The sequence below is a fragment of the Salimicrobium album genome (assembly GCF_900107115.1).
Classification (GTDB): domain Bacteria; phylum Bacillota; class Bacilli; order Bacillales; family Halobacillaceae; genus Salimicrobium; species Salimicrobium album.
Genome location: NZ_FNOS01000002.1, coordinates 115,344 through 228,322, shown reverse-complemented (window position 1 = coordinate 228,322; position 112,979 = coordinate 115,344). Strand labels below are relative to the sequence as shown.

140 protein-coding genes, 2 tRNA genes and 1 other annotated feature (2 of these 143 cut by a window edge) are annotated in these 112,979 nt (G+C 44.3%); of the genes, 11 read left to right on the top strand and 131 right to left on the bottom strand.

Features of this window, described 5'->3' with window-relative positions; genetic code table 11:
* The 45 genes from BLU03_RS04660 to BLU03_RS04465 form a co-directional block, all read right to left on the bottom strand.
* Positions 1-962 carry the 5' portion of a distal tail protein Dit gene (locus BLU03_RS04660; RefSeq protein ID WP_093106018.1) on the bottom strand. Its footprint begins 496 nt before the window's first position, so the window shows 962 of its 1,458 coding nt (coding positions 1-962); it begins with the start codon at positions 960-962; its stop codon lies beyond the left edge, outside the window.
* Between the two features lie 3 nt (positions 963-965).
* Positions 966-5,177, bottom strand: coding sequence for a phage tail tape measure protein (locus BLU03_RS04655; protein WP_093106016.1), 4,212 nt, complete (start codon positions 5,175-5,177; stop codon positions 966-968).
* An 18-nt stretch (positions 5,178-5,195) separates the two neighbouring features.
* A complete protein-coding gene (gene gpGT, locus BLU03_RS13640) occupies positions 5,196-5,321 on the bottom strand; it encodes a phage tail assembly chaperone GT (RefSeq protein ID WP_407690263.1) in 126 nt (41 codons plus the stop codon).
* Positions 5,322-5,374: 53 nt separating this feature from the next.
* Positions 5,375-5,734: a phage tail assembly chaperone G gene (gene gpG, locus BLU03_RS04650; protein ID WP_093106013.1), complete on the bottom strand. Its 360-nt coding sequence runs from the start codon at positions 5,732-5,734 to the stop codon at positions 5,375-5,377.
* Positions 5,735-5,780: 46 nt separating this feature from the next.
* On the bottom strand, positions 5,781-6,842 hold the full coding sequence (locus BLU03_RS04645) for a hypothetical protein (protein ID WP_093106011.1): 1,062 nt from the start codon (positions 6,840-6,842) through the stop codon (positions 5,781-5,783).
* 15 nt (positions 6,843-6,857) lie between these two features.
* A complete protein-coding gene (locus BLU03_RS04640; protein WP_093106008.1) occupies positions 6,858-7,478 on the bottom strand; it encodes a major tail protein in 621 nt (206 codons plus the stop codon).
* 13 nt (positions 7,479-7,491) lie between these two features.
* Positions 7,492-7,863 carry a tail completion protein gp17 gene (gene gp17, locus BLU03_RS04635; protein ID WP_093106006.1) on the bottom strand — a complete coding sequence of 124 codons (372 nt, stop codon included), beginning with the start codon at positions 7,861-7,863 and terminating at the stop codon, positions 7,492-7,494.
* A gap of 2 nt (positions 7,864-7,865) precedes the next feature.
* Entirely contained in the window at positions 7,866-8,273 is a 408-nt protein-coding gene (locus BLU03_RS04630) for a hypothetical protein (protein ID WP_093106003.1), read from the bottom strand.
* On the bottom strand, positions 8,270-8,638 hold the full coding sequence (locus tag BLU03_RS04625) for a phage head-tail adapter protein (protein ID WP_093106000.1): 369 nt from the start codon (positions 8,636-8,638) through the stop codon (positions 8,270-8,272). Before BLU03_RS04625 ends, BLU03_RS04630 begins: the two co-directional genes overlap by 4 nt.
* Positions 8,639-8,980, bottom strand: a complete 342-nt coding sequence (locus tag BLU03_RS04620) for a phage gp6-like head-tail connector protein (protein WP_245698719.1) — start codon at positions 8,978-8,980, stop codon at positions 8,639-8,641.
* A gap of 12 nt (positions 8,981-8,992) precedes the next feature.
* Positions 8,993-10,159 carry a phage major capsid protein gene (locus BLU03_RS04615; RefSeq protein ID WP_093105998.1) on the bottom strand — a complete coding sequence of 389 codons (1,167 nt, stop codon included), beginning with the start codon at positions 10,157-10,159 and terminating at the stop codon, positions 8,993-8,995.
* Between the two features lie 13 nt (positions 10,160-10,172).
* Complete coding sequence (locus tag BLU03_RS04610; protein ID WP_093105996.1) at positions 10,173-10,976, bottom strand: head maturation protease, ClpP-related; 804 nt, start codon at positions 10,974-10,976, stop codon at positions 10,173-10,175.
* Positions 10,973-12,109: a phage portal protein gene (locus tag BLU03_RS04605; protein WP_245698717.1), complete on the bottom strand. Its 1,137-nt coding sequence runs from the start codon at positions 12,107-12,109 to the stop codon at positions 10,973-10,975. The genes BLU03_RS04610 and BLU03_RS04605 overlap by 4 nt, the downstream gene beginning before the upstream one ends.
* Before the next feature lie 9 nt (positions 12,110-12,118).
* Entirely contained in the window at positions 12,119-13,765 is a 1,647-nt protein-coding gene (locus tag BLU03_RS04600) for a terminase TerL endonuclease subunit (RefSeq protein ID WP_093105994.1), read from the bottom strand.
* Positions 13,766-14,089 carry a hypothetical protein gene (locus BLU03_RS04595; protein WP_093105991.1) on the bottom strand — a complete coding sequence of 108 codons (324 nt, stop codon included), beginning with the start codon at positions 14,087-14,089 and terminating at the stop codon, positions 13,766-13,768.
* Between the two features lie 137 nt (positions 14,090-14,226).
* Complete coding sequence (locus BLU03_RS04590) at positions 14,227-14,544, bottom strand: hypothetical protein (protein WP_093105989.1); 318 nt, start codon at positions 14,542-14,544, stop codon at positions 14,227-14,229.
* Positions 14,541-14,705, bottom strand: coding sequence for a hypothetical protein (locus BLU03_RS13635; protein ID WP_176765411.1), 165 nt, complete (start codon positions 14,703-14,705; stop codon positions 14,541-14,543). The genes BLU03_RS04590 and BLU03_RS13635 overlap by 4 nt, the downstream gene beginning before the upstream one ends.
* A 21-nt stretch (positions 14,706-14,726) precedes the next feature.
* Positions 14,727-15,065, bottom strand: coding sequence for an HNH endonuclease (locus BLU03_RS04585; RefSeq protein ID WP_093105987.1), 339 nt, complete (start codon positions 15,063-15,065; stop codon positions 14,727-14,729).
* Positions 15,066-15,130: 65 nt separating this feature from the next.
* Positions 15,131-15,574 (bottom strand): hypothetical protein, encoded by a 444-nt coding sequence (locus BLU03_RS04580; RefSeq protein ID WP_093105984.1) that lies wholly within the window; start codon positions 15,572-15,574, stop codon positions 15,131-15,133.
* A gap of 64 nt (positions 15,575-15,638) precedes the next feature.
* Positions 15,639-15,944: a hypothetical protein gene (locus tag BLU03_RS04575; protein ID WP_143023814.1), complete on the bottom strand. Its 306-nt coding sequence runs from the start codon at positions 15,942-15,944 to the stop codon at positions 15,639-15,641.
* Positions 15,945-16,003: 59 nt separating this feature from the next.
* Entirely contained in the window at positions 16,004-16,429 is a 426-nt protein-coding gene (locus BLU03_RS04570) for a hypothetical protein (protein ID WP_093105979.1), read from the bottom strand.
* A gap of 1 nt (position 16,430) precedes the next feature.
* The gene (locus BLU03_RS04565) at positions 16,431-17,813 is read right to left on the bottom strand and encodes a DEAD/DEAH box helicase (RefSeq protein WP_093105976.1); all 1,383 of its coding nucleotides are present in this window, start codon (positions 17,811-17,813) and stop codon (positions 16,431-16,433) included.
* Complete coding sequence (locus BLU03_RS04560; protein ID WP_093105974.1) at positions 17,803-18,087, bottom strand: VRR-NUC domain-containing protein; 285 nt, start codon at positions 18,085-18,087, stop codon at positions 17,803-17,805. Before BLU03_RS04560 ends, BLU03_RS04565 begins: the two co-directional genes overlap by 11 nt.
* 328 nt (positions 18,088-18,415) lie before the next feature.
* Complete coding sequence (locus BLU03_RS04555) at positions 18,416-20,881, bottom strand: virulence-associated E family protein (protein WP_093105971.1); 2,466 nt, start codon at positions 20,879-20,881, stop codon at positions 18,416-18,418.
* 18 nt (positions 20,882-20,899) lie between these two features.
* Entirely contained in the window at positions 20,900-21,448 is a 549-nt protein-coding gene (locus BLU03_RS04550) for a hypothetical protein (RefSeq protein WP_093105969.1), read from the bottom strand.
* A 15-nt stretch (positions 21,449-21,463) separates the two neighbouring features.
* Positions 21,464-21,850 (bottom strand): hypothetical protein, encoded by a 387-nt coding sequence (locus BLU03_RS04545; RefSeq protein WP_093105966.1) that lies wholly within the window; start codon positions 21,848-21,850, stop codon positions 21,464-21,466.
* Positions 21,851-21,864: 14 nt separating this feature from the next.
* On the bottom strand, positions 21,865-22,152 hold the full coding sequence (locus BLU03_RS04540; protein ID WP_093105964.1) for a hypothetical protein: 288 nt from the start codon (positions 22,150-22,152) through the stop codon (positions 21,865-21,867).
* 36 nt (positions 22,153-22,188) lie between these two features.
* The gene (locus tag BLU03_RS13630) at positions 22,189-22,356 is read right to left on the bottom strand and encodes a hypothetical protein (RefSeq protein WP_176765410.1); all 168 of its coding nucleotides are present in this window, start codon (positions 22,354-22,356) and stop codon (positions 22,189-22,191) included.
* Positions 22,357-22,395: 39 nt separating this feature from the next.
* Positions 22,396-22,569 (bottom strand): hypothetical protein, encoded by a 174-nt coding sequence (locus tag BLU03_RS13625; protein WP_176765409.1) that lies wholly within the window; start codon positions 22,567-22,569, stop codon positions 22,396-22,398.
* Positions 22,570-22,584: 15 nt separating this feature from the next.
* Positions 22,585-22,851: a hypothetical protein gene (locus tag BLU03_RS04535; protein WP_093105961.1), complete on the bottom strand. Its 267-nt coding sequence runs from the start codon at positions 22,849-22,851 to the stop codon at positions 22,585-22,587.
* Between the two features lie 22 nt (positions 22,852-22,873).
* Positions 22,874-23,230 carry a hypothetical protein gene (locus BLU03_RS04530; RefSeq protein WP_093105958.1) on the bottom strand — a complete coding sequence of 119 codons (357 nt, stop codon included), beginning with the start codon at positions 23,228-23,230 and terminating at the stop codon, positions 22,874-22,876.
* Positions 23,223-23,576 (bottom strand): hypothetical protein, encoded by a 354-nt coding sequence (locus BLU03_RS04525; protein ID WP_093105955.1) that lies wholly within the window; start codon positions 23,574-23,576, stop codon positions 23,223-23,225. Before BLU03_RS04525 ends, BLU03_RS04530 begins: the two co-directional genes overlap by 8 nt.
* 12 nt (positions 23,577-23,588) lie before the next feature.
* On the bottom strand, positions 23,589-23,801 hold the full coding sequence (locus BLU03_RS04520; protein WP_093105953.1) for a hypothetical protein: 213 nt from the start codon (positions 23,799-23,801) through the stop codon (positions 23,589-23,591).
* Between the two features lie 2 nt (positions 23,802-23,803).
* On the bottom strand, positions 23,804-24,061 hold the full coding sequence (locus tag BLU03_RS04515) for a hypothetical protein (protein ID WP_093105951.1): 258 nt from the start codon (positions 24,059-24,061) through the stop codon (positions 23,804-23,806).
* 13 nt (positions 24,062-24,074) lie between these two features.
* On the bottom strand, positions 24,075-24,563 hold the full coding sequence (locus BLU03_RS04510; RefSeq protein WP_093105948.1) for a dUTP diphosphatase: 489 nt from the start codon (positions 24,561-24,563) through the stop codon (positions 24,075-24,077).
* 1 nt (position 24,564) lies between these two features.
* Entirely contained in the window at positions 24,565-24,963 is a 399-nt protein-coding gene (locus tag BLU03_RS04505; protein WP_093105946.1) for a hypothetical protein, read from the bottom strand.
* Positions 24,964-24,976: 13 nt separating this feature from the next.
* Entirely contained in the window at positions 24,977-26,917 is a 1,941-nt protein-coding gene (locus tag BLU03_RS04500) for a DNA polymerase (protein WP_093106362.1), read from the bottom strand.
* A 54-nt stretch (positions 26,918-26,971) separates the two neighbouring features.
* The gene (locus BLU03_RS04495; protein WP_245698738.1) at positions 26,972-27,529 is read right to left on the bottom strand and encodes a DUF2815 family protein; all 558 of its coding nucleotides are present in this window, start codon (positions 27,527-27,529) and stop codon (positions 26,972-26,974) included.
* A 29-nt stretch (positions 27,530-27,558) separates the two neighbouring features.
* Positions 27,559-28,728 carry a DUF2800 domain-containing protein gene (locus BLU03_RS04490; protein ID WP_093105941.1) on the bottom strand — a complete coding sequence of 390 codons (1,170 nt, stop codon included), beginning with the start codon at positions 28,726-28,728 and terminating at the stop codon, positions 27,559-27,561.
* Positions 28,725-29,117 (bottom strand): hypothetical protein, encoded by a 393-nt coding sequence (locus BLU03_RS04485; protein ID WP_093105938.1) that lies wholly within the window; start codon positions 29,115-29,117, stop codon positions 28,725-28,727. Before BLU03_RS04485 ends, BLU03_RS04490 begins: the two co-directional genes overlap by 4 nt.
* Before the next feature lie 72 nt (positions 29,118-29,189).
* Entirely contained in the window at positions 29,190-29,441 is a 252-nt protein-coding gene (locus BLU03_RS04480) for a hypothetical protein (RefSeq protein ID WP_093105936.1), read from the bottom strand.
* A gap of 6 nt (positions 29,442-29,447) precedes the next feature.
* Positions 29,448-29,645, bottom strand: a complete 198-nt coding sequence (locus BLU03_RS04475) for a hypothetical protein (protein WP_093105933.1) — start codon at positions 29,643-29,645, stop codon at positions 29,448-29,450.
* 17 nt (positions 29,646-29,662) lie between these two features.
* Complete coding sequence (locus tag BLU03_RS04470; RefSeq protein WP_093105929.1) at positions 29,663-29,896, bottom strand: hypothetical protein; 234 nt, start codon at positions 29,894-29,896, stop codon at positions 29,663-29,665.
* Between the two features lie 84 nt (positions 29,897-29,980).
* Positions 29,981-30,118, bottom strand: coding sequence for a hypothetical protein (locus BLU03_RS13620; protein WP_176765392.1), 138 nt, complete (start codon positions 30,116-30,118; stop codon positions 29,981-29,983).
* Between the two features lie 29 nt (positions 30,119-30,147).
* Positions 30,148-30,360: a helix-turn-helix transcriptional regulator gene (locus tag BLU03_RS04465; RefSeq protein WP_093105926.1), complete on the bottom strand. Its 213-nt coding sequence runs from the start codon at positions 30,358-30,360 to the stop codon at positions 30,148-30,150.
* Between the two features lie 151 nt (positions 30,361-30,511).
* Between BLU03_RS04465 and BLU03_RS04460 the strand changes: the two genes are divergently transcribed.
* Both BLU03_RS04460 and BLU03_RS04455 read left to right on the top strand, forming a co-directional pair.
* A complete protein-coding gene (locus BLU03_RS04460; RefSeq protein ID WP_093105923.1) occupies positions 30,512-31,168 on the top strand; it encodes a LexA family protein in 657 nt (218 codons plus the stop codon).
* 12 nt (positions 31,169-31,180) lie between these two features.
* Positions 31,181-32,605 (top strand): recombinase family protein, encoded by a 1,425-nt coding sequence (locus tag BLU03_RS04455; protein WP_093105921.1) that lies wholly within the window; start codon positions 31,181-31,183, stop codon positions 32,603-32,605.
* Between the two features lie 16 nt (positions 32,606-32,621).
* On the opposite strand, the gene BLU03_RS04450 is transcribed toward BLU03_RS04455, so the two are convergent.
* The 10 genes from BLU03_RS04450 to hemA form a co-directional block, all read right to left on the bottom strand.
* A complete protein-coding gene (locus BLU03_RS04450) occupies positions 32,622-33,017 on the bottom strand; it encodes a UPF0758 domain-containing protein (protein WP_176765408.1) in 396 nt (131 codons plus the stop codon).
* 245 nt (positions 33,018-33,262) lie between these two features.
* Positions 33,263-34,003, bottom strand: coding sequence for a prepilin peptidase (locus BLU03_RS04445; RefSeq protein WP_076569789.1), 741 nt, complete (start codon positions 34,001-34,003; stop codon positions 33,263-33,265).
* 159 nt (positions 34,004-34,162) lie between these two features.
* A complete protein-coding gene (locus BLU03_RS04440; protein WP_076569787.1) occupies positions 34,163-35,422 on the bottom strand; it encodes a bifunctional folylpolyglutamate synthase/dihydrofolate synthase in 1,260 nt (419 codons plus the stop codon).
* Positions 35,423-35,494: 72 nt separating this feature from the next.
* Positions 35,495-38,131, bottom strand: coding sequence for a valine--tRNA ligase (locus tag BLU03_RS04435; protein WP_093105918.1), 2,637 nt, complete (start codon positions 38,129-38,131; stop codon positions 35,495-35,497).
* A 42-nt stretch (positions 38,132-38,173) separates the two neighbouring features.
* Positions 38,174-38,397: a binding site (T-box leader), on the bottom strand.
* A gap of 143 nt (positions 38,398-38,540) precedes the next feature.
* Positions 38,541-39,824: a glutamate-1-semialdehyde 2,1-aminomutase gene (gene hemL / locus BLU03_RS04430; RefSeq protein WP_093105916.1), complete on the bottom strand. Its 1,284-nt coding sequence runs from the start codon at positions 39,822-39,824 to the stop codon at positions 38,541-38,543.
* Between the two features lie 18 nt (positions 39,825-39,842).
* Positions 39,843-40,817, bottom strand: coding sequence for a porphobilinogen synthase (gene hemB, locus BLU03_RS04425; RefSeq protein WP_407690260.1), 975 nt, complete (start codon positions 40,815-40,817; stop codon positions 39,843-39,845).
* A gap of 5 nt (positions 40,818-40,822) precedes the next feature.
* On the bottom strand, positions 40,823-41,590 hold the full coding sequence (locus tag BLU03_RS04420; protein WP_093105911.1) for a uroporphyrinogen-III synthase: 768 nt from the start codon (positions 41,588-41,590) through the stop codon (positions 40,823-40,825).
* Positions 41,590-42,519, bottom strand: a complete 930-nt coding sequence (gene hemC / locus BLU03_RS04415) for a hydroxymethylbilane synthase (protein ID WP_076569779.1) — start codon at positions 42,517-42,519, stop codon at positions 41,590-41,592. Before hemC ends, BLU03_RS04420 begins: the two co-directional genes overlap by 1 nt.
* Positions 42,520-42,537: 18 nt before the next feature.
* Positions 42,538-43,359, bottom strand: a complete 822-nt coding sequence (locus tag BLU03_RS04410) for a cytochrome C assembly family protein (protein WP_076569777.1) — start codon at positions 43,357-43,359, stop codon at positions 42,538-42,540.
* Between the two features lie 14 nt (positions 43,360-43,373).
* Entirely contained in the window at positions 43,374-44,747 is a 1,374-nt protein-coding gene (gene hemA, locus BLU03_RS04405) for a glutamyl-tRNA reductase (protein ID WP_093105908.1), read from the bottom strand.
* Between the two features lie 239 nt (positions 44,748-44,986).
* Here hemA and BLU03_RS04400 point away from each other — a divergent pair, with 239 nt between their 5' ends.
* Entirely contained in the window at positions 44,987-45,454 is a 468-nt protein-coding gene (locus BLU03_RS04400) for a hypothetical protein (protein WP_008588647.1), read from the top strand.
* Positions 45,455-45,506: 52 nt separating this feature from the next.
* Here the strand turns inward: BLU03_RS04400 and BLU03_RS04395 are convergent, their stop codons facing one another.
* The 12 genes from BLU03_RS04395 to BLU03_RS04335 form a co-directional block, all read right to left on the bottom strand.
* Positions 45,507-46,241 (bottom strand): amino acid ABC transporter ATP-binding protein, encoded by a 735-nt coding sequence (locus BLU03_RS04395; RefSeq protein ID WP_159435661.1) that lies wholly within the window; start codon positions 46,239-46,241, stop codon positions 45,507-45,509.
* 170 nt (positions 46,242-46,411) lie between these two features.
* Positions 46,412-46,999: a ribosome biogenesis GTP-binding protein YihA/YsxC gene (gene yihA, locus BLU03_RS04390; RefSeq protein WP_008588645.1), complete on the bottom strand. Its 588-nt coding sequence runs from the start codon at positions 46,997-46,999 to the stop codon at positions 46,412-46,414.
* Complete coding sequence (gene lon, locus BLU03_RS04385; protein ID WP_008588644.1) at positions 46,986-49,313, bottom strand: endopeptidase La; 2,328 nt, start codon at positions 49,311-49,313, stop codon at positions 46,986-46,988. Before lon ends, yihA begins: the two co-directional genes overlap by 14 nt.
* Before the next feature lie 137 nt (positions 49,314-49,450).
* Entirely contained in the window at positions 49,451-50,722 is a 1,272-nt protein-coding gene (clpX, locus tag BLU03_RS04380; RefSeq protein ID WP_008588643.1) for an ATP-dependent protease ATP-binding subunit ClpX, read from the bottom strand.
* A 280-nt stretch (positions 50,723-51,002) separates the two neighbouring features.
* Entirely contained in the window at positions 51,003-52,289 is a 1,287-nt protein-coding gene (gene tig / locus BLU03_RS04375; RefSeq protein WP_076569773.1) for a trigger factor, read from the bottom strand.
* Between the two features lie 130 nt (positions 52,290-52,419).
* The gene (locus BLU03_RS04370; protein ID WP_093105906.1) at positions 52,420-53,400 is read right to left on the bottom strand and encodes a hypothetical protein; all 981 of its coding nucleotides are present in this window, start codon (positions 53,398-53,400) and stop codon (positions 52,420-52,422) included.
* A 219-nt stretch (positions 53,401-53,619) separates the two neighbouring features.
* On the bottom strand, positions 53,620-55,191 hold the full coding sequence (locus BLU03_RS04365) for an FMN-binding glutamate synthase family protein (protein WP_093105903.1): 1,572 nt from the start codon (positions 55,189-55,191) through the stop codon (positions 53,620-53,622).
* Positions 55,192-55,940: 749 nt separating this feature from the next.
* Entirely contained in the window at positions 55,941-56,513 is a 573-nt protein-coding gene (locus BLU03_RS04355; RefSeq protein WP_093105901.1) for a hypothetical protein, read from the bottom strand.
* Complete coding sequence (locus BLU03_RS04350) at positions 56,500-57,114, bottom strand: hypothetical protein (protein ID WP_093105898.1); 615 nt, start codon at positions 57,112-57,114, stop codon at positions 56,500-56,502. Before BLU03_RS04350 ends, BLU03_RS04355 begins: the two co-directional genes overlap by 14 nt.
* Before the next feature lie 15 nt (positions 57,115-57,129).
* Positions 57,130-57,906 (bottom strand): hypothetical protein, encoded by a 777-nt coding sequence (locus tag BLU03_RS04345; protein WP_093105896.1) that lies wholly within the window; start codon positions 57,904-57,906, stop codon positions 57,130-57,132.
* 63 nt (positions 57,907-57,969) lie between these two features.
* Positions 57,970-58,221 (bottom strand): hypothetical protein, encoded by a 252-nt coding sequence (locus BLU03_RS04340; protein ID WP_093105893.1) that lies wholly within the window; start codon positions 58,219-58,221, stop codon positions 57,970-57,972.
* A 124-nt stretch (positions 58,222-58,345) separates the two neighbouring features.
* Entirely contained in the window at positions 58,346-58,633 is a 288-nt protein-coding gene (locus BLU03_RS04335; protein WP_093105891.1) for a hypothetical protein, read from the bottom strand.
* Between the two features lie 122 nt (positions 58,634-58,755).
* On the opposite strand from BLU03_RS04335, the gene BLU03_RS04330 reads away from it, so the two are divergent.
* Positions 58,756-59,646, top strand: coding sequence for an HD-GYP domain-containing protein (locus BLU03_RS04330; RefSeq protein WP_176765407.1), 891 nt, complete (start codon positions 58,756-58,758; stop codon positions 59,644-59,646).
* Between the two features lie 184 nt (positions 59,647-59,830).
* On the opposite strand, the gene BLU03_RS04325 is transcribed toward BLU03_RS04330, so the two are convergent.
* From BLU03_RS04325 to terS, 23 genes are all read right to left on the bottom strand, one after another.
* Positions 59,831-60,793 (bottom strand): peptidoglycan-binding protein, encoded by a 963-nt coding sequence (locus BLU03_RS04325; RefSeq protein ID WP_093105888.1) that lies wholly within the window; start codon positions 60,791-60,793, stop codon positions 59,831-59,833.
* 20 nt (positions 60,794-60,813) lie between these two features.
* Complete coding sequence (locus BLU03_RS04320) at positions 60,814-61,107, bottom strand: holin (protein WP_093106357.1); 294 nt, start codon at positions 61,105-61,107, stop codon at positions 60,814-60,816.
* An 18-nt stretch (positions 61,108-61,125) separates the two neighbouring features.
* On the bottom strand, positions 61,126-61,473 hold the full coding sequence (locus BLU03_RS04315) for a hypothetical protein (RefSeq protein ID WP_093105886.1): 348 nt from the start codon (positions 61,471-61,473) through the stop codon (positions 61,126-61,128).
* Between the two features lie 48 nt (positions 61,474-61,521).
* Positions 61,522-61,650, bottom strand: a complete 129-nt coding sequence (locus tag BLU03_RS13805; protein ID WP_281241176.1) for a hypothetical protein — start codon at positions 61,648-61,650, stop codon at positions 61,522-61,524.
* Complete coding sequence (locus BLU03_RS04310) at positions 61,650-61,937, bottom strand: hypothetical protein (protein WP_093105883.1); 288 nt, start codon at positions 61,935-61,937, stop codon at positions 61,650-61,652. Before BLU03_RS04310 ends, BLU03_RS13805 begins: the two co-directional genes overlap by 1 nt.
* 11 nt (positions 61,938-61,948) lie before the next feature.
* On the bottom strand, positions 61,949-67,234 hold the full coding sequence (locus BLU03_RS04305) for a phage tail spike protein (protein ID WP_093105881.1): 5,286 nt from the start codon (positions 67,232-67,234) through the stop codon (positions 61,949-61,951).
* Positions 67,235-67,252: 18 nt separating this feature from the next.
* On the bottom strand, positions 67,253-68,734 hold the full coding sequence (locus BLU03_RS04300; protein ID WP_093105878.1) for a distal tail protein Dit: 1,482 nt from the start codon (positions 68,732-68,734) through the stop codon (positions 67,253-67,255).
* Between the two features lies 1 nt (position 68,735).
* Positions 68,736-72,047 carry a phage tail protein gene (locus tag BLU03_RS04295; RefSeq protein WP_093105875.1) on the bottom strand — a complete coding sequence of 1,104 codons (3,312 nt, stop codon included), beginning with the start codon at positions 72,045-72,047 and terminating at the stop codon, positions 68,736-68,738.
* Positions 72,044-72,358, bottom strand: coding sequence for a hypothetical protein (locus tag BLU03_RS04290; protein ID WP_093105872.1), 315 nt, complete (start codon positions 72,356-72,358; stop codon positions 72,044-72,046). The genes BLU03_RS04295 and BLU03_RS04290 overlap by 4 nt, the downstream gene beginning before the upstream one ends.
* A 26-nt stretch (positions 72,359-72,384) precedes the next feature.
* Positions 72,385-72,846 (bottom strand): tail assembly chaperone, encoded by a 462-nt coding sequence (locus tag BLU03_RS04285; RefSeq protein WP_093105869.1) that lies wholly within the window; start codon positions 72,844-72,846, stop codon positions 72,385-72,387.
* Positions 72,847-72,910: 64 nt separating this feature from the next.
* Complete coding sequence (locus BLU03_RS04280; RefSeq protein ID WP_093105866.1) at positions 72,911-73,414, bottom strand: phage major tail protein, TP901-1 family; 504 nt, start codon at positions 73,412-73,414, stop codon at positions 72,911-72,913.
* A 13-nt stretch (positions 73,415-73,427) separates the two neighbouring features.
* On the bottom strand, positions 73,428-73,829 hold the full coding sequence (locus tag BLU03_RS04275) for a DUF3168 domain-containing protein (protein ID WP_176765406.1): 402 nt from the start codon (positions 73,827-73,829) through the stop codon (positions 73,428-73,430).
* Between the two features lie 5 nt (positions 73,830-73,834).
* Positions 73,835-74,257, bottom strand: coding sequence for an HK97 gp10 family phage protein (locus BLU03_RS04270; RefSeq protein ID WP_093105860.1), 423 nt, complete (start codon positions 74,255-74,257; stop codon positions 73,835-73,837).
* A complete protein-coding gene (locus tag BLU03_RS04265; RefSeq protein WP_093105857.1) occupies positions 74,250-74,564 on the bottom strand; it encodes a phage head closure protein in 315 nt (104 codons plus the stop codon). The genes BLU03_RS04270 and BLU03_RS04265 overlap by 8 nt, the downstream gene beginning before the upstream one ends.
* Positions 74,557-74,871, bottom strand: a complete 315-nt coding sequence (locus BLU03_RS04260) for a head-tail connector protein (protein ID WP_093105854.1) — start codon at positions 74,869-74,871, stop codon at positions 74,557-74,559. Before BLU03_RS04260 ends, BLU03_RS04265 begins: the two co-directional genes overlap by 8 nt.
* A gap of 58 nt (positions 74,872-74,929) precedes the next feature.
* Positions 74,930-75,088: a hypothetical protein gene (locus BLU03_RS13615; RefSeq protein WP_176765405.1), complete on the bottom strand. Its 159-nt coding sequence runs from the start codon at positions 75,086-75,088 to the stop codon at positions 74,930-74,932.
* 11 nt (positions 75,089-75,099) lie between these two features.
* Positions 75,100-76,125 carry a major capsid protein gene (locus BLU03_RS04255; protein ID WP_093105851.1) on the bottom strand — a complete coding sequence of 342 codons (1,026 nt, stop codon included), beginning with the start codon at positions 76,123-76,125 and terminating at the stop codon, positions 75,100-75,102.
* A 20-nt stretch (positions 76,126-76,145) separates the two neighbouring features.
* Positions 76,146-76,454: a hypothetical protein gene (locus BLU03_RS04250; RefSeq protein ID WP_093105848.1), complete on the bottom strand. Its 309-nt coding sequence runs from the start codon at positions 76,452-76,454 to the stop codon at positions 76,146-76,148.
* Positions 76,454-77,065 carry a DUF4355 domain-containing protein gene (locus tag BLU03_RS04245; RefSeq protein ID WP_093105845.1) on the bottom strand — a complete coding sequence of 204 codons (612 nt, stop codon included), beginning with the start codon at positions 77,063-77,065 and terminating at the stop codon, positions 76,454-76,456. The genes BLU03_RS04250 and BLU03_RS04245 overlap by 1 nt, the downstream gene beginning before the upstream one ends.
* Before the next feature lie 94 nt (positions 77,066-77,159).
* Entirely contained in the window at positions 77,160-78,194 is a 1,035-nt protein-coding gene (locus BLU03_RS04240) for a phage minor head protein (protein ID WP_093105842.1), read from the bottom strand.
* On the bottom strand, positions 78,194-79,720 hold the full coding sequence (locus BLU03_RS04235) for a phage portal protein (RefSeq protein ID WP_093105839.1): 1,527 nt from the start codon (positions 79,718-79,720) through the stop codon (positions 78,194-78,196). The genes BLU03_RS04240 and BLU03_RS04235 overlap by 1 nt, the downstream gene beginning before the upstream one ends.
* A 3-nt stretch (positions 79,721-79,723) precedes the next feature.
* The gene (locus tag BLU03_RS04230) at positions 79,724-80,926 is read right to left on the bottom strand and encodes a PBSX family phage terminase large subunit (protein ID WP_093105837.1); all 1,203 of its coding nucleotides are present in this window, start codon (positions 80,924-80,926) and stop codon (positions 79,724-79,726) included.
* Positions 80,901-81,647 (bottom strand): phage terminase small subunit, encoded by a 747-nt coding sequence (terS, locus tag BLU03_RS04225; protein WP_093105834.1) that lies wholly within the window; start codon positions 81,645-81,647, stop codon positions 80,901-80,903. Before terS ends, BLU03_RS04230 begins: the two co-directional genes overlap by 26 nt.
* Positions 81,648-82,011: 364 nt before the next feature.
* Between terS and BLU03_RS04220 the strand changes: the two genes are divergently transcribed.
* Positions 82,012-83,280, top strand: a complete 1,269-nt coding sequence (locus tag BLU03_RS04220; protein ID WP_093105831.1) for a hypothetical protein — start codon at positions 82,012-82,014, stop codon at positions 83,278-83,280.
* A 49-nt stretch (positions 83,281-83,329) separates the two neighbouring features.
* Here the strand turns inward: BLU03_RS04220 and BLU03_RS04215 are convergent, their stop codons facing one another.
* From BLU03_RS04215 to BLU03_RS04115, 26 genes are all read right to left on the bottom strand, one after another.
* Positions 83,330-83,758 carry a hypothetical protein gene (locus tag BLU03_RS04215; RefSeq protein ID WP_093105829.1) on the bottom strand — a complete coding sequence of 143 codons (429 nt, stop codon included), beginning with the start codon at positions 83,756-83,758 and terminating at the stop codon, positions 83,330-83,332.
* A 205-nt stretch (positions 83,759-83,963) separates the two neighbouring features.
* Positions 83,964-84,542 carry a hypothetical protein gene (locus BLU03_RS04210; protein ID WP_093105826.1) on the bottom strand — a complete coding sequence of 193 codons (579 nt, stop codon included), beginning with the start codon at positions 84,540-84,542 and terminating at the stop codon, positions 83,964-83,966.
* Between the two features lie 104 nt (positions 84,543-84,646).
* Complete coding sequence (locus BLU03_RS04205) at positions 84,647-85,240, bottom strand: hypothetical protein (RefSeq protein WP_008592646.1); 594 nt, start codon at positions 85,238-85,240, stop codon at positions 84,647-84,649.
* On the bottom strand, positions 85,237-85,443 hold the full coding sequence (locus tag BLU03_RS04200; protein WP_093105822.1) for an XtrA/YqaO family protein: 207 nt from the start codon (positions 85,441-85,443) through the stop codon (positions 85,237-85,239). Before BLU03_RS04200 ends, BLU03_RS04205 begins: the two co-directional genes overlap by 4 nt.
* An 81-nt stretch (positions 85,444-85,524) precedes the next feature.
* Positions 85,525-85,671, bottom strand: a complete 147-nt coding sequence (locus BLU03_RS13610) for a hypothetical protein (RefSeq protein WP_176765404.1) — start codon at positions 85,669-85,671, stop codon at positions 85,525-85,527.
* Between the two features lie 17 nt (positions 85,672-85,688).
* Positions 85,689-85,889, bottom strand: coding sequence for a hypothetical protein (locus BLU03_RS04195; RefSeq protein ID WP_093105820.1), 201 nt, complete (start codon positions 85,887-85,889; stop codon positions 85,689-85,691).
* Positions 85,890-85,893: 4 nt separating this feature from the next.
* Positions 85,894-86,214: a hypothetical protein gene (locus BLU03_RS04190; RefSeq protein WP_176765403.1), complete on the bottom strand. Its 321-nt coding sequence runs from the start codon at positions 86,212-86,214 to the stop codon at positions 85,894-85,896.
* A 200-nt stretch (positions 86,215-86,414) separates the two neighbouring features.
* Positions 86,415-86,648 carry a hypothetical protein gene (locus BLU03_RS13605; protein ID WP_176765402.1) on the bottom strand — a complete coding sequence of 78 codons (234 nt, stop codon included), beginning with the start codon at positions 86,646-86,648 and terminating at the stop codon, positions 86,415-86,417.
* Positions 86,649-86,652: 4 nt separating this feature from the next.
* A complete protein-coding gene (locus BLU03_RS04185) occupies positions 86,653-87,054 on the bottom strand; it encodes a DUF1064 domain-containing protein (protein ID WP_176765401.1) in 402 nt (133 codons plus the stop codon).
* Positions 87,035-87,178: a DUF6011 domain-containing protein gene (locus BLU03_RS13600; RefSeq protein ID WP_176765400.1), complete on the bottom strand. Its 144-nt coding sequence runs from the start codon at positions 87,176-87,178 to the stop codon at positions 87,035-87,037. The genes BLU03_RS04185 and BLU03_RS13600 overlap by 20 nt, the downstream gene beginning before the upstream one ends.
* Positions 87,179-87,189: 11 nt before the next feature.
* Positions 87,190-87,708, bottom strand: a complete 519-nt coding sequence (locus tag BLU03_RS04180) for a dUTP diphosphatase (RefSeq protein WP_322787565.1) — start codon at positions 87,706-87,708, stop codon at positions 87,190-87,192.
* A gap of 13 nt (positions 87,709-87,721) precedes the next feature.
* Positions 87,722-88,030 (bottom strand): hypothetical protein, encoded by a 309-nt coding sequence (locus BLU03_RS04175; protein WP_093105817.1) that lies wholly within the window; start codon positions 88,028-88,030, stop codon positions 87,722-87,724.
* Between the two features lie 4 nt (positions 88,031-88,034).
* The gene (locus BLU03_RS04170) at positions 88,035-88,283 is read right to left on the bottom strand and encodes a hypothetical protein (protein WP_093105814.1); all 249 of its coding nucleotides are present in this window, start codon (positions 88,281-88,283) and stop codon (positions 88,035-88,037) included.
* A gap of 14 nt (positions 88,284-88,297) precedes the next feature.
* Positions 88,298-88,468, bottom strand: a complete 171-nt coding sequence (locus tag BLU03_RS13595; protein ID WP_176765399.1) for a hypothetical protein — start codon at positions 88,466-88,468, stop codon at positions 88,298-88,300.
* Complete coding sequence (locus BLU03_RS04165; RefSeq protein ID WP_093105811.1) at positions 88,465-88,701, bottom strand: hypothetical protein; 237 nt, start codon at positions 88,699-88,701, stop codon at positions 88,465-88,467. Before BLU03_RS04165 ends, BLU03_RS13595 begins: the two co-directional genes overlap by 4 nt.
* Positions 88,688-89,044 (bottom strand): hypothetical protein, encoded by a 357-nt coding sequence (locus BLU03_RS04160; protein WP_093105808.1) that lies wholly within the window; start codon positions 89,042-89,044, stop codon positions 88,688-88,690. Before BLU03_RS04160 ends, BLU03_RS04165 begins: the two co-directional genes overlap by 14 nt.
* Positions 89,045-89,126: 82 nt before the next feature.
* Complete coding sequence (locus tag BLU03_RS13590) at positions 89,127-89,291, bottom strand: hypothetical protein (RefSeq protein WP_176765398.1); 165 nt, start codon at positions 89,289-89,291, stop codon at positions 89,127-89,129.
* 1 nt (position 89,292) lies between these two features.
* Positions 89,293-90,252, bottom strand: a complete 960-nt coding sequence (locus tag BLU03_RS04155; protein WP_245698736.1) for a DnaA ATPase domain-containing protein — start codon at positions 90,250-90,252, stop codon at positions 89,293-89,295.
* A complete protein-coding gene (locus BLU03_RS13755; RefSeq protein ID WP_093105803.1) occupies positions 90,134-91,048 on the bottom strand; it encodes a replication protein in 915 nt (304 codons plus the stop codon). Before BLU03_RS13755 ends, BLU03_RS04155 begins: the two co-directional genes overlap by 119 nt.
* A 182-nt stretch (positions 91,049-91,230) precedes the next feature.
* On the bottom strand, positions 91,231-92,118 hold the full coding sequence (recT, locus tag BLU03_RS04145; protein ID WP_093105800.1) for a recombination protein RecT: 888 nt from the start codon (positions 92,116-92,118) through the stop codon (positions 91,231-91,233).
* Positions 92,118-93,068 carry a YqaJ viral recombinase family nuclease gene (locus tag BLU03_RS04140; RefSeq protein ID WP_093105798.1) on the bottom strand — a complete coding sequence of 317 codons (951 nt, stop codon included), beginning with the start codon at positions 93,066-93,068 and terminating at the stop codon, positions 92,118-92,120. The genes recT and BLU03_RS04140 overlap by 1 nt, the downstream gene beginning before the upstream one ends.
* A gap of 78 nt (positions 93,069-93,146) precedes the next feature.
* Positions 93,147-93,350, bottom strand: a complete 204-nt coding sequence (locus BLU03_RS04135) for a hypothetical protein (protein WP_093105795.1) — start codon at positions 93,348-93,350, stop codon at positions 93,147-93,149.
* A gap of 285 nt (positions 93,351-93,635) precedes the next feature.
* Entirely contained in the window at positions 93,636-93,926 is a 291-nt protein-coding gene (locus BLU03_RS04130) for a YqaH family protein (RefSeq protein ID WP_093105793.1), read from the bottom strand.
* A complete protein-coding gene (locus BLU03_RS04125; protein WP_093105790.1) occupies positions 93,923-94,441 on the bottom strand; it encodes a helix-turn-helix transcriptional regulator in 519 nt (172 codons plus the stop codon). The genes BLU03_RS04130 and BLU03_RS04125 overlap by 4 nt, the downstream gene beginning before the upstream one ends.
* A 74-nt stretch (positions 94,442-94,515) precedes the next feature.
* On the bottom strand, positions 94,516-94,713 hold the full coding sequence (locus BLU03_RS04120; RefSeq protein WP_093105788.1) for a helix-turn-helix domain-containing protein: 198 nt from the start codon (positions 94,711-94,713) through the stop codon (positions 94,516-94,518).
* Positions 94,714-94,726: 13 nt separating this feature from the next.
* Positions 94,727-94,981, bottom strand: coding sequence for a helix-turn-helix transcriptional regulator (locus BLU03_RS04115; protein WP_176765397.1), 255 nt, complete (start codon positions 94,979-94,981; stop codon positions 94,727-94,729).
* 140 nt (positions 94,982-95,121) lie between these two features.
* On the opposite strand from BLU03_RS04115, the gene BLU03_RS04110 reads away from it, so the two are divergent.
* From BLU03_RS04110 to BLU03_RS04090, 5 genes are all read left to right on the top strand, one after another.
* Entirely contained in the window at positions 95,122-95,529 is a 408-nt protein-coding gene (locus tag BLU03_RS04110) for a helix-turn-helix domain-containing protein (protein WP_093105783.1), read from the top strand.
* 107 nt (positions 95,530-95,636) lie between these two features.
* Positions 95,637-96,773 carry an SHOCT domain-containing protein gene (locus tag BLU03_RS04105; protein WP_093105780.1) on the top strand — a complete coding sequence of 379 codons (1,137 nt, stop codon included), beginning with the start codon at positions 95,637-95,639 and terminating at the stop codon, positions 96,771-96,773.
* A gap of 14 nt (positions 96,774-96,787) precedes the next feature.
* Complete coding sequence (locus BLU03_RS04100; protein ID WP_093105778.1) at positions 96,788-98,053, top strand: thermonuclease family protein; 1,266 nt, start codon at positions 96,788-96,790, stop codon at positions 98,051-98,053.
* Between the two features lie 88 nt (positions 98,054-98,141).
* On the top strand, positions 98,142-98,606 hold the full coding sequence (locus tag BLU03_RS04095; RefSeq protein ID WP_093105774.1) for an ImmA/IrrE family metallo-endopeptidase: 465 nt from the start codon (positions 98,142-98,144) through the stop codon (positions 98,604-98,606).
* Positions 98,607-98,737: 131 nt separating this feature from the next.
* Positions 98,738-99,910 (top strand): tyrosine-type recombinase/integrase, encoded by a 1,173-nt coding sequence (locus BLU03_RS04090; protein WP_093105771.1) that lies wholly within the window; start codon positions 98,738-98,740, stop codon positions 99,908-99,910.
* A 119-nt stretch (positions 99,911-100,029) separates the two neighbouring features.
* On the opposite strand, the gene BLU03_RS04085 is transcribed toward BLU03_RS04090, so the two are convergent.
* The 12 genes from BLU03_RS04085 to BLU03_RS04030 form a co-directional block, all read right to left on the bottom strand.
* Positions 100,030-100,103: transfer RNA gene (locus BLU03_RS04085), tRNA-Arg, on the bottom strand.
* A 2-nt stretch (positions 100,104-100,105) separates the two neighbouring features.
* Positions 100,106-100,179, bottom strand: a tRNA-Gly gene (locus tag BLU03_RS04080).
* An 85-nt stretch (positions 100,180-100,264) separates the two neighbouring features.
* Entirely contained in the window at positions 100,265-100,795 is a 531-nt protein-coding gene (locus tag BLU03_RS04075) for a metallophosphoesterase family protein (RefSeq protein ID WP_093105769.1), read from the bottom strand.
* Between the two features lie 3 nt (positions 100,796-100,798).
* Complete coding sequence (locus BLU03_RS04070; RefSeq protein WP_093105766.1) at positions 100,799-101,395, bottom strand: XTP/dITP diphosphatase; 597 nt, start codon at positions 101,393-101,395, stop codon at positions 100,799-100,801.
* A complete protein-coding gene (rph, locus tag BLU03_RS04065; protein WP_076569766.1) occupies positions 101,392-102,156 on the bottom strand; it encodes a ribonuclease PH in 765 nt (254 codons plus the stop codon). Before rph ends, BLU03_RS04070 begins: the two co-directional genes overlap by 4 nt.
* Positions 102,157-102,265: 109 nt before the next feature.
* Positions 102,266-103,081 carry a glutamate racemase gene (racE, locus tag BLU03_RS04060; protein ID WP_093105764.1) on the bottom strand — a complete coding sequence of 272 codons (816 nt, stop codon included), beginning with the start codon at positions 103,079-103,081 and terminating at the stop codon, positions 102,266-102,268.
* A gap of 22 nt (positions 103,082-103,103) precedes the next feature.
* Positions 103,104-103,529, bottom strand: coding sequence for a MarR family winged helix-turn-helix transcriptional regulator (locus tag BLU03_RS04055; protein ID WP_245698733.1), 426 nt, complete (start codon positions 103,527-103,529; stop codon positions 103,104-103,106).
* 150 nt (positions 103,530-103,679) lie between these two features.
* Positions 103,680-104,339, bottom strand: coding sequence for a response regulator transcription factor (locus tag BLU03_RS04050; RefSeq protein ID WP_076569762.1), 660 nt, complete (start codon positions 104,337-104,339; stop codon positions 103,680-103,682).
* On the bottom strand, positions 104,336-106,480 hold the full coding sequence (locus tag BLU03_RS04045; protein ID WP_093105758.1) for an ATP-binding protein: 2,145 nt from the start codon (positions 106,478-106,480) through the stop codon (positions 104,336-104,338). Before BLU03_RS04045 ends, BLU03_RS04050 begins: the two co-directional genes overlap by 4 nt.
* A 75-nt stretch (positions 106,481-106,555) precedes the next feature.
* Entirely contained in the window at positions 106,556-107,314 is a 759-nt protein-coding gene (gene sdhB / locus BLU03_RS04040; RefSeq protein ID WP_008588626.1) for a succinate dehydrogenase iron-sulfur subunit, read from the bottom strand.
* 17 nt (positions 107,315-107,331) lie between these two features.
* Positions 107,332-109,080, bottom strand: coding sequence for a succinate dehydrogenase flavoprotein subunit (gene sdhA / locus BLU03_RS04035; RefSeq protein WP_076569758.1), 1,749 nt, complete (start codon positions 109,078-109,080; stop codon positions 107,332-107,334).
* Between the two features lie 41 nt (positions 109,081-109,121).
* Positions 109,122-109,745: a succinate dehydrogenase cytochrome b558 subunit gene (locus BLU03_RS04030; protein WP_008588624.1), complete on the bottom strand. Its 624-nt coding sequence runs from the start codon at positions 109,743-109,745 to the stop codon at positions 109,122-109,124.
* 265 nt (positions 109,746-110,010) lie between these two features.
* Here BLU03_RS04030 and BLU03_RS04025 point away from each other — a divergent pair, with 265 nt between their 5' ends.
* Positions 110,011-110,436 carry a DUF2507 domain-containing protein gene (locus BLU03_RS04025; RefSeq protein ID WP_093105756.1) on the top strand — a complete coding sequence of 142 codons (426 nt, stop codon included), beginning with the start codon at positions 110,011-110,013 and terminating at the stop codon, positions 110,434-110,436.
* Between the two features lie 32 nt (positions 110,437-110,468).
* Here the strand turns inward: BLU03_RS04025 and uvrC are convergent, their stop codons facing one another.
* The 3 genes from uvrC to BLU03_RS04010 form a co-directional block, all read right to left on the bottom strand.
* Positions 110,469-112,265 (bottom strand): excinuclease ABC subunit UvrC, encoded by a 1,797-nt coding sequence (gene uvrC / locus BLU03_RS04020; RefSeq protein WP_093105753.1) that lies wholly within the window; start codon positions 112,263-112,265, stop codon positions 110,469-110,471.
* Positions 112,266-112,362: 97 nt separating this feature from the next.
* A complete protein-coding gene (gene trxA, locus BLU03_RS04015) occupies positions 112,363-112,677 on the bottom strand; it encodes a thioredoxin (protein WP_093105751.1) in 315 nt (104 codons plus the stop codon).
* A 185-nt stretch (positions 112,678-112,862) separates the two neighbouring features.
* On the bottom strand, positions 112,863-112,979 hold the end of the coding sequence (locus tag BLU03_RS04010; RefSeq protein ID WP_008588620.1) for an electron transfer flavoprotein subunit alpha/FixB family protein. 864 nt of this gene lie beyond the right edge of the window; 117 of the gene's 981 nt are visible here — the last part of the coding sequence; the start codon falls outside the window, past its right edge; its stop codon occupies positions 112,863-112,865.

Below are 112,979 nucleotides of genomic sequence, written 5' to 3'. Positions count from 1 at the left end.
GCGTATCGTTCCGAGTTATCCGGGCCGAGCTGCATTTTCCCCTGTACACGATTTGTGCCACGCCATACATCCTCAATCCCGACTTTAGCCACGGTGTTGTTATTGGCATCGAGAAAGTAAATTTCAATCATGCCTGTTTCGTTACTGTTGCCGAGGTTTTTTAACTGCACATTGGCTTCAAAAAAGATGTCGCCTACGGGTTCCGGGAGACTGCGTTTCTTCGCTGGACCCTGCCAGCCGTGCGGTTCCTGCGCTAATCCGTATGAATCCGGGTGGAAGCCGTCTACGGTTCCGATCATTTGCCCGCCGACGTACCCGTTATCAACATAACCAGCGTCCGTCCACCCGACTAACGACTCCCCGCTTTCCGTCAGTATTGTTGTGGATGGCGAATATGGCGTTTGGTCTAATCTGCCTGGATCACCGACCCGCATATATTCACCGTTTTCTTTTACGATGTCGATAAACGTTGCGGATTGTTTGGCGGTAGCACGAAAGACAGGAGGAGTTTCTGCGTTTCCTTCATTAATGACGGTGTGACCATCGGTGAATGTTTCTCTCTTTTCCTCCCCATATTTGTACGGGTCCGGGCAGAGGAATGTTAGTGTGCCTTTGCGCAATCGGCTTATTTTCTCAATCTTTTCCGGCGCAACATCTAACATGGCAAAATAAGTGAGACCAGGTTCGTCATCAAACTGTAAGGGCAGAACCATTTCTGCATACAACCACTCTGCCAGTTCGTTATATCTTTCCACATCGGTTAGTCCATCATCAGATAAAAAAGCGATAGGCTGATTGATACGGAGCATTTTAATATCTGTTCCAGTTACATGAGCGCCCCTCTTTCCCGGTACGGAAAACGTTTGTCGTTCAAAGGGAGCAAAAGGGGATTTGGTTCGCCCCCGTTCTAAAATCAGCCACGGCTTGCGCTGACCATTAAACGTCATAGAAGGTAAACTCATATGTTAGTCCCTCCTTTCTCTGTTGCGATTTTGAAACTCTGTAACTGCAGGTTCAATTTGTCTTCCAACTGAGCGCCCATCCAGATAGACGTTATTGTCTTTGAGGACAAGCTGCGTTAAGAGTTCCACTTGTTCGCTTAATTTCTCGATAATCTCATTGGATCTGTTATCCGATTGTCCTACATTACTGCTTCGTAATTCGGATGGACGTTTATTTCTGCTTCCTGTTCTATTAATGTCTTTGCCAGCCAATGCAAGCAACTTCATAGCTTCTGTACGGCGTTTCGGGTCCGTCGGAATGACATATTCCGGATGTCCTTCTTCCGCAAGCTCATACATGCCCTGCTTCTTAATCAGACCGCCTGTGGCATAACTAGCCGTCGGACGTACCGCACGACCATTCTTCCGCACCTCGTAGTGTAGGTGAGGACCGGTGGAGTTACCTGTCGTGCCCAAACGGCCAACGATAGAGCCGCGTTTAATCATTTGTCCGGTACGTACAGAGATACTATTTAAGTGAGCGTACAGATGCTCAAAAGCACCTGTGGCGACTTTAACTAAGTTACCAAAGCCACCGCCCCATCCTGCATAGCTGACACGACCGCCGGTTTGTGCAGGGATTGGTGTTCCCATTGGTCCGCCGTAGTCATCCCCACCGTGGAGCTTCCAACGTTTTTGGATCGGGTGGAATCGCATACCAAAGCTACTTGTTTTCGTAAGCCCTGCATTAATACGACCGCCGCCGGATGTACCGCCGCCACCAAATCCGCTCATCTTGTCTTTAATGTAGTCAATCGCTTTATCTTTGACGGTGTTAAATCCGCCTTTGGCCATCTTACCGATAGCTGATGCGGTGGAAGGGATCTCAATACCCAATTTGTTCAGAGCGATATTCAGCAGCTTGCCAGGATTTTTCATATAATCCCATGCTTGCCCTGTCCAGTCCTTCACGGCATTGGCTCCAGCTTTAATACCGCTGCCGATTTTGCCGACAAGGTTTTTGGCTCCGCTCCACAAATTCGTACCAAAAGCATATTCCGGGATGATTTTCCGTGTTTCTTTGGCAGATAAGACCTCTGCGCCTTTTGGCAGGTTGGTCAATGTCGGGCGGTCCGGACTTAATGCATAATCGTTGCCATGCTTGATAAGCTCACGTCCGGCATTACTGCCTTTGCCGTCACCGACCCATGCAGCACCGCCGGGATGTTTTCCTGTACCGTGTGCATATTTCGGCACGTCCCAATTCGGGATATCTGCATTGATGCCGAGTTTGCCTGTGACCCAGTTCACCCCGTCAATAACGCCGTTGACCCCTTTGCCGAGTCCTTCTGCCATTTTGTTAGCGATGGATTTGGCTCCGGATTTCACTTTGCCACCCATTTTGACGAGACCATCCTTCATGCGCCCTGGCATGTCCTTGACGGCCTGTACCATGTTGCCAACATATTCTTTCGTTTTGTCACGGATACCGCGGAAGATGGACCCGACTTTATCCTTAAAAGATTGAAATTTATTTTTCGCTGTATCAACTAAATTTTGGGCTGTACTGACGACTCTATCCTTCAAATTGGTCCAGATGCTTTGGACTTTGTCACGGATGGCACGGAAAATCGAACGTAGTAAATGCTGGAATTTTTTGATCCGGTACTGCACCGTGCGAACCAAACCGCGAACAATATTGACGACCCCATCCTTCAAAGAAGTCCAAATATTTTTTACGGTCTGCCAGAAACCGCGGAACATGTCACCGATCCGTGAAACAAAATTAGAGAAACGATTTCTCGCTCCGCTGACCAAATTTTTTACGATGTTGATGACACTATTTTTCAAAAATGACCAAATATTGCCTACCGTTTGACCGAGTTTGCTGAACGTATTGCTTATCCAGCTACCCATCGCAGAAAAGCGATTACGGACACCGCTGACAATGTTTTTAACAAATCCAGTTATAGCGTTAAGAATAGATTTCCAAGAGCCTTTGAAGGAGCTTAAGAGCAGTTTGCCGAGCGAGACAACCCCTTTAAGGAGTTTGCCCCAAAACATCAACTGAACAAAGTTCCAGATGCCTTGTAGTGCGCCTGTGAAAACCTGCTTGATACCTTCCCACATTTTGGAAAAATTGCCAGTAAAAAGACCTGCAAAAACCTTTACAAGCCCCATAATTACGTCTAGTGCCCCTGATATAACGCCCTTGATATTGCCCCAGACCGACTTGATCAGCGCGAGGACGGCAGGCATTACAAAATCGATAACGGCGAAAATGGCCTTCATGACTTTGGAGACAATGTTACCTATATTGGTAAGGGCCTCCACAATAGTCGCTTCGTTCTTGCGCCAAAATTCACGGAGCACCTGTAGCTGGTCTTTGAAGAAAGTAACGACGACTTTTAAAGCTTCTTTCAGTTTCGCTAGTCCCTGCTGTGCCAGTTCCTTAATTTTTGACATAAGACGATTGATAAAGTTACGGAAGGTTTCCGATTTTTTATAAGCGAGCGTGAAGCCTGCAGCTAACGATGCGATAATTCCTATGGTGATTCCGACTGGACCGGTCAGAGCTGTCAATCCTAGTCGTAACCATTTCAACATCCCTCCTGCTTTTGCAATGCTTCGTGCGACAGGAGCAAGTGCCGTCATCATGTTACCGAGCAATCCTACAAGCAGACCCCCGGCTACTAATAGAGGACCGATAGCTGCACCGAAACCCGCAACAGCCAAAGCAACAATCTTAAATTTCGGGCTGAGATCGTTAAGCCAGTTTACAAACTGCTGTACTTTCTCCGCTCCTTTTTCAAGAGCCGGCCGCATGATTTCATAAATGGATATTGCAAATCCTTCCAGTCCCGACTTGATTCGTCGGAGCGTTCCGCCTAACTGTCCTTCCATCGTTTCTGACATTTTTTGAGCAGCACCTTCTGACTTGCTTATGGATCCGCTCAATTTGTCGTAATCTTCCTGGGATGTATTGATGACGGATAATGCACCCGACATTGCTTCCTTCCCAAAGATCGTTGCCGCTGCACTTGCCTGTTGTTCTTTGGATAGACCGGAGAACGACCCACGCAATTCCTGCATAATCTGATCAAATGTTTTCATTTCACCTTCGCTGTTGGTCAGCGAAATGCCAAGCTGCTGCATCTTATCTTTCATGGCACTGGTCGGTTTAGCCAAGTTTGTCATCATGGTACGTAGAGCTGTACCTGCTTTTTCTCCTTTGATACCATTGTTGGCCATAAGTCCGATAGCTTTGGAGGTGTCCTGCATAGTAAATCCTAAAGACCCTGCAACAGGAGCTACATATTTGAAGGCATTACCCAGACCTGCGACGTCTGTGTTTGCATTGGCGGATGTCGCCGCTAACACGTCTGCCATTTTTGCAGAGTCTTTCGCCTTCAAACCAAAAGCAGACAGGGAGTCGGTGACGATATCCGAAACACTGGATAAATCTTCACCCGATGCAGCTGCAAGGTTCATCACACCCGGCAAAGCTCCCATCATCTGTTTGGTATCAAAGCCAGCTAATGCCATGTAATTTAAGGCATCGGCTGATTCGCTTGCGCTAAATTTTGTTGTTTTCCCCATCTCTTTCGCCTTGTTGCGCAATTGCTCCATGTCTCCGCTTGTTGCTCCGGAGACCGCTTGCACTTTTGCCATACTGTCATCAAAGTCGATGCCTGTTTTAACAGCTGCCGCACCTAATCCGATTAAAGGAGCCGTAACAAACATAGCCATGCTTTTTCCGGTGTTTTTCATTTTGTCGCCGACGTTCGTCAGTTTACTGCCGGCGCTTTCCATTTTATCGCCCAGCTTCGTCCATCCGGATGCGGCAATGCGTTGTTGTTCTTTCATCTTCTTTAAATCTTCGGTTGTATTTTCGAGTTGCCGCTCCATGCGGTTTAAGTTATCCGCCTGTTTGTTGTATTCGCCAGCCAGATCGTTCGCTGCTTTGGAGTTACGCCCCTGTTCCTCTACCGCTTTAGCGTGCTTATCAGCCAGGTCGGAAACGTTCTTCCGCTGTTTGGTCACATCTTCGTTGAGAGATGCTACTGCTTTTTCATAATTGGAGACGGATTTTTCTCCATATTTCAGATTATTTGCATTGGTTTTTACGGTAGAATTAAGCCCTTTAAAGCTACGTTTGATCTCGGTTAAGCTACGGTCTATCCCCGCTTTATCCAAATCTAAACCGATGCTCAGACCCTCAATGCGATCTGCCATTTTCTCACCTGCCTTTCTTTATAAAAGGTCGAAGAAGGAATTGCTTTCTTCCGGTTCATGTTCTTTTCTTAAGATTTCTACTACATAATGGAAAGGCATTTTCAAAACTTCATTGATATCCTTGCCTTCTTTCATAAGATCCATTGCAAGATCGTCCATGTATTGAAGCTGCTTCTCATACGTGAAATCGTCGTCTGTTAGTTTTTGCTCTCCAGGAACTTTTTTGTTGCACTGGATTGATCGCCTTGCGCCACAAACATGATTTGGTTCTGCAATTCTTCTACACCGTCGGGAGCGTGGAGACGGTCGTAAATATCATCTTTCGTAAACTGAGCACCATAGATATCATTGGCGACAAAATCGGCAAGACGGTCCATAATATCCAGTTCCGCCATTCCTTCTTTATCAAGTTCCGCCTGCATCCCGATAGCATCCCGGACTTTAGAGAAAGGTAAAAACATCGGGGTCCAGTAAGTGTCCAGCTTCACTTCTCCGCCCTTTTCAACTTCTTCCGGATTTTTCACCAATTGGATCATATTTCGTTTCATATTAGCCATAATCAAATTCCTCCTTTTAATAAATAAAAAAAGAACAGGAACAACCCTACTCTTTCACTTTTTTGATTAATACTTTTTTTGCGTTATTATTTTCAGATGATAGCTCTTTGATTCGTTCCGCAGACACTTTCTTGTTGGCGGGTCTGGGGAAAGTATCGTTTTCCACATATGCCTTTCCTGTTTCCTTGTCGCGGAAACCTGCGACTACTTTATATTTCGCCATGCTCATCACCTCCTGTATTGCTTTTACATAGGCGTAGGATGCTTTATCCTGTCGCACGTAACTAAAATCATCTTCAAAAGGCGTGTGATTGGTATATTTCCCTTTAAAAAACAGTTCTTTATCATTGGTAACGCCGGCATTGTGGAAAATCTTTGTTTCCTCATACCGTTTCATGTCATTTGTTGGCCAGGAGAAGTCCATTTCTTTCGGCACTTCTACCTCTTTACCGAAATGGTGCACGTTCCATAGCTGCGCCCACATTTCCGCTGTCCACCGTTGGATTGGCACATAACTGGCATCATGTTTCTTTTTATATTCAGCTTCTACGTTGGTGAGAAAACGGAACAGATTCACCGAGTCCTTGTAAACTTTCTTCCAATATTCATAGGTTGGCTTTTTCAATAACCACTGCGCCCCGCCAATAGGGTCTTTTTCTCTGATTAATCCTTCATCCACACCCACCACATCACACATGCGCTTTAGAAGTCCCTCTCCCTTGCTGTCGATATAATCAACACTTAGGTAGGGATGGCAGTCAGAAGCTACCCATGTGCTTTCTGTGGGCTTCGATGTCGGCATTTCTCGGATTAATACGTCACTATCTATATAAAAATAGGTATCGTTTTCCCTGGATGGGTCTTCTTGCAGATAGCGCATCCACAGATAAGGTTTGATGGACGGTATATAAGCTTTGTCGGTGCGCTCATCCTTATATGAGTGGACATCTACTCCGTAATTTTCTTTAAAAAAAGAAGGGATGCGGTTGTCCTGCTTTGTAAAAAGCAAGACAATATCCGTCACCCCTATTTGTTGCAAGCGTGTGAGACATACTTCTAGTTCCCACTCAAAACGCTTGATCGCCGGTTGGCATAAAATGACTTTCATTTACGCCACCCCTTTTTATGCAGATGTTGTAGATGTGGTTGTGCCGGCATCAGGGTGCGCTTTACCGAAAATAGCCTGGAATAGCGCGTCTCTGTTTGTCGTTTCGCCTGCTTTGTCATAACCGACAAGATACGTGATTTCTTCCTCTACACCTTCCACGTCACGAGACATAAACTGTCCGGTAGTTTCGGTGGAGCCGAACTCGATAGAGCCACTCTCTTTGGTAGCACCTTCCGTGTTCGGAGCAGTGAAAATACCTTTCGTAAACCCGATCCACTCTTTGCCGCCACCTTCTGCAGTTTTTGCAAAGACACACGCGACATACGGCGGTTTAGGCTCAGCCGACATGCCGTGCAGACCATTAACAGATACCAGGCCGTAAATCTTGGCTTTATCTTCAATCGGGATATCGTGGAATGTTGTTGTAAGACTCGTGGAGTCGGTAGAAACAGCCATTGCTGCAATCTTGTTATCCCCGTTTGCTTTCACTACTTCCTGCGGTGTTTCAATGCTAATGTTCTGCAAGAACTCAATGCGTTCCGGTGCCGCTTCCGTGATAGCATTCGTGTTTTCATCCAGCACGCCATAATAAAATTCTTTCAGACCTGTAAAGCTGCGATAGTTTTTCGTCGCCATCAATAATCACTCCTCATTTTATAGTTACTACTTTACCGGTGTATCGACGAGCAATGCGGAAAATGCCTGTCTCGGCATCCCACTCATCTAACCCGGAGTTATTTTCCATAATGCCTATTTCTTCTAAAACAGAACGGATCCGTTTGGCAATGTCTTTTGTCTGATCCCGATTCAGCGTCATCACGTCTATCTGATAAAGAAACTCCTCCGATGTCGGTTTGTTGTCACCATAATCAGCACTCATACCGGGTGCAAGAGGATCAATCACAATATAAGGGGCTGTAACGTCTCCCGTCGGGGGAAATTCATAATACTTAATGCGACCCTCCGCCTGTGACCGAATATAATCATCAGCGATCAACACCTCGTATATATTCTCGATCATGATTACAGCCCCCTCTCGATTGCTTGTTTAATCGCCTGTTTGTATGCTTTCTCGGAGTTTTTAACTGCCCTGGCAATAGCCCCCTTGCCTGGAGGGTTGCGTTTTCGGATTGTCCCGAATTCGTTCAAGTGTATGATGCGGTAGCGACCATGCGGTCCTTTCCAATACACGTCAATCACTCTTTTTCCGTTAATAGTTCTGGGTTCGGATGCAGTGATTTCTTCAAGGGAATATCCCTGTGAATATCCTTCTCCATCTGAGAACGTACTGAATTCAGACTTAAGGTTTTCTAAAAAAACCAAAGAGGCAGCTTTCAGGGCAGCATCACTGACTTGTTGCATTCCGTTTTCGCCAAAACGACTCTCTAACTCCTTGAGCACTTTCTGCATGCCTTTGACCTCTGCACTCATGATGTGCGCTCCGCAATGATGTTGATATAGCGATGGTCCTGCAGGTTTGGTTGGACTTCTTTAATGCGATACGGCGCATTGCTGTAATAGACCGACTGCACACTCACGTAATGTTTGTTCGACGGCACATAACTACCGTGCGGATCACGTATCTTTAACGTGATGTCGGAGAGTGTACCGTTTGCTTTTGCCTGCTCCATATCCCGCAGCCACACTTCATCCACCTGCGCAAAGCAGTCAAAGAGCGTTGCCTTCTGATGTTCGCCTGGTTCGGGCCCCGGATTCGGCTGATACTCGTAAAAGGTAACAGGCGTGCGTAAATCTCCGGACGTCGTAGTGGGGCGCTTGTATTTTTCATGAAACATTTACACCCCTCCGTCCGTTGTTGTTGTCGTGGTGGTCGTAGCTTCATCAGACATTCGTTGAAATTCAATATCCAACCCTAACCCAGTGATATCCTCCGCAAAATTATTTTTAAAATACTCCAACGCATCATTGTAAACATATCGTGTGCGCTCAAATACTAACTCTTTAGCCTGCAAATCAATATGAGACTCCCCTTTTATATCAAAAGGACCACAATCTCCCTGAATTGCCACCACAGAAAAAGAGAGCAACCTTTTTAAATTAGGATCCTCCCCGTCATGTGATATATGCATCCGATCTTTGAACTCTTGCAGAATTTCCGGAGTGATTGTAGTAATCATTTAGCTACCTCCTTAGACGGCGGCAGTCGTTGTTGTCGTTGTGGACGCATTGCTGATATTAAGATCATATACCTGAGCCGCGTTGTTATCTTTCGGTTTACCTGTCGCAAAACGCTTAGCGATAAACACGTCTGCGTCTTCCAACGCCAGTGTTTCACGGTACCGATTAACTTCTACACCGCCGCCGACAGCTGCAATGTATTCATCACGAACAAAGAAAAGGACTTTGCCTCTTGGAACGAACACAGATTCTGTCATCGTTGGATTGAACGGAAGGTTCGTCACATAAACGCCGTTCGCATTTTGGATCGTAGCGTTTGCCTGAATGTCGAACGTATCAAAAGGGTTTGTAACCATGACGATTTTGTTTGCTACTTCACGCGGTTGCTCAGCAACATTTCCGTCTTTGTCCAGTTTCTCGGCAAGCTTTTTCACCACGTCCCTCATTTCATTGATGACTGGACGACCAGGTTCAAACGTAAGCGTGCCGGCAGATGTTTTATCCGTAACAGCACCCGTGTCTTTGTTGACATCTTTCAACAGTCCCGTCGGTTCGTTGTTGTTCATGCCCTTACCAGCGACATAGCCGCGCTCCAGACCCGCTTTCATCGCTTCTGCAATGATGGTACGTACATAACGCTCGATCCATACCGGACCAAGTTGCAGCATGTCTTTCGCGATCGGCACAAAAGCCGTGAGTTTCAATTGTTCAATTTTTTCTTTGCGGAACGTAGCGTTCAGCTGTCCTTTAATCTCGTCAAACAATGGACCCCATACCGCTTGACCGCTCGGATCGTTGGAATAAATGAACTCCGTTACCGCTCCGAGGTTTTGAATGCCAATAGCTTCTAGTAGAGGATGATCTTTAACGATGTCTTCAAACACACGTTCCTGCGTCGTTTCCGGAAGTGTATCGCTCTCTTTAAACCCACCTTCTTCAATCACGGCATTAAAGAACTTCGTTTCTTCACTGGTCAGTACATTTTGGCCCCGGGATTGCAGTGCTACATTGTCAGCCATTTGCGTGTTCACTTGATTAAGGATGTCTTCTTTTGCATCAATAGCAAGAGAGTCCAGCATTTCGTTCAGAGCTTGCGCCTGTTCTTCTTCCGTTCCCTCCTGTGTCGCTTTGGCAAATGCTTGTTTCTTATCTTCAAAATTATTAAATTTGATTGTCATGTGTCATTCTCCTTTATTTGTTTGATTTGTTATTTAGATTCAAAAAAAGGCTACTCACGTTTCGTTGAGCAGGCTTCGGATCTTGATTATTCGGTTCTGGATTAATCGGTTGTTGCGATTGCTGGAACTCATTCAGCATTTCTTTCCTAAAATCATCAAACATCTGTTGCATGGTACTTGCATCCACACCCTCGGTAGAAGAAGGTTCATTTCCACCTCCTTCTAATGGCTCCGCTCTTTTGCTGGATTTACGATTAGCAAACCCTTTTTCGACAGCTTCGTCAGCGGTAAACCACGATTCTTTCACAAGTAGATCATCGAGTTCTTCTTTGGAAAGACCTGTCTGTTCTTCGTAAATGTCAACCAGGGATCCGTCGATTGTTTCCAGTGCATTAATCGCTTTATTCAGATCCGTCTTATCTCCCCATGCAATTGTAGATGCCTGGTGAATCATCATGGACGTACCAGTGTTCATGACTATGTCATCCGCTCCCATTGAAATAATGGATGCTGCAGACGCCGCTAATGCTGTAACTTCAATAGTCACATGAGACGGGTGATTTTTAAGATAGTTATAAATCTCAATGCCTTCAAATGCATCCCCGCCACCGGAATTCAGTTTAATATGAATATCCATATCCACATCATCTAACTCTTTCGCGATATCTTCCGCATTGATGGTTTTGATTTCCAGCATCCGGTCGATCCAGTCCGGTTTTGCCACAACTCCTGAAAGTGTAAGGATATGTTTGTTATCCCTCACTTCATTCGTAAATTGATATTTCATACCATTTTTTATGAGCTGTTCTCTCGTCATTCTTTATCACCCCCTTCAATTGTTTCTGTGTAGTTTTTCGTAATCACATACTCTTCTAAAATAGGTTCATCCACCCTCTCATCACCAAGTTTTTCACGCAATTCGTTGCCATTATAAATACCGCCCGAACGTAATTTATCCACCGCACTAGCCAGATCGAAAATATCACGATAAGACACTCTCCGAATGTCCATCCGTTCTCCGTTCAGATAATCCTTCTTCTCGATAACCTTACCGCCAAACTCATCTTTGATTTTTTTGAGGAGAGGATCAATGCAGAAAGTCATAAAGTTACGTGTGTTCTTTTCTACATCCGCCATGTCTCCATGAATTAAAGCAGGAGGGATCCCCATCACTTTCGCCAGGTGATCCAGAAATCCATTGGTTACTTTGTTGATTTCATCTACACTGGCACCGGACGCACGATTGGATTTTTCTTCATAGACAAACCCTCTCTGCTGCGGAACGATGGCAAATGCTTTTTTACGAAACGCGTCGTACATGTCATCGATGAACTTTTGAAGTTTTCGCTTCGTTTCCGGATCCTTACTGTTCACGTTCTCCAAATCGACAGTCGAACGAATCTGATTATTATACTTTTGAAATTCGAACATGCGCCCGAACAGTTCCCCGTAGTCGGAGAACAGACCAGTGATCATTCGTGATACGTCTTCGTTGCTATATTGCAGATAGAACACGTCGCTTGCTCGGAACGACCGCTGAAAGGTGTAGTTTTTGATTGTCACATCTTTGAAGATGTCTTCCACCAATCCGTATTCAATGCGAGTAAAATCATCGGCAATCAGCAAATCATTACTGTCTGACTTGATAATTAGACACTCATTATCATGGATGAGCTTATGGACGACGGTCTGCCAGAACTGGCTGGCGGATTGATTCTTGTTCGGACGTACATTCATCCGATAATAAAATTCATCATAGACGACGTCCTTACCTTTCTTGACCCGGAACTCTGACTGACTGATGGTGCGGGCAATCATATTCACGCACGTTTCAATAGCCAGTCGCTTCAAATACACCCGGTTGGATGTATCTTCGATCAAATCAAAATCATACATCCAGTCGAGTTCGCTGTTTTTTTTGAATATATCGAAAAAACCTATGTGTACCACCCCCTTTATTTAAAAAACGATTTCATCCAGATAAAAGTCTTGCGCTTCTTCAAATACTTCATTCGCTTCCCAGAGAGAATAGATAAACGCCTGGAATCCATCTGTCTTCCGTCGCACTTCATCTTTCTTCAGATATTCTTTATTCCCATCTTTTTTAATATGGACGTACACGTTGTTTGTCATCCAACGCATGAGAGGGTTATCTCCAAATATGATTTTGCGTTCAGCAAACAATGTCTCTACCGTTTGTGACAGTTGGGAGTGTATCGCTTTTGGATTTCGTATATACCTGACGTCAAACCCTGCTGCTTCCAGTGCAGGTTTCACCAGATCAAGACGGAACATATCAACAACAATCCTGTCCACCCCGTAGGTCTCTCTCATTTTTACAAACCAATCGACGACGTGGTCCATACTGATGACTGGGCCATCAACGATGGTTAACAGCCCTTGCTTTTCCCATTCATCTATTGGAGCTTTGATATTCACATTTTGTAAAAACTCCCTCCGAACGAAAGAGTGGGTTTTCCAGATATAATCTTCTCCGTCTTTGAATGTGAGACCGGCAGAGGCAAAGTCTCGCACGGACGCATAGTCTAATCCACCGACGGCCGGCTGTTGTTCCAAATCAGGCATCGGACGGTTTGTCGCCTTTATCTCCTCAATTGTAGCGACGGACGTGGTAAGATCCGTGGCTGGTCGGTTCATTCGTTTTGTCATAAATCGAATACGGGCCGACGGTTTCGAGTTACCGAGAGCAATGTACTGTGATTTCACTTTCCGGAACAGGTTTTGTGCATAATCGTTCATCGGTTCATGAAACATAGGGTTCGCTTTCTGCCAGCAGCTGTAATCTTCCATCTCGTCATCACTATCCAGCGTGGCCATGAATGGGAACATGGGATCTTCCGGAGCTTCCCCGTGTAGCACATTAATGGCTCTTTCTTTCATGTCATCTAAAAAACCACCGCGGCGGAAACCATCCGTAGTGATGAAGAACTCACGACTGTTTCTTACTTTACCAAGACCGGAGGAAAACACGTCTACAATCTCGGAATCTTCATACTCGTGAACTTCATCGTAAATGACCGCTCCGTCTCGTCTTGTATCTTTGGATTTAGGGTTGGACGTTTCGTATTCGACCAGGCTTCCGTTCTGTTTATTGGTGATGTCGGACCCCCGAGCTTTAAAAATCGCCTTTAACACTTGACTCCGGGAAGAACTTTCAATAGCTTCATAGATTTCATTGAAAGATGTTTTCGCCTGTTTCTCGCTGTTCGCCACAATCGGAATTACATACTTATCAATGCCGTGAAGAGGACTGATAAAAAAGAGGCATAAAGAAGAAATTAATCCGTTCTTCCCTGCCCCTCTCGCTTTATATAAAAAGAACTGTTCAAATACCGGGTGATCTCCATCTTTGTAATAAAGGAAAACAAAAGCCGTAATGAACTTCTGAAAAGGTTCAAGAGGAAACAGGTTCTTTTTGGTGAACTTGATATAATTCTCATGCTCCTCTGTATTGAAATAGATATCATCCCGATTCAGAATATGCTCTTTTAAATAATTAAATAAAAGAACCACGTATGAACTGACTTTGATTTCGCCCGCTTCATATTGGTTCATATAATACGTGACGTGCTTATTCTCTATCATTTACATCAAATCGCTTGCGTTGAATTTTTGTACAGGTTCTGATGCAGCTGCTTTCAAGTCCAGTGCATCCAGAATACGGATCATCCGATCGTTTGTTTTATGGAGATCAGCAATGGAAGGATTGGACTTCGGCCCATGCATCCCCGTCACTTTGATTCCGATTTCCTCGATATCGTCAATGAGTTTACATTTCAAATCCCATAATGAAAGATAATCCTGGATTAAATCAGAGTAATGCTTTCCGGTGATCGTCTTACCTTCGAGCTGCTCCTGCAAATCTTTTTCAATCCTTTTCCGAATCGTCGATCGTTTCAGTTTTGCCACCGTCCTCCCTCCTTTCCTTTGATTTCCATTTATTGTAAAAAGACTATACACGAGGATTTTCCATATTTTTGCGGGAGACGAGACCACTCCCCGGTCTCCTGCGGTTCAAAAACGACCAAAATTATTTAAGGGGGGGATTATTTTTTGTGAATTCCCCTTATCTTCTTTCTCTCTTCTGCAGCATCCAAGTAAATCCTCATCGCCGAGTCCAATCTGCTTTGCACATCATGGACTTCTTTCGCCCATTCTTCCTCTCTCTTTAATAGTTTTTTATAATCACTCGACGAAACAATTACTGTTTCATGACTTTCCGCATCATCAGCTTTCGTCATTACACCTCGACAATCACCATCAACACCTTCGCACATGACAGTCTGTGGCACTGGTACATTCCGAAATGAATACTCTTTACTTCTATCACATGATACACACTTATAAGTTTGTGTCACTATCATTGTTCTTCCTCCTTCACCTTATAACCTAACCAGACTGATGCTTCTAGCAGTAAGCGGTTCAATGCATGGAACTCATCATGAGTCAGCACCTTCTTCTCTATGTCTCTCTCAAGTAATCCTTCTAATGTTTCGCATGCTTCCTGTACATGAATAGCACTCATGGATTGTCACCCCCGAAGTTCTTATAAGATATCCAGTTCATCATCGGCCCATCGATTCTTCTCCCATTCCTTCCACACTCTTCCGTGTGCCAGATTGTGATGGTATAAGCACACCGTCTCCAGATTATCCAGATCGAGAGCAAGATCCGGACGTTCTTCAATCTCCTGGATATGGTGCACATTCATCTTGATCTCTTTGCGTTTCCCGTCTTCCTTCACGCTATCAAGATTAACGTACCCAAGTCTCTTGCATTCCTGGCACTCATAGTTATCTTTCTTCAGAGCTTCCTGCCTCAATCGTTTCCAGTCACCCGAATTATAAAAACGTTTCTTCTGATGTTCTGTTTTATATTCTGTCATGCGCATCACACCTTTGCGGTAGTCCCATATAAAAAGCCACCCACCGAAGTGAGTGACTTGATATGTTATGCCCTATAATAATTCTCTACATAGTCTGTAATGTAATGCTTCATGGTTGCTTCATCTATCTTCTTATCTTTATACGCCTGTTCACATTCTTTCACCAGATCCATAAGCTCCTGCTCTGGTGTCTGATTCTTTTTCTTGCTATGCTGTACAGCTTTATATCCACCATAGATAACAGGTGTCCATGTAATAGCTGTGGTCTTCATCCCGGCTTTGGTCATCGACTTACCAGTGCGTTGCATAGCTTCTCCAGTGCTTTCTACCTTATCAGCAAGACCACTCCACTTTCTTGATTTCTTGTTCATTTTCTCCAGTTTGTTAATCTGTTTCTCAAACTTCCGTTTCTCTCCACCTTCGGCTGTTTCTAGCTCCGCCTTTAGGTCTGCAATCTCCTGATCTCTCTGTTCAATGACTTCTTCTACGGTCATGTCTTTGTTATTCATTCAATCTCCTCCTTTATCGTTACCTTTATCTTACAGGTACGACGCGGAGAAAGGAAGGTTTCGTTTACTTATAACGCTTCATCGCCTCGCGGAGTAACACCAAACTTTTTTCCATTACAGGCGTTGGTCCGGAGACGATAGTCACTAATCTCTCCCGCACAAAAAACGCCACCGTAAGCACCCCGTCGATATCGCTGATGTATTGTGCCTGGATGTTCATGCCTCCGTCAACCCCGTCAGTAACACGAATATTATCCCCATAATCAACAGCCCTGTGATGGTCATGATGATCCGTCCTCTCAGGTATAAATGAAAAGAGACCCGGCATGACGTCCGGATCTCTCCTCTTAGAAGATATGTCTTCGGTCATTATCTTTCCACACTACCATAATATCAAGAAATTGCGGGCCATTTGCACAATGTTTGCAACTATCTCCACCCGATTTTATCTGCAATCAAAAGGATCACCTCTTTGCGAAGCTTCATCGCTGTGTTCCGATGCATGTTGAGCTGGACGGAAACGTCATACCAATTCAGTCGTTTCCCGCTCCAATATTTCGTTCGGATCACTTTACGATGGTCTTCACTAACTAGATCATATGCATAGTCTATTGCTACGATGATCTCCTCCAGGTTCCGTAACGTTCGGTGCGTGAGAAGTCGTGTAGCCACTCTTTCGGTAGGCCGCCCCGGATCAGATGTTCCATTACTCCCCACATTTTCGTCCACGTCATCGTCATACGGATTAATGATCTCCTGACGCAGCTTCCTTATTTCTTTCAGCGTATCTTTATAGGTATACAGTTCACTTTCGATGTGTTTGAATGTTGCTTTCTTGATGTTCGTGACTGTCATATTATTCAGCGACCCCCGCTTCTTCGATTTGTGCTTTTACCGCATCCATCAGAGCGTCCTGTCCTTTTTCCTTGCCCTGAAGCACGCGCAGCACTTTCTGATCGATCGTATTCTCGGAGAGAATGTGGTGAATGAAAACGACTTCTTCCTGCCCTTGCCGGTGCAGTCTGGCATTCGCCTGCTGATAAAGCTCCAGAGACCAGGGAAGACCGAACCATACAATGATGTGCCCTCCCTGCTGCAAGTTCAGTCCATGTCCTGCAGATGCCGGATGCGCTAATAGCAGAGGAACCTCTCCCGCATTCCAATCTTTCATTACGTCTTCATGTTCATCCAGTGTCATCGCTTCCTTGAACTTCTTTTTGATCCGGTCCCGGTCATGCTGGAAACTGTAAAACACCAGGATGGATTGGCCTTGCGCCTCCTGCACAATCTCTTCCAGAGCTTCCAGTTTCTTATCATGGATCAGCTGCACGCCTCTGTCTTCATTGTAGCTGGCTCCGTTTGACAGCTGCAGCAGCTTTTGTGTCAGAGCCCCTGCATTATCCGCAATGATGTCGCCCTCTTCAAATTCCAATATCTTCTCTTTCTGCAGATCTTCATAAAAAGCTCTTTCTTTTTTCGTCATTTTCACCGTAATCGTATTATCGATTCGATCCGGCAATTCGATATAATCACGACTTTTCATGCTTACACAAATATCATCGATCTGTTCATAGATATGCTTTTCCGCTTCTGGACGCAGCGTATATTTTTCAATAAATCCTGCTCCTGTGTGGATCGGGTAAAAATATCGCATTTTATAATATTGCTGGGTCTGACCTAAACGTTCGCCCCGATCTACGAGATATATCTGACTCCACAAGTCCAGCAGGCTATTCGGTGCCGGTGTGCCTGTAAGACCGACAAACCTGTCAAACAGAGGGCTTATTTTCTTCAGATGCTTGAATCGTTTCGATGATGGATCTTTGAAGCTGGACAACTCGTCCACTACCAGCATATCGAAAGGTGGTTTCCGCCCACGCTCCCGGTAGTAGTTGATCAGCCACACCACATTGTCCCGATTGATGATATAAATATCGGCATCGGTCAAAAGCGCCTGTCGTCGGTCCTTCTCTTTCCCGAGAACTTTTGATATTTTCAAGTGTTTGGTATGATCCCATTTTTTCACTTCCTGACTCCATGTATCCCTCGCCACTCGTAACGGAGCAATCACTAACACTTTGCTGATTTCTGCATAGTCATAGATAAGCTGTTCAACTGCTGTAAGCGTTGAAATCGTTTTGCCGAGCCCCATGTCGAGGAAGAGGGCATATTTCTTATTGTTCAGAATCTGATTAATGGCATACCGCTGATAATCGTGAGGTTGGAACTCAATCCCCATCCATAACCCTCCTCATGAATTCATCCACTTCTTCTTTGTTGGAAACGGTGTGCACGTGCTGCCCTAACGATTCGAATTGTTCTTTTCTTTTCTGCTGCAGCTTCCGGAGTTTCTGCCCCGGTCGTTTCACTTCTACGAAAAATAATCGTCCTCCAGGTACCATGCAGATCCGATCCGGCACTCCCGATAATCCCGGAGATTCAAATTTCACACACCATCCGTTTCTCTTTTCAATGTTCGTTTTTAGATACGTTTCGACGTCTTTTTCTCTCATACTGTCTTCACCTCATAAATGATGGGTGTGGGCGATGTGGGCGTTTTTTTCGATTTCTCAACTTTTTATAAAAAATAGGGGGTTTCTCCTATATACTACCCCTATATATACTTTAAATAGTTTACCTTAAAATTACGACCACATTGCCCACACTAAGGGTTAATCCCTTGATATGACTGGCTTTGAGGTGTGGGCGTAAGGTGTGGGCGTAACAAAATTTTCGCCCACGACGCCCACACCTGTTTTACTTTTTTTAGGTTAATTGGAAAATACTAGTGTGGGCGTAATTCAGACACGCCCACGCCTAATTCAGGTTACGCCCACACCTTCACTTGCTGTTTTTCCGTACATACGCCCGTTGGACACCGTACTCTTTTCCGAACCTTAAGGTCCCTTTCTTGTTATTATCGTTCGGTTTCCAGCCAGGCATATTTCTCAGGATATCGTTGATTTCTCTCCGGTCCTGCGCCCGAAACAGATTCCGGCTGTTCCCTAAACCTTCCACCCAGATCTCCAACGCGCATACACGATCCCGAATCATAGTTCCCTCCGGACCATCTCCGAAGTCACTGTCCAAAAACGTCCGTCGTTCTCCGAGATCTCTCTCATACCAGTCCTCTGGCAATTTGGTATCCAAGTATTCCTGCACCAGGCCGAACCATGGCGATTCCTCCGTGTGTGCTTCCTGCGTTTCTTTCATTTCTGCCTCTAACGCTTCCGGGAGAAACAGAGGCTCTCCCTCTTCGTATCGATACTTGGCCTCCGCCCACATCTGGTGGATGTCTTCATCCGTAAGGTCTTTCCATGAAAACAATTGCCTCTCCGCTTTAACAGATACGGGCCAGAATCGCCGGTTTCCTGTTTTATCTTTCAAAAACGTCACATCATTGGTCGTACCGAAGAAGATACACTGTCGGGGAAAGTCTTCAATGTTCTTACCGTAAGCCACCCGATAGCGGTCTTCCTGTTTAGAGATGAAGTGCTTGATGGATTCTACATCCGTTTTCCGGGTTGCAGACAGTTCTCCGAGTTCAATGATCCAGGCGCCCTGCAGCTGTTCAAAAGCTTCTTTTCCGGTAACGGTCGTGATAGAATCGCTGAACCATTGCTGACCCATGCGATGAAGCAGCATCGACTTTCCGAGACCCTGTGCCCCGTAAAGGGTAAGCATATAATCATATTTAATGCCGGGTTCCATAATACGAGCAACAGCCGCCGCAAATGCCTTTCTTGTCACAGCACGATTCAGCGTACTGTCTTCCGCCCCGAGATAGTCGACCAGGAGCGTATCCAGTCGTTCGGTGCCGTCCCATTCGAGGGATGTAAGGTAATCACGGACCGGGTGGAACGAGTGTCTTTCACTCATGACTTTGACGGCATCTTCCGTTTTCGCTTTATTGTAGATGCCGTAAAAGCGTTCCAGATAGTCCCGCAAACCGGCATCATCCCCGTCGGTCCAGTGATCCATGTTTGCTTTACGCCACGGTACATCCCGCAATAGAGTAAGACGCTGCGTGAATTCGTTGGTAGCGATCCGCTTTTTCACAAAAGGGTCATGCTCCAGAATAAGAAGGATGTTCGGGACACTGGCTTCAACTTCTCCCTGTTTATTGAGAACAAGTTTTTTCGTCCATTTTTCTTTTTTATTTTCTTCAGGTTCCTGCTCTTCCTGATCCTCCAGGTCTCCGATTTCCAGTTCATCAAATTCTTCTTTCGCTGCTTCCATCCGTTCTTCCGCTGTCTTCGCTTTCACTTCTTCATCGTTCTGAGCGAGATCCCGCATAGCTTTATAAGAGGGAAGCTCTGTAACGGAAGCATCCGGCTTTGCATCGTCGTCCCGTTCGCTGAACAAGTGGATGCGTACAAAATCAAAAGCGTTCACCAGCATATTGCTGACAGGGTCTGTGCCATGGTGACTGTAGGCGAATTTCCCATTATCGTAGAGGACAAGACCACCAGCCGTGCTACCTTCGTTATAGGTGTACCGGTCCTCCTGATAATAGTCATAGACATCCGGCAAAAAAGCGGACATGGCATCTTCGATGGAGTACGTACGGTTGAACGTTCCGACGAGCCCCGGTTTTTCGTAAGGATCTCCCTGCCGATCTGCTAATTTCTTATAATCCTGCTGCTGCCGCGAGGAGGACGGCCATTCCAGTGGATCTCGCCAATCCAGATATTGGCCAAGTACATCGTCCGGATCCAACCAGGGTTCATCCTGATACGTGAATATGAATTCGGCATCTTCACTGGTGCTCGGCCAGTACATCAAACGGTGTGCCTGATACGTTGTATCATCGAAATAGTCGATGCCGATCTGTTCGGCTACCTTTTTTCCGACGGCTACATACTCTTCCGCTGTAACCGGACGAGACAAAGGAGCGATAAAGCGTAACCGAGGCCGGTATTCTCTGTGTTTGTGCGTAGAGTACAGGGCGTAGGCATGCCCGAAGAGCATATCGATGATCTCCGGCATCCCCTCTTCCCCGTAGTCGATATCAAGAGTGAGGAGCGTTCGGTTGAACACTTTATCTGATTTCCGGCGGCCTTCTTTCAACATGCCGCCGACAAAACCTCCCACATCTTTGATATCATCCTGTTGCGACTTCTTCATTTTCAGGTATTCCGTAGCTGACTCTTTGGTTCGAACCGTTTCACTGATGCGTGCCAGGAAGTCGGACCAGGTCAGCTCTCGGTTTCTCCAGTGTTTCGCCATCCGATTATCGGCAGTAGCGATACTGAGCTCTCCGTCATGGTGTAAGTGCTTCAATTCGTTCGGCTTTTCCAGTTTCATCCGACAACCCTCTTTTCTTTATCCGAGCTTTAGGAGTTCCGTTAAATAGTGATCACGCTTCCCGTGGTAGTCCGCTCTTTGCTGTTCAGTGCGCAGCTGCTTCAACAAATTATCAATGCGATCCTGGGCTTCTTTTCTATCGAATTCCGCGTGCTTTTCTACTCGAGTGAGTTGGATCTGAGCATACTCATACTTTTCAAGCACATCATCATGCTGCCCTTTCCAATCGGACGTGTCCGGTAGCGCCGATTCAGTTTTTGTATGGGTTTCTTTTGTCAGTTCTGCATGCAAACGCTCGATTTCTTTATCTTTAGCAGCCACATCCTGTTCCAATTCAGCAGCGTACCGTTTGAGTTCGTCATAACTGTCCTTCAATGTTTTCTGGAGAGACTCCGTCAATTCATTGTTACTTTCGTTCTGTTCTTTTGCTGCATCACGGATCCGTTTGGCATGATAATAGATGGTTTTGGGATTGGCGCCGGTCTCTTCTTCAATCTCCCGAACCGTTTTATCGGTATCACGGAGCAGTTCTTTCGCTTTGGTCAGATCCCCTGTTACATTCGGCATGTATATCCCTCCTGGTTAATTTTTAGCAAGCTCTTTGGCGGCTCTCTTTTCCGCAGCGTAGGCATCTTCCTTGTTGTCATAGGTTCCGACTTCCATCGGTCGGCCATTGAATACTACATAAGCGGTATAGCGCGTAACGGTTCTGATTTTCCGTTCCGTCTTGCCGGACCCTCCCGTTTCTTTCAGGCGGTAATATTTCTTCTCCCATTTATCTGCGTCCTTCGCTTTCACTTCCGCCTCCTGTCGTTTGGCTTCCGACTTATCCAGTTTCTTCTGCAGCTGCTTGTTCGTCTGTACCTGCTCTGTGAGCCGAGCCTCGATACTTTTAGCATACTCGGAAATAGAGGTTGATATTTTTTGATAGTGCTCGTCCAGTTTCTTTTCCAGTTGTGTGAGGTTCATGGTGTGACATCCTCCTAATCTTTCGCATTTATTGCGGCTTCTCCAGCTCTCCTACTGCCATCAGATACGGGAATGGTAGAAGCCATCTCATAGCTCCATCCGTTGTAAACACGAGCACGAAAAGCTCTCTCCGAAATGTCATGATCCAGGGCTTTCCCTCTGTAAATCCGCCTGTTGTGAAAATCTCGATATGAAGCAACAGCTTCATCTGGAGTCATGTGGTGGTAATAAATTTTCGTATATAGGGTAGGGTAGGGAATGCCTGTTTTTTTCGCCAAACAATTCACGTTAACCATGTTCACCTCAACGCCCCCTTTCTGTTGCATGTAATCATCGGATTACGTATTAACCACTCGAGCACCCACACGTTCCGCAATAAATTCAGCGTTCTCTTTGTTTTCAAATTCAATGGCATCTTTACGAACTGGACTCGTAGTGACTTCCTTGTTGCCCAAGTGGTAAGATTCAACGTACTCATCTTCACCAAAAATTAAAATGTATCCCAATCTCTTCACCCCTTCGCTAAATGTGTCTGATGCGTCTTTCTAAGCATAAGCACCTTTCCAGCTGGTATCTGGCTCATAACGTTCCATCTCATTTTCGATATTGCAGTTTTCGCATTCCCAGTACCAAAAAGAGTCGTAGTACCCTCGATACTCTGTGAACTTCATTTTTACTCCACATGCACAAGTCGGTCTTTTATCAAATGGCATTTTCATAATGCTTCACTCCTCTCAATTATTAGGGTCAAACACGTATCTTCTTCCGTCATAGCTGATAACTGTTGGAATCTCTCGCTTTACTTTCAAATGCTCCACGGATCGGAGCCGCCTGTTTTCGTTCGCCAGGTATTGTGCTAAGTCGATAGCTTCCTCCAGTGCCATACGATTCCAGTCATAGTCACTGTGAGACGCTTCTTCTAAGGTTGTGCCGTACGTCTCGATGCCTTTTTGTTCCTGTTCGTCCAGTATGTCATTGAGGATCTGTTTGATTTCTCTCATGATGCCACCACCCTTTCATTCCTCATTTGTTGATGCCTTCGATCTCGATGTCAAGGACTGCAAGTGTTTTTAATATTCCGTCTCTCCTACCCTTCGCAACATTTATAGGTCCGGAGAAATCGTCATTGATGAAATTATCTATGTTGTGTTCATCGTAATAATCTTTCAATTTTTCTTCCGGCGTTTGTTCAACGTCATAACCGTTGATAATCGCAGCCGCAATTTCCAAAATCGGCATATTGTTTAACGGTTCATGAACTTCAGAAACAAATTTATCCTCTCTCGCCAAAAACTTAATAACGTTTTCTTTTTCACATCCATCTCTCAACATTGACTGCAATGCTTCCGCTTGTTGCTTTGTCAAAGTTACTTTATTCATTATTCCTCCACCCCTTCAAATTCATAAACGCGGTATCAATCTCATCTGGATCAATCGGTTTATTTCGTTTCTGTTGATTACGCAACCGGTGATAATCAGCTCGCAAGCCCTGGATAGATGCCTGCAGCTGCTTCTGTTCCTGCAGCAATTTCTTGCGTCGGACACTCTTTTTGGTCACAGGCAGGAGTGTGTTTTCGATGTGAGTAAGTCGTTCCTTTTTGCCGTCGATTTCAGAAGCGATTCTCATGATTTTCAATTTGTTAATCACACTTTTTCGAAAATTCCCAAGAACGTTGATGAATTGTGTTGCCATGCTTCCAAACGCTTCCTGTAATGATGTGGTCATTCCCATCCCCTCCTATTCTGTTGGTTGTCCATTAGCATTGATGCCCTGCACAGTAACAATATGAAGCGCTTGTTCTTCTGTGAATCCTTCCTCTACCAAACTGTCGAAATAACCTTTATGAAGCTTGGCTACTTCTTTATATATTTCCAATTGCATCGGAACCGCGTTGCGGAGTTGATCTATTGTGCTGCCTATTTCTTGTTTCTGGCCGTCTATTAATCTCATGATTAGTCCTCCTTGTTTTTTCGTGCTCTGATAAGATACCGAGCCATATCAAACATGAATTTCCTGTTCTGTTCCTGCCTCCGTCTTATCTCGCTTAATTCTGACCACACCAGCAGGACTATGAAAAGAGTGAACCAGTTCAGATCCATCAACTGCCCGGTTAAGTTATTTGTGATCATATTGATAATTAAGCTGATGATCACTATTGCGATGACGATATAAGGCAAGAGGTCTCTGACAAAACTGAATAGTTTTTTCATGGTCTCCCTCTCTTCAATAGCCTGTAAGCTGTCTGTTATGATTAATTTTATTTTTTGCAAGGTACGCTTCCTCGATCTCATCTTCCGTAAATCCGAGCATTTCTCCGAGGCTGAGAAACAAATCAAAAATCGTATTGTAGTTTCCTATTGTTCGAAATTGAGAGAAGTCGCCAACTTTCCGGAACAGAGCATTGAATTGTTCTGTTATGGAATCAGCTTTCATCGACGCAATATTGGAATAACTAAGTCGATATCCTTTTTCTAACCCAATGCTAAGAACAAAATGCAGGCAGTCCACGTATTCTTCAAGCATCTTTTCTCTGCGAGGCTCCTGATCATTGCTCCATTTTTTAAAGCCTCTCCATTCATTCGCCAGTTCACCGATTTCTGTGTGAAGCGCTAATACTTTCCAGTCCATGTTTTCACCTTCGATGAAACCTTTTTCTTTACCGATGTGGTAATCCAGACCACCCTGAATATTGTATAGTTTTGATAGGTTCATGCTAGTCGTCCTTTCTGTTATTGATGATTTCGGCATATTCACTCCGTACCCGCGGCCGGTAGCTTCGGACCTTTTGTGTTTCTTTCAGCTTCCGTACATTTCCGAGCACCTGGTTCATTTCATTGCCGTACTGCTTTCTCATGCGATCGAAAAGATGTTTGGTTGCTTTTAACGTTTCCATGCGGTCTTTGATGGTTCGTCGTTCTCGGTACAGGGTGCGCTGGGAGTCATAGACTTTCCATGCCTGGGCTGCATTGATATTACAAAACTCAATGTAGTGGTGGATATCGTTCAGCTCCCCCTCCACGCGTTTCAAATCTTGATGAAGCTGATCGTATTCTTTCGGAGCATCTTTGAGTGTATTTCTCAAATCGGTTAAAAAGGTTTCCATGTCTTCCATAGCAAGCCTCCTCTTAATCTTTCATGTAGAACTCTGCTTCAAAACCGTCTGCTGCAAGAGGCAAACCCTCCGCCCAGCTGACTGGCTCGCCCATCAGTTTTTCTATTTTTCCAAGAGCGTCCTCATCATCCTCCGGGACTTCCAATACGACCTCATCATGTACGTGCATAACAGTGGTATATCCGATATCGTTCAGCCGTTCTATGGCGATTGCCAAAATGTCTCGAGACACAGCCTGAACAATGTTCTCCACCCACTTTCCACCGTATGCATCAACTTTCGCCCATTTGTTCTTCTCGTTCAGTCCGTAGTGAGCCACAGCTTCCCGGCCGAATTTATTCTCGGTAACGTGTGGTTTGGCGTAGGCAAGACTTCGACCACTCGGTAAATCGATGAAAAGGAACCCTTTCTCTCGTCGGAACGTTATCCCATGGGTAGTTATGATTTTTTTATCTTTCACCGCTGTAAGCGCTGCTTGGTCACAGGCATACCAGAAATTTTTGATATTCGGATTAGCTTCTCGCCAGGCATCGACGAGGGGGCGCAGGTCTGATTCTTCCATTCCCATGTTCAAAGCACCCATGCTGATAAGAGCGCCGGGGCCTCCCTGATAACCGAGAGCAAGTTCTGCCACTTTCCCTTTTTGCCGTTCCGGGCTCCCTTTTGATATGGAGTCGACCGGAATTTTGAACATCTGAGCAGCTGAAGCTTCATAGATTTTGCCGTGTGAGTTGAAAACATCCAGTCTCCATTGTTCACCGGCAAGCCAGGCAATCACCCGAGCTTCAATCGCGGAGAAGTCGGAGATAGCAAATTTATAACCTTCGCTTGGAACAAACGTCGTTCGGACCAATTGGCTGAGAATGTTCTGGCGGCTCTCGTTGTAAATGAGATCCAATCCTTCAAAGTCTTGTTCTTTCACTAGCTTACGAGCCGTCCGAATGCGGGAAAGACTCATGTAGTTTTTCGTAAGGTTGTGCACCTGCACGCCTCGCCCCGCCCATCGTCCTGTTTTCGAAGCACCGTAGAACTGGAGGATACCTCGGACGCGCTTGTCGGAACACATCATCTGTTTCATGCGATCATACTTCTTCACACTGCTTTTTGAGAGTTCCTGTCTGATTTTCAATACGTCATGGACAGGGCCGGATGTATAATACTCGAGCAGGGCTTCTACGGAAGCTTTCTGCAGATTCTCGATTTCCACTCCCTGTTCTTGGAACCATTCAAGCAATTGCGTTGGGCTGTTCGGGTTATCCAGTCCCGTCAGATGCCGGGCCTGTTGCATGACTTCATTCTTCGTTTGTTTATCGCAAGTGATAGCTCCTGCCATTAGATCAGCATCCACTCGGACCCCTCTGTCATTGATTCTCTGATCCAGAGCCCAGAGTTTTTGTTCAGATTCAGGTACGGGAAATTCATCAACCCTTTTTCGGATAGCCCGTTCGGTCTCTACGTCCTGGATACAATAAGCGACGAACTCTTCCCATTTCTCCGGATCATGTTCTGGCAGGTTCCGTGTCCGTCCTTCATTGGTTTTCGTCGGTTTACAAGGTTTCGAAAAATAATTGATGAGGTGGGTGCCTGCTTTGTCTTTTTGTTCCTCCAGTTTCAGTACCTGGGCGATCTGTCCGAGAGCTGCAGGCAATCCTATGCGTGTACTGTCGACCATCGTGCACCTCCATTGTTCAGGAGGCATGGCCACGTTATGATAGTGCGAAAGACAAACGCGTTCAAAGTTGGCATTGTGGGCTGTTTTGATAACATGCGGATCTTGTAAGGCTTCCATGAATAAGGTCTGATTTTCTTTCGTCAGTTGCTGGACGGGGGCTTCATCAAATGCAAAAGCGGTAATCAAAATGTCGAAACTTTCATGTTCGGCATATCGATAGACGCCCACTTTCTTTAAATCCAGTTCGCAATAGGTCTCAATATCTACAGCTAAACGCTTCATAGCATCCATCCTTTTCTAAAGCAAAAGGGGATTCCGCGGAACCCCCTATGAGCCTTAAATCAAGTCGTCGTCATCAGTATCAAGTTCGTCAAAGTCTTCATCTGCTGTAGATCCGCCACTCAGCATTTCACCGTCCCGGATTTTCTGAATGTTACCAAGGCCAGCAGCAATCCCTTTGTTGCCGTTTGTATTGAAGGCGAAGAAATTAACGGACGCTCGTATAAAGCAGCCGGAATAAACGGCTGTCGTGTCTGTGATTTTGTTCTTATACGCATCCACGATTTGTGGTTGTCCCTGGCTGGCGTTCCGGTTTGCATTGATGAAGTAACTGTTTTTATAAGCCTCATCATCTTCTCGTTCTTCATCCCCGTCTCGGAGAGGAGTTTTCAAGCTGTTCGGAATCTTTCCACCGAATTTTGCTTTACCGTCTTCCTTCGCTTCTTCGATAGCCTGTTCAATAGCTTTGATGGTCTCCGTGTCTTCTTTCGAGATAATCAAGCTGACGGAATATTTCTCATCGCTGCCATTGATGGATTGCGGCTCCCATACATTTGCATAGGAAGCGCGGACTTCACCTGTGATTACTTTTGTTCCGTTACGTTTCGCTGAAATTGCCATAGTTGAATCTCTCCCTTTTTCTTTTAATTGATAGTGTCAAAATCATTATCTGCACTGTTCATTTCCGGTCGTTTATCACTTTCCGGTGCCAGTGTCGGTTTACCAGGTGGTTTTGCGATATACTCCTTTAATCGATCTTCGACTGTTTTCTTACCAATCTTCTTCTCCAATTTTGAAATGGAGAGCAACTTCTTCTCTATCAGATCATCTTCGTCATACTCATCCTGCAAAAGTTCAATAATCTTATCTTCATCTTTATAGGTTCTCTTGCTTCGTCCCTCGACGACCTTCCAACCTTCAAATCGTTTTCCGTTCTTGGCCTGCTGAAGGGCATAATCTTGCACATCTTTCGCCCATTTCTGCATTTCATCTGCCTGAAAAAGAATGTCTGCAATTTCATCACTCGATAAGAGGTTCGGGTCTTTCAGTTTGTTCTTCATGTTCAGGTAATGATTGGCACGTGCCTTACAAGTGTTCTTGACTTTACAGAACCGGCAGTGTTCTCCAGGCACGAACGTCCCTTCTTCGTTCCATGCCTCTTCTGCCCGTGGTCGTACATAAGCTTCACCCCAAGTTTTCAGTTCAGCCACAGACAGTCGTTCTGTCGATAAGTTGTTCAGTCGCGGTTGGACAATCGTCATGGCTACTTCGTGCACATCTTCGATCATGTCGAAGATATCCAGTGCACCTAACCCATATAAACGCAGCTGCGGGTTATCGATTGCAGAGACCTCGATACCTTTGCCGAATTTCAAGTCGATGATTTCCAGCACGCCTCCGTTATAGACGATGACGTCACCGGTTCCGAATGACTCCGGAACGTACGTGCTTAAGTCGAGCTTTTCTTCAAACATCAAAGTCGGTTCCGTATCGGCACGAGCTTTCGCTTCATTAATGTGTTCTTCTACCTGGCTGACATACTCTTTCACATAATCATGCAATTCTTCCGAGTAGTATTCGTTTTCTTTTCGCTTTTTCAATTCAGCATTGAACTTCCGTTTCGTCATACCTTGATACAAGTGAGCAAAGTGAAGTTCTGACAGCTCATGAGCAAAGGTGCCCTCTTCAGCAAAGGTGCTCGTCGTGTCGGCAATGCCTTTTTCCATAGAAGGAGAGGCGGTGCAGACTAACCAACGATGAGCTCCGGAAGCTGATAATAGGGCATGCCCCCGGTCTGAATGATTGACACTCATTGCATGTTCTCCTCAATGAAAGCCATGTATTCATCGTAATGTTTCTCTGGAAGGTTGCTCACTTTGTCCACGTCTTTCTCCTGCAAGAAGTTCTTCAACTTCTTCCGATTGGCATTGTCAGCCTGAATGAATTCACGAGTTTTTGATGTGATTGAATCTATCGTAAAGTTCGATTTCTGGTCAGGTTCTTCTTTTTTCTCTTCTTGTACAGGGGGTGTTTCTTCTTTGGGTGCTTCCTGTTTTGGTTCAGATGTTTCTTTGCCTACCGGGTCTTCGTCCTTCTGTGCCTCTGGCAGACTTACAGGGTAATCGAAATTACCGAGCACTTGGGCCAGGGTATGAATTGCAGCTTCCAATCCTTCTGCATCAATCTTCACTTTAATTTCCATAGATGGGTACCTCCTGATGTGGTATAGTAAATGTAACTACTTTTGTTTTGAAGTCCGCATTGCCGTGCGGGCTTATTTTTGTGTCGGAAACGGAATGATCGTGCCATCTTTCCCCATCGCATGTTCATACATACCGATGAGATCGGGCAGGACAGGTGCACCTAACGCAACATAACAACTGGTGCAGCAGAAGAAATCGGTCCGGGAATGATACGTTCCTTCATCCATTCGAACGTAGGATTCCGGACTCATTTCCATGTCGTATGCCGCTTCTTTGTATTCTTCAATCTGTGAGGGATGTTGCTGGCATCGGATGCATTGCATATGTTTTCACCTCCTTTTAATAACTGCAGCGACTCTTTGTTCCGGAATGAAATCCGTGAAACCGGCTCCTGATAAACCTTTATGTCTTACTTTGTAAAAGACACCTCCTCGACCTATGAACACTTTTTGAATTTTAGCTTCCACATAATTGAAGCCGAAAGAATATAAAATCACATCACCTTTTGTAAGCTTGTTCTCTTCCAATCATCTGCCACCTCCTTTCAAATAGTCCGGCCTGCGATATGCAGCTGACCGCCAAAGGTACGAATCACTTCTTTGGTGTCTTCTCGAATGGCTTCCACCAGGTAATAATGACCGTCGTCGAACCAGTAGATTTCATCCCCGACGAATACTTCGTTACCAAGAGCGTCCGTGCCATAAATGTGGTCATCGTTTCTGTTGACCCCTCCGGTACGATTGACTTCCGTAACATCCGGATGTTCAAGATCTTTCATGATTTCCTCACCTCTTTTCAAATATTAATCAATGTCCAGTACAGGAACACGAGGGATAACACCCAACCTGCAACATGATAGATGCTATGGCGTTGATTCTGACTCACGTTCTCCCTCCTTCCGTTTTCTATCTTCTTCATATAACCGTGGTGCGGAAGTGCGAAGAAAAAATTCGAAGATACGCTGCTGCGTTTCTTTGCTGATCGGATGATCGTCCATCATCGCTCCCTCCTACTAGAATTAAATTCTACTCAATCTCCAAAAAAAATATAGTCTGTCGGGAACTGATATACTTCTTCGATCTTCTTTTGCTGATTCGGTGTCAGGTCTCCCGGACGACGTTCCCATTTCACCAGTGTGGTGTGACTGATACCCAACGCTTTACTGGCTTCCGCAATACTCATACCCGCATTGGCCCGCGCTGCTTTCAAACTGATTTGGGGGAAGTCTGTTTTGTTTGTCATAAGCTGTCCTCCCTTCTGTACTTAAAAGATTACTAGAATTAAATTCTATTGTAAAGGGAAAAGTAGAATTTTTTTCGTTTTTTTTGGAATAATACTATTAAATTGTGGAATATAATGCTATTATATAACTATCAAAAAGGAGGAACAATTAATGAAGGAAAAAGAAATGAACGAGATTATATCCGAAAATTTACAAACCTTGATGAGAGAGTATAAATTAACGCAAAAAGAACTAAGTGTTATCGCCGGGGTATCCGCTTCGACCGTAGGAAAGTGGATTTTGCAAAAATCAGCCCCACGCATGGGTGCTATTCAAAAAATCGCGGACCACTTCGATTTGCCTAAAAGTTATATTCTGAACGAAAAAGAAGGAAACAAAACCAACCTGGTAGCAGAAGCGCAAAATCTATACCGCGTGAACAGAACGACAGCCGTCCCTATCATCGGCACGATTGCCTGCGGTGACCCGATTCTTGCGAATGAAAATATCGAAGAATACCGATATGAACCGACGGACTACTTACCACAAGGTGATGTCTTCTATCTTCGTTGCAAAGGTGATTCCATGACCCCTACTATACCGACCGAATCTCTTGTCTTGATCCGTCATCAGACAGATGTAGAATCCGGGGAGATTGCAGCTGTCTTATTGAACGGAGATGTAGACGCTACTTTAAAACGGGTGAAGAAACAGGGAGATAATATCATTCTGCTTCCGGATAACCATAAACATGACCCTATCTTCGTGAATGAAGATAACCCTGCACGTATTATCGGTAAAGCTATGAGAGTGACACACGATCTATAAGGAGGATGAATCATGAATGTAGGGATTTACATACGAGTGAGCACAGAGGAGCAGGTGAAAGAAGGGTTTTCCATCAGCGCCCAGAAGCAGAAGTTAGAGGCCTACTGCATGGCGCAGGGGTGGGACTCTTATAAACTGTACGTGGATCAGGGCGTGTCGGCCAAGAATACCGACCGTCCTGAACTGCAGCGACTGTTGGAAGACATCAAACGTCAAAAGATAAAGACGGTGTTGGTGTATCGGCTCGACCGGTTCACTCGATCCGTACTGGATCTGCAAAACCTGCTGAATGATATGGAAGAAAACGAATGTGCTTTTGTGTCTGCGACAGAGTTATATGATACGACGACCGCCATGGGGCGTATGTTCATTAATGTTGTGGCAGCTATGGCACAGTGGGAACGAGAAAATTTGGGGGAACGTATTCGGATGGGTCTTGTGGAAAAAGCCAGGCAGGGGAAGTATCATGCTCAAACGCCTTTCGGATTTATCAAAAAGGATCATAAACTATATCCGCATCCCGAACGCTCGGAGGTGCTCCTGGATATGATCCAAAAAATCGAAGAAGGGTATTCGCTCCAAGGGTTGGCCACGTATCTTAATGATAGTCCTCATCAGCCTGTCCGAGGTTATCGATGGCATGGCACCAGTATATTATCGATGTTACGGAATCCTGTTTTGTATGGTGGAATGATGTGGCAGGGAGAGCTTTTTGAGGATGTGCATGAAGGTTTGATTTCCAAAGAACGTTTCCTGCATCTCGGAAAACTTCTGACGTCCCGGCAGAACCATAAAAAGCGAAAGGTGAATTCCTTTTTCACGTATCAGATGAAATTGGTCTGTCCTCAATGCAGTACGCATTTGACTAGTGAACGGAATACGTATGAACGAAAAGACGGGTCTTTGCTGGAACACAATAGATACACGTGCCAAAAGTGCTCTCGTGATAAACGGAAAGCCGTCAGCTTCAGCGAAACGAAATTTGAGGAAGCCTTTATGAATTACATAGAAACGTTACATGTGCATGGAGTCCCACCGGAAATGAAAGAGAAAGATCCAAGAGAAGAAATTGATAAGAAGATTAAGCAGCTGGAGAATCAACGGGCCAAATATCAAAAAGGATGGGCGAATGACTGGATCAGTGATGAAGAATTCAAGACCAGGATGGAAGAAACGCAGTACGCTATCAATGAATGGGAGGAAGAACGGTCGCAGTTAAAAGCGAAAGTGGAAACAGCCTCTCCGGAACAGATAGAAATTTATGCGAAGTCTATCATCGATAACTATAAGAAGCTGACTCCGCGTGAAAAACATGAGTTTTTGAATATAGCTGTGAAAGATATTTACTTTGATTTTAAAGAAGAGTGGTATACGGGAGCCAAAGGGAAGCGCCAGAAACGCCGTCACCTGTGGGTCACGAAGGTGGAATTTATGTAGGTTTAATTTTTACCAGTTATGCTAACTTTAAAGCTACGAAATGTTCCTGTTTTAAATGTTTCATTTCTTCCATTACATATTCTGCTCCATCTTCCGGACTCCGGATCAGATAACCTTCCTCCCTTTTTTCACGGTACACTCTTTTCCCCAACTCGATAGCTGCGATGACCTGCATCGCTTTCGCAGCCCCAATGCCCCTGATAGCCGTCAGATCTTCCACAGTCGCTTCCCGGAGTCCGTCCACACCCTGCAGAGACACGAGAATTTCTCTTGAAAGACTTTCTATCGGCATCCCTTTTGTTCCTTTGGAAAGCAGCACAGCCAGCAGTTCTCTTACTGTCAGTCTTTCTGCTCCGTACATAAGCATCTTTTCTCTTGACCCCTGTTCTCTCGTATGAATAACTTTTTCCAAATCAGTTCTCCTTTAGGACAATTCTTATCCGTGCACGGCTAAGTATCGTCATTATACCCGAGCGTGCACTTTCAGGAAAAGAACCGTAAATGAAATAAGCCGAAGCCTATTCCGGAAAAATTGAAAAAAGATCAGATGAAATGACTATTATTTCACCGGCAGGCAGAGGATATACAAAACTTATCTACATTGAGCTTTTTATCAAGATTTATTTGAATACGACCAGCAACTTCCATGTATGTGGCTCAGAAATGTCCAAGGTACCATTCTATTAATGGTGTTCCGTAAAAGTTGGTCACACAGGCACCCGTCAGAATAAAAGGAGCAAACGGTACAGGCTGTCTGCCGGAAATCACTTTCGTTATAATCAGCAATCCGCCTGTAAGCGCTCCAAGTAAAGAGGACAACAGGAATATAAGGAAAAGTTTCTCCACGCCCATCATGAATCCGAGCAGACCGAATAATTTCATGTCGCCTCCGCCCATCCCCCCTCTGCTGAGGAGAATGATCCCGGCCGTAACACCTGCACCGACACCTCCACCTATTACCTGCGACCAGTATGAGACGGGAGGGTCTATGAGGAAATAAAGCATGCAGCAGAGAAAGAATGTAATCAGAACGGAGGAGGGAAGTATCATACTGGTTAAATCCGAAACGATGAAAATGTGCGTGAGAGCACCGAGTAAGAGGGAATAAATAAGAGAGGGAGTGAAACCGTGGTACAGGAAGGCGAAAGAGAAGTACACACCTGAGAAAAGCTCCATGGCAGGATACATCAGGGAAATATGAACCCGGCAGCCGCTGCATTTCCCCCGTAAAAATAGCCAGGACAACAGCGGTATCAATTCATACCAATGCAGATTTTTACAGCAATGCGGGCAGTAGGAACGTGAGTGCGCCAACAGCGACTTTGCGGGGGTACGCAATCCGACTACATTAAAAAATGATCCGAAAACCAGACCGAAAACGAAAAAGACAGCCGTCATGTATTCACCTTTCTTCCATCTGTATTCAGCATCCTGAGCATTTTTGAATGAATTTTCAAAAATTTCAAGCGCTATACCCAGTATAAGGAACCTTCCGTTACTCGTCCACTGTTATATGAATGAACCGGGGCAAGATTCATCTCCCACCCCGGTTCTTCCTTACGTATACATTTTCCTTACTTCCGATATAAAATAAAGCGAGCCGGTCCAGAGAATCACATCCCCGGCATCCGCCGAATTCAGTACACTCCGGTACGCCACTTCCGGATTCATAAAGTAGGGAAAGTCGCTATTCATATTAAGATAATCTTCTTTCTTCAATGATTTCGGAAAATCGAAAGAAACGGTGGCAATGGAAGCAGCTATTTTCTTCAGCATCCCGAGCATTTCTGCAGCCGGTTTCCCTTCAACGGCTCCGTATATAACATGCACGTTACTATCTTTGTACAGATTTTCCATCGTTTCCACCAGAGCTTCTGTTCCTTCGTAATTATGGGCACCATCGAGAAGCGTCAATGGGTTCCGGGAGATGATTTCCATTCTTCCGGGCCAGGTCATTTCTTTCAACGCTTTCCCGTAAAGAACGCGGCTTATTTTCCATCCGAACTCCTTCAACACTTCCATCGACGTAACGGCGAGAGCTGCATTTCTTTTCTGGTGCGCTCCGAGCATCGACAGCTCATACGTATCTTCATGCCGGAATCTATATATAAACTGCTGCTCCGCTTCTTTCTGCCCAACAGAGAAATCCTTTTCCAGTTCATATAAAGGTGCATGCAGCTTCCGTGAGGTTTCTTTAATTACTTTTTTCGCCTCCTGATGCCTCACTCCGCTGATTACAGGGACGTGACTTTTAACGATTCCTGCTTTCTGAGCGGCAATTTCCCCGTAACTGTGCCCAAGTATATCCTGATGATCCAAGCCGATATTCGTAATCACAGACAGAAGAGGGGCTACAATGTTCGTCGAATCGTAAAGCCCTCCGAGCCCTGTTTCAATAATAGCTATGTCGACATTTTTTTCCTGAAAGTATAAAAAGCTCATAATCGTTATAACTTCGAACTCTGTAGGTTCCCCTCCCGGCAAAGAGGCCGCCTCTTCCACAAGCGGTTTCACTTTATATATAAGACGGATCAGTTCCTCATCGTCGATCGCTTCTTCGTTCAGACTTATTCTTTCATTAAAATGAGTGATATAGGGAGAAGTGAACGTACCTACGGAATACCCCTGTTCCATTAATAGATATTTCAAAAACGATGTCGTCGATCCTTTCCCGTTTGTTCCTGCTATGTGGACGACCGGCACGGCTTTCTCAGGGTGCCCCAGTTTCTCAGCCAGCCATTCCATCCTTTCCAGTCCGGGCTTGATTTTGAACTTGCTCCGTCCATGGATCCATTCCAGTGCTTCTTCTTTATTCATTTTTACACCTCACCTGCAACCGTGTAACTTTTCATGAAAAAAGGCACCTGCCTGGCGGTGCCCTTTTCCCTTCTAAGCTTTAAGTTCTTCGATACGCGCTTCCACTTTGGCACGCTTATCCAGATAGTCCGCTTCTTTTTCTTTCTCGGCTTCCACTACGTGAGCAGGAGCTTTGGAAACGAATTTCTCGTTGGCCAGCTTCCCTTGCACACGTTTCACCTCTTCTTCCCACTTTTTCCGTTCTTTCTCGAGACGGGCAATTTCGTCCTCTATATTCATCAGGCCTTCGAGAGGAAGGTAAAGAGAGGCACCTGTAACGACAGCAGACATTGCCTTACCGGGAGCTTCGACTTCAGTATCGATTGTAAGCTCGCTCGGATTACAGAATTTCTCCAGATAATCGCGGTTCATTTCAAGCTCTCCGACGACTTCCCGGCTCTCCGCCTGAATAAGCAATTTGATCTGTTTCGACATTGGAGTGTCCACTTCCGCGCGAATGTTACGCACAGCCCGGATGATGGATACGAGCCTCTCCATTTCTGTAACAGCCTGACGATTATTTAATGATTCATCAGCCTGCGGCCATTCACTCACCGTGATGGAAGGTCCTTCATGAGGAAGGTGCTGCCAGATCTCTTCCGTAATAAAAGGCATGAATGGATGGAGCATGCGCATAATACGGTCAAGTGTATAGGCCAGGACCGAACGGGTAGTGTGGATCCGCTCTTCATTCTCACTGTAGAGAGGTAGTTTGGCCATTTCGATATACCAGTCGCAGAAATCATCCCAGATAAAGTTGTAAAGATGACGCCCTGCTTCACCGAAATCGTACCCGTCCACGTTTTTCGTCACCTTTTCGATGGTTTCGTTGAGTCTGGTCAAAATCCATTCGTCCGCAACTGTCCTGTTTTTCGTAATATCGATGTCCTCCACGCGCAAATCACCCATATTCATCAGTGCAAAGCGTGAAGCGTTCCATATTTTATTCGCAAAGTTCCAGGTGGACTCCACTTTTTCCCAGGTGAAACGCATGTCCTGTCCCGGGGAAGAGCTGGTGGAAAGGAGGTAACGGAGTGAATCCGCTCCATACTTATCAATAACATCCATCGGGTCCACGCCGTTTCCGAGAGATTTACTCATTTTACGTCCTTCTCCGTCACGGACCAGACCGTGGATAAGGACATCTTCAAACGGACGGCGGCCCGTGAACTCGATCGACTGGAAAATCATGCGGCTGACCCAGAAGAAAATGATGTCATAACCGGTTACGAGGGCATTCGTAGGGAAATAGCGCTTAAAGTCCTCGCTCTCTTCATCCGGCCAGCCCATAGTGGAAAAAGGCCACAACGCAGAAGAAAACCATGTATCAAGGACATCCGCGTCCTGCTCCCATTCTCCTTCATTCTCCGGAGCTTCTTTCCCTACATAAATTTCCCCGGTCTCTTTATGGTACCATGCGGGAATCCGGTGCCCCCACCACAGCTGACGGGAAATACACCAGTCTCTGATATTCTCCATCCAGTTCAGATACGTTTTTTCAAACCGCTCCGGTACGAAGTTGACTTTATCCTCCGTTTTTTGCTGTGCCACTGCGGCTTCTGCAAGCGGTCCCATGTCGACGAACCACTGTGTAGATAAATAAGGTTCCACGACAGCACCGCTCCGCTCGGAGTGACCGACCGAATGCATATGCTCTTCAATTTCAGTCAACACACCCTGCTCCTGCAGATCTTTCACCAGCTGTTTCCGGCAGTCGAACCGGTCCATCCCTTCATAGACTCCGGCATTTTCGTTCATCGTCCCGTCTTCATTCATAACCAGAACGCGTTCGAGGTTATGACGGTTGCCGATTTCAAAATCATTCGGATCGTGGGCAGGGGTGATCTTAACAGCTCCGGAACCGAACTCTCTGTCTACATAATCGTCAGCGACAATCTCCAGTTCCCTTCCGATGATCGGTAGGATCGCTTTCTTCCCGATAAGGTGCACGTACCGCTCATCTTCAGGGTGTACAGCGATAGCCGTATCGCCAAGCATCGTTTCCGGTCGTGTCGTAGCAATGGAAATCGATCCCTCTTCTTCCTTCAACGGATAGCTCATGTGATAGAAAGCTCCCTGCACCTCTTTATATTCAACCTCTATATCGGACAAAGCCGTCTGGGTGGCAGGATCCCAGTTGATGATATACTCTCCCCTGTAAATCAGATCCTTTTCATAGAGACGTACAAACACTTCCTTCACCGCATCCGAAAGTCCGCTGTCCAGGGTGAAACGCTCACGGGAGTAATCGAGACCAAGTCCCATCTTTTCCCACTGGGACCGGATAAAATCAGCATACTCCCCCTTCCATTCCCAGGACTTCTCGAGAAACTTTTCCCGGCCGAGATCGTAGCGGGAAGTACCCTGTTCTTTCAGTTTCGCTTCCACTTTTGCTTGGGTGGCTATTCCGGCGTGGTCCATTCCGGGCAGCCATAAAACATCATAGCCCTGCATTCTTTTCACCCGGGTGATAATATCCTGCAGCGTCGTGTCCCAGGCGTGCCCAAGGTGTAATTTACCGGTAACGTTCGGCGGTGGAATTACGACTGTATACGGTTCCTTTTCCCCCGTTCCTTCCGCTTCGAAGTATTTTCCTTCGAGCCAGAACTGATAGCGGTCTTTCTCCACTTCCGTCGGGTCATATTTAGTCGACATTTCAATATCTTTCATTATTCATCCTCCTCTTGTCCATACAAAAGACCCTTTCCTCCAGCTAAGGACGAAAGGGTCTTTTCCGTGGTACCACCTTAATTTACAGATATATTCTGTACACTTCGTTCGGATATAACGGTCCGCGTCCGGCTTTTCCTACTGAATCAAGTTCAGAAAAGCTGCTAATAGAGCTACCTTCTGTCTACAGTGGTTTAGAAAACTTTCAGCGTTTGTTTTCCTCTCTTAAAACGTATAGACGTACTCTTCTCCATCATGGCAATTTCTTTATCCTTTTTCTCTTTTAATTGTATAGAACAGCTTCCATGCCGTCAACGAAAATATCCATGGACCGGGCCGACTTCTGATTCACATCCACTCTGTTACAATAGACGGGGCAACCTCCACAGAGACTGCCCCGATCAAATGATTATAATGTTTTGAATACCTTTTTCACTGCGCTGATCGTCTTCTCAATGTCCTCGTCCGTGTGGGCCGCTGATAAAAAGAGGCCTTCGAACTGGGAAGGAGGAAGGAAAATACCTTCTTCGATCATCCCGCGGTAATACTTCGCAAAACGTTCCGTATCGGAATTACCCGCTGTTTCAAAATTAGTGACAGCGTTATCGTTGAAAAATACTCCAACCATAGAACCGGCACGGTTGATGGCAAGCGGTATATCGTTTTCCTCCGCCGCCTCACGGAAACCTTCGACCAGACGATCCACTTTCTGTTCGATCGTTCCGTAGGCCTCTTCAGTCATTTGACGAAGTGTCTCATAACCGGCCGTCATCGCAAGCGGGTTACCGGAGAGCGTACCTGCCTGATATACTTTTCCGACAGGAGCTATCGTTTCCATGATTTCACGTTTACCTCCATAAGCCCCGACCGGCAGGCCGCCGCCGATCACTTTTCCGAGACAGGTCATATCCGGTGTTACACCGAAGTGTCCCTGAGCACTATTATAACCTACGCGGAAACCGCTCATGACTTCGTCGAAGATAAGCACTGTTCCATGCTCCTCCGTAATTTCACGCAGCCCCTGGAGGAAACCATTCTCCGGCGGTACGACTCCCATATTGCCGGACACAGGTTCCACGATTACAGCGGCAAGTTCGTCCCCGTACTGTTCGAATGCATAACGCACGCTTTCAAGATCGTTGTACGGAACGGTAATCGTATTTTCGGCTACGGATTTAGGAACTCCGGGGGAATCAGGAAGGCCGAGAGTCGCTACCCCCGAACCCGCCTTAATCAATAAGGAATCTCCGTGACCATGGTAGTTCCCTTCGAATTTAAGTATTTTATCTCTACCCGTATAACCTCTCGCCGCTCGCAAAGCACTCATAGTAGCTTCTGTGCCGGAGTTGACCATACGCATCATCTCAATGGAAGGTACCCGGTCGATGACCAGCTCTGCAAGCTTGTTCTCCATAACCGTAGGAGTACCAAAACTGGTACCTTTCGCAACCATCTTCTGCAGTTCGTTCACTACCTGCTCGTTGGCGTGGCCGAGAATCAGAGGGCCCCAGCTGAGTACATAATCGATATATTCATTACCATCAATATCGGTAATTTTAGACCCTTTCCCTTCTTCCATGAACAGGGCGTCCATGTTCACGGAATTAAAGGCACGTACAGGAGAGTTGACCCCTCCCGGCATTATCTCTTTCGCTGTTTTGAATTCAGAAATAGAGTTATCAAACTTTTTCATTATGACACCTTCCTTCACTTATTCTTTCAGCCATCTTGCCATATCTTTGGCGTGATACGTTACGATAAGATCGGCTCCGGCCCGTTTCATGGATAAGAGCTTCTCCGTTACGATAGCTTTCTCATCAACCCATCCCTGGCTTGCAGCTGCTTTGATCATGGAATATTCTCCGCTCACATTATATGCAACAAGTGGAACATCCGTCTCTTCTCTCGTATCTCTCAGTATATCCATATAGCTGAGGGCAGGTTTTATAATGAGAAAATCGGCTCCTTCTTCAAGATCCGACTTGACTTCCCGTTTTGCTTCCAGCCGGTTCGCAGGGTCCATCTGATACGTATCCCTGTCCCCGAACTGCGGCGTGCTGTGGGCAGCATCCCGGAAAGGGCCGTAGAAAGCAGAAGAGTACTTAACTGCGTATGACATAATCGGTGTTTGAGGGAAGCCGGACTCATCCAGAGCTTTCCTGATATACGTCACGAAACCGTCCATCATGTTAGAAGGCGCGATAATGTCTGCTCCCGCTTCAGCCTGAGTCACCGCCGTTTTAGCAAGAAGTTCAAGAGAGGTATCATTCTCGATCACTCCGCCGTTCACGACTCCACAGTGTCCGTGATCGGTATACTGACAAAGACAGGTGTCTGCGACTACTGTCAGCTGTGGAGCATAGTCTTTAATGAAGCGTATCGATTTCTGGACGATGCCATCATCGTTATAGGCTTCTTTCCCGTAAGGATCCTTCACCTCCGGGACTCCGAAAATGATGACGGAAGTAAGTCCAAGCTCTATAATTTCGTCGAGCTCTTTCTTCAGGTTGTTATAGGCGACCTGATAAACCCCGGGCATGGACCCTACATCGTTATTTTCCGTCGCCCCTTCAACAACAAATAAGGGAAATATAAAATCTTCAGGATGCAGGTGGGTCTCCCGCACCATCGACCGAAGAGAAGCCGACTGTCTCAATCTTCTATGTCTTTTAAATTCATTAGCCATCCGTTTCATCCTTTCTCGTTAAAATATTTCTCCATCTTTTCAATAAGCGCTTCCGCTGTGAAAGTCGCAGGGCTTTGTATATTTGTAAATCCGGCGTCCGCGGCCTGTCTTTCTGTAGTAGGACCGATGCAGAAACAAGGAAGATCAAGTGCCCTGTTGCAAAGCGTTCCCGAAAGCTCACAAAATGCATCTACAGCGGAAGGACTGAAAAAAGTAAGAGCATCCCAGCTTTCGTTTCTCAGCCTGTCCTGTAACTCTGCTGCTTTCTCTTCTAATATTAACGTATCATACGCAGTCATCGAATCAAAAGAAATGTGATGCTCCTTGAGCCCTTCCCGTACCGTTTCCCTCGAAAGGTTGCCCCGTACATATAGCACCCGCTCATCACTTTCGAGCATCGGCACCCATTCTTTCACTAAAAACTCCGCAGAATAAGAGGAAGGAAGAAAGGAAACGGTTCTTCCTTCCTCTTCGAGCGCCAATTTCGTCTTTGGGCCCACCGCCGCGTATTTGAGTCCTTCCGGGGTTGATTCCAGATATTTCCTGATCAACTCGTTAAAAAACCATACACCGTTTGTACTCGTGATAAGAACCCAGTCGTAGGCATCCAGATTCTCGAGAAGGCGAACATTTTCTTCACTATCCCTTTTAGCAAAAGAAAGCAGAGGGACAGCAGTCACACCGGCCCCTCTGCTTTCAAGACGTTCCTTTAACGTATCGGCCTGATGCCTGGCCCTTGTAATCAGGACTTCTTTTCCCGAAAGAGAAGACATTACTGCTCAAACTCCTCTTTCGCGTCTTCGATAATTTTTGCAGCACCGCGGTCTCTCAGAAGATCTGCAGCCTCTTTACCTACAGCTACAGGATCGGTACCGGTTACGATTTCGTGAAGGATCGTCTCTCCATCAGGTGTCCCCACCAGCGCAGAGAGTGTATACTTATCCCCTTCGCGATATGCATACCCTCCGATCGGTACCTGACAGCCGCCGTCCAGATCATGAAGGAATTTACGTTCGGCACTGACGGTCGCTGCCGTGTATTCGTGATTTAATTTGGCCAGAAGTTCTCTCAATTCATCGTCATCATCACGACACTGGATCGCAAGCGCCCCCTGTCCGATTGCAGGTACACAAACTTCCGGGTCAAGGAATTCAGTGACGACTTCTTCTGTCCAGCCCATCCGTTTAAGACCGGCAGCAGCAAGAACAATTGCGTCAAATTCTTCTTCTCTCAACTTTCTGAGACGGGTGCCGATGTTACCACGGATCCACTTCACTTCCACATCCGGTCTCACCGCCTTTATCTGAGCAGATCGACGAAGACTGCTCGTACCAACTATCGCTCCTTCCGGAAGATCTTTCAGAGTCGTATTGTCCTTCGACACGAAAGCGTCCCTGTGATCTTCACGTATTGGAACCGAGGAGAGAGAAAGACCTTCTGTCACTACCGAAGGCATATCTTTCATACTGTGTACGGCCATGTCGATTTCTTTGCTGTACATGGAATCCTCGATTTCTTTAATGAATAACCCCTTCCCGCCGACTTTCGAAAGGGTGACGTTCAATATTTCATCCCCACGGGTGGAGATTCTTTTGATTTCGAATTCATAGGAAGGATCGATCTGTTTCAACTGGTCTATTACCCACTCTGTCTGGCTTATAGCCAGGTCACTTTTTCTTGACCCGATAACAATTTTACGCACAATAGTTCCTCCTAGTAATTAAAAATGAAAGTTTGATAATGAACTGAACAGAAAGAAGTTGATGAGCAGGAGAAGAAAGGCACCTATATTATAGGTTGAAATGAGCCTTCCCTGAAATCCCCGCACAACCTTCAGAAACAGCCAGATCATATAGACGAATACAACTATGATCGAACCTACCGTTTTAAAGTCCATCCAGTAGAATACGTCCTCGGAAATGTAACCCCAGACGACCCCGAGCACAATCGCTATCAGCAGGACGGGTACCGCAAGAACGATGAACAAGTAAGATAATCGTTCCAGTTTAGCCAAATCCCCGAGCCTTGCGAGACGGTTCCGCCACTTTTTACTTTTCAGCCAGCGATATTGTAACAGGTAAAGCACTGAAAATATGAAAGAGAGTGTGAAAAACCCGTAAGAGATAATCGCCAGCGTCACATGTACTACCAGCATTTCGTTTACAAGTTCCACCCCGCCTTCCCCCATATCTCTCTGGGCCCGGGTCATCAGATGAATGATCATCACCGAAAAACCGATGACGTTCGTGAAGAAAATAATGAAATCCACCCGAAACAGCCGGTTCAGAACCAGAGAGAAAGTTACAAGGATCCAGGCATAAAAATAAAGACCGTCATAAACGGTCGTGACGGGAAAATCGTCTTTTATGAAGATTTGCGATAAAAGAAAAACCGTTTGCAGCGTCCAGACTACCCCGAGTAACCAGAAAGCGATCTTGTTCGCTCTCCGGTCCCCCTGGATGAAATCTATAAAATAGCCGGTAAGGCTGAGACCATAAAATAAAATGATGATTTCGTAAATCCACTTAAGGTCAAGTACCATAGGTTGTCCACCTTTTAAGCCTGAGTCATGTTCTGTAACGCAGGGAACGTCAATATCCCTTTATCATCGACCTTAACAGCGTGGTTATTTTTTTGTTCCTGAATTTTCACCTGTTCCTGCACTTCTTCTTCAATGCCGAAGATTTGAGTGAGCAGCTGCAGCGATTCTTCTGCACCAGGTTCATTGGCGAGTTCTTTTGCCTGGGTAATCGGTTCTTTCAGAATCTGGTTCACAATGCTTTTCGTGTGTTTGTTCAGTACTTTCCTTTCGCGGGCGCTCAGTTCAGGCAGCTTCCTCTCGATACTCTCCATCGTTTCCGCCTGAATGCCGAGAGCTTTCTGACGCAGAGCAGAAATGACCGGAACCACTCCAAGCGTCCGCAGCCATTCATTGAATTCAACGATTTCGGCTTCAATCATAAGCTCGATCTCTTCTGCCGCTTTCTTCCGTTCCGAAAGGTTTTCGTCCACGATTCCCTGCAAGTCGTCAATGTCATAAAGAAACATGCCTTCAAGATCGGCGATACCTGGATCAAGATCTCTCGGTACAGCGATATCGACGAAGAACAAAGGATTCCCTTTTCTCTTTCTGTGAGCCCGTGCAACCATATCTTTCGTAATGACGTATTCATCAGACCCCGTAGAGCTGATGACGATATCCGCCTCTTCAAGAATTCGCTCACGGTCCTCCAGAGTAGTAGCCTCTCCGGAGAACTGAGAAGCTACTGCTTCGGCTTTTTGCAATGTCCGGTTAAGTACTGTCACCTTACCGACGCCAAAACCAAAAAGGTTCTTGGCTGCCAGTTCTCCCATTTTACCGGCACCGATGATAGCGATGTGTTTATCTTTCAACTCTCCGAACACTTTTTTGGAAAGCTCCACCGCAGCGTAACTTACAGATGCGGCGTTCTCTCCGATCGCTGTTTCCTTATGGCCTTTCTTCGCTACAGTGACTGCCTGCTTGAACAGCTGATTGAAAACTGTACCGGTCGTGCCTGAGCCTTGAGAAAGTTGAAACGCCTGTTTCACCTGGCCGAGAATCTGCGTTTCTCCCAGAACCATAGAATCGAGTCCTGCCGAGACTCTCATCAGATGTTCGATTGCCCCGTCCGCTTCATATACAATCAAGTGAGGCGAAAACTCCTGCTTTTCAATATTGAACCACTTTTCCAGAAAATCTTTAATGTAGTAACGGCCAGTATGTATCTGATCCGCCACTACGTACAGTTCTGTGCGGTTGCACGTGGACAATATCACGTTTTCCATAATGCTTTTCTGAGCATTTAAAGTTTTCATCGCTTCTGCATGATCAGCTTCGGAAAACGCGAGCTTCTCCCTGATAGCAAGAGGGGCGGTTCGGTAATTAATACTTACAGCTAAAATATGCATGACATATACCCCCATCATGTGTCCGTACCTTATCACAACTCATATTTACCATTGTAACATGAATTTTTACCTCTGTTAGAATAACTTATGGACAGAATATGAAAGTCTTATGATACGATATAAGAAAGATTCTAAAAATTCTTTACCAGATTAGAATTAATTTAAATAAGAGCTATTAATAATATATCAAAAGCTTGTTCATTCCACAAGAAAATTACATCCCGGAGGTTCTTTCGTTTATGAAAAAATACTACTTTCTGATTGCAATGGTTTTAACAGCTATCGGCGTTTTCTTTCTCTTTAAACAGTTTCCTATCCCTTTTATCGGCACTCCGTTTGGAGGTGTGTCCCTGTTCGCCTTCCTGACAGTCGCTCTTTTCATTCACGCCAGACGCGTACGGGAGACGCCGCTGCTGTTTTTCCAGGCCATGGTCCTGCTTATCCTGTGGCAGCTTTTCGCCGAAACGAATATAGCTGTGTGGCCTGAGCATTGGAGTATGTACATCGTTTATATCGGTATTGCACTTATGTTGAGCAGAAAAGTGAAAATCGGGTTGCTGCCTCTTGCTGTCGGACTCGGCATTCTCCTCGTTCCAGCCATCGAGTCGCTTTTTTTCTGGGTGCCGCCTGTAGTGACATACATAAAAATGTACTTTAGTATTCTTTTCCTGCTGCTCGGGGGATATTACTTTTACAAACAGAAATAGACAGAAGCCGCGGTTCCTGTTTCCCGGGATCGCGGCTTCTGTCTTCGAACTTTTAGACGTATATAGACTGAAGAAACTGTTTCGTCCTGTCGTTTTGCGGATGCTCGAATATCTCCTCCGGCGTCCCTTCCTCCACGATACGACCGTCATGCATATAGACGACTCTGTCCGCTGCTTCTCTGGCAAAACGCATCTCATGCGTTACGGCAACCATCGTCATCCCCTCTTTGGCAAGATCCTTCATCGTTTGCAGAACTTCCCCGATCAGTTCCGGGTCAAGAGCAGAAGTAGGTTCATCGAAAAGCATAATCAAGGGGTTCATAGCTAATGCCCTGGCTATAGCTACACGCTGCTTCTGCCCCCCGGAGAGACGGTTCGGGAAGACATCCTCCTTGTCGCTGAGTCCCACCTTATTAAGCAGCTCACGGGCTTTATGTGCTGCCTTATCTTTTTCCATTTTCCTAACCTGAAGAGGAGCTTCCATCACGTTCTCAAGAACCGTTTTATGAGGGAACAGATTGAACTGCTGGAAGACCATCCCTATGTTCTGCCTGATTTCGTTCAGCTTGTCCTTCCGTTCGTCCACACGCTTTCCGTGAAGTGAAATTTCTCCACTGTCTTTCATCTCCAAAAAATTCAGACAGCGCAGTAATGTACTTTTACCGGAACCGCTTGCTCCGATAATTACGACAACTTCCCCTTCCTTCACGTTGAAATGAATATCTTTCAGTACTTGCAGTTCTCCAAATGACTTATTCAAAGCCTGTACATCAATAACTTTGTTCATTTTCACCTCTCCCAGCATTAACGGTTTTCACTAAAAATATCACGGAACGCCTGAAAAGGAAAGAGCTCACCTTCACCAGCCAATAAGTAAGAAAGGCCCGAACGATTCTGCGAATCGAACGGGCCTCCCTGGTTCTGTAATATCAGTGTTTTTCTCTGACCACCGGTCTTCTACATTTTCAGATGGGAGCGCAGGGACTTCCAGGCTTCATCTTTACCTTCGGAGGTTTCCGCAGAGAAAAGGATGAGCGGATCCTTTTCATCAACTTCCAGCACCTCACGTATAAGCTTCTTCTGAGCCGGGCGCTTCCCTTTCTTAACCTTATCCATTTTCGTAGCGATAATCGTTACCGGAAGGTCGTGATATTTAAAATAATCGTACATCATACAGTCTTCATCGGTCGGTTCATGCCGTAAGTCCACGACAAGAACTGCCGAAACGAGCTGTTCCCGTTCCCCGAAATATTCATCCATCATCTTTCCCCAGCGTGTTCTTTCCGCTTTGGAGACTTTCGCATACCCGTACCCGGGTACATCCACGAAGTGAAAAGATTTATTGATGATGTAGAAATTGAGCGTCTGCGTCTTCCCCGGCTTCCCTGAAGTGCGGGCCAGATTTTTACGCTGGATCATCGTATTGATGAACGATGATTTCCCTACGTTGGAACGCCCCGCAAGCGCAATCTCCGGAATCGGATCGCTCGGATACTGGGTCTTACTTACAGCACTGATAACTATTTCCGCTTCATTTACTCTCATTTTTCTCACCCGTCAATGCCTGCTCGAGCACCTCATCAAGATGCTTCACAGGAATGAATGTCAAATCGTTCCGGACACTTTCCGGGATGTCGTCTAAATCCTTTTTGTTTTCAAAGGGGATAATTATCCTTGTCAGTCCGGCCCGATGAGCACTGAGAGCTTTCTGTTTCAGCCCGCCGATAGGAAGGACGCGGCCTCTCAGTGTAATCTCCCCGGTCATCCCCACCTCTTTCGACACAGCACGACCTGTAAGTGCGGAGACGAGAGCAGTAGCCATCGTGATACCTGCTGAAGGACCATCTTTAGGCGTGGCTCCTTCCGGCACGTGAATGTGGATATCATTTTTCTCTACGAAGTCGGAAGAGATATTCAGCTCATCCGCCCTGGTGCGAATATAGCTGAAAGCGGCCTGGGCCGACTCTTTCATCACGTCACCTAATTTCCCGGTAAGTGTGAGATTGCCTTTACCCGGGGAGACGGAAACTTCAATGGACAACGTATCACCGCCGGCTGCTGTATAGGCAAGGCCGGTGGCTGCCCCTACCTGATCTTCAAGTTCTGCCTGACCATACCGGAATTTAGGGCGGCCGATGAGTTCTTCTATCATTTTCTCCGTAACAATTACCCGCTTCTTCTCTCCGGAAACGATTATTTTAGCAGCTTTCCGGCAGACGTTGGCGATTTCACGTTCAAGTCCGCGCACACCCGCTTCCCGTGTATAACGTCTGATAAGTTTCATAAGAGCGTCATCCCGGAACTGAAGCTGATTCCTCGTCAGCCCGTTCTCTGTAATCTGTTTACCTAAAAGATGTTCTTTTGCAATGTGAAGTTTTTCGACCTCGGTATATCCAGCAATCTGAATCACTTCCATCCTGTCCATGAGCGGACCGGGGATTGTGGACATTGTATTGGCTGTAGCTACGAACAGAACGTTCGAAAGATCATAATCTTCTTCAATATAGTGGTCACTGAACGTTGCGTTCTGTTCAGGATCGAGAACTTCAAGCATCGCAGAAGACGGGTCGCCCCGGAAATCACTGGCCATTTTATCTATCTCATCCAGCAGGAAGACCGGGTTGACAGTCTCTGCACGTTTCATACCCTGAATAATTCTCCCCGGCATAGCTCCAATATAAGTACGCCGGTGTCCACGAACCTCAGCCTCATCTCTTATACCGCCGACAGATATCCTTACGAATTTACGGTTGATCGCCCGCGCTATGGACTTTGCGAGAGACGTTTTCCCGACGCCCGGGGGACCGACGAGACAAAGAATCGGTCCTTTAATGGATTGGGTCAGCTGTTGCACGGCCAAATACTCCAATATACGTTCTTTTACTTTATCAAGACCGTAATGGTCCTCCTCGAGAATCTCTTCCGCGTGCGGCACATCCAGATTATCTTCCGTTTCGGTCGTCCAGGGCAGTACGACGAGCCACTCAATATAATTACGTATGACGGAGCTCTCGGCTGAACTTTGAGGAACTTTTTCGTACCTCCCCAGCTCTTTAAGAGCTACCAGTTCAATCCGCTCAGGCATATTTGCATTTTCAATTTTTTCTTTCAGCTCCGCAACTTCCCCGGACTTTCCATCTTTATCGCCCAGTTCGTTCTGGATAGCTTTCATCTGTTCCCGAAGGTAATACTCTTTTTGGGTATTTTCCATCGATTTTTTTACACGCTGTCCGATTTTCTGTTCTATCTGCAGAACTTCACGTTCGTTTCCTATAATGTCAATGACACGTTTCAGTCTCTCTTTTACTTCTGAAGTTTCAAGAACTCCCTGCTTTTCCTTGATTTTAATCGGAAGGTGAGACGCTACCATATCGGCAAGATGGGAAGGGTCATCGATATCGGCCAAAGTGTCGTAAGTTTCTTTCGTTACTTTTTTCGATATTTTTACGTACTGTTCGAATTGTTCCATGAGCGTACGTGTCAAAGCTTCTTCTTCATTCCGATCCCCCTGCACTTCCTGTAACGCAGTGACGGTCGTTTCGAAATGTTCTTCTTTTTCCTTTATTTCTTTTACTTTTGCCCGCTCCACGCCTTCGACGAGGACGCGGTGCGTACCATTCGGCAGTTTCACCATCTGTTTCACGAAAGCTACTGTACCTACCTCGTAAAGGTCGTCACTTTCAGGCTCATCCACGCTTGTTTCTTTTTGTGCAATCAACATAACGTGACTGTCATCGATCATAGCTTCTTCTAAAGCTTTCACTGATTTCTCACGACCGACATCCAGGTGAAGCACCATTGAAGGATAGACGAGCAATCCTCTCAGCGGAAGTAGAGGGTATGTTTTACTTTCAGTCATTCGTTACACCTCCTGATATTATTTTCATTCCATATTTGTCCGGAAGAATTATGTAAAGAAAGAATACAAATCAAAAAAACAGAAAAGAGAAGCCGCGCTTAAACTAGCGCGGCTAAGCTTTATTCCGCCTGAAGTGCTCAGGCGCTTTTTGGACTTTTCGGTTCTTCCACCGTACCATCGGTCAATATAAGACGAGGACGGCCACCTTCCATTTTCACCGTTTCTTTCGTGATGACACATTTCTCGATATCATCCCTTGAAGGCAGGTCGAACATTACATCGAGCATGATCCCTTCAATGATAGACCGCAGTCCACGCGCACCTGTTTTCCGTTCGATAGCTAATCTGGAAATTTCGCGAAGAGCATCTTCTTCAAATTCAAGTTCGACATCATCGATCTGAAGGAGTTTCTGATACTGTTTCACGAGAGCGTTTTTCGGCTGAGTGAGGATTTCTACAAGCGCATCTTCATCGAGCTGCTCAAGGCTTCCAATCACCGGAAGACGACCTATGAATTCCGGAATAAGTCCGTAACTCAGCAGGTCTTCAGGAAGTACTTTCGTAAGCAGTTCCTGTTTCTCGGAATCCGGCTGCGCCTGTTCGGACCCAAAACCGATCACTTTTCGTCCGAGACGACGTTTAATGATCTGATCGATACCATCGAATGCACCGCCAACGATAAACAGGATATTCGTAGTATCAATCTGGATAAATTCCTGATGAGGATGCTTACGTCCCCCTTGCGGAGGCACGCTCGCCTGAGTTCCTTCGAGAATTTTCAGAAGGGCCTGTTGCACACCTTCTCCGGAAACATCACGTGTGATGGACGGGTTCTCGGACTTACGGGCGACTTTATCGATCTCATCAATATAGATAATACCTTTTTCGGCTTTCTCTACATCATAATCTGCTGCCTGAATCAGTTTAAGGATAATATTCTCTACGTCCTCGCCAACGTACCCGGCTTCCGTAAGGGAAGTTGCATCGGCAATGGCAAACGGTACATTGAGAATACGGGCCAGTGTCTGAGCCAACAACGTCTTCCCGCTACCAGTAGGCCCAAGCATAAGAATGTTACTCTTCGCAAGCTCCACTTCATCATTCTTCGCAGTTGTCGTATTCACACGTTTGTAGTGGTTATAAACCGCAACGGATAAGTTCTTCTTCGCCTGCTCCTGACCAATGACGTAATCGCCCAGGATATTGTGGATCTCTTCAGGTTTCGGAACTTCTTTGAATTCCGTTTCTTCTTCATTACCCAGTTCTTCTTCGACTATCTCTGTACACAGTTCAATACACTCATCACAAATATATACACCCGGACCTGCTACAAGCTTTCGTACCTGATCCTGGCTTTTACCGCAAAACGAGCACTTGAGCTGCCCTTTTTCTTCATTAAATTTAAACATTACTTTCACCCTTTCCAAAATGATGCCAAGGCTAACCCGCACTATCTTTCGCTTATCATACCAAATAAATCGATATTTAAAAAGTAAAAGGCTGCCCTTCCTGCTGACAACATCACATAATATTATGCAGAGACTGCACATCCAGGTCAAACGCTGAGTAATTCTTATTATGTATAGATACGATTGACTGTCTTAATGATATGACTTATTAATGACAAATTGCAAATAATATGAGAAAACAAGGCGGGGATCTTCCTCGCCTTGTTTCCGTCATCATTCATTATACTGTTTTGCTGTTCTGCTCAAGTACTTCAATCGCTTTTTGGATTTTCAGATCATCTTTGACCATGTCTGTGTTTCCTCCAAGCATCTGCTTCAGATTCTCAACGTCCGTCTGATACATAGCGGACATATTTTCAAGTTCCTTATTTACGTCTTCTTCGGTTACTTCGACGTTTTCAGTCTGAGCAATCGCCTCAAGCGTCATGTTCGTCTTCACGCGCTTTTCAGCATCTTCTTTCATCTGCTCACGAAGCTGGTTGTCGTCCTGACCGGTGAACTGGAAGTACATTTCCTTCGTCATTCCCTGCATTTGCAGACGCTGTTCGAATTCGCTTACCATACGATCCAGCTCGGAGTCGACCATGGCTTGTGGAATTTCCACGGAAGCATTGTCGCTCGCCTGGTTGACGAGTGATTCGCGTTTCTGGTTCTCAGCATCCTGCTGTTTCTGCTGTTCCAGGTTTTCGCGGGTTTTTTTCTTCAGTTCATCCATAGACTCAACGTCTTCGTCTACATCTTTAGCGAATTCATCATCAAGTTCAGGAAGTTCCTTGGCTTTCACTTCGTGAATTTTAACTTTGAATGTCGCTTCTTTTCCGGCCAGTTCTTCAGCGTGGTAATCTTCCGGGAACGTGATGTTCACATCAGGCTCTTCTCCAGCTTTTTTACCGACGAGCTGTTCTTCAAAACCGGGAATGAACGTACCGGAGCCTATTTCAAGAGAATAGTTCTCGGCCTGGCCGCCTTCAAAAGCTTCCCCGTCAACGAAACCTTCGAAGTCCATAGCAACTGTGTCGCCTTCTTCGATTTCGCCTTCTTCTTTAACTACGAGCTCAGCCTGGTTTTCCTGTTGACGCTTAAGTTCTTCCTCTACGTCTTCATCGGTTACTTCAGTATCTGCCTCTTCTACTTCAAGACCTTTGTATTCGCCGAGTTCTACTTCAGGCTTAACTGTAACATCCGCTTTGAAAATAAGCGGTTCGCCTTTCTCAATCTGTTCCACATCCACTTCAGGCTGGTCTACCGGCTCAATGCCCGTTTCCTGTACAGCATCTGAATAAGCCTGTGGAAGAATGATATCAAGTGCATCCTGATAAAGAGATTCAACACCGAAACGGCCTTCGAAGATTTTACGCGGTACTTTTCCTTTACGGAATCCAGGTACCTGCACTTCTTTCACTACTTTGTTAAACGCCTGATCGAGCGCTTTATCGAATTCTTCAGGTGATACCTCTACTGTAAGGGTCCCCTGATTTCCTTCTTTCTTTTCCCAATTTGCTGACATAAAAAGTCCCTCCAACGTCATATTTTCATTTTTACATGGATCTGTTACAGACATGTGTACGAATCTAATTTACAACCACTATATTATAACATAATGCTGTTCTCTTTCAACAATAGAGGGGTTATTATGCTTATTCTCCTGTAATCGCCCTGTATTGTTGATTTGCGACTTCAATATCCTTCTTATAGGATTCAGTTTCCGGCCCTATTCTAATAGGTGTTTCTTCTAATTGCAAATACTCATTCCCGAGCATTTTCAATGCTTCTATTATGTAAGTCACTTCATTTTCCGTAGGAAGGAAAGGGTACCGGATATAAATGTAACGATGAAGCATCGTTACGATGATATCGTACATTATCGGATGTTCCTGCTCAATATGAGTAAGACGTAACTCTAAATGCTTTACTATGTAGTGTGTGGAAGGGGAACCTATTTCGACAGGGACGATGGATATGGTTTTACCAAATTTATGTATAGATGTGCTCTCTTCCACCCCGTGCGACTGGAACCATAGTATAATGGCTGTTTTTATTACCGGATGCGTTTCTTCATCCGTCAAATATCCACGGAATGTCTCCATCAAGGGCGCCGGATCGAAGCTTTTCAATTTCATAAGAATACTATACTGTTTTTCTATTTGCTGCCCGTTTATAGCTTCTTGCCATTCCTCCATCAAATACTCTTGTTCTTCTTTTTGATGGGAGTCTTCGATGTCTTTACTTACGTTATACATCTGCCACAGCTGTGTCCTTACTTCACCAGGGAGATCCTCCTGTTCAAGCACTTCTTCCACCAGCGTCATCAGTTCCCTGTATTTTCCCTCATGGAATAGAATCGTTATATAAATATGTAGATATTGAAAATAAGCGGATTCACTGACCTTCATACGATTCAGGCAAACTTCTTCCGCCTGCACGTATTCTCCCGTGCCTACCCAGGAAATTAACAGACCGGTAATCACTTCATCGTCAGCTTCCCGGTAATGGAACAGAGGTTCCAGTGATTCGATAGCTTCTTCGTACTGCTGGTGACGGACCGCTTCCAGTCCTTTCTTCCGCAGCTTCTCCCTCCATTTCGGAAAAAGAACAACTTCTCCTTTGCTGTTGTCCATAACGCACCCTTCCTAACCGTTTTAAGTATGTACTTTATTCATTATATCAAACATGTATTTCAAAAGAAGAAATCCGCTTGAATTACCCTGATTACCTGTGATTATTCCCTTGAAAAGGCAAAAATAAAACTCTTCGAACTGATAACCGAAGAGTTTTATACGTGATCTCCTCAAACTGCTTTTCCACTCGAACTTTTCTTCGCGTACGATACCATCCAGTTATCTGCCTGGCCCATCTTCCTCATTAATTACTTTACGAAAGTCAGAGTGATAAACGATATGTTCTCTTGTGAATTTCGTCGGTGAATCCAGCCCGGCTACGGCCGCTAAATCGAATAAACCCTGGCGTAAGGCAATCAGATAGTTGGTAACGCGGTAATTTTTTTCTTCGATGACGAGCGCCTGCTGTAATTCAGCGTCGGTAGTTGCGACTCCTACCGGGCAGGTGTTTTTATGACAGACCTGCGACATGATACAACCGACACTCATCATGAACCCGCGTGCAATATTGATCAGATCCGCTCCGAGCGCCAGTGCCATTGCAATTTTATCAGGCGTGAGCAATTTGCCCGAGGCGATAATCTTAGTGCGTCTACGTATACCATATTTCTTCAGCATGTCATCCACCATCGGTATAGCTGAAAAAGCCGGGAGTCCTACGGAATAGGCGAGGCCATAATAAGAAGCTCCCGTTCCTCCTTCTCCTCCATCTACCGTAAGAAAGTCGGGAACAATATCCTCTTCCACCATTGCCGAAACAAGCCGCTCCACCTGCTGTTCATTACCTGCCACTATCTTCATTCCGACAGGTTTTCCGCCGGAAGCTCTCAGGTCAGAAAGGAAGTGAAGCAGCTGGGCAGGTGTATCGATGCCGGGGAAGCGGTTCGGGCTGTCTATATCTTTACCCGGTTCGACTTTACGTATTTCGGCAATTTCCTCCGTAACCTTTTTTCCATCTACGTGGCCTCCGCGGGTTTTGGCGCCCTGCGCAAGTTTCAATTCGAACGCTTTAATCTGCTCTCTGGAGGCCTGATCACGAAAGGCCTCCCAGGAGAACTCACCGTCTTTTGTCCGGACACCGAACAGTCCGGGACTGATCTGCATGATGATGTCGACGTCACCCTTTAAGTGGTAAGGAGAGACACTGCCTTCACCGGTGTTCATCCATGTGCCGCCCGCACGCCCGAGCCCTTTTGATAATGCTGTGATCGCATGGTCGCCAAGGGATCCGAAACTCATCGCAGATTGTCCGATCAGACCTTTCAGACGAAAAGGATGATCGACGGTATGTTTCCCGAGTATTACACAATCATCGTCATGTAAGTAAACGGGGTCAAGCTCTGAATCGAACCGGTGCTCTTTACGTTTAAAAAGCTGTTCTTTGTCGATGTCGTACAGTTTCGTCTTAATCGGCTCACTCTGATCGATTCGTAACTCTTCCGCCTGGACCGGGAACATGTCGTTCACTAAATACCAGCCGTCCTCAGTAAAATCCCGCTCCGCTCCGTACCCCATCATTCGGGTATTGTACTTTCCTGCTTTATTGACATATTCGAACTCTTTACGATTGAACGGTTTTCCTTCACGGTCATTGTGAAACAAGTATTGACGGAATTCAGGTCCCGTTTTCTCGACGATGTAACGGAACCTCCCTAATAGTGGATAATTTTTCAATACAGAATGTTCGTTTTGCCTTTCATCATGAATATAAAGCCAGAGAGCTAAAATTAACGGGATAAGAATGGCAAGCCCGATCAGAGTTACTGTAATTACTAACAATGTTTCCTCCAAGTTGTTCACTCCTCAATCCGAGTTTTATATAGGTCTTATTCTCCGAAGATTCTGGCCATCGATTATTTCAACAAACTAATGTTTATACCGGTTCAGACGGATAAGCCGAAATAAATTGATTCTTTAGAATTATTCTATCTAACGCCCGATTGCAAAGTCAACTTGTTAATCAGACAACTCTGCCACGAGCCTTTCCTGCAAATAAATAAAAAGCTGCATTCCTCACAAGATAAGGAATGCAGCTCTTAAAAAATGTCCCAGGCAGGATTCGAACCTGCGACCCACAGCTTAGAAGGCTGTTGGAAGTCATCAAACACCTACAAATGGTAACTAACCATTCCTTGTTAAATCAACACTTTTCCCATTCTTAAATAATGTAGACAAATTAAAATGGGAGATAAAAAACCAATTTCTCTCCCATTTCTCTCCCAATATCTCATTTTGAAATATTATATGACAATTAATTAATATGTCTCTCACGCTTTTCAATTGTACACACTTAATGGTAGAAAAGTGGAACTTATGATGTTTTCTCAATATAAAAGCTTGTAACAACGGCCTCTTGTCTGCCAGACACGAGTCCCTTATAGGAAGATGTATGATAAAGAATGAGGAATGCTGATATATCAAGTTTTGTTGTACTTCTCTTACGATGATAACGAAGCGTATGTGATGATTGTTGTCCAATCCTGCCAACAACTCGCCAACAAGTTGACATTAAAAGTCTACTTCCAGTTGGAGGTAGACTTTTATGATACTTTAATACTGTTAGCAGTGCTTGTTATTATAGAGCCGTTATTTATTTCTAATGAAAAATAATGATCACCGGTCTCATCTACTTTAACAAAGAAACCATACTTAAAAAACTTTCTATCATAACTTTTTTCAATAGCATTTCTTAATATATATTCGTATTTTCCACCATAATGCTTTGGAGACTGAGGCTGGTTTGAAACCTTTACTTCCCACTCTATTTCCGTTTGAATTTTAATATCTGGTGGACTCATAGGAACTTGGGTAGCAACAAAGATTTCTATCTTACTTTCTCTCCCTTGTTTCAAATTGTCTTTTGGGGCTAAGACAATTTCCGCTAAACCACTCTCTCCTCTAGACTTTAAAATAGTAAGTTGTGATACTTTTTCCTTAGCTTCGTTTAACGAAGTTGTCAATTGATCCTTCTCGTTCATAATAAATTCAGAGTAAACAATCAAAAGAATCATTACTGTCAACCAGTACAGATATAAATTATCCTGATAACCATCTCCTAGAAGGGCTCCTATAACAATCAACATTGCGTGAAAAAAAATTCTAATGTAAAACATTTATTATTTTCTTCACGAATTCAGTTAGATACTGTTCGTCACTGTTATCCACTGAAATCTTTCCGTTTTTTGTTACTTTTAAGAATCTATCATTAATAAGAAATGTTATATCATCTATCTTGTATCCTTCTTCAATCTCATAAAAACGATTGCTGATGATAGGTCCATCACTCAAAAGACCTTCCTCTTCATCAGAAAAATTGATTCTCTTCACATTTCCACCTAGACATTCATAGATTTTTTTGAAGGAGAAATTATTAATTTCTACGGAATTTAAATTAACTTTTGTTCTTCGTTCTATTTCTTTCAAAACTTCTTTTTGGTACTCATTATTAACATATTCAATAAATACAAGCTGTTCATTAATGATGAAAAAGAAATTAACTAAAGAAGAGTAAACGAAATTGTACTGTGTCCCCAATTTCAAAGTACTAACCTGATACTCATCGCTGATGTTGAAAACAACATGAAACAAACCATTTTCGAACTGATTGAAATGGAATAATGAGATCTCTTCTTCTTTTTTCAAAAAGTTAATCTTGTTTTTTGACAAAGATTTCAGCTTCTTAGGTTGATCAACTTTCAGCAATGAGAAATTCAAGGTTAGCCCTCCTTATTATAGTTCTTTTAACTTAGTCATTAAGTATACTACAAAGTCATGCACATTGGAATTACCCAATTCATTTTCTTCGAAGAACACCCTGTGGCCATTATTATATAAGTTAACTGAGATTTTATTGGGAGATCCTACCGCGTCATAAGGTAATTCGAATTTGATATGTGACATCATCCCATGTTCTCTGTACGCATCGTCTACTTTAGAAGGGTGTACATCATTAGCAAGGTCAATTTCGTAAGAAACCTTTGTTGTTTTATCTCCATCTTTATCAATTCTGTCTATTTTGGTGGCAGACCATTCAAAGGTTTTGTCATTTTGAACCTTTCTTAATAATTCATCATCTAATTTGAATAGGGTTGTTTCAAATCCTAAACTTTCCACTAGAGTTTTTACCTTTCCTCTGGCTTTTTCCTCAGTACTGTTATCGAACTTCAGAATTAAATCTCTATCCTCTGTAATAACAATACGTGCTTTTGAATAAAACGTATACTGTGCTTCAGTAGTGGTAACAGTATCTTCGTGAAAGGTAGTATCAAAATAATTTCCCAAGTTAACTAAGTCAGTACCATAAGCTTCTAACACTTCTATACCATTTCTAGTGGCGAATTCAGGATTTATAAACCCTTCTCCATTTATTTTCCCTTCAGTATTGATTGTAGCTATATTTTTGTTCATGGCATTCATTACTTCCTCTAAGTTTAGTTTACCCCCATTACTATAGAACAAATCTAATTGTTCCGAAGTATTTAGTTTGTAAATTGTAAATGATGACATATTTACCTCCTCCTAAAACCATAAATTTAACTACCAGTAATTATGAATTAAATGAAATAAATGTCAATTCATGATTTGTAGTACATTACGTGAAGCAAAATCATCCCCTAAAAAATTTTGGCGCTGTTTGCGCGGATAAGTCGACAAGATATTCTCACGCTTGAATAATCTAACTTGCTTGTGCCAATAACAGATTTTCTCTTCATGCACAGCGACAATGCGAACTATCCGCTGCGTCATTCTACCATTGTTATCCATACAAACCATTTCGAGCTTCTGTTTGTCGGTCAGCGCACGTTCCAGGACTCCATTCATGATTATTCCTCCTGCTACATCACACGAACGTTTGTTCTTATTATACCAGGCTATATATGAAATAAACAGGAAATCTCTTCAACGTAAAAAAACAGCCTATCCAATTTGGACAGACTGTTCATACTTATGATGCTTCATGACTCATTTCTCGATAGACACTAACCGCCAAAGGGGTAGCATTATCAACCTCTCCAGAATCAATGATAGGAAGCTTACTTTGTACGTATTCGCGCGTTCGGGGCTCTAATGTATGTAGCTGTGATCGAAGCACTTTGCGGAACGTCGTTACTGATGGGTAGTCTAAGAGGATAACGCGATCGTCGTCTTTTGGTATCGTAAAAAGTAATCTGATTTCGCCTTGGTCCGGATACAACAAGGGATAACCGAAACCTGAATCTCGCTCTGTTTGCATGAATTCACCTCCTCGGTATATGTTCTTTTTGATTATACTATAATAATCAGATTATTGTTTATTTATTTTCACATTAATTAATAATCATGGTACAATATTTACAAAAATTCGGGGGTTTTCAGGTGAAAGAATATACCTCGCAAGAGATATCCGAACATTTAGAAAAGAGCCGCTATATTATTGAACAGTGGTTCAAGGAGTTAAAGATTAGATTGAACCACCACGTTGAGAAAAGAAATGGTGAATATGTTTACACTGAAGAAGACCTAAAAATGGCTCAATATATAGCAAAACAAAGGGAAGACGGAATCCCGTACGAAGAAATATTTAATAATTTACATTCAATTTTTACTATTAACAACAAATCACAATTCCCTGAAAATGAAGCGACGTTTATGTTTGAAGAACCTAACCAAGGTTTAGGAAAAGACCCCGAACAACTTTTTCATGACATCGCACAGGATAATGAAGTTATAGAAATGTTTAAACATCATTCTCTTCGAGTAATGATTCTTTCTAGTATGTTAGCCAAAAGAATGGACTGCTTTGATGAAGATTTACGTATAGCATCTTTGTTACATGATATCGGTAAAATGGGAATAGCGAAAAATATTTTATTGAAACCAGGGAAACTTAGCGATCTGGAATTCACCATAATTCAGAGTCATTCCCACATCGGTAATGTGATTGTTCGAAAACACCTTGGTTTGACTAGGGCGGCTAAGTTTATTAGGGATCACCATGAAAGATGGGACGGTACAGGCTACCCCCGAGGACTGTTAGGGGACGAAGCAACTATTCAAGGGCGTATCATTGGCATTTGTGATGCGTATGACACTATGACTATTGATAGGCGAAATTATCAATTAGAAACGCTAAGTCAAAGTGCTGCAATAAAAGAGTTACAAAGATGTGCCTGGACACAATTTGATGGGAACTTGGTAGATGCTTTTAGCAGGATGATGGAAGAAGAAGAAGGTATGATCCCTGATTATCTGCTGCAAAAATTATAAATATGAATCCCTATTATTTAACGTTCTTTAACTTCTCTACCATTAATAAGATAAACATTTTTTGTGATCGTCCTGTATTCACATCGTTTCCTGCTCAAAAATATTTTACTCCATTGTTTTTAAAGAGAACTTCTAATCGTTTCAGTTTATTATGTATCCCCTCCCATACAGGAGGGGCTTTTTGTTAATCTTTCGCTTTTTTATAAGCACGTAGCGCAAAGACAGCAGCTTCCGCTCTTGTGACCGCTTCCTCTGGATTAAAATCACCGTTAGGCTGACCTTTAGCAATACCTTCTTCTTTCGCTTCTTTTAATTCGTCTGCATACCATTTGTTTTTATATACATCATTAAATGCCACGGTTTCGTCCTCCTTTGATTTTTCAGTTTTTTCCGGCTTGTCCGCCTCCGCTTTATTTAAGAGCAGAGCACTTAATTTCGCGCGTGTCTTAGGTCCGACTAACCCATCCACGTCCAGCTTTTGATCACGTTGGAAGGCTTTCACAGCTTTTTCTGTTGCCGGCCCGTAGCTACTATCCGCGCCATGTCCGTCCATCTCGTAACCTGCCTCAATCAGTTTCTTCTGCAGACGGCGCACATCGAGACCTTTGTCACCCCGTCCGAGGGTGCGTGTAGCTTTACCACCAGTAGCCGTACCATATTCAGGGGCTTTGCCATTAAGGACAGCTTCATAATCAAACTCTGGACATGGCTTCCACGCATAACCTGGAAACTCATCATGCCCCCTAGTGCGTTTGTAATTCGGCATGTCACGTTTTAATTGAGCGTGTAACTCTCGCAGAGATCTTTTCTGCTCTTTTGTCGGTTCAGTGTCTCTAAAATCACCTACCAGGCAGACACCTACCGCAAAACTGTTTGAGTTACCCACGTGATAGGATATAACTTGCAGACCATGACACCATTGGATTGTTCCGTCTTTTAAAATTACAAAATGATATGCAATCTCTGGCCACCCATTGGTATAAACGTGATACCTGGAAAAGCTATATGCATCACCCTGATCCGTTAATGAGTGGTGGACTGCGATATCGGTTTTCGAATACTTGCTATTGGTAGGCTGCCATCCGTCGTGCGGGAGCTTTCCTCGTAAATTAACCAGTTGTGGTAACGATTCAAAATGATAAGCCATTCATAATTCCTCCTTTTATTTTATTGATTATTAAAAACGTCTTTATCTTTGCTGGTGTCTTTCTTGCTGCCATACCGCTTCTTCATCACTTCAAATAAACCGGTAGCTGACAATCCTGCCCCTGCACCGGCCCATAACCTTAATGCCATTTCCATGTCGGTAAACGGATAAGCAGCTGCTCCAAGCCCTACCCCGACTACCAAAGCAATCAATGGTATAAAGTTTTTGGGTAGAGACACGGTCTTTTTCACCGCTTCCATAATGCCAGCTACAAAAGGTCCAATCACCGTAGAAAACAATAACACCTGCGTCATTACTTCATTTTCCATTTCCTAACCTCCTAAAGTGATATATTGCGATATAAAAACGATGATCGAAATGATCACCGCTACCCAAGATGGCAGATTACGCTGCCAGTTATCTTTTTCTTTGATAATGCGTTCGACATCTGTCTGATCTGCCTTTTCCTTTATATCTTCTTCCAGATCTTCAATATCTTTTGCGTTTTGCTGCGAGCGTCGGTCTGCCCTGTTCGCTGTTTCTTTGGCTTCATCTGCTGTGTGTTTCACGTCCAGAGCATTATCTAATTTTACCGACTGTTCGGCTAACGTTTCTCTTACGCCTATGAGGATGGTCATAAATTCTTTCATGTCCTCCACTTCCTTATCCCTCTCTGGCATCATTGACCCCCTTACTGAACAACAGTTTTAAACCATTAAAAATACACCCTACTCCTGCGGGGTGCTTACAATCTTTTCGTATTCAGACTGACTGATAAAAAAAGGTACATAACTTTGGAGTCGCTTTTTATCCGTCTTCTTTCGTTTCCAACGATCGAGCAAAAAGTTATAGTACATTACATCCCCCCTTTCATCACAGCGACTTCCATCATAAGAGCTTCCAGCGTGTCACCTGTAAATTCGACCTGTTCGCGCAACCTCTCATTCTCCGATTTACACTCATCACTGATGTCTTTCGAGATATCGAACACTCCATCAAAAACACCCTCGATAATAATAAAGCTCTTATTAACATTTGCTTTAAAATCACCGGAAGCTACGTGATTCTTACTAACTACTGGCCTTTCGTTTAACTCCTGCGTATCTAAAACTTTGTCTCCGTCATACATAATAAATGTGTACATAACACCCTCCTTTATTGATACGTCACCTCCAAAACAGCGCCAGCACTCATGTAGGCATAACCACCTCCGTAAATGCCGATCCCTTCAGCGTTCCCATTCTCAAATGCAGGGAACAAACTGGAACGAATGCCTTCCCATCGATCTTCTTCCCACTTAAAGTGTCCAAGTTCCACTGCACTTCCTAAGGTTGGTTCGCCTCCAGGGATGGACGTATAGTTATGCGTGCGAAAACGGATGGTAACGTCGGCTGATTTACCGCCACGGGCTTCCCGTTTGACTTTGATTCGCATACGTTTAATTGTTTTGCCACGTAGTTCCGCTCCGAGACCCTCAAAAATCCATAAGCCTTTGTAGGATCCATAACCAGCCCACTCTCCTTGCAATGGTTGGTTTTTCACCCAACCACCTTGAGGTCGCCAGCCAGCAGCATTGACTGCTTTGAAGCGTTTTGTTTTTTCCGGAGGAGCCGGGATTGTCGCGCTTCCGGCATCATGAGAGAAGTTAGAAAGTATCTTTCCTCCCTGGCCTTCAAAGGTAGGGTAAGAGCTGCTATCCGGTGCCGTGCCATATCCAGTGATAATGCCCCCGAACCGTGCTTCAATACCTGTGGTGCTGCCAAAACCTTTACATGCAATGACAGTTAAGTGAGAAGCATACGATGACCGTATGCACCGGTCTACATCATAGGCTTGTAAGTTACTGAATACGACAGACCCATTTTGATTTTCGAACGCTAAACTCTGACCGTTACCGTAAACAGTCACATTGTCTACCTGACTTCCGGGAGAAGCGTTGGTGACGACACTTGGCGACTCTGTACCGTTAACATCAAACCCGCTCACATAGATACGGTTAGTATTCCTGGTCACTTTAAAGGTTCCGTCAATTTTCGGGCGCGAGGTCTGTATGTCAAAGGTGATACTCCCGCCACCGATAAATCCGGTGACAAGCACGTTTTCTGAAGTGTTCCCGCTACTCCCTACAATTTGAACCGTAACGTTACCTTCGTTATACTTCGGGATCTCATTGATAGCATCTTGCCACAAGTCTCCTCTTGAGGGTTCAATTTTTATGGTGTAGTCGTCAAAGTTCGTCTTAACCACGGAAGACGATAAAACATTACCAATGCGCACCTCTTGAAACCCTTTGTCAGCTGCATCTAATTCTACGACATTCTCCCCTTCATCATCCTGTACGATAAACACACCATTTCCGTTATTGAGACCACCGAGCATCATTGTTCCCCCACGGCCGACATCCCATTTCATCGAGCTTGTGATGAGGTTTCCGCCGTGTATGGTTGTTTGTCCTTCGGTTGATAAGTCGGTAAACTTAGCGTACCCTTCCAGATTTAGCTTGTTAGCGCTAATCCTTACGAGTTCCGGTGTTTGGTTAATGACAGAGATAACGTCGTCCTTGCGTACACGTCGATCTATTTCATCAGCTTGCTGCGTGATCGAGGACTCGGCAGAGCCTACTCTACGTCCGATGGAATCTTCTAGAGTTAAGTCGTAAATCGTTTCGGTTTGTCCGGTTGAGATAGCACCTACTGACTCCCAGTCGATAGCTTGCCACCCAGACTCTTGAATGTTCTCCTTAATCCAAAATTGCACAGATGAATCGCGATCCTCCCAAAAGAAAACATCCAAGAATTGATCGTCATAGGTCCCCCCGGTAACTATCCGTGCTTTGTTAAAAGGGAAAGAGCCATACTTTGTTAAGGAAAGAAGCGTAAAATCCTGACTGCTTTCTTTGTTATACATCGTACCTGCCGTGAATTGCGCCGTTCCGTGCTGCCCACTCGTTGTGTCTCGGATAATAAAACGCGCCCAAGCTCTATTCCCTGGATTTTTCGCTATCCGATACCATGTGCCTTGTTGCGTGGCAGGGATGACCGTCCCTTTACTGTCCTCGTTGTCTAAACCGGAAGCAACACGGTCTTTTGAGTACGTCGAACTCTCTACTTTGGTGGATATTTCCTCGGATTGTACGGACAACTGCGCGGAATTGTCAGAGACTGATCCGGCAATGGAGTCAACCCTGGAGTCATCCGCTTTTAGAGCAATAGCTTCCTGATTTTGTGCTAAAAGCGTGCTATTTGCGTTTAAGTTCTGCACCACACCGTCCATGTCCGTATTAAACTTTGTAACCGACACTTTGTTAAGCAAGAGATTGTCCGTTTCACTAATCGTGTACGTCTCGTTTTTATTCGCTTTTGATACTAGTTGACCGTCTACGTAGGTAATCTCGGCTTTCGCAGTTAAATCAGTCGCAACATCCTGCATTTTGTTGTTGTAAACCGTTTCGGACACAGAGTAATCTTTTGCGTTTTTCTCCGCTTGACTCGCTGCCGCATCTGCATAGTCTTTAACGATTTCTGTTGATTTAACAAAATTACCGCCCCATGATCCGTTAACTATTGTTCCATCATTTCCTCCAACATTATCCTTTACGACGTCGCCCGTACCTTCGTCAAAACTCCAGTGGTTCACAAGCCCGGCGGCGTTGTTGTAAAATATTTCGTCTTTGGATAATGGACGATCCCAGCGTTTAATTTCGTAAACCTTACCGACGAAACCATCCGGATAAGAAGCATTTTCCATAATTCGACCGAAGTATAACAGAGGTGTATCGTTTAGAACTTCGTGAGACGAAATTAATTCGCCGTCTTGGTACCACTTATACGTCCCTTTATCGAAGGTAACGGTTAAGGTAACGACCCGGTTCACTTCGACGTTTGTATTTGCATTGAAATATTCAAGATTATCTCCCGTTTCCGCACGGATTGTTCCTTCTGTCATTAATCCAATCCATCGATAAGAGTGAGAATTGTGTTTGAATAATGTCCTTCCGGCACTTAAATCCGTAACCTGCACCTTCATTTGTAAGCTTGATGCGTCTTTATTGAGCGTGAACTCTGAAAACTCGACATATCCGTCTCCGTTCAGTTTTACATGAGAATCGACATTTGCGACGCTGTTGTCAATTCGTTTTTCTGCTTCCTTAAGTGCCTTTTTATCTGCATCAATACGTGCCTGTTCTTCGTCGGTTATCTTCCCGTCCGCGTATGCTTTCGCCTGCGTTTCTGCTAAATTAGCCTTACCTTCCGCATACTTTTTTGACGCCTGTTCAGCCGTATCGGCTTTTATTTGCGCTCCGGTAACGTCCTCAATCGTTTTTGCGGGTCGTCCGTTCACATATTGCGTATCTTTTGCCGTGTTCTCTCCGGTGACGTCTCCGATGAGTTCCCAATCGGATTTACTAAACGTTGCACTATCCGTTTTGGTAACGGTAGACTGCTTAATCTTTTTGTTGTCGTTCCACAAGTCACCTTTATCGTAAGGAGTCGTAGGCTGCGCGACAAACACCCGACGTTTATTATCTGCCGTATCTTGCGCTTGAGAAGCATCTTCCAGGGCTTTCGCAATACCTTCATCACGTACCTGCACCCACCGGTAGTTTCCACTTTGTTTAGCAAAACGGTAGGAGTGACCTTTATCCGTATCGAAAAACAAATCGCCTACGTGCTTGTCCTTCTCGGCGATCGTCGTCCAGTCGCTTGCAGGTACGTTGGTTAAGGTTGGTTCATAACTATAGAAGTGCGACTGTACTTGATTATCTATCTGCGCCTGTAAGTCGCTCATTTCCGAGTCGTACAATGTTGCCGTTACGTAGTTTGTAAGGCGGGCATCCGCGTAGTCTTTCGCTGCTGTTTCTGCATTTGATGCTGCTTGATCAGCGTGTGTTTTTGCTTGATTCAATTTTTCTGTATCTGCAGCAATACGAGCTTGTTCCTCAGCAGTTATTTTTCCATCGGCATGAGCTTTCGCTTGTGTCTCTGCTAGGTCAGCTTTTGCCAGAGCGTATTCTTCCGCAGCCGTTTGTGCTGCATTCGCTTTCGTTTGGGCATCAACTTTTGCGTCTTCTAGTGCTTTCGATGCCTTCTCTTGCGCTCCTTGCTTATCCTCGATGGTTTCGGACGGCCTGCCAGCTACATTAGCTGTATCTTTGGCAGTGTTCTCGCTCGTTACATCGGCTTGCGGGAGCCACATGCCTACGTCTGCGGCGTAGCGCTTGAAGCCTCCTCCCTCGGACGTGTCTCCCCAGGTAACGGTGGTGTCTTCAGGAGGGGTCGTCTGATAAACGATGGACGTTTTGCCGGCGATTTTGCCGAGTAATTGCTTGCGTAGCTTGTTGATGTCTTCTTCAGTGTGTTCAATAAACTCCCCGAGTACAAATGTTTTCTGCGAATCATCCGCAATAGACCGTTCCACTTCGATAATGCGCGAATCTAAATAAATCGGAGGGTTAAACTCTGTGGCTTTGATGCGGGATGTATAGCCGATATGGATACCTTCATGCGACCGTCCGAAAGCCTGCGCTATATCTATCGCTTTGCCTTCGTACTCTACGGCGGCGGCTTTTCGTTTATCTAACTCGGTCCGTGTATATCGTTCCAGTTCATCAAGAGTCATGTCCTCTCTATCAGAGTCCGGTTCGTACACTTGCCACTTGTGGCGGCCATTACGCCCCCACGATTGCAGAGCGTCCCCGTCGGTCACTTCGACCACTAACCGTGTGCCATCTTCTTTTTCCGGCCCTATCCCGAGTAACGCTGTTACCTGGTCTTTGATGTGGTCACGGCGTTTGACGTTGAGTAAGTCTTTGCCGGAAACAATTTCTTTTCCGCTGTCCTTGCCGCGCTTGCGTACAGCATCGACAAAGCGATAAAGTTTGCCGCTATCCTGTTCCACACGAAAGCGTAATTCCACATCAAATATCGTCGGGAGCAATTGCAGAGCATCAAAAGGACTGCGGTAATCATCCCATTTAATTTTGTGCGTGCCGGAGTAATCCGTGATACCTCGCTGCCATCCGGTGTTAAGGAGTACCTCATCCAGGATAGTATCGATCGTCGCTCCAGTGTACGTTTCTGGATATATCGGCTTGGCCTTTTTTAGTTCATTGTGAGAACCGGTGCTGTACACTTCCAGTGCATCACGGGTCAAAATAGTTTCGTCAATAATCATTTCGCGGTAATACCCATTACCATCCGGGATGGTAGCACGTGCGCCTGTTTTAATATGCTCATTTTTCACACCGTTGAAAATTGTGTGAAAATCAAATGTCTCCACGTTTTTCTTCAGCGCAATTTTATGCTTATCCTCCCAATACGGTTGATCTTTGCCGATAACTGCAGTTGTTTCGTCCGTTTGTGAGTCGAGTATATGGATAAGCGCCGGTTGTTTTTTGCGCTGATTTAGTACGTTGGTGTCCGGCGTTTGACCAATAAACATAGCGTGACCTCCTTTCTCTTATTTATAAGCGTCGCGCCATATAACCTCTGTGTCATATGCACCTTTTGGAAAGGTGTAGATCTTATTAATACCAAAGTCTAGATCAAAATAGTCGCTGCCAAAGTCGTATTTTAAGTCGTTACGCTCTTCTCCGTTAATGCGGATGACCGCTTTTTGGTGGTCCACTTCGATTTCATCTCCAGGCTCAACGATGTACGGTATACCTCCCGGTTGTTCATTACGTTTTTTCACGACAATGCCCCGTATATACATTTCCGATGCACCAATCACTGGCCATGCTCTCATAGCAACTTGTATTTGCGTGATGTCTGCCGTGTATTTGTCGGCAAAGTCAATGAATCTTCGACGCTCGGAGACATAACGGAATGTGCCGTCATCCTCGATATAAGCAAAGTATGGGAGCATGAGATAATGTCCCTCGTCTGCCATATACCGGTAAAAGCCGATTTTCCCCTGGAAGTTATTCCACGCTGTATCAAACGTGTGGTAGTCAGCGTATCTGTCTGAATTATCCGGTCCGAGTTGCATCTTACCCTGCACGCGGTTAGCGCCACGCCATACATCCTCGATGCCGACTTTAGCCACTGTATTGTTATTGGCATCTAAAAAGTAAACCTCAATCATGCCTGTTTCGTTGCTATTGCCGAGATTCTTTAGGTCAACGTTTGCTTCAAAAAAGATGCCGCCGACGGGTTCCGGTAGACTGCGCTTTTTCGCCGGACCTTGCCATCCGTGTGGTTCCTGAGCTAATCCGTAGGCCTGGGGGTGAAATCCATCCACTGTGCCGACCATCTGACCGCCGACGTACCCATTGTCTACATAACTGGCATCGGTCCACCCTACAACAGATGACCCGCTTTCCGTCAGTATCGTGGTAGATGGAGAGTAAGGAATTTGATCTAACCTTCCGGGGTCGCCCACTCGCATGTATTCGCCGTTCTCCTTTACAATGTCCAAGAAGGTTGCGGATTGTTTGGCGGTGGCACGGAATACTGGAGAGGTTTCGGCCGTACCTTCATTCGTGAGCACATGACCGTCGCTGAACGTTTCTGATTTCTCTGTCCCGTATTTATAGGGGTCTGGACAGATAAACGTAAGTGTGCCTTTTGCGGTCGTTCTATGCTCGGTGAGTGGCACTTCTCCTTCCAGCTTGCCATAATACGTGTAAGGCTCATCGTTGAAAGAAATGTTCACTTCATGTGGAGTGACAAGCAACTCACTCAGTTTGTCTACGTCTGCACGTAATTGTTCGTGTGTTTCTCCCCGCAGAATGAACGGAACTTCCAACACTCTGTGAGGTTGTTCATCACGCAAAAGGTGAGAGCCTGCCTTTCCAGGTACTCCCACCGTTTCATTCTCTACTGTTGTAACACTCCGGCCCACAACATCAGCTATCACCAGTTTTGGTTGTCCGATTTCCGTTGTGCCGAGTTTATCCACTATATCCATGCCGTTAAATACCATACGGAGTTCGTCCATCTCACCCCCTCCTTTCTTTCTTACGAGTAATCATTTCGTCTATATCTTCATACGTTTCTCTCGCTACCTCACGACCATTGAGAACGCTCTGAATGATGATTGGTTGTCTGCTGTATCTATCGTTGCTATCTGTGCGACTGGAATCATCACGGACGACATGGTCCATCGTGCCGACAGACCCTCTCGGTGTACTGATACCTGCCAGTTGAGGTGTGCCTGTTTTTGGTAATGCAAGCATGCTGCCGAGAGAACGCTGAATTTTCGGGGCGTCTTTGGAAATGGAACTCGCGATCGGACCACCGAAATTAAGCTTGTCGATATCGCTTAACGGTCCTTCTTTAGCAGGGGAGAACGGCAAGAAGTTACGTGCTTTTTGAGCGATTCCCTTTACTGCTCCAGTCACTTTACCAATAGCTCCCGTTATTCCTTTAGCCATCTGCGTTATAAGTCCTTTGCCGGCCGAAAGGAATTTGCTGCCCATCCCCTTCACAAAGGACAGAGCTGCTTCTAGTCCTGACTTTATGGCCTCTTTCACCGATTTTATTTTGTCAGAGATAGCCGAACGGATGCGCTCAAAAGTATTGATTAAACTGGTTTTCAAACGATTTACAGTATTAACTGCTGCCGTTTTCGCCTGGTTTATTTTGTCAGAAATGGCCTGTTTCGCCTGTTCAAATTTTTCGGAGATGGTAGAACGGATCTGCTCAACTTTATCCGATATGAGAGAACGGATGCGCTCAAAAATACTCTTTGCTTTATTCTTCGCTTGCTGTAGTTTGTCAGAGATGGCCTGCTTCAAAGCTTGAAATTTCTGAGATACCGTGTTGCGGATTTGCTCAACTTTGTTAGAGATAAACGATTTTATGGAATTGAAAATGCTCTGAGCCTTCGATTTCGCCTGACTCAGCTTATCGGAGATAGCTTGTTTCGCTTGCTGAAACTTATTAGAAATGGACGAGCGTATCTGTTCTGCTTTGTTTGATAAAAATGACTTGATCGAGTTGAAAATATTCTGTGCTGTCGATTTCGCAGATTGAAGTTTGCTCTGGATTGCGTCCTTCAAAGATTGAAACTTATTCGAGACAGACGAACGGATCTGCTCTACTTTATTAGATAGAAACGTCTTAATATTATTCCAAATATTTTGAACAGTTTGTTTTGCTGAATTTAGCTTATCCTGTATCGCTTGCTTTACCTGCTGGAATTTATTGGAAACTGCCGTTCGTATCTGCTCAACCTTGTTGGAGATTGCGGTACGCATGGTTTCTATCGCATTCCGGGCCGTCTCCTTCGCCTGTTGAAGCTTGTCCTGTATGCCTTGTTTCACCTGCTGAAATTTTTCTCTTACGGCTGTGACAATTTTTGAAGCAATTTCCTTCGTTTTACTCCAAATTTGTTGCCATTTTGTAGAAATCCATTCACTCACAATGCCCCAGGCTTTTTTCGTCCACGCGACGATTTTATCCCAGTTCATAATAACCACTGCTGCGAGTGTAGCAACGATTGCTATCACCCAGCCGACCGGACCCATAGCGATAATCCATGATGCCGCCATGCGTGCTGCAAAGATAGCCGCCCTACCGCCTAATTTTGCAAGAAAGCCGATAACTTTAATGACTACGCCACCTATTTTTGTGGCAAATCCTGCTACTTTCGGGATGATTTTGACAAAAGCACCGCCGACCTTCATGGCCATTGCTCCTACTTTTGAAGCAAAACCGGCAATTTTAGGTCCAAGCATCTTAAATCCGATCATCAGGTTTTTCTTAAATGGCAGAAACGCCTGCCACATTTTTGATATGGCCGGACCAAATACCGCCCAAAGACCCGATATGATAGGAGCCAGTAACTTAAAAGCACCGCCAAGAGCGACTGCTGCGCCCATCATGTTTCTTACTGTGGAGTTACCTTCTAACAAACTGGCAAACCAGGACGTGAATTTATTGGCAAGAGGCAGCATAACCTCTCCGACTTTCCCTAATCCTTTGGCCAGTTGCACGAAGATGTCCCACAAGTTACCGATGAGATCAATCATGCCCGGACCGTTTTCTTTTATATAATTAATAAAGTTCTGAAACTGTTTATTCTGTCCGAGTGATGCTGACCATTCTTCAAATCGTGCGGTTAGTTTTTGAAACCCTGTCATCATTTCTGCTGCCAATGGGGCAAACGCTGTAAAAAGATTAACGATCCCTTTTGTTATACTGCCGAATACTGACATTAGCTTCGGGCCGTTCTCTTTTACGTAGTCGATAAACGTCTTAAATTTATCTGATTTGGACAGGTTCGCCGCCCACTGAGAAAACTTTTTCGTCATGCCGAGCAATCCCTGTTCCATCGTTTGTGCCAATGGATCAAAGGCTCTCATGAGGTTCAGAAACCCTCGTAACGCATACCCGGCTATTTTACCCCATGCGGAGACTGCCTGACCGGCGCGTTCGTTAAACCATGACATTGTTTCCTTTACGTCTTTTCCGTTGCTCATGACCTTTTTTAAATCAGTCATCAGTCCTTGAAAAGCGCGGGCGACTCCTTCGATACCAGGTTTGATTGTGGTAAGGACACTCGCTAAAACTCCCATTGCTGTCCCTGATGCCTGTAAAAAGTGTGGCTGAATGGCCCTGTTAACTTCATGATAAGCATCTTTTAATCCGGTTAATCCAGTGATAGCTGACTGCATTGGCGCAGAGTAGTCGGACAGCTTCTTATCCCCGTTGGCAATAGCTGCATTCGCCTGCTTGACCCGGTCGATTGTCGGTATAGCGGCAGCAGCCATTAATCCTAATCCACCACCGGCAAGCGTTAATGAGCTTGCAAGTCCCATCAATCCACCAGCCATAACGCCGATCTGTACGCCTGCTGTTGCGACGACTGCGATTAAACCGCTCATCATCGTTGTGGCGATAGGTAGTGACATCATAAGACCACCCTGGAACATTTCTGCACCTATGGTGTTAATGTCTCGATAAATGTCTGCAATCGCATCCATTGAGCGTTGGAATCGTTTCCGGCTTACTTGGATGTCGATGATAACCTTGCGTGGCAAAGCCGCTAACGCCGCTTTTGCTTGCGCTACGGAGCGTACTAATGCAGACGTGTCGCCTGTAATACGCTTTTCAGCATCGTTACGGGTAAAGGCGGCGACTTGCGTATTTGCAAGCCCCATCTTTGCTGTAAATGCCTGTGTGTTCGCTTTGACATGTTTTGTAGCGTCACTATTAGCGAATGTTGCTGCCGTCTTTTTTACACTCGACATCTTACGCTTAAAGTCCGATATTTTCGCTCCGACAATAGCCGTTAAGCGTTCATTCATGTGCTCCCTCCTTTCTGTTGAAAGAGTTTGGAGTGTTTCCGAGGATCGAATCCTTTGGCCGATCTGTTCAAACGAGCCATTTCTTCAATTTCTTCTTCACTTTTAGCAAAGCCGTGTTTGTTGTTATTGCGAATTCTTTCTGCATCAAATATTTTCTTTTGTCTTGGATGCTTAGCACTTTGAGCGTATCGATGCGCCATTGCTCTCCAGGATTCAAAATCACGTTTGTCTATATCCGCCTGTTCCCACCCTTTGATAAGAGCGTCGAACTCTCTCTTTGTCCACGACAGGATCTTCTCTGGGTCGTACACACCGAAATAACGTGCAGCTATTTCGATTATTTTTTCTGGCGGTTCAATCCCTTGCGAGCTTCGTTGAGTTGCTTGTACTGCATGTCCACCATCGCCTTGTCCTCGTCTTTCATGAATTCTTTCGCTTGCTCCATTTGATTCCACATCTCCGTCACTTTTTCTTTGAAAAACCCCGACCCCTCTAAAATTTGAACTCCGTCTTGAAACAGAGGTTCAAAATCTTCGCCCTCATTCGATGCTTCAGCTAAAGCGTCCTCGATGGTTGCTTTGTTCGGGCGTTTATTTTTACCCGCAAGCAAGCAATCCCATAGGTGCACAAGAGCCACAGGATCTTTTCTCAAAATCCCTTCATAAATAACGGCAATACCTTCCGCTTGTTTGTTGCCTTTTTCATCTTTAATGGAATAATGTTCGTCTGCATGATAGACCGCTTTAAAAGAACCTTTGCCTTCAATCTCTTCATCTTTGATTGTTAAGTAAATAGCCATGTATAATGTCCTCCTTGAGTTTTAAAAAGTAATAAAAAAAGGAGAGCCGTAGCCCTCCTGTTAATTATGCAGTTGTACCACTAGTGCTGGTTGTGCCGGTTGTGTCTGGCTGCTTGAACGTAATAGTAGAAGCCGTACTGAATGCATCAGGCAATGCCGTCAGTTCATCATCGACGGTTTCTCCTTCTACCTGCATAGTTGCGGTTACTTCTTCAAAAGAATCACTTGCACCAGTTTTTTCTGCCGACTCTACGAGCACTCGACCGTACGTAGCAGGGTAAGGACCTTCCCCAGAAGTGTTCACCCTCCATACGTCGAGCTTCTCTTTTTTCTTAATGGCGTTGATAAGAGCCATTTGTCCTTCATCGTTCTTCTCACCATACGCTGTCGTTTCAAAAGACTCGGTGTTGTTCCCATACTCCAGGATACGACCGAGCTTTGTTTGTTCATCCATCAGTTCGTTCTCGATAGAGTGCGTGTTCTCCGTTTCGTTTTTAATGATAAGCGCACCGTTCGTCGCACCTACGGGCTGAATGAATGTGTGAATATCTTTACCGCTAGTTGCCATGTTTTATTCCTCCTTAGTTGTTTACATATACACGAAAGTTCATCACACCGTGCCTTGTTTTTCCGTCAATGTCCTTGAATGCGTTTTTGCTTTCGCTCTCGATTTTTTTCACAGAAAAACCTCCGAGCATTGTCAGCGGCTGTTCTGTTATTGCTGCATATATAAGGTTCATTACGTCATACGTCTCGCTGTACCCAGGGTACTTGGACCATGTATGCAGCACGAATACAATATTTTCGCCAATCGTGTTTTTCGTATTCCATGGATTGATCGTAGGTTCCCCGATTTCAATATAAGGAAAGCCTTGTGTTTCGTTCACTCCATCAAGCACGCCTGTCACCTTCTCCATTAAGGGAGTGTAAGACGTTAGCGCCTTGAATATAGATCGGTGCACTTCTTTAATCGCTGTTTGCATAAGCATCATCCTAGCTTATTCATTTCTCTTTCAAAAAACTGAGAGCCGCTTTCGACAGCTGGCGTCCAGTAAGGCTGGGCTACAATCCCACGTGTATAAACCCACCGATTGAGTTTATTCGACCAGTATACCCACGGCGTTTTGCGACCCGTACCTTCGGTGCTGTAAATACCAGTTCCGTATTCCACGTAGATGCCGTATTCTGCGCCTACGACGATGTGTGCTGTGAATCCATTGTTGGAAAACTCTATTTCAATGCTTTTTCGCAGGTTTCCTTCATCTACCGGAGCAAGAGCCTTCGCCTGCGTTTGAATCGTGACCGCTGTTGTCGCTATCACACGTTTCACAGCTTTCAGGTAATCTTCCTCAAAGTTATCTATCGCTTTAATGAGTTTGCCCACGTTGCTAAACTCAATGCCTTTACTCATAACATTCCACCATCATCACTTCGTGGAGACCGCCCTGGTCAATCGGGTCTGATTGCGGCGCGAGTATCTTTGTGCCGTACTGGATGCGCACCTGGGAAGGAGGCAGGCTTGTATCCGTATAAGGAAAATACACCCTCGTCGTAATCGGTGTTTCCTGTGCCTGCGCTACAATGCGAGAATAGCCACTGATTGGTTGGACATGGGCTTCGGTATCAAAGAAGTCCGTCCATGATTCCGTGCCGCCACCTAACCCGTCGCTTGTCGTCGTTTTCTTTTGAAAAACGATGTGATGCGGGAATTCATCCATGCAGTTTCACCCGCTTGTACGGCCGCAAGAGCTTATCCAAAGACTTCGGATACTCTGTTTGATAGCTGTAACTGACATCACCCATTGAGCGAGATTTCACTCCCGGCGTTACTGTTAGTTTATGATCAATAGCCCCGGCAATGAATTGAATCACCGACCGTGGCATGGTTGCATGAAAGGAGTTGTTCGTCTGCTGCTCTGCGATTTCAAGAAAATCGGGAACCATTGTTTGAATGTAGTCCCCGTGTTTTTTTGTATTCGATTGCATACGTTTCATGACTGCACCGACTAACTCCTGTTCTTCCATGACACTCACCTACTTCGTTTTATTTCCTTTGGCGTACTTGCCTTTACGGCCGTACTCTTTATTCGTCTTCTTTTTTCGACTTTGCCCTTGCTTTCCCATCGTTGACCTCCTCAAAGAGATTGTCATCAAAATAGTCCTGTTTGATATCTAACGTGTCTCCGGCAGTATAACGTTTGCCGTCATACCGTACCGGAATATCCTTCACTTTTACCTTCATGCTTCCCCTCCTCAGTCGATAGGTTGAGCTTGGAACACTTGATCAGCAGCAGGGAACGATGGCAAGGCCGTAGCTACTGCTTTCGTGTATGTTCCGACTGGATCACGTGTCTCGTCATAGACCATAGCAAGCACATTGCCCACGGCGTTGGTATCAACCGTAGGATCATTAACTAGGCGAACTTCTTCTGCTGTTGGGCCATAAATAGCCTCGCCCAGCTGTCCATCACCGAATAGCGTGAATTTATTTTCCGGGAAGTAGCGCACGCTTGTGTACGATCCGTCCGGGTTCTGTTTGCGATACTTCTGGTCATACGTAACGATCTGTGGCAGATCTCGTTGCTGCAAGAAGGCATTCAGTTCGTTGCGTGTAGCAAAACGCTGAGACCCTTTACCGTAAAGCGCCTCAATGATATGAGGATGCTTCAAAAGAGTATTCAACACTTTCTTGGACGTAAGAGCACGAGTGGCCTGTCCATCCAAGGCATCCTGCCACCGTTCTAGGTCTTCCAGTGGCGTAGAGTTTGCTGTATCCGTCCAACGATCTGTGCCGGTAAGCGCTTCTTTATGCTCGGATGGCACACCGTAGTCGACAGAGCCGCTCAATCCGTTCTCAGCAAGCGTTACCGTACCGTTGGCAAGCACCTCCATACGCATAGCTTCCACACGAGCACGTACACCAGCTACAAGGGTATCGACGTCGTTAAATACCTGCCCGGTAAGGTACTGCTGCTCCTGTTGCGTCCGTGGATTTTGGAGAGCGATGATGTCTTTTTCATTCCACCGCATTTTACGTTTAATCAGAGCTAGTTCAAGAGCTGCTTTCTCTGCTTCACGGCTTCCGAGTTCTGTTTCCGTGTCGAATGAGTGAACAGAAGCGACAACAGGTGTGTTGTTTCCGCCTTTGACATATTCAAACTCAAGAGAGTCCCGTTTAACTTCTGGGAATAGCGTTTCTCCCATAAGTGCAGGGTACTGACGGTTTTGCAAATAATCGAGGACAACTTTATTACTGAATAGTTCGTGAATGTTTGGCATGAATAATCTCTCCTTTTATTTTATCGAAATTTGATTTCTGTCATTGCGTCTTTGGCCAGTTGCACAGGAGCTTCTGGTAAGCGCGCTTCCAGTACATAACCTTCTACCATCACTGCCCCGGCGGCAGGACCCTGCGTTACGTCCACGTCATGAAAAACAATACCTACGGCCGTTCCGTCATTGACCGGATACACAGAGCCAGCAGGAACGATTTTCTTTCCATTCTCGTCGGCTGTTACACCGCTGTCGGAAATTTCTTTCGTAAAGTTGACGTAATGGGAGCTTGCCAGGAACTCAATTTGTTGCGCACGTTGATTGTTTACATACATTATTCATTTCCTCCTTGACTCCATGGATCTGGAGCATTAGTTTGTTTTTGGTTGTTCAGCTGTTGAGCAAACTTCGCACCTTCGCTGTCCGGATCCGTGTTACCACCATCTACTTTCCGGCCCTGCTGCTTAAACTGTTCATCTACTTTCGATTGCACAGCCGCATTATACTTTTCTTCAAATGTAGCAAGGTTGTTCAGCGTGGAATCTTCATCCTCTCCAATGAAGAAAGAGACGATATCGGTCGGCAGTCCTTTTTCACTTGCTTGAGAGACCGCTTTGTTCATCAATTTCTCCCGTTGTGCTTCCTGCTTGCCTTGCTCAATTTGTTCTTCCAGCTCACGAATGCGCTTCTGCTCCGGGGTCTCTTTTGGATTTCTTTTTGCAACCTCATCTTCTATGATTTTATTTAGGTTGTTTTCTTTCCAGGTGTTCAACCCTTTCGTAAAGTAATTATCCAAACGCGGCTGTAAGAGCTGCTTTCCTTCCTCGGTGTCAAGGAACCCTTCTACATCCTCTTTCGTTGGCTGTTTAAGTTCTCCGAGATACGCTTTGACCTGTTCATCTTCTTTATGCTGTTCCAGAAACTGCTTTACTTCTTCTAATGTCATTGGTTATCCTCCTTTGCCCTTTGTCCAGTACGAGCCTGGTATAAGTGCATAATAAAGAGCCTTTTAACGCCTTGCTCAGGGCATAAAAAATACGCTAGGACACCTTTCCTAACGTTTTATACCAAATATCATACTCCATGTACTCTGTAACTTTATGCGGCGGATACACCTGCTTTTTAGCTTTGCGCTCTGCTTGTTTCTCGGTCAGCGCTTCATCAGCCATCAGCTGCTCGATGCGTTCAGCTAGTCGCTGTTGATATCGTTCGTCAGTATAGTCGCGTCCTCTCATCATTTCCGGTCTCTTACCGTCCACAAGGTAGAGAGTGTCACACCTACAATTAATGTCGAGCCACGGCACGCCGAACAAGGAAGGAGCAGGTGCTTTGTGTCCTTTATACTCAAACAGACCATCCTTGCCCGCTCGCTGTGAGTCTAATTCACGGTGAGAGTGCCGTACGTTTGTGTCGCGAGACGAAAACCACATCTTATCCAGTCGCCTGTCATTGATAGTCTCTTTCACTTTATCCATCGTATGCAGCCTACTTAAACTCTGTGATCGCCCCGCTTCTGTTCGAGCCACCGTACGTGCTTTTCGACGACTGAAACCCAAAGCACTCTCCAACCGTTTCGCCATTGTGCTATATCCTTCTCCGGCTTGGATGCCTTGCGCTAATTCAATACGGATACGTCTGATCGTTTCATTGCGATGTTTGTTCAGTGTGCTGTTCAACGTAATCTCTTTGATTGGATTCGTGATAGCTTCCTTGATCGTAGAAGCTTTAGGAATCACATACCCCATGTCTAGTTGTGTGCTCATTTCGAATAAATGACCGGTGCGCAGATAATTTTGCGTGTACTGTGAAGCCATCAAGCCATACACAAGGCTATACGCTGTTTTGTAATCGGTTTGGATGTTCTCTTTGATCATCTGCAATTCTTTCTCGAAACGACGATACTTATATATTTCACTTCTACTTATACCGTTCGTCTCAGGGTCCGGGTATTTCTCAAATAGTGCTGATAACCACCGCTTCATTTCTCGCAACCGATACAAAAAGACTTGATCGAGGTCGTTTTCTGCATCCTCTAGCAAGTCGTTCAAATAGTCCTCTATTTGCTCCTGGTTCATCAGGCAATCACACCCTCACCATCACAGCGTGGACAGAGGATCTGTGTTTTCCGTTCCCCTTTGATACAGCCGCTTCCACTACATCGAGGGCAGGTGCGTGTTTTCTCGTTCTCCGGCACATCACTAGAGAATTCGTCTTCATCCTCATCCGGCGGAGTCACCTCGTCGCTCACGTCGTCAAGAGACAATCCCTCAGCGTTCTCTTCTTCCTGTAGTCGTTGCATCTCTTCCTCGATTTCTTCCGGTGTCATCTTGCTGAATAAGCTCAGACGGTACTTCCGACTGAATACACCTTGGAGTGCTTGCTGAATCTGCGCTTCTTCGAGCAGGTTTACCGGCAGATTGCGTTGGAAAGTCATTCTCACGTTGAGGTAATCATCCGGTTGAATGTTGTTCCGCTTCGCCCATGCGCTGAACAGCACCTTGTATTGATACCGGAGGGCCATGGTCATTTTTCGTTCTTTCGTCACACATTTATTCTCCAAGGCCAGCAATTTATAGCGTAAGCTTACGCCGCTTGCCGCATTGCCGAAGTCATCATCTGAGAAATCTACACTTTTGGCAAATTTCATGATGTTTGTTTCCAGTCGATCAAGGTGATGTTCAATTAAATCATCGTTCACGTCTTTTGTGAGGTAACTAACATCATCATTCTCCTCCATCAGTTCAATGATGCGCTGGTGTCTCATTTGCTCGTTGGTATCTTCATCGGGAGCCATGCCCTTGAATACCATGTAAGCTAAACGATACTGCTCAATCTCGTTACTGGCATCGGACAGGGTACGATCGTAGGCGTCGATAAGCGTAAGCACCTTCTCGGCATCACCCTGCAGTTCATTGTTATTCGCTAATCCGAAAAGAGGGGGGGAATCGAACATGTGAGGTTGAGATCCCTTTTCTTTGTACTCCCCGTTTTCTTCTGCAAAGTAATGGATCGTGGTACTGTTGTAAAATTCTGCTTTTTTTGTGTGGTCGATTCCTTTGTAATAGCGAATAGCGTATTCCGGTTCACTGATGTTGTCTCCAATAAAGATACACTGCCAGGGGTCGATGTTTTTCAACCGTTCTCGCCCTTCCCGGTCGATGTATAGGAGCCGCGCCCCCTTACCACAAATAATCGCTTTCTTCCCCCATTCACTGTCAGCATCTTCCACGTGATTACGTGTGTTGAAGGTATCGATCATGTCGCTGATGCTTTCATCTTCTTCATAGGCATACATAATCGGATGACCGAGAAAATACCCCTGAGCCGTGTCTGCAATATCCGAATCAAAGCTGTTGTTCAGCGTATTATTCACCTTGTCATCAATGCGCATCATATTATTACTGTTTCTCAGGCGTTCAAAGTCGCTGAAATCCGGGTGCTTACGATTAAAGATTGTCACACCCTCAGGCGTTGCTTTGTATCGTTCATATAAGCGCCACATGCGTTCGTGTTCGCGGTCATGAGCCTTGATGATATTTTGGAGCGTTTCGCCGTTGATCTGATCATTATTATCTCGGATAAGCTCTGCGTAATTCTTCATTGGCTACCTCCTCCCTGAAATAATTTTTCTGTAATTATGCGTATATATGGCATAACGCAAAGCGTCCATAACGTCATCCCATTGTTTCACCGGTAAGCCTGTCGTTTCGTTCCATACGTACATGTAAATTTCTTCTTTGAACCTGCTCACGTTATCTTCTACTATAAATAGTTCATTTCTTTTGAAGGAACGCCCCACTTCTTCAATACCTGCCACAATTTCTTTCCTGCCATTCACAGCTTTCAACCGCTCACGTTTGAAACGTTTGACGTGTTCAGGTCTCGCGGAATCACAATAAAAAAAGATGTTACCGTAGCGCTCTTTTATGCGCTTGGCCACATCTACCCAATAATCAATTTCTTCATGTTGTTTTGCGTGTTCTTCGAGGAGATATGCATTTTCTTTATCGTCCTCTCCTATCACAACAATGGAGCCGTGGTGTTCATACCCCCAGTCTACCCCTGCATAATACTTCGTGAAGTTCACGGTTTCTGCTTCTACAGATGTAATGAAATGAATACTTTGGTTGAAATCTTTGTAGATGACACCCTCTGCCGATACCCACAACCCATGTATATCGCGATCCATGAACATACCGCTCGGCGTGGAGGCTACAATACTTTCGACGTACTCTGGGTCAAGAAAGGTATTATCAAACAAAGAGAAATGGAAAGCTTTTATATTCAAACGGCCATTAGCTAAACGCTGCCCGTCTTTGTCAATATAATCTGTTTTCACTCTATGCACTGGATTCTCTGGGTTTGTATCAATCAGTATACGAGATCCATTGTACGAGCAACGGGAGATAACTTCTTTCACGAAAGAGTCATGCAAAGCTGTACCTTCATTCAATAAGGCTCCAGCTGCGGTAAAACCACGTGCTTTTTTCCATGAATCAGCATTCGCTCCATCGAAGCAATATACTTTGTTTCCAAAGACCTCGATAGCGTTCGATTTACTTAATTTTAATTCTTTCCCCAGCAAAAGTTCCATCTCATCAAGAACGTTACGCTTTATAGAAGCCTGCGTGGCTCCTCCGATAATGAAGGATAAGCCCTGGCCTTCAAACTGAGCAATATGCGTGAGAAAAGACAGTATGAAGATATGTGTTTTTCCAGCACGTTTCGCGCCGGCTGCTACCAATATCTTTGGTTTTTCTACCAGGAAGCACCGATATAATTCATTCTGTTTTTTCGTCAATTCCATCGGCTAACCCCCTTAAAGCAGCTGCCACATCTTTTTCCTGTCTATTTTCAGAGTTATTGATTTTCTCCATCTCAGCTTCTGATTTAGCAATATCCACACGCATCTTTTCTAACTGGAGGCGCCGCTGATCGTCTTGACCACTTAAATGGATAAAATCTTTGATCAACGATCGAAGCTCACTCATAGCACGGGATTGTGCTGTTAGGAATGTAGCATGTTTATCCCAGGCGAATTGCATCTCATATTCTGTTTCATCGGAATCAGCAAATTCTTTTACCTTCTTGACCTCTTTCGTCATGTCATGCTGATCAGTCACATACATGAGTTTTTGAGCCCTGGCAATCGCTGTGTACTTAATGACAATATTCTCCCAGAGCATATCTACTGGAGACTTCTCACTGATAGCTTCAACAATATTCAAAGTTTCATCATCGTCAGGAAAGATGGTACGAAAAAAACCGTGCGAGCCAGCGTTATTGTTTCCTTTCGGTGCTGAACCTCCACGGTTTCCTAACGCGTTTTTGCTTCCCTTAGGAGCTCCCACGCTTTTCTTTTTTGTGTGCACACTTTTTTCAGAGGGTGCACCCTTTTCTTTTGTCCACCCATGCCTGCGTTTCCATGACTTCACCGTATTAATCGAGACGTCATGTTTTTCGGCTATCTCTTTATATTTCAACCCTTTGACATAATCCTTCTCGGCTTGCTTATGCTTCTCCACCATCTACATTTCACCCACCTCCAGCATTTATTAAGTTTGTTTTGCATATAAGAAAAACACCCTAATATAGGATGCTTTGAAAAAAGTGTATTTAATTGAAGGTATTTGTAATAATTTGTAGAAGTGTAACTTTAGGGTGCTTTATTTACTATGCGTAATCATGTAATTTCCAAAACTATAGTCCCGTTTCTTCTAATATAAATAGTGCTTACACAATACTTTTTAACACCTAATTTAATAATGCTTCCAGGAGAAACTAATCTCTTTCCTCCAATCAATTCAAAAAAAGAATATTTTCCAAAGAAAGTAGAATTACTGTATATTTCGCACTTAATAAAGCCTCACCACCTTAAAAGGAGTTGTAAATATGGTCCAGAATAAAGAAAATTACTATGACAATTTAAAATTGTTCTTTCCATACTTAAAGAAGGTAGACGTAGTTAACAAACTTACCTTTATGCAAGTATTTCCTGATTTTGAAGGAATTTATACTGAAATAAGACTTGAAAACGAAGATGATGATACGTCAATTGTTATAGCAAAAACTTTAAACAAAGGTTTATCAGATAAAAAATTGAATACTGAAGAATTAGATGAACTTTTGTTCTTATTACTAGAAGACTCACTTTTCAATTCTTACTTATTCTCTTTGGATTCTCATAACATCGACCTGAGTAATAAAGAAAAAACAACTCAAGTATTTCAAGACTGGGGTTTGCCTGATAAAAACCAAATTATAAACAATGTCAAAAAAACCAGTCATTCAAAAGATTTCGTTCTTTGTGGTTACAGGTTACAAAGTAACACCAGGAACAAAGAAAACATTGAATCAATTAGGATTATATTACTTGATAAAATGCCGGTACAACTCAGTGATAGGAATGGAGATATTAGAGAGTCCGTTTATCCAACTATAGTAGAAATCGACATTTCTAGGAATTTACTCCATATTAGATTAAAAGATGTTGATAACATTGTTAATACAGAAGACAAAATCCGAACTATGTCAGGTCGAATAACAAACACTTTGAAATATATCGACTCCTTCAACCCCCATATAAATTATGCTAGTTTTTCTACGTTCAGGTCATCTTTATACAACATGGAGGAAAACCTTTTACAAGAAAAACGTGACCAAGCATTTAGCAAACTTAAAGAATTCGATACTGAAATAAACGGATTCTCAGAAAAGGTTACGAAAAAATTCAATCCTCCTGAAGATATAGATATTTCTGTTAAAACATATATATCTAATGGAGTACTGTCTGTCATTGCATCCACTTTAAGCGATAGTACAATTGGAGATGTAGTAGGCATCAAGTTCCGTGACAATCAGGAAAACGAAAATGATAAGAAATATGCCGAAATAACCATATCTGATAAGGGTTACAACTGTATATCTACTAACAATCTGTACTGGTTGAACTTACCGGTTTTACACCGACGTAAAATGGTTGAATTTCTTAAAATAACAAAAAATTTCAACTCTGGAATTGTAGTTGCTAACTTAGAATTCTCTAATGAAACGGCGAATGTTAGACTACTACAAAGAACTAGTTATGAAAATGCAGAACATAAAAAACCTAGTCAACAAAAATATGATGATTTAATAAATTATCTGTGTAATTTTCTATAAATATTAGGCGCCCTGATGGGTGCCTGATACTTCCATTGTACAGAATGGATTATCTAACCTGCAATTTACCGGACAAGTATGACATCTCTGCCATTTGCTTCACAATGCTATTTTTAATACGGAAGATGTGCCTCTCGGACAATCCCATATGATTTCCTATTGCCCTCATACTCATCCCATCGAGCAAACACTCCAGGACTGCCTTCTCTCTTTCATCCTCAATAATAGACATGCGCTCCTGCACGAATAACACCTTCTTCTCCAGACGATTGATCCACGTGTGCTTTTTATCCCGACGTACGACTTCTCTCGCCACAGGATCGCTAGATTCTCCTTGCGCTTTCGGCATGGCCGCTTCTTCTCCGTACATGGCTGTAAGCCCTGTACCGGCATCTTCGAGCAAGTGACGTTGCCTTTTAATCTCATTGAGCATCCAGTTATAGTCGCGTAGAGCGTCCTCAATCTGCTTTTTGTTCATGCAAGCACCTCGTCTCTAGGTATTTGGCATAATCACTTTGTTTGACCGGTTGTAAAACGCCTGTGCGTTTATCTCTGCGTAAACGACTGACTTTCCATCGTATTTTGTATGTTTTCTTAATATAATTTCCTCCTCTGCAATAAAAAAGAGGACACAAACCAAGCGCGTTAACGCTCAATCCGTGTCCTCCAGTGGCCTGGTAGAACTATAAGTGTTTTTGTGTTATCTTTTTTGCAAGTTTTTGAGATTTAGCTCTCACCTTTGTCACTGAACCTTCATGTTCTTCTTCTTCAGTTGCAAGAACAGCCTCATAACTACTTTCTATATCATGAATTTCATCCCTTAGTTCTCCTATCAACTTAAAATTTTCTACAGATACGCAATCTGGATCCCAGTTTTGCATATTGGAAAGTATCTCTTCTATCTTAGTTAAATCTTTTTTTGTTTCTTCTAGTGGTTCGACATTATAGATATTATGACTTTCATGCAAACCCATGAGAAAATCAATGCTCTTTAATTTGTGGTTCATTACTCTCAATTGACTTTTCAAAAAAACCTCATATTTTGTTCTTTTCAACTCAGCTTCGCTTTCTTTCTCTTCCCTTGCGTGTGAAATCTGTTTTTCTACAGCTTTTAGTGAACTCTCTCCAGCTTTTCTTGCACCTAAATATGCCCCTCCTAATGTAGCTAATCCTCCAAGGGTTATTGTTAGTATTGCTTCAATAGATACATAATCAAAAAAATCATTATGTTGCTTAATTATTTCTACAGGGATTGGACTCAAAACTCTCACCTCTCATTGAAATTAATGCAGTCCACCTCTAACATAATACCTTTCTCAAAACGAAAATAAGCATCTGGTTCTTCCAGTAGGCTAGTAGAAGCAAACTAAAGTTCAGTATGTTGCTGTTCAGTGATAAATATATAATTATTTTCTTGTACAGAAACCACAATTGATGTTTCGTACATTTTATTCGATTGTATTCTGTACACTATTTGTACTTTGTACTCTTTAAGTTCGATCCCCTTAAGTACATTTAATACTACCCCATCGGTAGTATAGCTTATCTCATTAATATTCTTAGCTTTTATCAGATGTTCTATTTCCTCTTCTTTCTCTTCTATTGACGCTACAGCCTTAACATCAGTAATTGGAGAGGAATTTTTATTCTGAAAATATATCCCCATAATTTTATCGGGGTCCGGATTTTCCATTATAAGCTTACCTTTATTTAAAAAAACATGATTTCTCTTCAGTTCAAATAAAGGCAATAATTTCATTTCTTCAGCTTTTTGTGTTTTCTCAAATATTTCTTTGCTCAACTCTACAGAGTCTCTACTAGCTTTAGCCGCTTTAAGACTCACTATTACTGAAAATAGCAGAAGGAGGGGCGAAGCTATAGACACTCCTAATGAAATGTAATCAAATGTACTCTTTTCTCCTAAATTACTTAATACATCGATCCAATCTTGCTTTGTCAAAACTCTTCCCCCTCATCAAACTTCACCCGCTTCACCTTCCCCTGGTGAGTAATTACTTTCGTCTCCCCATGATCTGGCAAAGTGGTGATTTTTGCTTTTCCATTACAGTATACAACACAGAAAGGGGAATTTCCTTCCGGCATATCCATTTCCAGGTTAAGTTTCCCGTCTTCAATATTAGCATCAACATTATTCAATCGCATTGAACAGACCCCCTATGATATAATAATGAACAGGGACAATGGTCGAGGGCACTGCTCTCGGCTGTTTTTATTTATTACTCGTTACTCAATCTCACCACTCCATTCTTTTACATCTTCCTCGTTCGCCCGCTTGATTACAAAAGCTTCTCCATCTACAAACACAATGTCTGTCATATCATCGTCCAGCGTTTTCATACGACCGAAGATAAATTGTCCGGCATCACTCATGATTTCATCCCTCCTCTTTACTTATTAATGCCAAGCTTCTCTTTATAACCTTTCATCGCTCCGCCTATCGCATCCCAGATGGGTTTAATGTGGTTCTCCCTCACGTATTCTCGGATAGCGAGAAATTCTTCAATTTCACTATTGGTTAAATCATTGATTTTCTTGTCGCTAAAATACTGAATACGCTCTTTCATAATTCCGATTTCTGCCTGGTTCATACGCTCACTCCTTTTTATCAATTTCCTCGTTTTGCGCTTTTGTTTGTTTCATAATTTTTATCGTTAACAAAGCACTTTTACCTCGATCAACCATGCCGTTTTCAAATTGAATGTACGCTCTTTCAGTTAAACCATGACCGCAACAAGCGTTCACCACCCCAGGCAACGTACCTAGACAGCCGTCATGTCCTTCCGTAGTTGTTTTGCATTCACAGAAACTACATTCCCTTTCATTGTTTGAGATCGGTTCACCGTTGTCTGTATAGACCCACTGACCATCAACATACATTACAGAATGCCCTCTCGCGTATGACTTAACCGCCATTTTCGCTCACCTCTTCTTCATATAATCAAATGCTTTATTCCAAAACTTTGAACCTTCTATCCCGATGATAATAAGCAATGCTCCTGCGATGAATACCGGTCATGCGAAAGCTAATGCGATATGCGCCGTCCAATCATCTCTGGCGTTTGACAGGAAGCTGAGACCCAGACCAATAATGATGTATGTGATAGGTATCGCTATCATTGGTCATCCTCCTCATTGCCGGTGAGGTATTCATAGCAGTCCAGACACTTCATTTGTGTTTCGTTCTCTTCCAGGTATGGGTCGGGTTCTAATACCTCAACTCTGCTATGCTCACATATCTTTTGCAGTTCTTCGATCACTTTTCTTCTATCTCTTCTTAATTTATAGATGTCCTCGGAGATTGCCCGTTCTTGATGTTTTAGCAGTTTCACTTTCCCGTCTGTATTCACCCACTCACCCCTTATTTAATTTTTTAAGGTCATCCAATTCAATCCATCCGCCGAACCGTCGATTGTAGGTGATGACAGATAGCTTTTCATCGTATAATCGTTCGTACAGCTTCCGTTTGATGGAAAACTCTTTCGTCTCCATTCCTTTCACGTCTACATTTTCGATGGTTCCGTCCACATGCTCGATGCGGAAGTCGGCAATATAACTGATTTTACGAAACGTTTTTCCGTCCTTTTTGAAGCCCTCCTGGAGCGTAAACTTCGGCTGGAGGGTGAAGTCCTTGATTTCTCCTGCGCGCTTTCTGAGCTTTAGGTGAGCGTAATAATCAGCCTCCCGTTTGCTGTCGAACGTATGCCCGTCCAGTTTCATTTTCTTTGCTCCGTACTTACTCCGGCGTTTTGGCATGGTCTTCTTCCTCTCGCTCCCTTTGAACAACTTCCCAGCAAACAGGACCGTAGCCCCGCTCTTTGCTCTTGCTGTCTTTCAGCTTCCTGCCGCACCGTCCACATTCCATATAGTTTTCAGTCATAGTTGACCTCCTCAATAGCCTGAAAGCTGTCTGTTGTGATTTTTTTCATTCTTTGCAAGATAGCCTTTTTCAATCTCATCTTCCGTAAATCCGAGCATCCGTCCGAGTTCCAGGTAAGAGAAGAATAACTTTCTCCAAAGGTATTTATGATTGTTACCGTAGTCATTCCTCACGTTGCGTTGTAAGCCAGTGGCTAAGTCGTAGATTTTCAAAAACGCTCTGGTAACATCCTCAAACTCAATGTCCATCGGAGTCATTTTTTCCGCGTCGATATACAAATCATTACCGAGGCTTAGAATAAAGTGATAGCCATCTACATATTCCTCTCGAATAACCTCTCTTTCACTTGGAGGTTTATTGCTCCATACTTTGAAGCAACGCGTCTCGTTCGCTAGCTCCCCGAGTTCCACCTGCAGCGCAAGAAACTTCCAGTCGTTATTATCCAATTCTGCTATGTCCGGGTGCTGCTTGATAATATGAGGATCAAGCCCGCCCTGGATCTCTTGTAATTTCGCTATATCCATCTTCATGTTTTCCATCTCCTTAAAACCATTTTTGTGCATCAGCTTCCACGTCTATGCCTTCAAACCGTGCCAGTGCTACCCGTAATTCCAATTGTTCTAGTTCTTCCGCCATCGTTGCGGAAACACCGAAAGCGTGTAGTTCATCAATCGCTACCTTTTTACGTAGGTCTCTGTTCGTCAGATTCTTCTTTCCATACGTTCTCTTTCGCTCGGTAATAGCTTTCTGTTTTGGCCAATGGTAGCTCCACACCCTGCGTTCTAACGTAGGTCTAGAAACTCCATTCTCAGCTGCTTGTTTGTAATCGTCGGGAGTAATACGTTCATACATAGAATTACCTCCTTAATAATGCTGCGACGGGTCGCTTAAGCTTCTGCCGGTCTGCTAAGTTCAGCAGAGCAACGACTATCTCCATCGCAGGTCGTCGTTGAACAAAAGCAATCTGTTCCAGGTCGCTGCCGGTTTCCCATGCTCGGTGGATCTGTTCCAGTTGACTCCCCGGCATCCCAAACTCGTATTCTTCCAGCAGTATGCGATTCTTCCCTGTTTTCGGTATGATGTTTCGTTTACTTATCGTGTTCATTTGCTACTCTCCTCTTAATTATTAGAATCGTACACGTACCTTCTACCTTCGTAGCTGATGACCGTGGGAATATCCCTTTTAGTTTTCAGATGCTCCACGGATCGGAGTCGCCTGTTTTCTTCGGCCAGGTGTTGCGCTAGTTCGATTGCTTCCTCAAGCGTCATTTCTTTTGGAATCGTGGTCATTTCAATTCCTCCAATGCTTGGTCGGCTCTATTTACAGCTTCATATATATCCCTGATGTGGTTGCAATCACTTATATCTTGGAGCGCTCCGCCATAACTCTCAATGCGCTTCTGCTGTTGTTTAATAGTGCGAATGAGGAAAGCCACATCCTTATCATCTATCGCTTGTTTACCAACCGTGAATATAGGCTTGCGTTCAATCTCTTCCACTCGCTTCATGTCATTTTTTATCACGATGCCACCCCTTCAAATTCATAATCGGCGTATCAATCTCATCTGCATCAATCGGCTTGTTCCGTTTCGTTTGATTACGCAGATGGTGATAATCAGCCCGCAAGTCCTGGATAGATGCCCGTAATTGTTTCTGTTCCTGTAATAGCTTCTTGCGTCGAACGCTTTTCTTCGTTACGGGCAGGAGGGTATTTTCAATGTGCAAAAGTCGTCCCTTTTTCTTGTTGATTTCAGAAGCAATGCTCCAGCTTTCCAGTTTGTTTATCATGCCTTTTCTTACGTTCGATAGGAGGTTATAAAAGTCTCTGGCAATGTTGTTGAACGTTTCATGTATTGATGTGGTCATGCTTCTCACTCTCCTGTCTTCACTGCGACTAAAATAATCAAAGAGACAATCCATATGCCGATGACAATGATTAACTGCGTCGTCATGCCGACACTCCCATGCCGAAATACTGTTTGATGTGGTCGATATGCTTCCTGGATTGCCTTCTTGCTTCCGCCCGGCATTCCTCGTTCGGGCAAGGTGTAATATGAGTGCTTACATTATCGTAATCATACGTCCGTCCCGTTCCTCGGCAGTTCTCACACATGTTATTTTTCCTCCTTCAGTCGATTATCTTGTCCTTCTACCTCATATAAGTTTTCTTTTCCAGTCATGCCAAACAAACGGCTTGAAGCTGCGTAACCTATCTTGTCGCTCAAAGTTCCTTTGGCTTCATTAGAACTGAAGATAATTGGTCGTTTATGTCTCCATCGCTCATTGATAATTTGGTAGTACATGCCTTCTTTGGATTCAGACCATTTCGATTTTCCGAGGTCATCCCATACAAGGACGTCCGTCGTACAAGCACCCTGAATTAAATCTTGGAGCTTCTTGCCTTCATCGTTCGACATCTTCGCTTGAATCAAGTCTTCCATAAACTCCACGTCTGATACGCAAAGGACTCGGCATCCTCGATCATGCTTGGATAGCGTGCCATCAGACAGCTCATCACGTACACGGATCTTTTCAATGATGTATCTTGCCAGGGCCATTTGAAGATGTGTCTTACCTAACCCGAAGTTGTTGTGGGCTTGCTTGAAACTATATCTATCAGCTGGATCCATATTCCTTATTTCACGTTCTCCATAGACAGCAATAAAACCTAAGCTATTCACTTTCGGCTTGTCCTTCAAAATACCGTCAATGTTTTCCATGTACTGCAACGTAGCATTAAACAATGTTTTCTGAACTTCCGTTTGACGCTCGTACTGCTTAAAACCTGCTTCCTCGAACTCTTCCGGAATCAGAGCGTTCTGAAAGCGCCGTTCCAATTTCTTTTGTTCTGCGCAGCTGCATGGCTTAAAGAAATCTCGGAGTTCAACATTTCCGTCTGCACGTGTGACCTCTTTTTTGTAAAGGATAGCCCCCGTACCATCACAGTCCGGACATTCAGCTGTATCCGAAGGCTTGTTCTGCTTGGGCTCGTCGTCGTTCGAGTTCTGCTGCGCTAGCTCCTTTGCCTGAGCGATACGTTTTTGAAGTTCGGGGTTTTTGAGTGCTTCCTGGATGCTTTGCATCTTTAGCTTCCTCCTTTTGTTCATAGTGTTTATCGAGAATGAAACCGACACAGTAGTTCAACCCATTTATTTTTTGCCGTCGATGCTTGCGATTTTGATTGAACAAATCAATGCACTCTTTCAAATACTGAATCGCATCATCGACTGGCACACCGTAGCCAATGATTTCTTTCGCCGCTTCATAATCCTTAGCGTTCGGATTCATTTTTTGATTAAAATCTAGATAAGCCTTAACGAGTTTTCCTGATGCTATTTCGTTCGTCACGGTTTCCGGCGTCCCGACATCAGATTCGTTTTTAATCTTGTGCGCGCTTGTAGTAGTATTACTGTCTTTATATTTGTTTTTAATATTGTATTTCTTGGGGGTGTAATTGCCCCCCTGTAGAGAGGGTAAATCCGCCCCCTGTGGAGTAGGGTTATTGACCCCCAGTGTACTTTCTTCACCCTGTGGTGGTTTAGAGCCATTTTTCTCAATAGACCACTCTTCAAAATTCTTATTAAAGCCAATTGCTCTCGGCTGATTGAACGTAGCTTCTTTTGCCACATACAGAACGTTGCTATCAATCAGTTGGTTCAACTGTTTTTTCACTGACGATTTATCAATTCCGGCCAGCTTGGAGATGAAGGACAGCGAAAGACTGTGACTCTTTCTGTTAAATCCGTAGGTGTATCTCCAAACAATCATGATGAGCTTGAATTGCGTTCCATTGAACTTATATTTCGGGATTTCATCTAACAATTCGTTCGCGATTTTTACATAGCCTTCTTCTACCTGTGGGTTGGCCATTTCCTTCACCCCCTTTTATTACTGCCGTCGTTCAATGATTGCTGTCATCTTCTCTATACGCTTCAATTGATAGCCAGGGTAGGAGTGGCGGACATAACCCGCCACATACTTTTTAAAGAGTCGCCCTGGCTCATGACTATCTTTACTGAGACTGATAAAGGCATGTGGAATAGCTACCTCTATCATGCTTTGTCAAACAGGCCTTCTGCTTCTTTCTGGAGATTTTCATCTACCTGCTCATTGTTCGATTGTTCTGAGCCTTCCTCTTCATCCGGTTCAGTTGCTTCTACCTGAATGTAATCCTCATTGTGAATGGAATGGGCTTCTTCGGTGACATCTTTTCGGACCGTCTCATCTTGAGCAGCGTGGTTCTGAATTTCAACGCTGATTGGAAGGTATTTGAATATCCGGCGAATGACCGTCTTTTTCGCCATTTCTTCGTAATCTGTTTTCCACGGGCCGTTACTTCCTGCTTTAGAGCGTTGTTTCACCAGGTCGATATCGTTCTTGCTGAATACTTCAAACTGATAACCCCCGTCTTTGAAATGAGCGACCGCATATACAAAGGCCATATCTTCACGATTTTCAAAAGCCGGTTTGTGCACCAGTTTTGGATGTAACCCAAGCTCGTATTCAAACTCATCATTCTCATAGACCGCATGAGCATAAATACTTTCGATGTGGCCAGAACGTCTGGCAAGGTCAATCATGCCTTTATAACCGATGATGAACTGTACGTCCGTCTCTTTCATCTTGCCGTTGTAGAACGGTACGAGGTAGCAGTGACCCATAAGACCGGGCTCCAATCCTAACTGCGCTGCCTGCATGACTGCCCCCATAAGAGACGGGATAGACGCTTCGAGCAACTTCGGATTCTGCCGGATAGTTGTGAGTGCAATGCGGCCTAAACGATCCGCGTCCATGTGCTTCGGTAACGCTCTTTCAAATTCCGGGCCCATCTTTTTGAGATAAGCCTGAATCGTGTTGGCGTTCGTGCCTCCGCCATTGTTGGATGGAGCGTTATTTTTCCGTTGAGATAGTTGGTTTTTTGCTGTGTTATTTGTAGCCATTAGTTAGCCTCCTTGATTTTTAACGGTCGGGATGTGCTTACTTTGGAATACTTTTCAAACAGTTCCGGTGCTTCTGCTTTCAGTCGTTTTGAGTCCACCGTCCGGCGCTCCTGACTTCTGTAGGTCACGACATAACGGGGGGACAAGCCTTTCTCAAACGTTTTAAGTTTTTCTTTGAGCTGATTCTCATATTTTTGCTTGCGTTCTTTCAGCTCTTTCTCTTCTTCTTTGATTTGCTCCAGCGCTTCGAGCAGTTTATCTTCCTCTTGGTCGAGTTCCGTTTCACTTTCCGGATCTGACTCTGGGTACATGCTTTTTAACAAAGCTGCAGATGCGTCCGATCCATCCATTTCCGGGGGCTCCTGTTTTAGTACGTGTTCTTCCCAGAACTCTTTTTCCAGGTCAATAAGGTTTGCAATGAGCTCTTCATCGCGCTCTATTTTTTTATAAACAAATTTATTTCCACCGATAAGTACGGCAATCCACCAAGCATCTGCGCCTGTTACAGCCATGTAGTGCTGACATTGGAGCAAGTAAGCCATCGGTGTTTCTTCCCCTGTCCATTCGTCTTTCAAGTATTCACTAGCTGTCTTGCATTCGAGCCCTTCATTCTTTCCAACGATGAGACGATCCACATTTGCGAGCATCCATTCGCGTTCTGGATGTTGAAGGACGGCATTGCGTTTGCGCACCCTCATTCCCGTCCGTTGAACAAACTCCTTTGCAACGGTATCTTCCATCACGTTCCCCCAGTAGGACGCCTCCGCATTGGAAGATTCCGAATCCACTTCTCCCACCTTTTCCATGTAGACGACTACCGGGCTTTTCCACTTGTTAAATCCGGCAATGGAAGCAGCGTCCGATCCGCCAATACCTTTTTTTCGTGACTCCAGCCACTCCTGATGTTCCATATCTGAGGTGCTTTGCATGACTTGTGCTTTAACGCCCATATTGGACCTCCTCGTGATTTCTGATATAATGTTGTTAAAGATCTTTTCTTAACGACTCACGTTGCTGCGTGAGTTTTTTTATTGGGCAACTTCTTCGGATGCCTTCAATGTCTGCAAAAGCTCCTGACTTTCAGCTGTCAGCGTTTCTTTAAGAAAATACTCGTCATCTATGACGTAGATTTCATCACCGACATAAACTTCATTGCCCAGGCCGTCTACACCGTAGACCTCTGCTTCTGGCAGACCTTCACGTTCTAACTTCTCCACCACTGGATGATTCATTTGATTTCACTCCTTCCCGTCAGCCGCAGAAACGAGGACATATGCGGTATCTCTAAGGAGTCTCCGCAGCTGAGTGATAGATGCAAGCTTACTGTCCCAAGCAGGATGGCTCCTGCCCAGGATTGCAGGCTTGCGCCCGCAGTGGTATAATCGTACTTGTAATTAGATATCATTACCCCCTCTACAGTCGCTCATCCGCCAATGAGTGGCTGTTTTTATGTGCCATAAGCCATAGCGACATAGAGAAAAACGTAAGAGAGCAACCAGCAAACAATGTGTGCTTTTTTATGATTCGCCATAATATTCACTCCCGCGCCGGATAATGAGTTCAGCGCTTACACCTTTCTGATTAAGTTCACTCAACAAATTTTCGTAATGATCGTGACGCTTCTTCCGTTCTTTCATAGCTTCCAGTTCCTGCGTCGATCGGATAAATCCTTCCGCTGCTGCAACAGCACCCTCGTAATCGTTCTGCGTGATTTCCTGCCCCATCTTCTCCAGTAAGTCCCAGGCACATCTGAATTCCTTTGTTGCTACTGTAAGGTCTTCCGGTAAAAACTGCTTGTTAATATTCATGATTTGACGTACCCCCTTGATTGCAATTTTCGCTGGTGATCGTCCCAGACCTCACTCCAGCTAATGTCATAAGACTTGCAGATCTCTGCTAGATACAGGATAGATGCATGGATGTTATCTGCAACTTCCATCGCTGCATTCTTGATATTCTCCCGTTCGTAAGACGCAATGTAATCGGGATTCATCGTGATACTGCATTGTTCCAGCGCTTCCGCTGCCTCTTGCATTTCTTCCTGGAGTTTCATGTGTATCGATGTGCGGTGTGTATCTGCCGCCGGTCCGTCGAGAGGATCAATGTGCCACCCCATGTATTCTGACACTGCATGAAGCGCAAGCATGGGATCGTTGTGCTGCTTGATGTAATGGTTCGTGAGCTCCGGCTGAATTCTTCGCTCTCCGGTCTCAAACTTGCTGATGCTTTCACGGGATAAGAACGTATCCAAGGACAATTGCTCCTGAGACTGCCCTCTCTCCGTCCGTAACTCTTTTAATTTTCTTCCGCTTTTGCTTTTCATCTTTATCTCCTCCTTAGGCTTGTACCAATTTCAGTACCTGAGCTTTCGCATTTAAGTGTTATTCTATAAACAAGCTAAATCACCTGATCATCAACCAGTTGATTCGTGCTTTGTTTCATCATCCATTCATCAATCATGTCTTTCTTGAAGAATATGCGACGGCCGATTTTCAGATAAGGTAATTCTTTACGTCGACACATGATGTAGATGGTCTCGGTGCAAACACCCAAGTATTCAGCAGTCTCCTGAGCTGTCATTGTCACTCGTTCCATTTTGATCACCTCCTTAGATAGCTTGTTCTGGGCCTTTTTCACAACTTTTTGTTGTGTTAGTGCTTAAAAAAATATTCTCAGGCCTAACCTTGAATATTTTTGCTATGGCTACAGCTAATTTCAGGCTAGGATTACGAACACCCTGTTCTATCATCCCATAGTAACTATCAGTTATCTTAATACTGTGTTTTTCCCGAAGTTCTTGTACGACTCGTTTTTGAGACCAGTTCTTTTTCTTTCTATATTGGATTAGCTTATCTCTTTTCAATTCGCCCACCTCCCAACGTTTTGTTGTATCTAGAATAACCCAACAATTTGTTGTTGTCAATAAATAATACAACATTTTATTGTTTTTATTAAAATACCCAACTATGTGTTGTATCATATAGTTAAGAAAAGGGTGATGGCATGGCTACAGTAAGCGAACGACTAAAGTTATTAAGAAAACAAAATAAATATAGTCAAAAACAAATAGGAGAGTTCTTGGGTATTTCAGAAAGTGGCTATGGATATTACGAACAAGGAAGAAACGAACCTTCCATTGATATGATAAATAAATTAGCTGACAAGTATGATGTCACCGCTGACTACCTCCTAGGTCGCTCAGATGATCCTAACCAGAACGAAGATGAAAACTTTGATCCATTGGAAGAACTCAAACAGTTTATGATAGAGAACAACATGCAGGACATGGACCTGGGCTTTTATGACATAGAGAAATGGAAACAACTTTCTCGTGAGGATATTGAGGATGTGAAGAAGCATTTCGAGTATGTATTGCATCGAGCCCAAGAGAGAAACAAGGAAAATAAGTAACACGTCGAAAGACGTGTATTTATTTTATATACAGTTGGTGGAATATGTATGATTTAGATGAAAAAAGAAGGAGTTAAGTTATCTTGATAAAGGATAGGTGATGAGTTATGCAAAACGTTGATCATGTTAAAGAGCAATTAAAACCCTTGGGCAAAATAAACCTCGTAATGATCTCCGATTCCGTAAAACAGTTAGCTATTTTACTTGAGGAGGATGAACAACTTCTGTCTTCATGTATATCACAAAAAAATGAACTTTTGACCCTAACGGATTCACGTTTAATTACAACAAAGCAAACAGTATTTAAGGGCGATGTTTATGATATTTATGAGAATTCAACTATTAAAAATGTAATTACAAATAAAAAAGCCTCCTATTTACTTCTAACGTTTTCATATGAGGATTCAGAAGTTTCTTTCAAGCTCAACAATGATAAAAAGACGAGTCACTTCTTAGAAACGTTTCCGAAGTACATTGAAGGGGAGGCTATTGAGCCTCAAAATTCAAATACTACCATGTCAAGGTCAAAACCTATTGAAACCACTGAAGAGAAAAATGAAAAGTCGAGCGTATTGCACAAAGTGAAAAATTCTTGGAAAAAAGCTTCAGAGGAGGCGGAAAGTAAAGGAGCAGAGAAAAAAGAAATAAAAAAAGAGAAAAAAGAAATAAGACAAAAAGAAATTGAGTATTGGTATGGTACTAATCCCACTTTTAATGAAAAAACAGCAGTTGATTTAAATACCGCCTCTTTTCAATATGCAAAAAGCTCTCTTCTCTACAAGGAAGAAACGGTACTTTATGCTATACCCGCAGAACACAACAAAACTAAGAAACGAAAAGGAATTCTAATTGCTACTAGCAATCGTTTACTATTCATAATGGCTGGTAGTACCGAACAATCTGTAGATCAATTCGAATATGAAAAAATGGAAGGAATTTATATTAGAACTGAAAAATTTACTACAAGTGATGTATATATTGTTTATAATTCTTCCGAAAAAAATTTTGAGAAAATCACTAACGGTAGAGAATTAGATTATTTCATCTCTATTGTAAAAGATAAAATTAACGATACATCAAGGAAAACACCTAAACCTCAGTCCAACAACCACCTCCCTTCTACTCCTATGACTTACACCGAGAACAAGTATACACAGCTAGAAAAATTAGGAGAACTCAAAGAAAAAGGTGTTCTTACAGACAAAGAATTCCAAATGGAAAAAGAAAAAATACTTAATAATTAAAGGGAGGAAAAATAATGGTCGATTTTTTATTCTTTATATTGTCAGTTCTATTTATTGGAGCTATTATTGCGTTGTTTAGAGGCCACTTATTTTTATTCAAATTGATACCCATACCAAATAGAAAAGTAGCAACTTTTTTATTAATAGGAACCTCAATATTTATTAGTATATTACCTCTTGAAGATGAAAGTGTAAATACAGCGACACAAGATGAACAATTAACTGAAGAGAAATCTAGTTCCGATGATACAAACACAAGTAAGAATTCTGACAATAATTCTTCTAATAAAGAACCCTCAGATTCAAAAGACTCTGGCGAAGAAAGCACCTCGAGTAATGAAGAGAAAGAAAACGAAAATAACTCTTCTACTAAAAAATCCATAGATTCGAAAGAAAACGAGGATAAAGAAAATGAGGAAAAGAACAATTCTTCACAGGAAAAGTCCTCAGATTCCAATAAAGCCGCTCAAGATAGTAGTTCAAGTAGTAAAGATAAACAACAAGAAGAAAATAATAGTATAAATGAAAGCGCTAAAGAAACTTCTGAATCTTCTTCACCTTCCAAAGATAAAAGTTCCGAAGTAAGTTCAGATCCCAACAAGCAAAAAGCTACTGTCACGAGAGTAGTAGATGGAGATACTTTAGAAGTCTCTATTGATGGGAAACAAGATTCAGTAAGACTTCTTTTAGTTGATACTCCGGAAACTAAACACCCAACTAAACCTGTTCAAGATTATGGACCAGAAGCTTCAGCATTTGCTAAAAAAATACTTTCTGGAAAAGAAGTTACTTTAGAGTTCGATGGTCCTAAAAGAGGCACCTACGATCGTTTACTTGCTTACGTGTCAGTAGATGGTGAATCTTTTAATAAAATGCTTCTACGCCAAGGTTACGCAAGGTACGCTTACGTGTACGACCCCCCCTACACTCATGCTGAAGAGCTGAAAGCAGCTGAATCACAAGCTAGAAGTGAAAACCTACGCATATGGAGCAAAGAAAACTATGTAACCGATGAAGGTTTTGTAATGGAACAAGAAGAACCAGAACCTGCCCCTGAACCAGAGCCTGAACCAGAGCCTGAACCTGAGCAACCTGAATCAAATAACTCTAATTCAGGAACTGGCAACTTACCTTACGATCCATCTGGGCCAGATAGGGATTGTGGAGACTTTAGCTCCCAAGCTATAGCACAAGCTTTCTTTGAAGCAGCTGGTGGTCCCGCTTCTGACCCTCATAGATTAGACGGTGAAGGTGACGGCCTTGTTTGTGAAAGTTTATAATTTTAAATATTTGTAAAAAGGCGTGCATTTGCACGCTTTTTGTTTTACACTTAACACGAACATACGTTCTAACATGGAGGTACATAATATGAATTACACTACAACTCACTTAGAAGATGCAGTAGATAAACTGCTGAATAATCTCGAAATTATCCATCCCTCCCAATTAGATATCTTCATCATTGCTCCTCGCTTAGGGATAGATCTCATTTTTTCTGATACCGGAACTCACTTCGAAGGGACCACAATGTATTTGAATATTAATCTACCACCTGCTGAGCTATGGTTCGCCTTCGCTCACGAACTATGTCATATACAAAGACACGCTGGCAACCAACTATTTTTACCGATGGATTTTATAGCACTTCAAGAGGCCCAGGCAGAAAATTTCGCCCTTCACTTTTGTATGCCTACTTACTTAATGAAAAAGATACGCCTGCCTAATGATATTCCAGCAGCTAAAAAAGTGGTAGCCAGTATATTCAATGTTCCGGTGAGTGCAGCTGAAAAGAGGCTAATCCAGATCGATAATCGGGTGAAGGGGTTCTCATAGATAGACCGGTACAATTAAAGATAATTTTAATGAATTTTGGTATTCAATTATTACAAATGACTTATAATCTCACATTTTGTACCGTCACACCCTTTTTTATTATCCAAAGTTACTATAAGGAGGAATGAACTATGGGATATATCGAAAAACGCGGGAAAAACTCATTCAGACTCAATGTAGTTACAGGATACAATGACAAAGGCAAAGCAGTTATGGAGCGAATATCTGTAAAAGCTAAGAATGCTACGGAAGCCAAAAGGAAGCTGGTCTCGTTTGAAGCTGAGGTACTGGCTGGAGATTACACAAAACCCGATCATACCAGGCTCAGTGATTTCTACCATCAATGGTTACAGTTGCATGCGAATAGAAACTTGAGCGAGCGAACAAAAAATGAATACGTAGGAATTATACATGATAAAATTTTACCGAGATTCGGTCACATGAAAATTACAGATATCAAACCTATCCACTGCGTTACTTTCATCACTGAGCTCCAAGAGCCACAGACACGTCAAAATGGAAGAGAAGATACCTTATCAGCCTCTACTATTCGGAATAATTTCAAGGCCCTCAACAGCCTCCTGAAGACCGCAAAGGAGTTGGGCGTTATCAAAGATAACCCAGCTGAAAACGTAAAACTTCCTAAAGTACAGCGAAAAAGCAAAACTAACTATAATACAGAAGTGGTAGAGACACTTGTGAAAGCAATAGAATTAGAGTCATACGAAAAACAAGTGATGTTTTGGGTTACATTTGTCTGCGGATGTCGTGAAGGCGAATTGGTAGGACTAGAAGAGAAACATATTCTTGAGGAGGAATGTGCTATTCGATTTGAACAATCCGTCTCCCAGTTGAAAGGTGGAACATTCCAAATCAAAGAAATCAAGAATGGAGTCGAAGGTGTTGTTGCTATCCCTAAGGGACTGATGGATATGATTAAAAAACTTAAACACGAAAAGAAACGGGCTTATCTACAAATAAGAGATACCTGGTGGGATCCGCAAAGAGTTTTCTTGTTTTCAAATGAAACCGGAAAACCCTACCGCCCTGATTCTATTAGCCAGTGGTGGGCTAGATTCAGAAAAAAGAATAATATCGAGGGAGTTCGCTTCCACGATCTCCGTCACTTCTCCGTGACTTATTTGATTCAGCAAAACGTCCAACCTAAAGTTATCAGCAGTCGGGTCCGACATAAAAAAATCGGGACAACGATGGATATTTACGGCCATCATATCCAGGAAGCAGATACCGTTGCAGCTGAACATTTCGATGTCTTTTTTGGGAAAGAAAACACTTATAAATAAAATCCTCTCCCATTTCTCTCCCACTACCCCTTTTTGAGGGGAAATCTTATATACATTAAGTAGTAACGAAAAACGCTGCATCCCTTGTATGGTAAGGAATACAGCGTTTTTTTAGTTAGTGTCCCAGGCAGGATTCGAACCTGCGACCCACAGCTTAGAAGGCTGTTGCTCTATCCAGCTGAGCTACTGGGACAATGGAGCGGGTGAGGAGAATCGAACTCCCATCATCAGCTTGGAAGGCTGAGGTTTTACCACTAAACTACACCCGCGTTTATGAAATTGTTATATGTATTGCGACGACATGAAAAAGTATACTTGTTTCACAGTAAAAAGTCAATGGTAGCAGGAAAAAAATTAATTCCTGCTACTCAAGTCAAATTGCACTTCTAAATCTTCCAGTTTATTCCCGTCCATATGATAATACGTAACCGTCATTTCTTTCGAGCCGTCTTCCCACTCAATAATCGCATACGTCGGTTCACTACGGTCTCTCGGCAGCCGGGAACTTCCCGGATTCATGATCAGTTTGTCTCCCACCTTCTCCGCACCTATCGTATGAGAATGTCCGAAACAGGCAACATCGGCCCCTGCTTCCTCGGCTCTGTAATATATAGGCATCAGAGACTGTTTCACCTGAAGCAGATGCCCGTGAGCGACGAGAAACCGGACTCCTTTGACGTCTACAATCTGTTCATTTTCCATATCCTCTTCGAAGTCACAATTTCCTTTTGCGTAATGAAAACCTTCAAGCTCCGAAGCATCCGTCGCAAGTTCGGAATCTCCACAGTGGATAAAAGCATCCACTTCCTGTGAGTGGCGATCCTTCACTTCCTGCAGTTCTTCGGTGAGTCCGTGACTGTCGCTGATTATTAAAGCTTTCGGCATGAATTAGTCCCCTTTCTCCTTCAGCCACTCTTCAATTTTCAAAAGAGCATGGTGACGGTGACTTATGTTGTTCTTCTCTTCGGCAGTCAGCTGGGCCATCGTTTTCTTGTACCCCTCCGGTATGAAAATAGGATCGTAGCCGAAACCGTGTTCACCTCTCGGTTGAAGAGCAATAGCCCCTTCACACGTACCACGTTTCGTGAAAGATTCTTCTCCGGGTACTGCTACTGCAATGACACAGACAAAACGCGCCGTCCTGTCTTTGACCGTCGTCTCTCCAAGTTCTTTCAGCAGCTTTTCGGAGTTCTTCTTATCATTTTTATCCTCTCCGGCGTACCTCGCAGAGTAGATGCCCGGTCTGCCATCCAGAATATCGACCTGAAGACCCGAATCATCGGCGATGACCGGTACATTCCATCGCTCGGAAATCGTTTCCGCTTTTAAAAGGGCATTCTCTTCGAATGTTTTTCCGGTTTCTTCCACGTCTATCTGTTCTTCGAAGTCCTTCAGCGATTTCACCGAAATTTCATATTCGGAAAACATCTGCTCAAACTCTTTTACTTTCCCCTGGTTGGATGTAGCTATAATCACTTCTTTCACTGTCCGTCCTCCTCCCTTTCTTTGTAGTTTTCGATAGCACTCGCCCACGTGCCGATGGCTTCTTTCTGACGAAGCATCAGTTCCGATACGGCTTCTGAAGCCAACTCAAGCATCGTAGTCAGCTGTTTCATGGAAAACGTAGCTTCCTCGCCCGTCCCCTGAATTTCAACAAACTCTCCATCACCTGTCATAACAACGTTCATATCAACTTCAGCATTGCTGTCTTCCTCATAACAGAGATCTACGATTTCTTCGCCGTCCAGTACGCCTACAGATATCGCCGCCAAATAGTCCTGTACAGGCAATTCCTTGATTTTCCCTTTTTCCAGAAGCGTTCCCAACGCGTGTACAACAGCAATGTATGCACCGGTAATGGACGCGGTTCTCGTGCCGCCATCCGCCTGAATGACATCACAGTCCACCCATATCGTTCTTTCCCCGATCGCTCCCAAATCAATCACCGAACGCAGGGATCTTCCTATCAGTCTTTGGATTTCCATCGTCCGGCCGGATACCTTCCCTTTCGAAGATTCACGTATGTTACGGGTTTGTGTAGCGCGGGGAAGCATCGCGTACTCGGCGGTAATCCATCCCTTACCCTGACCTCTCAGGAACGGGGGTACTCTGTCTTCGATGCTTGCATTACAGATCACTTTCGTATCACCGAATTCAATAAGTACGGAACCTTCCGGATGTTTGATATAGTCCGTTTCTATTTTAATAGCTCGTAAGTCTTTGACTTTCCTTTCATCTGCACGCATAAAAATTCCTCCTCGGGTTACCGTTATTTCCTGCCAATCATAACACAAAAGGGACAGCTTCTCATTCAAACAAAGAGCCACTTTGAAAGTGGCCCACCAATTATTATGTTCAATAAACGGAAACCGGGTCAAGTTCAATCACTTCAAATGTATCAAGCGGTCCTTCAAACCATTCCGTTGCGATCATTTTGAACTTTTCGAAATCCCCTGTCGTGTAAAACCGGTACGATGGTTCCTGTTCACTCTGCACCAAAAGATCATTATAAGAGAGAATGAGGCTGGCTTCACGAGCCGTCTCTTCTCCGGAGCTGATTACTTTTACGGCTCCTCCTATTTCCTGCTGGATCACCCCTTTAATCAAAGGATAATGGGTGCAGCCGAGTATGAGAGTGTCGATACCATTTTTGTTTTTCAAAGGCTGAAGTTCCGTCCGGACGATAGCATGGGCTTCATATCCTGCCAGCACGCCGCGTTCGACCAGGGGCACCAGGGCGGGACAGGCCTGACTGTTCACCCGGATGGAAGCATCGATCGCTTTCAGGGCCTGCGGGTAGGATTCACTGTTGATCGTTCCTTCCGTTCCGATGACTCCGATTCTTTTATTCTCACTCGTCGAAATAGCTGCTCTGGCGCCCGGCTCAATTACACCAAGCACCGGAATGGAGAGCTTTTCCCGAAGTTCCTCCAGCGTAAAAGCAGTAGCCGTATTACAGGCGACTACGAGCATTTTGATTTCATATCTTTTCAGATGTTCCACCATTTCCCATGTGAACGTACGGACTTCCTCTGCCGGTCGCGGGCCGTATGGACAGCGTTTCGTATCACCTATGTAATAGATGGACTCCTTAGGCAACTGTCTCATAAGCTCTTTTACTACCGTCATTCCACCGACTCCCGAGTCGATAACTCCAATTGGTCGATCCATGCTGATCCCTCTTCTTTTCACTTTAATTTGTCAATTTACTCATTTTTTCATATACATGCTTCATAAGGGTGCGAAACTCCTTCAGTTCTTCTTCATCCACTTCATGAAACAAATCTTTGAGATAGGCTCTTCGTTTATCAATCACTTCCCGTATGACTTTCTCACCTTCCGGCAATATGTACACACGTACCACTCTTCGGTCGGTTTCATCTTTTTTTCGTTCTACGACCCCGAGCTTTTCCAGACGATCGATCATATCAGTTGTAGTACTGTGGGCCAGATGCATTTTACTGGATATAGTTCCGATAGTAATCCCCATCTCATCCGAAACCCACTGAAGCGCCACGAACTGAGGAGGAGTTATTTCGTAATTTTCCAGAATTTCTCTACCCTTATCTTTTACGCCTCCCGCTACGTAACGCAAATAAAATTCCATATCTTCTATCATTTGATCGGACACGTGGGTTCCTCCTGACAAAATCAAAAGTCTATGTTATCTATTCTCTAAGGTTCCTGTGAAAATATCAAGACAAAAGGTATCATCCCCCCTGCCCAAATAGTAAAAACACCGGCAGTCTCCACGGGAAATGCGAACGGATTATTTTGCTTTGGAGATCAGCCCGAGTTCCTGAGCTTTATAAAGCGCCTCCGTACGGGAACGCACGTCCAGCTTGTTGAAAATTCCCGTAAGTGTATATTCCACACTCCTCTGAGACATGTGAAGGTTTTGCGCAATAGTTTTATTCGTGAACCCGTTGGATACTTCTTTTAAAATCGACTGTTCCTTCTCATTAAGGAAAAGGGCTTCTTCTTCTTTCGTTCTGTTTATGCGTACCGGCGACACGCTCGCCTCCGTACGGCGCAGCTGTCTGAACAGATGAAGAGGAATCACTACCTCATCCCTCATAGCGCATCTTATAGCCGTCAGCAGTTGTTCCTGCGAAGCCGTTTTACTGACGAACCCTTCCACTTCCGCTTCTACGAGCATATTAAAATGTGTACTCAGGTCGAACCCTGTATAGATGATGGCAGTTACATCGGGCCGTTTCTGTTTTACACGTTTCGATAATTCAATACCGTTCATCCCCGGCATATATAAATCAAGCAGCAGAACGTCGTAATCATTGTTTAAAACGAGATTCTCGACTTCCCCGGGGTTTTCCACTACGTCCACATTCATTTCACTGTTCTGTTCGATCATGGCTTTCGTTCCCATCCCTACTGCAGGATGATCATCGACGATCAAAACGTTCGTCATTCTTTACACTCCTTCTCTTTCAGCGGAAAACCAACTTCCATTCTGAAACCTTCGTATTCAGCTGTATTGATGTGAAGAGATCCTCTGAGTCCATTCACCCGATGTTCTATACCGGATAGTCCTATGTGAGTGAAGGCATTCCATTCGTATTTATTTTCCATCCCCACCCCATCATCTTCATAACGCAACGTAACCTCTTCTTCATTTCCGGCTAAATAAAGATGTACATGCTTCGCTTCACTGTGCTTCACAGCATTCGCCAGCAGCTCCTGTACGATACGATATGTAGTAAGGATCATCTCCTGATCGAGTTCGGAATGAAAATCTTCTGCACAAAAATAAACGGTGAAATTCGAACGCAACTGATATTGCTGAATGAGACTGTCCAGAGACTGTATGAGCCCGATTTCTTTCAAAAAGGTCGGCCGTAGTTCACTGCACGTCTCCCTGGTCAGATGTATACTGTCGAGCAATTGTTCTTTATATACGGAAAGCTCGGTGCGCAAAGTAAGCGGCAGTTCCTCCCTGTTTGTATGTAGTTCATCCATACGACGATACAGGTATAGCAATTCCTGCAACACGGTATCATGAATATCGATGGACAGCTGTTCCCGCTGATCCTCGGCTATTTGAAAAAGGAGCCTCGACAGCCAGGCCGGGTACTGGTCGGTATTCTTACTCTTCACTTTCTGCAGCTGCTTCATCAATTCTTCGATGTGACTCATGTTTTCAATGGCTATATTCGCGTTCATGGAAATGATTTGAAGATATTTCCTTTCTTCCCGGTTAAGAGAAGTGAAATCCTGTTTCCCCGTACTATAGATGACGGTTACTTTGTTAAGGGACTCAGCTATTACGAAACCGAATCCTCTCCTCGTCTCCACTATTTCTCCTACTGTAAGTTTTCTATTATGCATGCTGTTTTTCAGATGCCGGAGCAGGTTTTCAGGAATCGGCTCATTCACACAGAACATGCCGTCTTTCGTGTGATAGGAGTATGCGTTGGTATAAGTTAATTTCAGCGTTTTCGTAATCTCATGGCACACTTCATTCATCAAGTCACCTACGCTGTATTGATCTTTGAAATTCTTCATCAGCTTATGCAGACTTTCCTGAAAATTACCTCTGTCGGAAAACAGTCCGCTCTGCATCCGGAAGTCCATAACCTCTGCAAACGTCATAATAAGTGTAAGCACCACTACTCCTGCGAACAAAAGCTGCAGAAAGGGTTCAAGGGAAAACGTCCAGTCTACAATCAGATTTGCCATAATAGCTATAAGAAAACTCGGCAGCAGAGAAAGAAAAGCGTGATGCCTCAACCTGCGGATAATAAAGTTAATATCGATCAACTTCTGTTTCGATAATAAGTAAAGAAACGTTATCGGGAGCGCTATAAGGAAAAACACAGCTATTTCGATTCCGATTATCGGTACACCTGTAAATAATTTAGGAACGAGATAAAAAATCAGGTAGGGTGCGAACGAAAGAGACACCCCGAAACTTATGTACTTGAAGAAAGACCGGTAGGATGAAGTCCGAAGTCGGAAAGCTCCTCTGCAGACTACGATAAAGATGAATATATAAAAAGTCAGAAGTACGAAATACTGGATCTGGTCTATCCAGAAAGGAGACTCTCTGCTCAAAAACCGGTAAACATCCATCATAAGCGATCCGGAAAGCACCACGTAACCTGTCTGGTAAATCCTTTTAGTGAAAAAATAAACTTTTATCTCTGCAAAGTACCTGTACAGAAAATGTATGAATATAACCGGGGCACTGATAAATGCCGAGGAGTTCACCAACGTACTGAAAGCGAGTCCCTGTACTGCTCCGCCTGCGCTGACGTAACCAAGCGCCAGTGTCAGAAGAAAAGCTATCAACAGCCGTATGGAAAAAGTATCGGCGATACGGCGATGAATGAATGCACTGATCATTACTGTAGTCACGAAATACAGTGATGGAATGATTACAAAGAAAAAGACATAGTAATAAGACGAAGGCACAGCCGAATAAAGAATGAGCTTCGCCCCTGTCCTTTCTTCAGGTAGAGTATACAATTCCCCGGAAATAGAGGAAACCATCAACGTGACACCAAGCAAAAGCACAAGACCCAATATATAATACATCCACCGTTTACACACACCGACCCCTCCCTTCCAGTATCTTAATAAAATAGAAAGGCTGTGTCCACTTCGGACACAGCCTCCAGTAAAAAATTATTTATCGCTTCCGAAAAAGCTTTTGAACGATTCGACTGCCGTGTCACGATAAAGGGCAGCCAGTGACGTAGTCAAAGGAATTCCCTTAGGACAAACCTCTACGCAGTTCTGCGCGTTCCCGCAGCCCATGATACCTTCTTCATCCATAATGGACTGGAGACGCTCACTCTTGTGCATCTCCCCGGTAGGATGGGAATTGAACAGGCGAACCTGAGATAGAGCAGCAGGACCGATGAAATCGGACTTACTGTTCACGTTCGGGCAGGCTTCCAGGCATACACCGCAACTCATACACTTGGAAAGTTCATACGCCCACTGACGTTTTGTTTCGGCAATCCGCGGTCCCGGGCCAAGATCGTATGTTCCGTCAATAGGTACCCATGCTTTGACTTTCTTCAGAGAGTCGAACATGCGGCTACGATCGACGGCAAGGTCACGGGTGACCGGGAATGTATTCATAGGTTCGAGATGGATAGGCTGTTCCAGCTGATCTACGAGTGCCGTACAGGACTGTCTCGGCTCTCCGTTGATAATCATGGAACAGGCACCACATACTTCTTCCAGACAACCCATTTCCCAGAATATCGGAGTAGTAGCTTCTCCGTCTGCATTAACAGGGTTTCTTCTGATTTCCATCAACCCTGAGATGACGTTCATATTTTGACGGTATGGGACGACAAATGTTTCTTTGTACGGTTCACTTTCAGGTTCATCCTGTCTTGTGACGACAAATGTAATATTCTTCTCTTCACTCACGATGAAGGACCTCCTTATTAACTCTTGGAATAATCGCGCTTACGCGGTTCGATTAATGACGTGTCCACCTCTTCATAGCTGATGATCGGCTCGTTGTTTTCCTTATCATATGTTGCGATTGTAGTCTTGAGGAAATCTTCGTCGTTACGGTCCGGAAATTCAGGTTTGAAGTGCGCACCGCGGCTTTCGTTTCGGTTATAAGCTCCAAGGGTGATCACTCTTGCCAGTTGCAGCATATTATCAAGCTGACGGGTGAACATGGCTCCCTGGTTACTCCAACGGGACGTATCGTTGATATTGATACGTTTATAACGTTCCATCAGTTCTTTGATCTTTTCGTCCGTTTTCAGAAGGTTTTCGTTGTCCCGGACCACAGTCACGTAGTCTGTCATCCATTCCCCGAGTTCTTTATGAATCTGGTAGGCGTTCTCATCTCCATCCATTTTCATAATTTCCTCGAAACGATCCTGCTCTGTCTGAAGGTGTTTATCGAACACTTCTCTATCCATATCTTCCACATGTTCATCAAGACCTTCGGAATATCTTACTGCACTCGGACCGGCTACCATTCCTCCATAAATGGAAGATAGCAGAGAGTTGGCGCCAAGACGGTTTCCGCCGTGCTGCGTAAAATCACATTCTCCGGCTGCGAAAATACCGGGGATGTTCGTCATCTGGTTGATGTCTACCCACATTCCGCCCATGGAATAGTGTACAGCAGGGAATATTTTCATCGGTACTTTACGAGGATCCTCACCGACGAATTTTTCGTAAATCTCGATAATCCCGCCAAGTTTAACATCAAGCTCTTTGGCATCTTTATGAGAAAGATCCAGATAAACCATGTTTTCTCCGTTTATACCGAGTTTCTGATTTACACAGACGTCGAATATTTCACGGGTCGCGATATCACGTGGTACGAGGTTCCCGTAAGCAGGATACTTCTCTTCGAGGAAGTACCATGGTTCCCCGTCTTTGTATGTCCATACGCGGCCGCCTTCCCCGCGTGCCGACTCACTCATAAGACGAAGTTTGTCATCGCCCGGAATAGCAGTAGGGTGGATCTGGATGAACTCACCATTTGCGTATTTAACTCCCTGCTGGTATAAAGCACCGGCAGCAGATCCGGTATTGATGATAGAGTTCGTGGATTTTCCGAAAATAATCCCCGGTCCCCCGGTTGCCAGGATCATTGCATCAGCAGGAAAGTCTCTGATTTCATGGCTGTGGATGTCCTGAGCGACTGCTCCACGGCTTATTCCTTTGTCGTCAATGATAGCCGAGAGGAATTCCCAACCTTCGTATTTTGTAACAAGACCGTTCACTTCATGTCTGCGAACCTGCTCATCAAGTGCATAAAGCAATTGCTGACCGGTCGTAGCTCCTGCATACGCTGTACGGTGATGCTGTGTACCTCCGAAACGGCGGAAATCCAACAGCCCTTCAGGTGTACGGTTGAACATTACCCCCATACGATCAAGCAGGTGAATGATTCCGGGCGCGGCATCACACATCGCTTTAACAGGCGGCTGGTTAGCAAGAAAGTCTCCGCCGTACACCGTGTCATCGAAGTGTTTCCATGGAGAATCCCCTTCCCCTTTCGTATCCACTGCTCCGTTGATGCCACCCTGGGCACAGACGGAGTGGGAACGTTTCACGGGTACAAGTGACAACAAATCTACGTGTACTCCTTCTTCTGCTGCTTTGATTGTCGCCATCAGACCGGCCAGGCCTCCCCCGATGATGACTATGTTTTTATTCGACATTATTTATGTTCACTCCCTTAATCACTGCTTTTATCTATTGTCTAGACGCCGTAAGCGAACTGAATCAGCGTACGTACGCCTACATAACCCAGTGCTAAGAATACAACTACGGTAGCGTAAGTCATAATACGCTGGGATTTCGGTGTAACCGTAATGCCCCAACTTACAAAGAAAGACCATAGACCGTTAGCAAAGTGGAACGTTACTGACAATACACCGACTATGTAGAACCAGAAAAAGAATGGCTGTGTCAGTATATCTTCCATCAACTGATAGTTCAGCTCTTCCCATCCAAAACCTACAGCTACTCTCGTCTCCCAGATGTGCCACGCTACGAATATGAGCGTCAGAACGCCTGTAACCCGCTGCAGCATAAACATCCAGTTACGGAAATATCCGTGCTTGTTCACGTTGAAATTGGACTGGAATGCAATATAAACTCCGTAAATTCCGTGAAAAAGTAATGGTAAAAAGATGACGAAAATTTCCAGTACATACCGATACGGCAATCCTTCTATGAAATGAGCCGCCGTATTGAATGCCTCTGGCCCCCGTGTTGCAAAAAAGTTTGTAGTTAAGTGCTGGAACAGAAATATCCCAAGAGGCACTACCCCCAGTAATGAATGTAATCTTCTGTTCACATAGCCTCGTGATCCTGCTGCCATATTTACCCCCCTCAATATGATGAATAATTAAATTATGTACACAACCCCGGATAATAAAGCGCTTTAAAATACAAAAAAACGTAAGGAAAGGATCTCCCTCCTATCATCCGGAACCGTACAATTTGTATCATACTTATTGTACTGCGATAGGTCAGCACCGTCAAGAAGGCAGTATTCCGATCAAGGGAAATCTTTCCACCGGGCTGTTGCACAAACCTGATTTTCAAGTGATAATAATAGACAGAAAAAAAGGAGGCTGTACATTATGGCACGTATTACCACCGGCAATATTTCCTCACTCGTTACTACCGGAGCAGGACTCGACATACTTCGCTACTTTGCCCTGCCTGACATGCTTGGTGAAGACACAGAACAAATTTTATATATAATGGGACGAAATATAGCGCGGAACTCCGCTTATGAAAATAACGAGGAAGTCACCAGTTTCTTCCGGGATTTTGGATGGGGAGAGCTTGAAAAAGAGAAATCCGGAAAAAATGAAATTCACTTCTCCCTGCACGGAGACGTGGTAAAACAAAGACTCGACCAGGAAGAATTTCAAATTAACGCCAAACTGGAGGCGGGATTCCTTGCCGAGTGTCTGAGTAAGTTGGAAAACGAAACATTTGAATGCAGGGATGAAATAAATGAAAAAAAACATTCCATATCCCTGATCGCTTATAAACTGTAAAGTGTCTAATTAAAATTCCAGAAGAACCGGCATCAGTTTTCTGCCGGTTCTTCTTTTTTTTCATTCAATTTAATCTGGACGGTACGCGCCACCGGCTCGGGGATGCCGAGTTTCACTATTTCATTTATATCAGCTTCCCGTATAGCGGGAATCGACTTGAAATGTTTCAGCAGTAACTTCCTTCTCTTCTCTCCTACGCCGGGGACATCGTCCAGTTCGGACTGAAGTGCTCCTTTTCCACGCAGCTGGCGGTGAAAGGAAATGGCGAATCTGTGCACTTCATCCTGTATACGCTGCACGAGATAGAACGCCTGGGAATGCCTGTCCAGGTCTACCGGGCCGGGTGGATCGCCATAAAGAAGTTCGCTCGTTTTATGCTTGTCGTTTTTCGCAAGACCGGCCATCGGTATATCCAGCCCAAGCTCATTTTCAAGAATGTCCTGAGCTGCCGACATCTGTCCTCTGCCTCCGTCGATCAGTATAAGATCAGGGAGCGGTTTTTCTTCCCTTACCACTCGTTTATACCGGCGCCTGATCACTTCACGCATCGTTTCGTAGTCATCGGGCCCTTTTACATCTTTCACTTTAAACTTTCGGTAATCTTTTTTACTTGGTTTTCCGTCTATAAATGTAACCATTGCCGATACAGGATCCGTCCCCTGTATGTTGGAGTTGTCAAAAGCTTCGATCCGTAGAGGGGCTTCTATATTCAGCACTTCACCGAGAGTATCCACAGCTTTCACCGTTCGTTCTTCATCTCTTTCAATGAGAGCGAATTTTTCTTCCAGCGCAATTTCGGCATTCTTTTCCGCCAGCTCAACGAGTTCTTTTTTGCGGCCCCTCATCGGAACGTTTACGTCCGTGTCAATAGCGCCTTCGAGCACGTTTGTGTCCGTGCCGAGGGGAACGAGCACCTGTTTTGGATAAAGATGATTCTGGTGCAGATAAAAACTCGCAATCGAAGAGAGAAAAGTCTCTTCGGGATCGTCGAAAAAAGGAAAGATGGAAACATCTCTTTCTATCAGTTTTCCCTGACGCACGAAGAACACCTGCACGCACATCCAGCCTTTGTCATAGGCATAACCGAACACATCGCGGTTCACCTGGTCGTTCATCGTCATTTTCTGCTGTTCCATCACCGACTCTATGTGGCTCACCTGATCCCGCAGCTCTTTGGCACGTTCGAAATCCATTTTTTCCGAAGCCTCATACATTTTGTTTTGCAGATCTTTCTTGATTTCTCCGTGACCTCCGCTTAGGAAAGAGGAAATCTGCTGCACGATTTCCCGGTTCTGTTCCCGGGACACGGGGAATTCGCACGGTCCGAGACACTGGTGCATATGATAATACAGACAGACACGTTCCGGCATTTTATTACATTTTCTGAGCGGATAAAGTCGATCCAGCAACTTTTTCGTTTCTCTTGCCGATACCACGTTCGGGTAAGGACCGAAATACTTCCCCTTATCTTTTTTCAGTTTTCTCGTAACGAGCAGCCTCGGGTGTTCTTCAGCTGTGATTTTTAAATAAGGGTACGTTTTATCGTCCTTGAGCAGCACGTTGTATTTAGGATCGTGTTTTTTTATGAGATTCATTTCGAGAATAAGTGCTTCTATTTCTGACGTAGTCACGATGTATTCAAAATCTGTTATCTCACTGACCAGTCGCTGGGTTTTCCCGTCATGAGCTCCCGTGAAATAGGAGCGCACACGGTTTTTCAGCACTTTTGATTTTCCGACGTAAATAATCGTCCCGTGCCGGTCCTTCATTAAATAACATCCGGGCTGATCAGGGAGAACAGCTAATTTCTCACTAATCACATGATTCATCCCATTCACTCCAATTCTGCTTTGACTGCGGCTTTCACGGTTCGCGATTACCGGTCAAAAAAAGCCATGCTGCAATTCACAGCACGGCTTATATAATTTACGCGTGTTTTCTGATAACTTCTGTAAGCTGTTCTTTCGGTTGGAAACCGACTATCTGGTCGACCACTTCACCATTTTTGAATAGAAGAAGAGTCGGAATGCTCATTACTCCGAATTTACTTGCCGTTTCCTGGTTCTCGTCAACGTCAAGCTTAACGATTTTAACTTCATTGCTCATCTCTTCATCAATTTCCTCAAGAACCGGTGCAATCATTTTACAAGGGCCACACCACGGTGCCCAGAAGTCTGCGAGTACCAGACCGTCATTTGTTTCCTGTTCAAAGTTCTGATCACTTGCTTTTACAATTGCCATAAATAAATCCTCCTATCAACTTATGTTTGTACTGAGTATATCATTACGTACGGAACGTGACTAATATTTTGTTTTTCGGTCATGTCACTACTCTTCACAGCGGGGCTAAATGCTGAGGTTTCGCTGCCGGCAAACGACTTATCCGCAAACAAATAAACCGGGGACAGGAGCCCCCGGATAAGATGTTACGCATTCACTTTCATATTTCTGATTTCTTCCGTAAGCTTAGGAACGATTTCGAAAATGTCACCTACAAGACCGTAATCGGCAATACTGAAAATGTTCGACTCGGGATCTTTGTT

Bases quoted from the DNA above. Each gene is read 5' to 3' on its own strand.
- BLU03_RS04655 (WP_093106016.1), bottom strand. From the start codon at position 5,177: ATGGCAGATCGCATTGAGGGTCTGAGCATCGGTTTAGATTTGGATAAA.
- gpGT (WP_407690263.1), bottom strand. From the start codon at position 5,321: ATGGATCTTATGAAAGAAGGCAAGGATATCAATGAAGTTTTGAAAATG.
- gpG (WP_093106013.1), bottom strand. From the start codon at position 5,734: ATGGCTAATATGAAACGAAATATGATCCAATTGGTGAAAAATCCGGAA.
- BLU03_RS04645 (WP_093106011.1), bottom strand. From the start codon at position 6,842: ATGAAAGTCATTTTATGCCAACCGGCGATCAAGCGTTTTGAGTGGGAA.
- BLU03_RS04640 (WP_093106008.1), bottom strand. From the start codon at position 7,478: ATGGCGACGAAAAACTATCGCAGCTTTACAGGTCTGAAAGAATTTTAT.
- gp17 (WP_093106006.1), bottom strand. From the start codon at position 7,863: ATGATCGAGAATATATACGAGGTGTTGATCGCTGATGATTATATTCGG.
- BLU03_RS04630 (WP_093106003.1), bottom strand. From the start codon at position 8,273: ATGAGTGCAGAGGTCAAAGGCATGCAGAAAGTGCTCAAGGAGTTAGAG.
- BLU03_RS04625 (WP_093106000.1), bottom strand. From the start codon at position 8,638: ATGTTTCATGAAAAATACAAGCGCCCCACTACGACGTCCGGAGATTTA.
- BLU03_RS04620 (WP_245698719.1), bottom strand. From the start codon at position 8,980: ATGATTACTACAATCACTCCGGAAATTCTGCAAGAGTTCAAAGATCGG.
- BLU03_RS04615 (WP_093105998.1), bottom strand. From the start codon at position 10,159: ATGACAATCAAATTTAATAATTTTGAAGATAAGAAACAAGCATTTGCC.
- BLU03_RS04610 (WP_093105996.1), bottom strand. From the start codon at position 10,976: ATGACGAGAGAACAGCTCATAAAAAATGGTATGAAATATCAATTTACG.
- BLU03_RS04600 (WP_093105994.1), bottom strand. From the start codon at position 13,765: ATGATAGAGAATAAGCACGTCACGTATTATATGAACCAATATGAAGCG.
- BLU03_RS04590 (WP_093105989.1), bottom strand. From the start codon at position 14,544: ATGATAGTGACACAAACTTATAAGTGTGTATCATGTGATAGAAGTAAA.
- BLU03_RS13635 (WP_176765411.1), bottom strand. From the start codon at position 14,705: ATGAGTGCTATTCATGTACAGGAAGCATGCGAAACATTAGAAGGATTA.
- BLU03_RS04585 (WP_093105987.1), bottom strand. From the start codon at position 15,065: ATGACAGAATATAAAACAGAACATCAGAAGAAACGTTTTTATAATTCG.
- BLU03_RS04580 (WP_093105984.1), bottom strand. From the start codon at position 15,574: ATGAATAACAAAGACATGACCGTAGAAGAAGTCATTGAACAGAGAGAT.
- BLU03_RS04575 (WP_143023814.1), bottom strand. From the start codon at position 15,944: ATGACCGAAGACATATCTTCTAAGAGGAGAGATCCGGACGTCATGCCG.
- BLU03_RS04570 (WP_093105979.1), bottom strand. From the start codon at position 16,429: ATGACAGTCACGAACATCAAGAAAGCAACATTCAAACACATCGAAAGT.
- BLU03_RS04565 (WP_093105976.1), bottom strand. From the start codon at position 17,813: ATGGGGATTGAGTTCCAACCTCACGATTATCAGCGGTATGCCATTAAT.
- BLU03_RS04560 (WP_093105974.1), bottom strand. From the start codon at position 18,087: ATGAGAGAAAAAGACGTCGAAACGTATCTAAAAACGAACATTGAAAAG.
- BLU03_RS04555 (WP_093105971.1), bottom strand. From the start codon at position 20,881: ATGAAACTGGAAAAGCCGAACGAATTGAAGCACTTACACCATGACGGA.
- BLU03_RS04550 (WP_093105969.1), bottom strand. From the start codon at position 21,448: ATGCCGAATGTAACAGGGGATCTGACCAAAGCGAAAGAACTGCTCCGT.
- BLU03_RS04545 (WP_093105966.1), bottom strand. From the start codon at position 21,850: ATGAACCTCACACAACTGGAAAAGAAACTGGACGAGCACTATCAAAAA.
- BLU03_RS13625 (WP_176765409.1), bottom strand. From the start codon at position 22,569: ATGAAAATGCCATTTGATAAAAGACCGACTTGTGCATGTGGAGTAAAA.
- BLU03_RS04535 (WP_093105961.1), bottom strand. From the start codon at position 22,851: ATGAGAGAAATCAAACAGATCCTCAATGACATACTGGACGAACAGGAA.
- BLU03_RS04530 (WP_093105958.1), bottom strand. From the start codon at position 23,230: ATGAATAAAGTAACTTTGACAAAGCAACAAGCGGAAGCATTGCAGTCA.
- BLU03_RS04525 (WP_093105955.1), bottom strand. From the start codon at position 23,576: ATGACCACATCATTACAGGAAGCGTTTGGAAGCATGGCAACACAATTC.
- BLU03_RS04520 (WP_093105953.1), bottom strand. From the start codon at position 23,801: ATGAGATTAATAGACGGCCAGAAACAAGAAATAGGCAGCACAATAGAT.
- BLU03_RS04515 (WP_093105951.1), bottom strand. From the start codon at position 24,061: ATGAAAAAACTATTCAGTTTTGTCAGAGACCTCTTGCCTTATATCGTC.
- BLU03_RS04510 (WP_093105948.1), bottom strand. From the start codon at position 24,563: ATGAACCTATCAAAACTATACAATATTCAGGGTGGTCTGGATTACCAC.
- BLU03_RS04505 (WP_093105946.1), bottom strand. From the start codon at position 24,963: ATGGAAGACATGGAAACCTTTTTAACCGATTTGAGAAATACACTCAAA.
- BLU03_RS04500 (WP_093106362.1), bottom strand. From the start codon at position 26,917: ATGAAGCGTTTAGCTGTAGATATTGAGACCTATTGCGAACTGGATTTA.
- BLU03_RS04490 (WP_093105941.1), bottom strand. From the start codon at position 28,728: ATGAGTGTCAATCATTCAGACCGGGGGCATGCCCTATTATCAGCTTCC.
- BLU03_RS04485 (WP_093105938.1), bottom strand. From the start codon at position 29,117: ATGGAAATTAAAGTGAAGATTGATGCAGAAGGATTGGAAGCTGCAATT.
- BLU03_RS04480 (WP_093105936.1), bottom strand. From the start codon at position 29,441: ATGCAATGCATCCGATGCCAGCAACATCCCTCACAGATTGAAGAATAC.
- BLU03_RS04470 (WP_093105929.1), bottom strand. From the start codon at position 29,896: ATGAAAGATCTTGAACATCCGGATGTTACGGAAGTCAATCGTACCGGA.
- BLU03_RS13620 (WP_176765392.1), bottom strand. From the start codon at position 30,118: ATGATGGACGATCATCCGATCAGCAAAGAAACGCAGCAGCGTATCTTC.
- BLU03_RS04465 (WP_093105926.1), bottom strand. From the start codon at position 30,360: ATGACAAACAAAACAGACTTCCCCCAAATCAGTTTGAAAGCAGCGCGG.
- BLU03_RS04460 (WP_093105923.1), top strand. From the start codon at position 30,512: ATGAAGGAAAAAGAAATGAACGAGATTATATCCGAAAATTTACAAACC.
- BLU03_RS04455 (WP_093105921.1), top strand. From the start codon at position 31,181: ATGAATGTAGGGATTTACATACGAGTGAGCACAGAGGAGCAGGTGAAA.
- BLU03_RS04445 (WP_076569789.1), bottom strand. From the start codon at position 34,003: ATGACGGCTGTCTTTTTCGTTTTCGGTCTGGTTTTCGGATCATTTTTT.
- BLU03_RS04440 (WP_076569787.1), bottom strand. From the start codon at position 35,422: ATGAATAAAGAAGAAGCACTGGAATGGATCCATGGACGGAGCAAGTTC.
- BLU03_RS04435 (WP_093105918.1), bottom strand. From the start codon at position 38,131: ATGAAAGATATTGAAATGTCGACTAAATATGACCCGACGGAAGTGGAG.
- hemL (WP_093105916.1), bottom strand. From the start codon at position 39,824: ATGAAAAAGTTTGATAACTCTATTTCTGAATTCAAAACAGCGAAAGAG.
- hemB (WP_407690260.1), bottom strand. From the start codon at position 40,817: ATGGCTAATGAATTTAAAAGACATAGAAGATTGAGACAGTCGGCTTCT.
- BLU03_RS04420 (WP_093105911.1), bottom strand. From the start codon at position 41,590: ATGTCTTCTCTTTCGGGAAAAGAAGTCCTGATTACAAGGGCCAGGCAT.
- BLU03_RS04410 (WP_076569777.1), bottom strand. From the start codon at position 43,359: ATGGTACTTGACCTTAAGTGGATTTACGAAATCATCATTTTATTTTAT.
- hemA (WP_093105908.1), bottom strand. From the start codon at position 44,747: ATGCATATTTTAGCTGTAAGTATTAATTACCGAACCGCCCCTCTTGCT.
- BLU03_RS04400 (WP_008588647.1), top strand. From the start codon at position 44,987: ATGAAAAAATACTACTTTCTGATTGCAATGGTTTTAACAGCTATCGGC.
- BLU03_RS04395 (WP_159435661.1), bottom strand. From the start codon at position 46,241: ATGAACAAAGTTATTGATGTACAGGCTTTGAATAAGTCATTTGGAGAA.
- yihA (WP_008588645.1), bottom strand. From the start codon at position 46,999: ATGAGAGTAAATGAAGCGGAAATAGTTATCAGTGCTGTAAGTAAGACC.
- lon (WP_008588644.1), bottom strand. From the start codon at position 49,313: ATGACTGAAAGTAAAACATACCCTCTACTTCCGCTGAGAGGATTGCTC.
- clpX (WP_008588643.1), bottom strand. From the start codon at position 50,722: ATGTTTAAATTTAATGAAGAAAAAGGGCAGCTCAAGTGCTCGTTTTGC.
- tig (WP_076569773.1), bottom strand. From the start codon at position 52,289: ATGTCAGCAAATTGGGAAAAGAAAGAAGGAAATCAGGGGACCCTTACA.
- BLU03_RS04370 (WP_093105906.1), bottom strand. From the start codon at position 53,400: ATGGACAACAGCAAAGGAGAAGTTGTTCTTTTTCCGAAATGGAGGGAG.
- BLU03_RS04355 (WP_093105901.1), bottom strand. From the start codon at position 56,513: ATGTTTTACATTAGAATTTTTTTTCACGCAATGTTGATTGTTATAGGA.
- BLU03_RS04345 (WP_093105896.1), bottom strand. From the start codon at position 57,906: ATGTCATCATTTACAATTTACAAACTAAATACTTCGGAACAATTAGAT.
- BLU03_RS04340 (WP_093105893.1), bottom strand. From the start codon at position 58,221: ATGAATGGAGTCCTGGAACGTGCGCTGACCGACAAACAGAAGCTCGAA.
- BLU03_RS04335 (WP_093105891.1), bottom strand. From the start codon at position 58,633: ATGCAAACAGAGCGAGATTCAGGTTTCGGTTATCCCTTGTTGTATCCG.
- BLU03_RS04325 (WP_093105888.1), bottom strand. From the start codon at position 60,793: ATGGCTTATCATTTTGAATCGTTACCACAACTGGTTAATTTACGAGGA.
- BLU03_RS04320 (WP_093106357.1), bottom strand. From the start codon at position 61,107: ATGACGCAGGTGTTATTGTTTTCTACGGTGATTGGACCTTTTGTAGCT.
- BLU03_RS04315 (WP_093105886.1), bottom strand. From the start codon at position 61,473: ATGCCAGAGAGGGATAAGGAAGTGGAGGACATGAAAGAATTTATGACC.
- BLU03_RS13805 (WP_281241176.1), bottom strand. From the start codon at position 61,650: ATGTACTATAACTTTTTGCTCGATCGTTGGAAACGAAAGAAGACGGAT.
- BLU03_RS04310 (WP_093105883.1), bottom strand. From the start codon at position 61,937: ATGTACACATTTATTATGTATGACGGAGACAAAGTTTTAGATACGCAG.
- BLU03_RS04305 (WP_093105881.1), bottom strand. From the start codon at position 67,234: ATGTTTATTGGTCAAACGCCGGACACCAACGTACTAAATCAGCGCAAA.
- BLU03_RS04300 (WP_093105878.1), bottom strand. From the start codon at position 68,734: ATGGACGAACTCCGTATGGTATTTAACGGCATGGATATAGTGGATAAA.
- BLU03_RS04295 (WP_093105875.1), bottom strand. From the start codon at position 72,047: ATGAATGAACGCTTAACGGCTATTGTCGGAGCGAAAATATCGGACTTT.
- BLU03_RS04285 (WP_093105869.1), bottom strand. From the start codon at position 72,846: ATGGCTATTTACTTAACAATCAAAGATGAAGAGATTGAAGGCAAAGGT.
- BLU03_RS04280 (WP_093105866.1), bottom strand. From the start codon at position 73,414: ATGGCAACTAGCGGTAAAGATATTCACACATTCATTCAGCCCGTAGGT.
- BLU03_RS04275 (WP_176765406.1), bottom strand. From the start codon at position 73,829: ATGCAAACAGCGATTAAAGAAGTGCACCGATCTATATTCAAGGCGCTA.
- BLU03_RS04270 (WP_093105860.1), bottom strand. From the start codon at position 74,257: ATGAGTAAAGGCATTGAGTTTAGCAACGTGGGCAAACTCATTAAAGCG.
- BLU03_RS04265 (WP_093105857.1), bottom strand. From the start codon at position 74,564: ATGGATGAATTCCCGCATCACATCGTTTTTCAAAAGAAAACGACGACA.
- BLU03_RS04260 (WP_093105854.1), bottom strand. From the start codon at position 74,871: ATGGAAGAACAGGAGTTAGTCGGTGCAGTCATGAAACGTATGCAATCG.
- BLU03_RS13615 (WP_176765405.1), bottom strand. From the start codon at position 75,088: ATGAAGGTAAAAGTGAAGGATATTCCGGTACGGTATGACGGCAAACGT.
- BLU03_RS04255 (WP_093105851.1), bottom strand. From the start codon at position 76,125: ATGCCAAACATTCACGAACTATTCAGTAATAAAGTTGTCCTCGATTAT.
- BLU03_RS04250 (WP_093105848.1), bottom strand. From the start codon at position 76,454: ATGTATGTAAACAATCAACGTGCGCAACAAATTGAGTTCCTGGCAAGC.
- BLU03_RS04245 (WP_093105845.1), bottom strand. From the start codon at position 77,065: ATGACATTAGAAGAAGTAAAGCAGTTTCTGGAACAGCATAAAGAAGAT.
- BLU03_RS04240 (WP_093105842.1), bottom strand. From the start codon at position 78,194: ATGAACCAGGAGCAAATAGAGGACTATTTGAACGACTTGCTAGAGGAT.
- BLU03_RS04235 (WP_093105839.1), bottom strand. From the start codon at position 79,720: ATGAAGAATTACGCAGAGCTTATCCGAGATAATAATGATCAGATCAAC.
- BLU03_RS04230 (WP_093105837.1), bottom strand. From the start codon at position 80,926: ATGGAATTGACGAAAAAACAGAATGAATTATATCGGTGCTTCCTGGTA.
- terS (WP_093105834.1), bottom strand. From the start codon at position 81,647: ATGGTGGAGAAGCATAAGCAAGCCGAGAAGGATTATGTCAAAGGGTTG.
- BLU03_RS04220 (WP_093105831.1), top strand. From the start codon at position 82,012: ATGGTCCAGAATAAAGAAAATTACTATGACAATTTAAAATTGTTCTTT.
- BLU03_RS04215 (WP_093105829.1), bottom strand. From the start codon at position 83,758: ATGAACAAAAAGCAGATTGAGGACGCTCTACGCGACTATAACTGGATG.
- BLU03_RS04200 (WP_093105822.1), bottom strand. From the start codon at position 85,443: ATGCGATTGAATAATGTTGATGCTAATATTGAAGACGGGAAACTTAAC.
- BLU03_RS13610 (WP_176765404.1), bottom strand. From the start codon at position 85,671: ATGAGTGATGCCGGACAATTTATCTTCGGTCGTATGAAAACGCTGGAC.
- BLU03_RS04195 (WP_093105820.1), bottom strand. From the start codon at position 85,889: ATGAACCAGGCAGAAATCGGAATTATGAAAGAGCGTATTCAGTATTTT.
- BLU03_RS04190 (WP_176765403.1), bottom strand. From the start codon at position 86,214: ATGGCGGTTAAGTCATACGCGAGAGGGCATTCTGTAATGTATGTTGAT.
- BLU03_RS04185 (WP_176765401.1), bottom strand. From the start codon at position 87,054: ATGCCAAAACGCCGGAGTAAGTACGGAGCAAAGAAAATGAAACTGGAC.
- BLU03_RS13600 (WP_176765400.1), bottom strand. From the start codon at position 87,178: ATGACTGAAAACTATATGGAATGTGGACGGTGCGGCAGGAAGCTGAAA.
- BLU03_RS04180 (WP_322787565.1), bottom strand. From the start codon at position 87,708: ATGAAGATGGATATAGCGAAATTACAAGAGATCCAGGGCGGGCTTGAT.
- BLU03_RS04175 (WP_093105817.1), bottom strand. From the start codon at position 88,030: ATGTATGAACGTATTACTCCCGACGATTACAAACAAGCAGCTGAGAAT.
- BLU03_RS04170 (WP_093105814.1), bottom strand. From the start codon at position 88,283: ATGAACACGATAAGTAAACGAAACATCATACCGAAAACAGGGAAGAAT.
- BLU03_RS13595 (WP_176765399.1), bottom strand. From the start codon at position 88,468: ATGACCACGATTCCAAAAGAAATGACGCTTGAGGAAGCAATCGAACTA.
- BLU03_RS04160 (WP_093105808.1), bottom strand. From the start codon at position 89,044: ATGACCACATCAATACATGAAACGTTCAACAACATTGCCAGAGACTTT.
- BLU03_RS13590 (WP_176765398.1), bottom strand. From the start codon at position 89,291: ATGTGTGAGAACTGCCGAGGAACGGGACGGACGTATGATTACGATAAT.
- BLU03_RS13755 (WP_093105803.1), bottom strand. From the start codon at position 91,048: ATGGCCAACCCACAGGTAGAAGAAGGCTATGTAAAAATCGCGAACGAA.
- recT (WP_093105800.1), bottom strand. From the start codon at position 92,118: ATGGCTACAAATAACACAGCAAAAAACCAACTATCTCAACGGAAAAAT.
- BLU03_RS04140 (WP_093105798.1), bottom strand. From the start codon at position 93,068: ATGGGCGTTAAAGCACAAGTCATGCAAAGCACCTCAGATATGGAACAT.
- BLU03_RS04135 (WP_093105795.1), bottom strand. From the start codon at position 93,350: ATGAATCATCCAGTGGTGGAGAAGTTAGAACGTGAAGGTCTGCCAGAA.
- BLU03_RS04130 (WP_093105793.1), bottom strand. From the start codon at position 93,926: ATGAATATTAACAAGCAGTTTTTACCGGAAGACCTTACAGTAGCAACA.
- BLU03_RS04125 (WP_093105790.1), bottom strand. From the start codon at position 94,441: ATGAAAAGCAAAAGCGGAAGAAAATTAAAAGAGTTACGGACGGAGAGA.
- BLU03_RS04120 (WP_093105788.1), bottom strand. From the start codon at position 94,713: ATGGAACGAGTGACAATGACAGCTCAGGAGACTGCTGAATACTTGGGT.
- BLU03_RS04110 (WP_093105783.1), top strand. From the start codon at position 95,122: ATGGCTACAGTAAGCGAACGACTAAAGTTATTAAGAAAACAAAATAAA.
- BLU03_RS04105 (WP_093105780.1), top strand. From the start codon at position 95,637: ATGCAAAACGTTGATCATGTTAAAGAGCAATTAAAACCCTTGGGCAAA.
- BLU03_RS04100 (WP_093105778.1), top strand. From the start codon at position 96,788: ATGGTCGATTTTTTATTCTTTATATTGTCAGTTCTATTTATTGGAGCT.
- BLU03_RS04095 (WP_093105774.1), top strand. From the start codon at position 98,142: ATGAATTACACTACAACTCACTTAGAAGATGCAGTAGATAAACTGCTG.
- BLU03_RS04090 (WP_093105771.1), top strand. From the start codon at position 98,738: ATGGGATATATCGAAAAACGCGGGAAAAACTCATTCAGACTCAATGTA.
- BLU03_RS04075 (WP_093105769.1), bottom strand. From the start codon at position 100,795: ATGCCGAAAGCTTTAATAATCAGCGACAGTCACGGACTCACCGAAGAA.
- rph (WP_076569766.1), bottom strand. From the start codon at position 102,156: ATGCGTGCAGATGAAAGGAAAGTCAAAGACTTACGAGCTATTAAAATA.
- racE (WP_093105764.1), bottom strand. From the start codon at position 103,081: ATGGATCGACCAATTGGAGTTATCGACTCGGGAGTCGGTGGAATGACG.
- BLU03_RS04055 (WP_245698733.1), bottom strand. From the start codon at position 103,529: ATGATAGAAGATATGGAATTTTATTTGCGTTACGTAGCGGGAGGCGTA.
- BLU03_RS04050 (WP_076569762.1), bottom strand. From the start codon at position 104,339: ATGACGAACGTTTTGATCGTCGATGATCATCCTGCAGTAGGGATGGGA.
- sdhA (WP_076569758.1), bottom strand. From the start codon at position 109,080: ATGTCGAATAAAAACATAGTCATCATCGGGGGAGGCCTGGCCGGTCTG.
- BLU03_RS04030 (WP_008588624.1), bottom strand. From the start codon at position 109,745: ATGGCAGCAGGATCACGAGGCTATGTGAACAGAAGATTACATTCATTA.
- BLU03_RS04025 (WP_093105756.1), top strand. From the start codon at position 110,011: ATGGCACGTATTACCACCGGCAATATTTCCTCACTCGTTACTACCGGA.
- uvrC (WP_093105753.1), bottom strand. From the start codon at position 112,265: ATGAATCATGTGATTAGTGAGAAATTAGCTGTTCTCCCTGATCAGCCC.
- trxA (WP_093105751.1), bottom strand. From the start codon at position 112,677: ATGGCAATTGTAAAAGCAAGTGATCAGAACTTTGAACAGGAAACAAAT.